101 protein-coding genes, 1 tRNA gene and 1 pseudogene (2 of these 103 cut by a window edge) are annotated in these 115,066 nt (G+C 60.3%); 39 read left to right on the top strand and 64 right to left on the bottom strand.

Translation table 11 applies throughout. From position 1 onward, the window contains the following. From fdhD to LOY36_RS01230, 3 genes are all read left to right on the top strand, one after another. Positions 1–772, top strand: partial view of a formate dehydrogenase accessory sulfurtransferase FdhD gene (fdhD, locus tag LOY36_RS01240; protein WP_258671982.1) — the 3' portion only. It extends 68 nt beyond the left edge of the window; the window shows 772 of its 840 coding nt (coding positions 69–840); its start codon lies beyond the left edge, outside the window; the stop codon is at positions 770–772. After that, positions 769–3,117 (top strand): FdhF/YdeP family oxidoreductase, encoded by a 2,349-nt coding sequence (locus LOY36_RS01235; RefSeq protein WP_258671980.1) that lies wholly within the window; start codon positions 769–771, stop codon positions 3,115–3,117. Before fdhD ends, LOY36_RS01235 begins: the two co-directional genes overlap by 4 nt. Positions 3,118–3,429: 312 nt before the next feature. Next, positions 3,430–3,921 carry a glycine zipper domain-containing protein gene (locus LOY36_RS01230; protein ID WP_019651495.1) on the top strand — a complete coding sequence of 164 codons (492 nt, stop codon included), beginning with the start codon at positions 3,430–3,432 and terminating at the stop codon, positions 3,919–3,921. A 67-nt stretch (positions 3,922–3,988) separates the two neighbouring features. Here LOY36_RS01230 and LOY36_RS01225 read toward each other — a convergent pair whose 3' ends face one another. The 4 genes from LOY36_RS01225 to LOY36_RS01210 form a co-directional block, all read right to left on the bottom strand. After that, the gene (locus LOY36_RS01225; protein WP_258671979.1) at positions 3,989–4,420 is read right to left on the bottom strand and encodes a thioesterase family protein; all 432 of its coding nucleotides are present in this window, start codon (positions 4,418–4,420) and stop codon (positions 3,989–3,991) included. A 78-nt stretch (positions 4,421–4,498) separates the two neighbouring features. Then, entirely contained in the window at positions 4,499–5,725 is a 1,227-nt protein-coding gene (locus tag LOY36_RS01220) for a 3-hydroxyacyl-CoA dehydrogenase (protein WP_258671978.1), read from the bottom strand. Between the two features lie 120 nt (positions 5,726–5,845). Continuing rightward, entirely contained in the window at positions 5,846–7,774 is a 1,929-nt protein-coding gene (locus LOY36_RS01215) for an ATP-dependent DNA helicase RecQ (protein WP_258671976.1), read from the bottom strand. A 420-nt stretch (positions 7,775–8,194) separates the two neighbouring features. Then, a complete protein-coding gene (locus tag LOY36_RS01210) occupies positions 8,195–8,698 on the bottom strand; it encodes a hypothetical protein (protein ID WP_019651500.1) in 504 nt (167 codons plus the stop codon). A gap of 305 nt (positions 8,699–9,003) precedes the next feature. Here LOY36_RS01210 and LOY36_RS01205 point away from each other — a divergent pair, with 305 nt between their 5' ends. The 5 genes and pseudogenes from LOY36_RS01205 (at position 9,004) to LOY36_RS01185 (ending at position 11,871) form a co-directional block, all read left to right on the top strand. Next, entirely contained in the window at positions 9,004–9,291 is a 288-nt protein-coding gene (locus LOY36_RS01205; protein WP_019651501.1) for a hypothetical protein, read from the top strand. Between the two features lie 96 nt (positions 9,292–9,387). Continuing rightward, a complete protein-coding gene (locus tag LOY36_RS01200) occupies positions 9,388–10,530 on the top strand; it encodes a hypothetical protein (RefSeq protein WP_019651502.1) in 1,143 nt (380 codons plus the stop codon). A 350-nt stretch (positions 10,531–10,880) separates the two neighbouring features. After that, on the top strand, positions 10,881–11,174 hold the full coding sequence (locus tag LOY36_RS01195) for a hypothetical protein (protein WP_019651503.1): 294 nt from the start codon (positions 10,881–10,883) through the stop codon (positions 11,172–11,174). A 120-nt stretch (positions 11,175–11,294) separates the two neighbouring features. Beyond that, positions 11,295–11,429, top strand: a pseudogene (locus LOY36_RS01190) (YhfG family protein); the annotation flags it as partial. A gap of 88 nt (positions 11,430–11,517) precedes the next feature. Further along, positions 11,518–11,871 (top strand): DUF1493 family protein, encoded by a 354-nt coding sequence (locus LOY36_RS01185; protein ID WP_019651504.1) that lies wholly within the window; start codon positions 11,518–11,520, stop codon positions 11,869–11,871. A 153-nt stretch (positions 11,872–12,024) separates the two neighbouring features. Here LOY36_RS01185 and LOY36_RS01180 read toward each other — a convergent pair whose 3' ends face one another. From LOY36_RS01180 to LOY36_RS01170, 3 genes are all read right to left on the bottom strand, one after another. Next, positions 12,025–13,566, bottom strand: coding sequence for a phosphoenolpyruvate carboxykinase (locus LOY36_RS01180; RefSeq protein ID WP_019581745.1), 1,542 nt, complete (start codon positions 13,564–13,566; stop codon positions 12,025–12,027). Positions 13,567–13,745: 179 nt separating this feature from the next. After that, positions 13,746–14,648, bottom strand: a complete 903-nt coding sequence (gene hslO / locus LOY36_RS01175; protein ID WP_019651505.1) for an Hsp33 family molecular chaperone HslO — start codon at positions 14,646–14,648, stop codon at positions 13,746–13,748. Between the two features lie 241 nt (positions 14,649–14,889). Next, entirely contained in the window at positions 14,890–15,297 is a 408-nt protein-coding gene (locus LOY36_RS01170) for an RNA-binding S4 domain-containing protein (RefSeq protein WP_018929316.1), read from the bottom strand. A gap of 231 nt (positions 15,298–15,528) precedes the next feature. Here LOY36_RS01170 and LOY36_RS01165 point away from each other — a divergent pair, with 231 nt between their 5' ends. Next, positions 15,529–15,990, top strand: a complete 462-nt coding sequence (locus tag LOY36_RS01165; protein ID WP_172901254.1) for an ATP-dependent zinc protease — start codon at positions 15,529–15,531, stop codon at positions 15,988–15,990. Continuing rightward, positions 15,987–16,892 carry a 30S ribosomal protein S6--L-glutamate ligase gene (rimK, locus tag LOY36_RS01160; protein ID WP_007903081.1) on the top strand — a complete coding sequence of 302 codons (906 nt, stop codon included), beginning with the start codon at positions 15,987–15,989 and terminating at the stop codon, positions 16,890–16,892. Before LOY36_RS01165 ends, rimK begins: the two co-directional genes overlap by 4 nt. 103 nt (positions 16,893–16,995) lie before the next feature. Here rimK and LOY36_RS01155 read toward each other — a convergent pair whose 3' ends face one another. Further along, a complete protein-coding gene (locus LOY36_RS01155) occupies positions 16,996–18,309 on the bottom strand; it encodes an ATP-binding protein (RefSeq protein ID WP_007939543.1) in 1,314 nt (437 codons plus the stop codon). 115 nt (positions 18,310–18,424) lie between these two features. After that, positions 18,425–19,165 carry a two-component system response regulator OmpR gene (ompR, locus tag LOY36_RS01150; RefSeq protein ID WP_007939544.1) on the bottom strand — a complete coding sequence of 247 codons (741 nt, stop codon included), beginning with the start codon at positions 19,163–19,165 and terminating at the stop codon, positions 18,425–18,427. Positions 19,166–19,526: 361 nt separating this feature from the next. Here ompR and LOY36_RS01145 point away from each other — a divergent pair, with 361 nt between their 5' ends. The 7 genes from LOY36_RS01145 (at position 19,527) to tauD (ending at position 28,087) form a co-directional block, all read left to right on the top strand. Continuing rightward, positions 19,527–21,851: a Tex family protein gene (locus LOY36_RS01145; protein WP_258671962.1), complete on the top strand. Its 2,325-nt coding sequence runs from the start codon at positions 19,527–19,529 to the stop codon at positions 21,849–21,851. Beyond that, positions 21,851–22,234, top strand: a complete 384-nt coding sequence (locus tag LOY36_RS01140; RefSeq protein ID WP_258671961.1) for a PaaI family thioesterase — start codon at positions 21,851–21,853, stop codon at positions 22,232–22,234. Before LOY36_RS01145 ends, LOY36_RS01140 begins: the two co-directional genes overlap by 1 nt. A gap of 327 nt (positions 22,235–22,561) precedes the next feature. Beyond that, a complete protein-coding gene (gene gshA, locus LOY36_RS01135; RefSeq protein WP_258671958.1) occupies positions 22,562–24,145 on the top strand; it encodes a glutamate--cysteine ligase in 1,584 nt (527 codons plus the stop codon). Positions 24,146–24,440: 295 nt separating this feature from the next. Next, positions 24,441–25,418: a taurine ABC transporter substrate-binding protein gene (gene tauA, locus LOY36_RS01130; RefSeq protein ID WP_258671957.1), complete on the top strand. Its 978-nt coding sequence runs from the start codon at positions 24,441–24,443 to the stop codon at positions 25,416–25,418. Positions 25,419–25,434: 16 nt separating this feature from the next. Beyond that, positions 25,435–26,229, top strand: coding sequence for a taurine ABC transporter ATP-binding subunit (gene tauB, locus LOY36_RS01125; protein ID WP_258671955.1), 795 nt, complete (start codon positions 25,435–25,437; stop codon positions 26,227–26,229). Beyond that, entirely contained in the window at positions 26,226–27,074 is an 849-nt protein-coding gene (tauC, locus tag LOY36_RS01120; RefSeq protein WP_258671954.1) for a taurine ABC transporter permease TauC, read from the top strand. The genes tauB and tauC overlap by 4 nt, the downstream gene beginning before the upstream one ends. Before the next feature lie 176 nt (positions 27,075–27,250). Then, positions 27,251–28,087 carry a taurine dioxygenase gene (gene tauD, locus LOY36_RS01115; protein ID WP_258671952.1) on the top strand — a complete coding sequence of 279 codons (837 nt, stop codon included), beginning with the start codon at positions 27,251–27,253 and terminating at the stop codon, positions 28,085–28,087. A 117-nt stretch (positions 28,088–28,204) separates the two neighbouring features. Here the strand turns inward: tauD and mgrA are convergent, their stop codons facing one another. After that, positions 28,205–29,242, bottom strand: coding sequence for an L-glyceraldehyde 3-phosphate reductase (mgrA, locus tag LOY36_RS01110; protein WP_258671949.1), 1,038 nt, complete (start codon positions 29,240–29,242; stop codon positions 28,205–28,207). A 180-nt stretch (positions 29,243–29,422) separates the two neighbouring features. Then, positions 29,423–30,313, bottom strand: coding sequence for a LysR family transcriptional regulator (locus LOY36_RS01105; RefSeq protein WP_258671947.1), 891 nt, complete (start codon positions 30,311–30,313; stop codon positions 29,423–29,425). A gap of 125 nt (positions 30,314–30,438) precedes the next feature. On the opposite strand from LOY36_RS01105, the gene LOY36_RS01100 reads away from it, so the two are divergent. Both LOY36_RS01100 and LOY36_RS01095 read left to right on the top strand, forming a co-directional pair. Continuing rightward, on the top strand, positions 30,439–31,179 hold the full coding sequence (locus tag LOY36_RS01100) for an SDR family oxidoreductase (RefSeq protein WP_258671945.1): 741 nt from the start codon (positions 30,439–30,441) through the stop codon (positions 31,177–31,179). 56 nt (positions 31,180–31,235) lie between these two features. Then, on the top strand, positions 31,236–31,496 hold the full coding sequence (locus LOY36_RS01095) for a hypothetical protein (protein WP_018929330.1): 261 nt from the start codon (positions 31,236–31,238) through the stop codon (positions 31,494–31,496). Between the two features lie 14 nt (positions 31,497–31,510). Here the strand turns inward: LOY36_RS01095 and betT are convergent, their stop codons facing one another. Together betT and epsC are read right to left on the bottom strand one after the other, a co-directional pair. Then, entirely contained in the window at positions 31,511–33,466 is a 1,956-nt protein-coding gene (gene betT / locus LOY36_RS01090) for a choline transporter BetT (protein ID WP_258674127.1), read from the bottom strand. A gap of 385 nt (positions 33,467–33,851) precedes the next feature. Then, entirely contained in the window at positions 33,852–34,778 is a 927-nt protein-coding gene (gene epsC / locus LOY36_RS01085; RefSeq protein WP_007939563.1) for a serine O-acetyltransferase EpsC, read from the bottom strand. A 190-nt stretch (positions 34,779–34,968) separates the two neighbouring features. Here epsC and LOY36_RS01080 point away from each other — a divergent pair, with 190 nt between their 5' ends. The 12 genes from LOY36_RS01080 (at position 34,969) to LOY36_RS01025 (ending at position 47,468) form a co-directional block, all read left to right on the top strand. Next, positions 34,969–35,961 carry a D-cysteine desulfhydrase gene (locus LOY36_RS01080; protein ID WP_258671943.1) on the top strand — a complete coding sequence of 331 codons (993 nt, stop codon included), beginning with the start codon at positions 34,969–34,971 and terminating at the stop codon, positions 35,959–35,961. 339 nt (positions 35,962–36,300) lie between these two features. Further along, positions 36,301–37,095, top strand: a complete 795-nt coding sequence (gene tcyJ / locus LOY36_RS01075; protein ID WP_019581730.1) for a cystine ABC transporter substrate-binding protein — start codon at positions 36,301–36,303, stop codon at positions 37,093–37,095. After that, positions 37,095–37,760 (top strand): cystine ABC transporter permease, encoded by a 666-nt coding sequence (gene tcyL / locus LOY36_RS01070; RefSeq protein ID WP_007939566.1) that lies wholly within the window; start codon positions 37,095–37,097, stop codon positions 37,758–37,760. The genes tcyJ and tcyL overlap by 1 nt, the downstream gene beginning before the upstream one ends. A 4-nt stretch (positions 37,761–37,764) precedes the next feature. Beyond that, the gene (gene tcyN / locus LOY36_RS01065; RefSeq protein WP_007939567.1) at positions 37,765–38,514 is read left to right on the top strand and encodes an L-cystine ABC transporter ATP-binding protein TcyN; all 750 of its coding nucleotides are present in this window, start codon (positions 37,765–37,767) and stop codon (positions 38,512–38,514) included. Between the two features lie 506 nt (positions 38,515–39,020). Beyond that, positions 39,021–39,785, top strand: a complete 765-nt coding sequence (locus LOY36_RS01060; protein WP_258671942.1) for a hypothetical protein — start codon at positions 39,021–39,023, stop codon at positions 39,783–39,785. 397 nt (positions 39,786–40,182) lie between these two features. Further along, complete coding sequence (locus tag LOY36_RS01055; protein ID WP_111453977.1) at positions 40,183–41,424, top strand: SfnB family sulfur acquisition oxidoreductase; 1,242 nt, start codon at positions 40,183–40,185, stop codon at positions 41,422–41,424. Positions 41,425–41,447: 23 nt separating this feature from the next. Further along, positions 41,448–42,665 (top strand): SfnB family sulfur acquisition oxidoreductase, encoded by a 1,218-nt coding sequence (locus LOY36_RS01050; protein WP_258671940.1) that lies wholly within the window; start codon positions 41,448–41,450, stop codon positions 42,663–42,665. Further along, positions 42,665–44,017, top strand: coding sequence for an LLM class flavin-dependent oxidoreductase (locus tag LOY36_RS01045; protein ID WP_258671938.1), 1,353 nt, complete (start codon positions 42,665–42,667; stop codon positions 44,015–44,017). Before LOY36_RS01050 ends, LOY36_RS01045 begins: the two co-directional genes overlap by 1 nt. Before the next feature lie 189 nt (positions 44,018–44,206). Next, positions 44,207–45,016 carry a MetQ/NlpA family ABC transporter substrate-binding protein gene (locus LOY36_RS01040; protein ID WP_258671936.1) on the top strand — a complete coding sequence of 270 codons (810 nt, stop codon included), beginning with the start codon at positions 44,207–44,209 and terminating at the stop codon, positions 45,014–45,016. A gap of 2 nt (positions 45,017–45,018) precedes the next feature. After that, on the top strand, positions 45,019–46,140 hold the full coding sequence (locus LOY36_RS01035; protein ID WP_258671934.1) for a methionine ABC transporter ATP-binding protein: 1,122 nt from the start codon (positions 45,019–45,021) through the stop codon (positions 46,138–46,140). Next, positions 46,130–46,774, top strand: coding sequence for a methionine ABC transporter permease (locus LOY36_RS01030; RefSeq protein WP_018929342.1), 645 nt, complete (start codon positions 46,130–46,132; stop codon positions 46,772–46,774). Before LOY36_RS01035 ends, LOY36_RS01030 begins: the two co-directional genes overlap by 11 nt. Before the next feature lie 64 nt (positions 46,775–46,838). Then, complete coding sequence (locus LOY36_RS01025; RefSeq protein WP_258671932.1) at positions 46,839–47,468, top strand: bifunctional 2-polyprenyl-6-hydroxyphenol methylase/3-demethylubiquinol 3-O-methyltransferase UbiG; 630 nt, start codon at positions 46,839–46,841, stop codon at positions 47,466–47,468. 106 nt (positions 47,469–47,574) lie between these two features. On the opposite strand, the gene LOY36_RS01020 is transcribed toward LOY36_RS01025, so the two are convergent. The 11 genes from LOY36_RS01020 to LOY36_RS00970 all read right to left on the bottom strand — a co-directional run bounded on the left by LOY36_RS01020 (position 47,575) and on the right by LOY36_RS00970 (position 60,828). Continuing rightward, the gene (locus LOY36_RS01020; protein ID WP_258671929.1) at positions 47,575–50,628 is read right to left on the bottom strand and encodes an efflux RND transporter permease subunit; all 3,054 of its coding nucleotides are present in this window, start codon (positions 50,626–50,628) and stop codon (positions 47,575–47,577) included. Next, complete coding sequence (locus LOY36_RS01015) at positions 50,625–51,692, bottom strand: efflux RND transporter periplasmic adaptor subunit (protein WP_019651526.1); 1,068 nt, start codon at positions 51,690–51,692, stop codon at positions 50,625–50,627. The genes LOY36_RS01020 and LOY36_RS01015 overlap by 4 nt, the downstream gene beginning before the upstream one ends. Then, the gene (locus LOY36_RS01010; protein ID WP_258671927.1) at positions 51,689–52,792 is read right to left on the bottom strand and encodes an efflux RND transporter periplasmic adaptor subunit; all 1,104 of its coding nucleotides are present in this window, start codon (positions 52,790–52,792) and stop codon (positions 51,689–51,691) included. The genes LOY36_RS01015 and LOY36_RS01010 overlap by 4 nt, the downstream gene beginning before the upstream one ends. A 437-nt stretch (positions 52,793–53,229) precedes the next feature. Continuing rightward, positions 53,230–54,111, bottom strand: coding sequence for a transporter substrate-binding domain-containing protein (locus LOY36_RS01005; protein WP_258671925.1), 882 nt, complete (start codon positions 54,109–54,111; stop codon positions 53,230–53,232). After that, positions 54,108–54,890 carry an amino acid ABC transporter ATP-binding protein gene (locus LOY36_RS01000; RefSeq protein WP_258671923.1) on the bottom strand — a complete coding sequence of 261 codons (783 nt, stop codon included), beginning with the start codon at positions 54,888–54,890 and terminating at the stop codon, positions 54,108–54,110. Before LOY36_RS01000 ends, LOY36_RS01005 begins: the two co-directional genes overlap by 4 nt. Beyond that, complete coding sequence (locus LOY36_RS00995) at positions 54,887–55,546, bottom strand: amino acid ABC transporter permease (RefSeq protein ID WP_018929350.1); 660 nt, start codon at positions 55,544–55,546, stop codon at positions 54,887–54,889. The genes LOY36_RS01000 and LOY36_RS00995 overlap by 4 nt, the downstream gene beginning before the upstream one ends. Then, a complete protein-coding gene (locus LOY36_RS00990) occupies positions 55,527–56,192 on the bottom strand; it encodes an amino acid ABC transporter permease (protein WP_018929351.1) in 666 nt (221 codons plus the stop codon). Before LOY36_RS00990 ends, LOY36_RS00995 begins: the two co-directional genes overlap by 20 nt. A gap of 562 nt (positions 56,193–56,754) precedes the next feature. Next, positions 56,755–57,537, bottom strand: a complete 783-nt coding sequence (locus tag LOY36_RS00985; RefSeq protein ID WP_007941045.1) for a MetQ/NlpA family ABC transporter substrate-binding protein — start codon at positions 57,535–57,537, stop codon at positions 56,755–56,757. A 262-nt stretch (positions 57,538–57,799) separates the two neighbouring features. After that, positions 57,800–58,732, bottom strand: a complete 933-nt coding sequence (locus LOY36_RS00980) for a sigma 54-interacting transcriptional regulator (RefSeq protein ID WP_258671921.1) — start codon at positions 58,730–58,732, stop codon at positions 57,800–57,802. A gap of 62 nt (positions 58,733–58,794) precedes the next feature. Then, on the bottom strand, positions 58,795–59,376 hold the full coding sequence (locus LOY36_RS00975; RefSeq protein ID WP_019651533.1) for an alpha/beta hydrolase: 582 nt from the start codon (positions 59,374–59,376) through the stop codon (positions 58,795–58,797). Positions 59,377–59,754: 378 nt separating this feature from the next. Beyond that, the gene (locus tag LOY36_RS00970) at positions 59,755–60,828 is read right to left on the bottom strand and encodes a fatty acid desaturase (RefSeq protein WP_258671919.1); all 1,074 of its coding nucleotides are present in this window, start codon (positions 60,826–60,828) and stop codon (positions 59,755–59,757) included. A gap of 100 nt (positions 60,829–60,928) precedes the next feature. Between LOY36_RS00970 and LOY36_RS00965 the strand changes: the two genes are divergently transcribed. Then, positions 60,929–61,933, top strand: coding sequence for an AraC family transcriptional regulator (locus LOY36_RS00965; RefSeq protein ID WP_019581709.1), 1,005 nt, complete (start codon positions 60,929–60,931; stop codon positions 61,931–61,933). 66 nt (positions 61,934–61,999) lie between these two features. Here the strand turns inward: LOY36_RS00965 and LOY36_RS00960 are convergent, their stop codons facing one another. From LOY36_RS00960 to LOY36_RS00950, 3 genes are all read right to left on the bottom strand, one after another. After that, the gene (locus LOY36_RS00960) at positions 62,000–62,365 is read right to left on the bottom strand and encodes a response regulator (protein WP_258671916.1); all 366 of its coding nucleotides are present in this window, start codon (positions 62,363–62,365) and stop codon (positions 62,000–62,002) included. Between the two features lie 175 nt (positions 62,366–62,540). After that, the gene (locus tag LOY36_RS00955; protein WP_258671915.1) at positions 62,541–62,888 is read right to left on the bottom strand and encodes a hypothetical protein; all 348 of its coding nucleotides are present in this window, start codon (positions 62,886–62,888) and stop codon (positions 62,541–62,543) included. Positions 62,889–62,959: 71 nt separating this feature from the next. Next, a complete protein-coding gene (locus LOY36_RS00950; protein ID WP_258671913.1) occupies positions 62,960–63,646 on the bottom strand; it encodes a Crp/Fnr family transcriptional regulator in 687 nt (228 codons plus the stop codon). Between the two features lie 84 nt (positions 63,647–63,730). Between LOY36_RS00950 and LOY36_RS00945 the strand changes: the two genes are divergently transcribed. Next, positions 63,731–64,249, top strand: coding sequence for a DUF962 domain-containing protein (locus LOY36_RS00945; RefSeq protein WP_258671911.1), 519 nt, complete (start codon positions 63,731–63,733; stop codon positions 64,247–64,249). A gap of 43 nt (positions 64,250–64,292) precedes the next feature. On the opposite strand, the gene LOY36_RS00940 is transcribed toward LOY36_RS00945, so the two are convergent. From LOY36_RS00940 to dibA, 9 genes are all read right to left on the bottom strand, one after another. After that, positions 64,293–66,503 carry a GMC family oxidoreductase gene (locus tag LOY36_RS00940; protein WP_258671909.1) on the bottom strand — a complete coding sequence of 737 codons (2,211 nt, stop codon included), beginning with the start codon at positions 66,501–66,503 and terminating at the stop codon, positions 64,293–64,295. Further along, entirely contained in the window at positions 66,500–67,012 is a 513-nt protein-coding gene (locus LOY36_RS00935; protein ID WP_019581704.1) for a hypothetical protein, read from the bottom strand. The genes LOY36_RS00940 and LOY36_RS00935 overlap by 4 nt, the downstream gene beginning before the upstream one ends. Further along, entirely contained in the window at positions 67,002–68,372 is a 1,371-nt protein-coding gene (locus tag LOY36_RS00930) for a cytochrome C (RefSeq protein WP_408981101.1), read from the bottom strand. Before LOY36_RS00930 ends, LOY36_RS00935 begins: the two co-directional genes overlap by 11 nt. A 269-nt stretch (positions 68,373–68,641) precedes the next feature. After that, the gene (locus LOY36_RS00925; RefSeq protein WP_007899637.1) at positions 68,642–69,631 is read right to left on the bottom strand and encodes a sulfate/molybdate ABC transporter ATP-binding protein; all 990 of its coding nucleotides are present in this window, start codon (positions 69,629–69,631) and stop codon (positions 68,642–68,644) included. 3 nt (positions 69,632–69,634) lie between these two features. Continuing rightward, on the bottom strand, positions 69,635–70,504 hold the full coding sequence (gene cysW, locus LOY36_RS00920) for a sulfate ABC transporter permease subunit CysW (protein WP_007941037.1): 870 nt from the start codon (positions 70,502–70,504) through the stop codon (positions 69,635–69,637). A gap of 13 nt (positions 70,505–70,517) precedes the next feature. Then, positions 70,518–71,336: a sulfate ABC transporter permease subunit CysT gene (gene cysT, locus LOY36_RS00915; protein WP_258671906.1), complete on the bottom strand. Its 819-nt coding sequence runs from the start codon at positions 71,334–71,336 to the stop codon at positions 70,518–70,520. 71 nt (positions 71,337–71,407) lie between these two features. Then, positions 71,408–72,421 carry a sulfate ABC transporter substrate-binding protein gene (locus tag LOY36_RS00910; RefSeq protein ID WP_258671903.1) on the bottom strand — a complete coding sequence of 338 codons (1,014 nt, stop codon included), beginning with the start codon at positions 72,419–72,421 and terminating at the stop codon, positions 71,408–71,410. Positions 72,422–72,491: 70 nt separating this feature from the next. Then, the gene (gene oscA, locus LOY36_RS00905) at positions 72,492–72,674 is read right to left on the bottom strand and encodes a sulfur starvation response protein OscA (protein ID WP_019651544.1); all 183 of its coding nucleotides are present in this window, start codon (positions 72,672–72,674) and stop codon (positions 72,492–72,494) included. 255 nt (positions 72,675–72,929) lie between these two features. Then, entirely contained in the window at positions 72,930–74,849 is a 1,920-nt protein-coding gene (gene dibA, locus LOY36_RS00900; protein WP_258671901.1) for a phosphodiesterase DibA, read from the bottom strand. Positions 74,850–74,997: 148 nt separating this feature from the next. Here dibA and desA point away from each other — a divergent pair, with 148 nt between their 5' ends. Then, positions 74,998–76,182 (top strand): delta-9 fatty acid desaturase DesA, encoded by a 1,185-nt coding sequence (gene desA / locus LOY36_RS00895; RefSeq protein WP_019651546.1) that lies wholly within the window; start codon positions 74,998–75,000, stop codon positions 76,180–76,182. Positions 76,183–76,432: 250 nt separating this feature from the next. Then, on the top strand, positions 76,433–77,422 hold the full coding sequence (locus LOY36_RS00890; RefSeq protein ID WP_019651547.1) for a sensor domain-containing diguanylate cyclase: 990 nt from the start codon (positions 76,433–76,435) through the stop codon (positions 77,420–77,422). 218 nt (positions 77,423–77,640) lie between these two features. On the opposite strand, the gene LOY36_RS00885 is transcribed toward LOY36_RS00890, so the two are convergent. The 3 genes from LOY36_RS00885 to gabD form a co-directional block, all read right to left on the bottom strand. Next, a complete protein-coding gene (locus LOY36_RS00885; RefSeq protein ID WP_019651548.1) occupies positions 77,641–78,855 on the bottom strand; it encodes a response regulator in 1,215 nt (404 codons plus the stop codon). Between the two features lie 136 nt (positions 78,856–78,991). Continuing rightward, a complete protein-coding gene (gene gabT, locus LOY36_RS00880; RefSeq protein WP_258671898.1) occupies positions 78,992–80,269 on the bottom strand; it encodes a 4-aminobutyrate--2-oxoglutarate transaminase in 1,278 nt (425 codons plus the stop codon). A gap of 175 nt (positions 80,270–80,444) precedes the next feature. Then, entirely contained in the window at positions 80,445–81,887 is a 1,443-nt protein-coding gene (gene gabD / locus LOY36_RS00875; RefSeq protein WP_019581696.1) for an NADP-dependent succinate-semialdehyde dehydrogenase, read from the bottom strand. 349 nt (positions 81,888–82,236) lie between these two features. Between gabD and LOY36_RS00870 the strand changes: the two genes are divergently transcribed. Beyond that, a tRNA-Arg gene (locus LOY36_RS00870) sits at positions 82,237–82,313 on the top strand. A gap of 73 nt (positions 82,314–82,386) precedes the next feature. Here the strand turns inward: LOY36_RS00870 and LOY36_RS00865 are convergent. The 7 genes from LOY36_RS00865 to LOY36_RS00835 form a co-directional block, all read right to left on the bottom strand. Continuing rightward, positions 82,387–82,695, bottom strand: coding sequence for a type II toxin-antitoxin system RelE/ParE family toxin (locus LOY36_RS00865; protein WP_258671897.1), 309 nt, complete (start codon positions 82,693–82,695; stop codon positions 82,387–82,389). Further along, positions 82,692–82,991 carry a type II toxin-antitoxin system prevent-host-death family antitoxin gene (locus LOY36_RS00860; protein WP_258671895.1) on the bottom strand — a complete coding sequence of 100 codons (300 nt, stop codon included), beginning with the start codon at positions 82,989–82,991 and terminating at the stop codon, positions 82,692–82,694. Before LOY36_RS00860 ends, LOY36_RS00865 begins: the two co-directional genes overlap by 4 nt. 116 nt (positions 82,992–83,107) lie before the next feature. Continuing rightward, complete coding sequence (locus LOY36_RS00855) at positions 83,108–83,377, bottom strand: hypothetical protein (RefSeq protein WP_258671894.1); 270 nt, start codon at positions 83,375–83,377, stop codon at positions 83,108–83,110. 20 nt (positions 83,378–83,397) lie between these two features. Continuing rightward, positions 83,398–84,018, bottom strand: a complete 621-nt coding sequence (locus tag LOY36_RS00850) for a hypothetical protein (RefSeq protein ID WP_258671893.1) — start codon at positions 84,016–84,018, stop codon at positions 83,398–83,400. Next, positions 84,015–84,596, bottom strand: coding sequence for an RNA polymerase sigma factor (locus LOY36_RS00845; RefSeq protein ID WP_019651554.1), 582 nt, complete (start codon positions 84,594–84,596; stop codon positions 84,015–84,017). Before LOY36_RS00845 ends, LOY36_RS00850 begins: the two co-directional genes overlap by 4 nt. 8 nt (positions 84,597–84,604) lie before the next feature. Next, a complete protein-coding gene (locus tag LOY36_RS00840; protein ID WP_019651555.1) occupies positions 84,605–86,338 on the bottom strand; it encodes a VWA domain-containing protein in 1,734 nt (577 codons plus the stop codon). 87 nt (positions 86,339–86,425) lie between these two features. Then, entirely contained in the window at positions 86,426–86,986 is a 561-nt protein-coding gene (locus LOY36_RS00835) for a YbhB/YbcL family Raf kinase inhibitor-like protein (RefSeq protein ID WP_258671889.1), read from the bottom strand. A gap of 140 nt (positions 86,987–87,126) precedes the next feature. On the opposite strand from LOY36_RS00835, the gene LOY36_RS00830 reads away from it, so the two are divergent. Continuing rightward, positions 87,127–88,656 carry an apoptosis inducing factor family protein gene (locus tag LOY36_RS00830; RefSeq protein ID WP_258671888.1) on the top strand — a complete coding sequence of 510 codons (1,530 nt, stop codon included), beginning with the start codon at positions 87,127–87,129 and terminating at the stop codon, positions 88,654–88,656. Positions 88,657–88,748: 92 nt separating this feature from the next. Here LOY36_RS00830 and pgaD read toward each other — a convergent pair whose 3' ends face one another. From pgaD to LOY36_RS00765, 13 genes are all read right to left on the bottom strand, one after another. Then, entirely contained in the window at positions 88,749–89,276 is a 528-nt protein-coding gene (gene pgaD / locus LOY36_RS00825; RefSeq protein ID WP_258671887.1) for a poly-beta-1,6-N-acetyl-D-glucosamine biosynthesis protein PgaD, read from the bottom strand. Next, complete coding sequence (gene pgaC / locus LOY36_RS00820; RefSeq protein WP_019651559.1) at positions 89,273–90,628, bottom strand: poly-beta-1,6-N-acetyl-D-glucosamine synthase; 1,356 nt, start codon at positions 90,626–90,628, stop codon at positions 89,273–89,275. The genes pgaD and pgaC overlap by 4 nt, the downstream gene beginning before the upstream one ends. A gap of 1 nt (position 90,629) precedes the next feature. Then, positions 90,630–92,627 (bottom strand): poly-beta-1,6-N-acetyl-D-glucosamine N-deacetylase PgaB, encoded by a 1,998-nt coding sequence (gene pgaB, locus LOY36_RS00815; protein WP_258671886.1) that lies wholly within the window; start codon positions 92,625–92,627, stop codon positions 90,630–90,632. Positions 92,628–92,639: 12 nt separating this feature from the next. Beyond that, the gene (gene pgaA / locus LOY36_RS00810) at positions 92,640–95,120 is read right to left on the bottom strand and encodes a poly-beta-1,6 N-acetyl-D-glucosamine export porin PgaA (protein ID WP_258671885.1); all 2,481 of its coding nucleotides are present in this window, start codon (positions 95,118–95,120) and stop codon (positions 92,640–92,642) included. Positions 95,121–95,486: 366 nt separating this feature from the next. Then, entirely contained in the window at positions 95,487–96,998 is a 1,512-nt protein-coding gene (locus LOY36_RS00805; protein ID WP_026331889.1) for a YdgA family protein, read from the bottom strand. Positions 96,999–97,233: 235 nt separating this feature from the next. Beyond that, the gene (locus LOY36_RS00800; RefSeq protein ID WP_019651562.1) at positions 97,234–97,869 is read right to left on the bottom strand and encodes a hypothetical protein; all 636 of its coding nucleotides are present in this window, start codon (positions 97,867–97,869) and stop codon (positions 97,234–97,236) included. A gap of 81 nt (positions 97,870–97,950) precedes the next feature. Beyond that, a complete protein-coding gene (locus LOY36_RS00795; RefSeq protein WP_258671883.1) occupies positions 97,951–99,399 on the bottom strand; it encodes an efflux transporter outer membrane subunit in 1,449 nt (482 codons plus the stop codon). Further along, positions 99,396–100,283 carry an HlyD family secretion protein gene (locus LOY36_RS00790; RefSeq protein ID WP_258671881.1) on the bottom strand — a complete coding sequence of 296 codons (888 nt, stop codon included), beginning with the start codon at positions 100,281–100,283 and terminating at the stop codon, positions 99,396–99,398. The genes LOY36_RS00795 and LOY36_RS00790 overlap by 4 nt, the downstream gene beginning before the upstream one ends. Continuing rightward, complete coding sequence (locus LOY36_RS00785; protein ID WP_018929385.1) at positions 100,280–100,489, bottom strand: DUF1656 domain-containing protein; 210 nt, start codon at positions 100,487–100,489, stop codon at positions 100,280–100,282. Before LOY36_RS00785 ends, LOY36_RS00790 begins: the two co-directional genes overlap by 4 nt. Beyond that, positions 100,486–102,558 (bottom strand): FUSC family protein, encoded by a 2,073-nt coding sequence (locus LOY36_RS00780; protein WP_258671879.1) that lies wholly within the window; start codon positions 102,556–102,558, stop codon positions 100,486–100,488. The genes LOY36_RS00785 and LOY36_RS00780 overlap by 4 nt, the downstream gene beginning before the upstream one ends. Beyond that, the gene (locus LOY36_RS00775; protein WP_258671877.1) at positions 102,555–102,980 is read right to left on the bottom strand and encodes a MarR family winged helix-turn-helix transcriptional regulator; all 426 of its coding nucleotides are present in this window, start codon (positions 102,978–102,980) and stop codon (positions 102,555–102,557) included. Before LOY36_RS00775 ends, LOY36_RS00780 begins: the two co-directional genes overlap by 4 nt. Before the next feature lie 215 nt (positions 102,981–103,195). Continuing rightward, positions 103,196–103,441, bottom strand: a complete 246-nt coding sequence (locus LOY36_RS00770) for a DUF2789 domain-containing protein (protein WP_007940999.1) — start codon at positions 103,439–103,441, stop codon at positions 103,196–103,198. 120 nt (positions 103,442–103,561) lie between these two features. Further along, the gene (locus LOY36_RS00765) at positions 103,562–104,029 is read right to left on the bottom strand and encodes an aminoacyl-tRNA deacylase (RefSeq protein ID WP_007940998.1); all 468 of its coding nucleotides are present in this window, start codon (positions 104,027–104,029) and stop codon (positions 103,562–103,564) included. A gap of 214 nt (positions 104,030–104,243) precedes the next feature. Here LOY36_RS00765 and LOY36_RS00760 point away from each other — a divergent pair, with 214 nt between their 5' ends. Beyond that, positions 104,244–104,777: an NfeD family protein gene (locus LOY36_RS00760; protein WP_019651567.1), complete on the top strand. Its 534-nt coding sequence runs from the start codon at positions 104,244–104,246 to the stop codon at positions 104,775–104,777. A 2-nt stretch (positions 104,778–104,779) separates the two neighbouring features. Beyond that, positions 104,780–105,538: a slipin family protein gene (locus LOY36_RS00755; RefSeq protein WP_019651568.1), complete on the top strand. Its 759-nt coding sequence runs from the start codon at positions 104,780–104,782 to the stop codon at positions 105,536–105,538. 112 nt (positions 105,539–105,650) lie between these two features. On the opposite strand, the gene LOY36_RS00750 is transcribed toward LOY36_RS00755, so the two are convergent. The 5 genes in view from LOY36_RS00750 to LOY36_RS00730 are tightly spaced (at most 41 nt apart) and all read right to left on the bottom strand, a layout consistent with a single transcriptional unit that may run on beyond the window. After that, positions 105,651–106,595 (bottom strand): sulfotransferase family protein, encoded by a 945-nt coding sequence (locus LOY36_RS00750; RefSeq protein ID WP_258671876.1) that lies wholly within the window; start codon positions 106,593–106,595, stop codon positions 105,651–105,653. Next, positions 106,583–107,368, bottom strand: coding sequence for an aspartyl/asparaginyl beta-hydroxylase domain-containing protein (locus LOY36_RS00745; RefSeq protein WP_258671875.1), 786 nt, complete (start codon positions 107,366–107,368; stop codon positions 106,583–106,585). Before LOY36_RS00745 ends, LOY36_RS00750 begins: the two co-directional genes overlap by 13 nt. After that, the gene (cysC, locus tag LOY36_RS00740; protein ID WP_018929393.1) at positions 107,365–107,970 is read right to left on the bottom strand and encodes an adenylyl-sulfate kinase; all 606 of its coding nucleotides are present in this window, start codon (positions 107,968–107,970) and stop codon (positions 107,365–107,367) included. Before cysC ends, LOY36_RS00745 begins: the two co-directional genes overlap by 4 nt. Continuing rightward, positions 107,954–109,468 (bottom strand): TolC family protein, encoded by a 1,515-nt coding sequence (locus LOY36_RS00735; RefSeq protein ID WP_258671873.1) that lies wholly within the window; start codon positions 109,466–109,468, stop codon positions 107,954–107,956. The genes cysC and LOY36_RS00735 overlap by 17 nt, the downstream gene beginning before the upstream one ends. A 41-nt stretch (positions 109,469–109,509) precedes the next feature. Beyond that, positions 109,510–115,066, bottom strand: partial view of an Ig-like domain-containing protein gene (locus LOY36_RS00730; RefSeq protein WP_258671871.1) — the 3' portion only. Its footprint extends 2,309 nt past the window's final position; only the last 5,557 of its 7,866 coding nucleotides appear in the window; its start codon lies off the right edge, out of view — the gene reads right to left on this strand; the stop codon is at positions 109,510–109,512.

The following is a 115,066-nucleotide window of genomic DNA, read 5'->3' as shown; positions in this document are numbered from 1 at the left end:
ATACAGTTACTGCAACCTCGAATACTCCGAATCATCCAGCACCGCGCTGGCTGAGGAAGTCGCGTTGGCGATCGCCTACAACGGCATCAGCCAGGCCGTCATGTTGGTGACGCCGACGGACCTTGAAGACTTCATCGTCGGCTTCAGCCTCGGCAGCGGCATCATCGAAGACGCTTCAGACATCTATGACCTGCAACTCAGCGGCTCGGGTTCGGCGCAATACGCGCAGGTGACCATCGCCAACCGCGCCTTCTGGAACCTCAAGCAGCAGCGCCGCCAACTGGCCGGCACCAGCGGTTGCGGGCTCTGTGGCGTTGAAGCGGTGGAGCAAGCGCTGCCCGACCTCAAGGTGCTGCCCGGCGCCCCGCTGCCCCCGGCCGAATGGCTGGACGGCCTGCGCCATCGCATCGGTGAATTCCAGCCTTTGGGCCAGCATTGCGGCGCGGTGCATGCGGCGGTGTTCATGAATGGTAAAGGCGAATTGCTGCTGGGCCGTGAAGACATCGGCCGGCACAACGCCCTCGACAAGCTGATCGGCGGGTTGATCCGCCAGAAAATCCCGACCACCGATGGTCTGGCGATTGTCACCAGCCGTTGCAGCCTCGAATTGATCCAGAAAGTTTTACGCGCCGGCATCCAGACCCTGGTCAGCCTGTCGTCGCCCACGGGACTGGCCGTGCAATGGGCCCGTCGACACAACCTCAATCTCATCCACCTGCCGCAAAAAAGTGCGCCGCGGGTCTACAGCCCCGCGACGGAGAATCAAGCGTGAGCCAACACCAACAAGCCGACCAGAAACCCGTTCCACGTTACAAGCCTTATAAAGGACCGGCCGGTGGCTGGGGCGCGCTGGCCAGCGTCGCCCGGGCCTGGTTGACCAGCGACAACGCGTTGAAAAATCTGCGCATGATGCTCAAGACCAACAAGAACGGCGGGTTCGACTGCCCCGGTTGCGCCTGGGGCGATTCTAAGGAAGCCGGCATGGTGGCGTTCTGCGAGAACGGCGCCAAAGCAGTGAACTGGGAAGCGACCAAACGGCGTGTCGATGGCGCATTTTTCGCCAAGCACAGCGTCAGCTCGTTGCTGGAGCAAAGTGATTATTGGCTCGAGTACCAGGGCCGTCTGACCGAGCCGCTGAGCTACGACGCCGAAACCGATCGTTACAAACCGATCAGCTGGGAAGCCGCCTTCGCCCTGATCGGCAAACACCTGCAAGGGCTGTCGAGTCCGAATCAGGCCGAGTTCTACACCTCGGGTCGTGCCAGCAACGAAGCGGCGTTCCTCTATCAATTGTTCGTGCGCGCCTATGGCACCAACAATTTCCCCGACTGCTCGAACATGTGCCACGAAGCCAGCGGTGTGGCATTGGCGCAAAGTGTCGGCGTTGGCAAAGGCACGGTGACCTTCGATGACTTCGAACACGCCGATGCGATTTTCGTCTGGGGCCAGAACCCTGGCACCAACCACCCGCGGATGCTCGAGCCACTGCGCGAAGCGGTGAAACGCGGTGCGCAGGTGGTGTGCATCAACCCGCTGAAAGAGCGCGGCCTGGAACGCTTCCAGCACCCGCAACACCCGATCGAAATGCTCACCAACGGCGACAAGCCGACCAACACTGCGTACTTCCGTCCGGCATTGGGCGGCGACATGGCGATCATGCGCGGCATGGCCAAGTTCCTGCTGCAATGGGAGCGCGATGCGCAGAAGGCGGGTGAGCCTGCGGTGTTCGACCACGACTTCCTCAATGAACACAGCGCCAACGTTCTGGAATACCTCGGCATCGTCGACGACACCCCGTGGGAGCAGATCGTCGAGCAATCCGGCCTGACCCTGGTGGAAGTCGAGCAAGCGGCGCGCATGTACGCCAAAGGCAAGAACGTGATCATGTGCTGGGCGATGGGCATCACCCAGCATCGCCATTCGGTGGCGACCATCCAGGAAATCGCCAACCTGATGCTGCTGCGCGGCAACATCGGCCGGCCGGGGGCCGGTCTGTGCCCGGTGCGCGGCCACAGTAACGTGCAGGGCGACCGGACGATGGGCATCAACGAGCGTCCGCCGGTGGCGTTCCTCGACTCCCTGGAGCGGCGCTTCCAGTTCAAGGTGCCGCGTGAAAACGGCCACAACGTGGTCGAGGCCATTCACGCCATGGCCGACGGCCGTTCGAAAGTCTTCATCGGCCTGGGCGGCAACTTCGCCCAAGCCACACCGGACAGCCCACGGACCTTCCAGGCCCTGAGTAACTGCGACTTGACCGTGCAGATCAGCACCAAGCTCAACCGCAGCCATTTGGTCCATGGTAAAGACGCGTTGATCCTGCCGTGCCTGGGCCGTACCGATATCGATATCCAGACCGAAGGCGCCCAAGCGGTGACCGTGGAAGACTCCTTCAGCATGGTCCACGCCTCCAACGGTCAGTTGCAGCCGTTGTCGAACCTGATGCGCTCGGAACCTGCAATCATCGCCGGTATCGCCGCCGCGACCCTGGGCAGCAAACCGGTGGACTGGAACTGGCTGGTGGCCGATTACAGCCGTATCCGCGACCTGATCGCCGACACCATCCCGGGCTTTCGGGACTTCAACGAGAAAGTCCAGAACCCCGGCGGTTTCTACCTGGGCAGCAGTGCTGGCGCACGTCGCTGGAATACCCCATCGGGTCGGGCCAATTTCCGCCCGAACATCCTGCCCAAAGACCTGGTGCACGAACGCACCCGCGCCACCGGCGTACTGCCGGACCTGATCATGCAGTCGATGCGCTCCCACGATCAGTACAACACCACCATTTATGGTCTTGATGATCGTTATCGCGGGGTGAAAGGTCAGCGGGATGTGTTGTTCGTCAATGAAGCCGACATCATTCGCCTGGGGTTCAAACCGGGGCAGAAAGCTGACATCGTTTCGATCTGGGATGATGGCCGTGAGCGGCGGGTCAAGGGTTTCACCCTGCTGGCATTTGATATTCCTGCCGGGCAAGCGGCTGCGTACTATCCGGAAGTGAACCCGCTGGTGCCGTTGGAAAGCACCGGGGATGGCAGCCATACGCCGACGTCGAAGTTTGTGGCGATCAGGCTGGAAGCGGCGAGTGAGACGGGGCTGATCATGGCTAAGTCAGCTTAACGCAAAATCAAAAGATCGCAGCCTTCGGCAGCTCCTACAGAGGAAACGCATATCCCGCGTAGGAGCTGCCGAAGGCTGCGATCTTTTAACAAAATCATTGACACAACAACTATCAAACGCCCACAAAAAAGGCCGCTTTTATATAAAAACGGCCTTTGATAAGTAGCTAAAGACCGGCGAAAAACACTTAAGTTCCGCCCAAAAAACAGCAACTTATAGAAATGTGCTCAAGTCGTGTTACTCGTCGGATTTCTATTGTCACAATCACGACGCAGCCTCAGGATCGCGCCGTCATCCCCTTGAGGTTCCTCTATGAAGTTCTCCTCGATTCTCTTGTTGTCCCTTGGCCTGGTCAGTGGCTTCGCGTCTGCTGGCGGCACCACCGAAGCAGGTGTGGGCGGCGCATTGGGCGGGGTTCTGGGCTCGGTCGTCGGCCAATCGCTAGGCGGCAGTACAGGTTCAACCATTGGCGCGGCCCTGGGCGGCGCGGGTGGTAGCGCAGTTGGCGCAGACAGACACAGCCGTGGCGAAGCCGCCATTGGTGGTGCGTTGGGCGCAGCTGGCGGTAACGTGGTCGGCCGCAGCATGGGCGGCACCACCGGTAGCCTGATCGGCTCCGCAGCAGGTGGCGGCCTCGGTGGCGCGCTGGGTAACCATATGGGCAACAATAGCTATGACGATGATCGTCGTTCCTCTCGTCGTGGTTATGACGATGATGATCGTCGCTACTACCGTGGTCACCCGGGTCGCGGCCATGCCTACGGGCATCGCAAGCATCACCATCGCTATCACGATGACGACTGAGGCTTGAATCGCCTCGTCGACCGGTAGATCCAAGAATCGCAGCCCTCGGGCTGCGATTTTTTTGCCCTCAGATCGCCAGTCGCTCCAATGCCCCACGCAATCCGGCAGGAATCGCCACCGGCTGGTTCGACAGCCGATCGACGAATACATGCACGAAGCGCCCTGCCGCGCAGACCTCATCTTCTCCAGCCTTGAACACCGCCAGCTCGTACTGCACCGAACTGTTGCCCAACTTGCCGACCCGCAGGCCAATCTCGATCCGATCCGGGAAAGCGATAGACGCAAAGTAATCACAGGCCGAACTCACCACAAAACCCACCACCTCACCGTCATGGATATCCAGACCGCCGACTTCGATCAGGTAGGTGTTCACCGCCGTGTCGAAAAAACTGTAGTAGGTGACGTTGTTGACGTGACCGTAGGTGTCATTGTCATGCCAGCGGGTGGTGATGGGCTGGAAATGGGGGTAGTCGGTGCGTTGGGGCATCGGGTTGGACATCAGCGTCGGTTCCTGGAGTTGGATGGCTAGTTTAAGGTGAAACCGCGTCGTACCCCTCGCGAGCAGGCGCCAAATAAATCACATGTCGGCAAACCCTCTGCCTTGCGCCGCCAACTCCCCAATCAACCGCGCCGGCGCCCAGTGATCGCCCTGTTTGGTCTCAAGCTGCAACAACCGCAGATGAATATCGTCCAGCCCTTGCTGATCCGCCCAGGCCATCGGCCCGCCCTTGTCCGCCGGGAAACCATAACCGTTGAGGTACACCAGATCGATGTCGTGCGCCGACGCCGCAATGCCTTCCTGAAGGATCTTCGCCCCTTCATTGACCAGTGCCAGCAAGCTGCGCTCAAGAATCTCCTCCGGCCCTATCTCACGCCGCTGAAACCCCAGCCCTTCGCTGACTTCCAGTACCAGCGCATCGACTTCCACATCGTGCTCAGCCTGACGACTGCCCGGTTCGTAATGGTAATACCCGTCACCACTCTTCTGGCCGAAACGCCCCAGCTCGCACAAGCGGTTGTCCACCTGAACCTCAGGCGCATCCTGGCCTTTGCCAGCCAATTCCCGCGCGCGCCATTCCAGGTCAATGCCGACCACGTCGTACATGCGGAACGGCCCCATGGCGAAACCAAAACCTTGCAGCGCCGCATCCACCTGATAAGGCAACGCGCCCTCCAGCAACATCTTGCGCGCTTCAAGCACGTACGGATGCAGCATGCGGTTACCGATGAAGCCGTGGCAGTTGCCCGAGACCACGCTGATCTTGCCCATGCGCCGGCCCAGCGTCAGGGCTGCATCAAGCACCGCCGGCGCGGTCTGGGCGCCGCGTACGATCTCCAGCAACTTCATGATGTGCGCCGGACTGAAGAAGTGCAGGCCCAGGACCTGCTGCGGGCGGCGAGTGGCAGCGGCGATGGCGTCGATATCCAGCGCCGAGGTATTACTGGCCAGAATCGCTTCAGGTTTGAGCAGGCCGTCGAGTTCGCGGAAGATTTTCTGCTTCAGCTCGAGGTTTTCGTAGACCGCTTCAATAACCAGATCAACATCGCGGATCGCTGCGTAATCGGCAGCCGCCGTTACCCGTGCAATGCGCGCATCCGCCTCGGTCTGATCGATCCGCCCCTGACGCACGTTGTGGGCGTAAGTGTCAGCCACACTGGTCAGCGCCTGCTCAAGCATCTGCGGATTGTTATCGACCCACTGCACCGGCACCCCGGCGTTGGCCAGGCACATGACGATGCCACGGCCCATGGTGCCCGCGCCAATCACGGCGGCGCGCTGAATATCGAACGATGTCTGGCTCATGGTTGTTCTCTTATTGGCGATCCAAAGACAGTCCTCACCATAGTCAGCCGATGCGTGTTTTTGAAGTTTATTCCTGTGATGGGCGACATTCAGCGGACGGATGCGTCCCGATCCCGCAGGTTAGAGGTTCGCCTCAGCCCACGTCCGGACCTCGGCATACGGATAATCTTCCAGCACCGCAAACCCAGGAATCGACCGTGCCTTGAGCTTGGTAAACAATGGAACGCTGATCCCGCACAAAAACCGCGTCACGCGCTCCGCCGATGGAGCACTTCCCGTGTGCTGTTGGTGCCTGTGGATAAAATCACCGCACAGCGCCTCGAAATTTTTATCCACAAGCGCCGGCAACTCCGGTGGTTCGGGTAACCGCGCTACGTGGCCGTGACACACCGAACAATGCCCGCATCGCCGTGGCGCGTTTTCGTCGCCGAAGTACTCGGCCAGGCGATATCCCAGGCAGTGGTCGGTGGCGAACAGATCCAGCATGGCGTGAATCCGCGAAATCTCGGTGCGTTCGTGCTGGGTGAAGTAGGTGTGCAATTCGGCGCTCAAGGCCTGGGAATCGAAGTCGGCTTGCAGCAGGCTATAGACCTCCGTCATCTGCTTGCTTTCAAGCTCCACCCAGCCCTTTTCCTGGAAGTAATCCAGCGCCTTGACCACTCGACTGCGCTCGGCGGAATGCTGCTGATACAGTGCGTCGAAATTCACCGTGGCCCAGGTCCGTGCGCGACTGGAAGTCTGGATGATCGCCGAGACGAAGTCCCTGCGCTCACCCTCGAAACGGGCCAGCAACGCTTCCGGCTCCTGCAAATACTTGAAGCGGTATTCAGCGTAATAGGCATAGCGCGGAGCGATCAGCCCACGCAACTCCAGCTGTACCAGCAAGGTCTTGAGCGGTAACTGACGAATGTTGCTCTGATCGGCCAAAGGCCCCAGCAGAAACTCCCACTGCCCCTCGGGCGCAGCGGCTTGCAACTCGTCGAGCACACAGCGAATGCCGTCCCGCTCCGGTGTGTCGCCGTAGACGAAATTCTCCAGCACGTTAAGGCTGTCGCGGTTGGCCAGCACCAGGCAATCGGACGGCTGCCCGTCACGCCCGGCACGGCCGATTTCCTGGCTGTAGTTTTCGATGGATTTGGGCAGGTCGAAATGCACCACGTTGCGGATATCGCTTTTGTCGATGCCCATGCCGAAGGCAATGGTGGCGACGATGCAATTGGACTGCCCGCCCATGAACCGGCGCTGAATCGCTTCCCGTTGCTCGTGGGGCAAACCGGCGTGATAGGCCTCGGCCTGTATGCCGTTGCGCCCCAGATGTTCGGCGATGTGCTCAGCTGTTTTCTGCAGAGTGACGTAGACAATGCTGGGCTGGCCGGGACGCTGGCTCATCCACTCGACCAGGCGGCGGCGCTTGTCCTGGCCACGCACCGGTTCCACCAACAGATTGAGGTTGGGCCGGTAGAAACCGGTGGTCACCACATCCTCAGGCGCAATGGCGAACCGGGCCTGCATGTCGGCGATCACCTTGGGCGTCGCGGTGGCCGTCAGCAGCAGCGCCTGAGGGATGTTGAACTGGCGTTGATAGTCCGGCAGCTTGAGGTAGTCGGGGCGGAAGTTGTGACCCCACTCGGAGATGCAGTGGGCCTCGTCCACCACCAACAGCGAGATCGGCACCTGCTGCAGAAAATGGCGGAAACGCTCGTTCTTCAGGCGCTCCACGGAAATCATCAGAATCTTCAATTCGCCGGACTTTGCCCGGGCCATCACATCGCTGGCGTCATCGCGACTCTGGGCCGAATCGATACTGCCCGCCGCAATGCCGTGGCGCTGCAAGAACGCCAACTGATCCTGCATCAACGCCAGCAGAGGCGAGACCACCAGCGTCAGGTGCGGCAGCAGGATGGCCGGTAACTGATAGCACAGGGATTTGCCCGAGCCGGTAGGGAAAATCGCGGCCGCCGAGCGCCCGGCCAGCACTGCGCTGACCGCCGCCTCCTGGCCGGGCCGAAACTGTGGATAACCGAAAACCTGTTCCAGGGTGTTGTGCATAAGCTGTCACTCCGTTGACCGCTGCGAAGCCCAAAGCCTAGCCGGCGAACGCAGCGAGTCGAGAAAAGGTCGGGGGCAAAAACGATACGGGATGATACAGCGTCAACCCATCGATTCCTTCGCCACAGATTGAAACAAACGAGGCACTTTGCCCCCTGACATCAGCCCCCTGTCAGCCGGTAAGGTTCGCCCCGAGAAAAACCATTATCCGCGAAGTTTTCATCAAGGCAGGACGCCTGCACGCGGATCCTCACAAAGGAACAATCATGTCTAACACTCTGCTTTTTCCAATCGCCCTTGTCTTTGCATCCCTGCTGCTGAGCGGATGCATGAAACTCCCTGACGACCCCCTCTACGCTGCGCCCACAACTCTGGACAGCGCCTCACAAACTTAGTCATCGATCGACTGACGTCGGGTGGCTATGGCACCAACACCGCCACCCGCAACTGCTCATCCAGCGCCTGCTCATGAAACACCCGGCTCTTGTTCGCCCACGCCGCATAAGCCGGGCTTATTTCGCCCGTAAACGCCGCCGCCAGCTGACGCAAATCGGCGACCCTGTGCACACGAGGACAGAAGAGTTGGTCCTCGCAGTTCTGACTGGCACTGCGATAGGTGATCAGCAACCGATCCCACAACCCGTCACGCACTTGCCTGATCGACTTGAGCTTCACAGCCCGCACGCCCAGTCGCTGTTTCAGCCCCTGCTCATCCAGCGCTTCGCTGGCCAGCAACGCCTTGCCCACCATCAACACCTCGGCGCGAGATGCGGTGTCGATGTCCGCTTGGGTGGCCAGCGCATCCGGCCAACCAGTTCGCTCCATGTTGGCGAGGACCAGTGAATGACCGACGTCAGCAGCACCCGCTATCCGACAAACACCGGCCCATAACAACAAAATCGAGGCCATACGCAGCCATTGCATACCTAATTCCCTTTAAGAGTCGACTCAGACGCTTCGAAACGTCCTACACATTCTGGCGCGCACCCTCCAGAGGCTGGATGCGTTAAGCCTGACAATCCCGTAGGAATATCGACCACCAAGGGAAAAGCTTAAAAAATAGTCGAGGGATGCGTAGGCAAAGGGCGATAACACCGGTAAACCCCCTACAAAACCTGTCCACTTGCACCACCTTGCGACGCTTCGCTGCGGCCATCTATAGTTTTCGACGCGGCTGAAAACACTGTGTCGGCCCGCCGGAGCGACTTCGTACAGGACACGCCTCAACCATGAACACGTTCAACCCGTTGACCAACCGCTATCGCCCACTCAAGACCAGCTACAGCGACACCCCGGTGTTGGTCATCGACACCGATGCCAGTCATGGCGACCTGCTCGATGCTGCCCAACAACGCCTGCGTGCGGCCAGCGATCTGCTCGAAACACTTTACTGTTTATGTTTCAAACAGGCAGACGTGAAAGACATCCCGCACATCGTCAATGCACTTTACTTATTGACGCAAGACGGCTGCGAATTACTAGAAGTTGCAAAACAACAACTAAAAAACCCATCATAAACTTTTAAAGCTACAAACCTAGAAACAACCAATCACTTTATTATTAAAACAATCAACACTAGCCTGCTTGCTCTTACACAAACCAAGGGCAACACCATGACAGTACTAACTATTTTCTTCTGCGGCACCGGTTCCACCAAATTCGACGACACCCATGAGAACTTCTGGGACGGTGAACTGGTCTCCACACTTTCCTCTAACCATACCGGCCGCGAGTTTGCCGAATGGATCGTGGTCGACGGCCCCGGCAGCGGTAACCTGCAAGCCGACGATCTGTTTACCAAGTCCGCGGACTATGGCCTCAGCGGTACGCTGTTCGGCAAAGGCTGGGAGCAAAATGTCCAGCACGCGATCAACATCATCAAAGGCCAGTGCGACTGGCAGCGCGAGCAACTGACCGAAGCGGAATACAACCGCCTCAAAGCTGCCGGCATTCCCATCGAAGATGTGAAAGTCGAAGGCTCGTGGTTCTGGCGTAAATACAACTACGGCGATCGCAGCGTGACGCAACAAAAGTTACAGGAGCAAATTATCAAGACCTTCCGCAAGGATGGTGTTATTCCAACCAAAGTAAACCTGGTGGGCTGGAGCCGTGGCGGCATTAGTTGCCACATGCTGGCCAACGCCATGTTCAAGGACAGCGAACTTAAAAACATCCCGGTTAATATCTTTGCGATTGATCCGGTGCCCGGCATTGGCAATTTCCAGGATGACAAAGTCAAACTTGGCGCCAACGTCAAAGAGTATGTAGGTTTCTTCGCCCGTGATGAACGCTCGAAAGGCTTCAGCTGCGTCATCCCGCAAACCGCCACCGGCACCCAAACCCACATCTACCCCATGGCCGGCCGCCACGCCACCATGGCCGGTAACGCCACCTCCGCCGGCGGCGTCCCCAGCGGTGCCAGCGACCTGAAAATCCTGGTCGAACCCGGCCGCATCGTCCGCCACCTCGCCGAAACCTGCCTCAAGCGTTGGGGCGTACAGCTGAACAAGCCGCTGAACCTGACCCAGGCCGACTTGGAGAACCTCAGCAACGCCATGGTCAGCGACGAAGCGAAGTACCGGCTGATGCACAACTACTCCTACACCTACTTCACCGAGCTGGACCAAGGCGAACGCTACGTTTCCCTGGGCAGCAAAGGGGTCAGCTTCTCCGCGGTGAAAGGCACGATCTACGCGCCGGCGACCGGGTTGAGCACCAGTCTGCTGGATGTTGCGGCGTATCGGTCTATTTGTTGAAAACGATGGCGGATCGGTAGGAACGGCCTATGAAATCTTCATACCGTTCCTACAAGAGAAGGCTCCTTGTCGGCTATCGCCATCCTGTAGCTCAAATCTATAGTCGTGACTGTCGCTGCCAAATCAGCGGCTCGGGCTTGGTCACCCGAATTAGATCTACGCACGCACCCGTTGTATGCTGCCGGCGCTTTTTTGTGTCAGTACAGTTTATGGCGGCTGTGTTTGGGACGTCTTCGGGCGTGCCGGGTAAGCGTGCGATCTCACCGGTTGACCAACCCGAATACAGTCCGCCTCCCATCGCTTGGTCACGATGGCAGCGGTTCTTTCTGATGCATTCGAGATTACACATTATGAATAATCCGTTCACACCTGATCGCTACCGCCCACTCCAATCCAACCTTACCGACACCCCACCCCTGATCATCGACACAGAGGCCAACCCGCAAGACATCCTCGAAGCCGCCCTCCAGCGCATCCGAGCCTCCAGCGACCTCCTCAAAACCTTGCACTGCATTTGCTTCAAACACGGCGACGTCGAAGACATCCCCCACATCACCCACGCGCTCTACTTGCTGACCCAGGACGGCTGCGACCTGCTGAAAGTCGCCCAGCAACGCATGATGGGCTGGAAAGCGCCGGCCTGACGCCGAGTGAAGATCGTTCCCACGCGCAGCAAAGGAATGCCTCTACGGACGCTCCGCGTTCGGCCCTTGGGACGCAGAGCGTCCCGGGCTGCATTCCCACGCGGAGCGCAGGAACGATCAAAAAAACTTGCGTACTACGAAAAAGTGCGCCGCTCAAACTACCTGGCTAGCCTGCGTCTGGCAGGATTCGACACATCACCGGCAGACCTCGACAAATCACTCCCTACACGAAAAGAAGTGCTGGCCAAGTACCGACAAGACAAACCGCTGCCATCTGCTTCCGCTCTTCCCCACGAACCCGACGCCCAATAAGATCCTCCTGAGCCCAACCGGACGCCCCACAATGAACCTCGCCCCCAACTTCCCCGACGATCACGCCATGCACCTGCTCATGCAGCTGCTGCACGAAGAACTCGGCCTACCCGAACGCAAAACCATCAGCCTCACCACCGCGATCAACTTTGACCTGGGCTGCGACGGCGCGGATGCGCGGCAGCTGATGGAAGCGCTGGAGGAACAGTTCGCCATCGACTTCATCGACTACGACGCGTATCGGTATTTTCAGCCCGAAGGCTTTGACCCGTTCCTCAAGCGCCGGGCCAAGGGTCGTGGCGACAAAATCCCGCTGACCATTGGCATGCTCTACAAAGCAATCAAGAAGCAACGCTGGAACACGCAGGAAGTGGAAGCTGTATAGCGGATCAGGACGATAGTAAGTGGCATTATTCTGGCTGTTTAGCGTGTTTACTGCGGGAGTATTGCCAGTTCCGCCTCAAGGGAGCTAAATCGCGCTCACAAAAAAGCCGCCCTCAAAGGGCGGCTTTCTCTTACCTCAAACCACTACCGATACTTACAACTTCGGCCCAGCAGCCTTGATCGCGTCGCTCACGTCGAACTTCTTGAAGTTCTCAACGAACAACCCAGCCAGCGCCTTAGCGGCTTCATCGTAAGCAGCCTTGTCAGCCCAGGTGTTACGTGGGTTCAACAGGCCAGTCTCAACGCCCGGTACAGCCAATGGCACGTCAAGGTTGATAGTGTCCAGGTGCTCAGTCTCGGCACCGATCAACGCGCCGCTCTGGATCGCTGCGATCACGCCGCGAGTGGTCGGGATGTTGAAGCGTTTGCCGACGCCGTAGCCGCCGCCGGTCCAGCCGGTGTTGACCAGGTAGACCTTGGAGCCGAAGCCGCGGATGCGCTTGATCAGCAGTTCTGCGTATTCGCCAGCCGGACGCGGGAAGAACGGTGCGCCGAAGCAGGTGGAGAAGGTCGACTTGATGCCGCTGCCGGAACCCATTTCGGTCGAGCCCACCAGTGCGGTGTAGCCGGACAGGAAGTGGTAGGCCGCTTGTTCTTCATTGAGGATCGACACTGGCGGCAGCACGCCGGTCAGGTCGCAGGTCAGGAAGATCACTGCGTTTGGCTCGCCGCCCAGGTTCTTCTCGGAACGCTTGGCTACGTGCTCCAGCGGGTAGGCGGCGCGGCTGTTCTGGGTCAGGCTGACATCGGTGTAGTCGGCGTGCTTGGCGTCGTCGATAACAACGTTTTCCAGGACTGCGCCGTGTTTGATGGCTTTCCAGATGACCGGCTCGTTCTTCTCGGACAGGTCGATGCACTTGGCATAGCAACCGCCTTCGATGTTGAACACCACGCCCTCGCCCCAGCCGTGTTCGTCGTCACCGATCAGGTAACGGCTTTCGTCGGCGGACAGGGTGGTTTTGCCGGTGCCGGACAGACCGAAGAACAGGGTCACGTCGCCCGCTTCGCCGATGTTGGCGGCGCAGTGCATTGGCAGCACGTCGGCGGCCGGCAGCAGGAAGTTCTGCACCGAGAACATGGCTTTCTTCATTTCACCGGCGTAGCGCATGCCGGCGAGCAGCACTTTTTTCTGCGCGAAGTTGATGATCACGCAACCGTCGGAGTTGGTGCCGTCACGCTCTGGCACGCACTCGAAGTTGGCGACGTTCAGAACTTGCCACTCTTCACGACCGGCCGGGTTGTACTGGGCCGGGTTGATGAACAGACAACGACCGAACAGGTTCTGCCAGGCAGTCTGGGTAGTCATTTTCACGGCCAGGTAGTGCTCTTCAGCCGAACCTACGTGTACGTGGGAAACGAAATGCTCTTGCGCGTTGTTGAACGCCTCGACGCGAGCCCACAGGGCATCGAACTTGTCGGCCGGGAACTTGCGGTTGATCGGGCCCCAGGCAATAGCGTCCTGGGTGGTCGGCTCTTCAACGATGAAACGATCGACTGGCGAACGGCCGGTACGGTGACCGGTGCGAACAACCAGCGCGCCGGTATCGGCAAGCTCGCCTTCACCGCGACTCAGGGCTTGTTTAACCAGATCATCAACACTCAGATCGGTGTACACGGCGTTATTGGCTTGCGTCATGAGGTTCCCCGTCGGCCAGTGGCCGAGTGCTCCAAACGTTTTGTAGTAGAAAGTCGTGCACTACTACCGCGAAAAAAGTGGGCCGGATTATGCCAGAAAAGCCCAAAAAGTGTAGGGCCCTCCCGTCAGAACGGCGTTATTCCGGCGTTAAGCAGTGAATTTACCTGCGCTGAAGCGTTTTAGTGACGGGTATCTGACGGCGTATCAACCCCTGCTCCGGCGAATAACTGAGTGATATCGGCCGCGTCGAACAGGTAGCGCTCGTTGCAAAACTGACAATCGACCTCGATGCTGCCGCCATGTTCGACAACCAGCTGCTGCGCATCTTCCAGACCCAGACTGACCAGCGCATTGCCCGAGCGTTCCCGGGAGCAACTGCAATGGAAGCGCAGTTTCTGCACATCGAACAAACGAACTTGTTCTTCGTGGTACAGGCGATGGAGCACGGTTTCGTTGTCCAGGCTCAGCAATTCGTCGGCGGTCAGGGTGCTGGCCAGGGCGGTGATGTGCTGCCAACTGGCGGCGCGATCTTCTTCATCTTTCAGACGGTCGGCAGGCAATTGCTGCAACAGCAGGCCACGGGCACGACGGCCGTCGGCGTACAGCTTGAAGCGGGTGCCAACCTGCTGCGACATGACGAAATAGTTGGTGAAGCAATCGGACAGGGTTTCACCGTCGAGATCGACAATGCCCTGATAACGCTGGCCTTGAGTCGGGTCGACAGTCAGCGCCAACACGCCATTGGGCATCAGGTCGGCGAGCGTCGCATCGGGCGCGATCTGCTCGGCGTGATAGCGGGCCAGGCCGCGAATTTCGCGCTCGCTGGAGCACTCGATCATCAGCATCGGCACCGGGCCTTCGGAACGGGCCTGAAGAATCAGCAAGCCATCGAACTTCAAGGTGCCTACCAGCAACGCTGCAGCCGCCATCAGCTCGCCCAGCAGTTGCGCGACCGGCTCCGGATAGGTGTGTTTGGCGAGGACTTCGGCATAGCTACGCTCCAATGCCACCAGTTCGCCGCGGGTGTCGCTGTCATCGAAGATGAAGCGTTGGGTGTAGTCGGTATCCGGTAGATCGGTCATAGGTCTGGGTATCTGAATTGGTGACAAAAAAGGTTACAAAAAATGAAACACGCCGTAGCAGCACTTTTGGGGGTGAGCTTAGCCATAGCGGCATTTTATGAACAATTCGGGGTTGTTCCAAGCAAGGTCAAACCTCGGTTTTCGACGAGCGGTGCTTTCACCTGCGAAATGCGCCGTTGGCGAATATCCCCCATATGGCTGCACAGGCAGGCGATTACAAGTCTGCGCCCGACGGCCGTCACTACTCGTCGTTGCTGCTGCCGCGAAACTTGAACAAATCCCGGCGCTGTTTCTTGCTCGGTTTGCCGTCGGTGCTCACGCCCAACGCCCCGGCCTTGCGCATGGCCGCCGCCGCTTCACGCTTGGCAATGCTGGCTTCGGTTTCGGCATACAGGGCCTGGGCTTCCGGCGCGCCACGACGCACGATCGACAACGCCTGGACCACCACCGTGCGCTCCTCGAAGCCGGTGCGAATCTGAAACTCGTCGCCGATCCTCGGCTCCTTGCCTGGCTTGCAGCGCTCACCCCGGCAATGCACCTTGCCGCTTTCAATCGCGGCCTTGGCCAAGGCACGTGTTTTATAAAAACGCGCAGCCCACAACCATTTATCGAGACGGACCTTGTCGTCCTCTTCGCTTTTTTGTGCCATTGGATGACCTCATTCTGAAATATCGATGAACTGTACTACCGTTTCTGTCGTGCCATGAATCACAACGCCGTGGATTAGAATGCAGGCATTCCCCCCTGTTTGAGGGATGAAAATCCGGGCCGTAGATATCTGTCGCCTTTTACCCATTATTCTGCGTGAATACCGCGAATTCGGCCGCACACGGCCTGAGCGGTTTTTACCGGTTGAGCACTTTTGAAGACATTTGACCATTTGACCGTTGTCGGTCTGCGCGAGTGGGTGGCGCTCCCGGATTTGGGAGTCGCGGGCCTTCGGGCAAAAATCGACACCGGCGCCAGTACCTCCAGCCTGCATGCCACCGACATCGAGCCGTTCGAGCGCGATGGCGAACAGTGGGTGCGTTTCACCGCGCACCTGGGCACGGTGGTGCAATTGCGTCACCGGCGCTGCGAAGCACCGCTGGTGACGATGAAAACCATTAAAAGCTCCAACGGCCACGCGCAGATGCGCTATGTGGTCAGTACCACCCTGGCCCTCGGTGATCGGGTCTGGCGGGTCGAGTTCACCCTCGCCTGCCGCAAGTCCATGCGTTATCGCCTGTTACTCGGTTCCAAAGCCCTGATCGACGGCCAGTTGGTGGTCAATCCGGGCATCAAATATGTACAAGACAAGCCGGTGTTCCCGGTATCTACCCTCTCCACAGGTGTTGCATGAAGATCGCTGTGCTGTCGCGGAACCCGCGTCTGTATTCCACCCGTCGTCTGGTCGAAGCCGGTATAGAGCGTGGCCATGAAATGGTGGTGATCGATACCCTGCGCGCCTACATGAACATTGCCAGCCACAAGCCGCAAATCCACTACCGTGGCAAACCGCTGGAGGGTTTCGATGCAGTGATCCCGCGGATCGGCGCATCGGTCACGTTTTATGGCTGCGCGGTGCTGCGCCAGTTCGAAATGATGGGGGTGTTTCCGCTCAACGAATCGGTGGCCATCGCCCGTTCCCGAGACAAACTGCGTTCCCTGCAATTGCTGTCGCGCCGAGGGATCGGTTTGCCGGTCACCGGTTTTGCGCACTCCCCGGATGACATTCCCGACTTGATCGAGATGGTCAACGGCGCGCCGCTGGTGATCAAGGTGCTGGAAGGCACCCAGGGCATCGGCGTGGTGCTGTGTGAAACGGCCACGGCGGCGGAGTCGGTGATCGAGGCCTTCATGGGCCTGAAACAGAACATCATGGTTCAGGAGTACATCAAGGAAGCTGGCGGCGCGGACATTCGCTGTTTCGTGGTCGGTGACAAGGTGATCGCGGCGATGAAGCGCCAGGCCAAGCCGGGGGAGTTTCGCTCCAACCTGCATCGCGGTGGCAGTGCGAGCCTGATCAAGATCACCCCGGAAGAACGCATGACCGCATTGCGTGCAGCGAAGGTCATGGGTTTGGCGGTGGCGGGTGTGGATATCCTGCGTTCCAATCATGGGCCGCTGGTGATGGAAGTGAACTCGTCGCCGGGACTGGAAGGGATTGAAACCACCACCGGGAAGAACGTGGCGGGGATCATCATTGAGCATCTGGAGAAGAATGGCGGGCCAAATATGACGCGGACCAAAGGTAAGGGTTGAGCCTGAAAAGATCGCAGCCTCGCTTCGCTCGACAGCTCCTACAGGAAGGTGCGATCCCCCGTAGGAGCTGTCGAGCGAAGCGAGGCTGCGATCTTTTCAGCCGCTAAACCGCATCCCGCGGCAACATCAACCCAAGCGGCAACCGCACCCGCGCTTCCAGCCCGCCACCGGAGCGGTTGCGCAGCTCGACATTGCCGCCATGCATCGAGGCGATCCGTTTCACGATCGCCAGCCCCAACCCCGTCCCCTTTCCGCCCCGGGCCCGATCGCCACGGGTGAACGGGTTGAAAATCGCTTCCAGCTCCGACGGATCAATCCCCGCACCACGGTCCATGACACTCAGCACCACATACGGCGCGCTGGTATCCCCGGACACATAAGCCGCCACTTCCACTCCACTGCCAGCGTGATGCAGCGCATTGCCGATCAGGTTGTTCAGCAGCCGCTTCATCGACACCCGACGCAACGGGAACGGCTGGATCGGTTCCAGGCGCAAGTGCACTTTTTCTTCGTTCTGGTTGTACGGTGCGGCGACTTCACGAACCAGATCGCTCAGGTCCACTTCTTCCACCAACTCGTCACGACCATCGCGAATGAAGGCCAGGAACTGGTCAAGAATCGCGTCCATGTCTTCGATGTCGCGGATCATGTCGTCCGTCAGGTCGCTGTGATCGCCCATCAGTTCCAGGGACAGCCGCAATCGGGTCAGCGGCGTGCGCAGGTCGTGGGACACCCCGGCCAGCATCAGTTCGCGCTCGCGCCCCGCCTGTTCGACGTCTTCGGCCATCTGATTGAAGGCGCGATAGACCTCGGTCATTTCACTTGGCGTGTCGCTGATCGGCAGACGTACGCTGCGGCCCTGACCGAGTTGCCGCGCGGCATAGACCAGACGTTTCAACGGTTGATTGAGCTGGCTGACGAAAATCCACGCCGAGGCGGTGGATAGCAGGCCGATGGCGAGGAACCAGCCGAGCACGTTCCAGATTTTCTGGCCGCGCAACGGATGCGGGTACAGCGGCACTTTCAGCCAGCCATCGCCCAGGCTGGGTGCCCGAACCCACAGCGCCGGTGGCGAGTGCATGCGTAATCGTACTTCGGTGTCGGCACCCAGTTCGGCCTGCATCTGTCGCTGGTAGATCTCGCTGTACGGCCAGTGCTGCTCGCCTTCCGGCACACCGGCGCCCACCACCCGGATCAGGGTCGCGGCATCGGCAATCTTCGCGCGGTTCTCTTCATCGGCGGCCCAATAGGCGCGCAGCGTCAGGGCGACGCCGTGGCTGTATTGGCGATCCACCAGCACGTCTTCGTTCATCAGCAGATAAACCAGGGTCAGCGCCTTGGAGAACAGGACGACGATCAGCACCAGCCACAGGGTGCGAGAGAAGAAGCTCTGGGGGAACCAAACAGGGGTTTTCATGGGTAACCGCTACACACTTGCAGGAGCGAGCGATGCTCGCATATTGCGGATCGCGAGTCTGCGGGAAAGGTCATCCGACCCGTTACCCGCAGGACCCGCTCCTACAAATCACCGATCACTTCGTGGCGGCGCCATCCGGAACGAACACGTAGCCCACGCCCCAGACGGTCTGGATGTAGCGCGGTTTGGACGGATCGGGCTCGATCATCCGGCGCAGACGGGAGATCTGCACGTCGATGGAACGCTCCAGGGCATCCCACTCGCGGCCACGGGCCAGGTTCATCAGCTTGTCGCGGGTCAGCGGTTGACGGGCGTTCATGACCAGGGCCTTGAGCACCGCGAACTCACCGGTGGTGAGCATGTGCACTTTATCGCCACGCTTGAGTTCGCGGGTGGCCAGGGACAGCTCGTAGTCACCGAAGGTCACGCTTTCGTCTTCGCTGCCCGGCGCACCCGGCACCGGTGCTGCCTGGCGCCGCAGCACCGCTTTGACCCGGGCCATCAGCTCGTCCGGGTTGAACGGCTTGGCCAGGTAATCGTCGGCGCCCAGTTCCAGGCCCTTGATACGGCTCAGCTCGTCGCCCTTGGCGGTGAGCATGATGATTGGAATCTGATTGTTCGCCGTGCGCAGGCGGCGGCAGGCGGTCAGGCCGTCTTCGCCGGGCAGCATCAAGTCGAGGACAACCAGGTTGAACACTTCACGCGCCAGCAGGCGGTCCATTTGTTCGGTGTTCGGGACGGCGCGGGCACGGTAGCCCTTGCTGACGAAAAAGCGTTCCAGCAGGCTGCTTAGCCCTGGATCGTCGTCAACGATAAGAATTTTTTCGCCTTCAGCAGTTTGTGCAGTGCTGCTCATTGGATGCTCCTTTGATCTCGGCGCGCATTATGGCGTAGCTGCCGTTATACGCACCGTGTGCATTGTTAGCAGATTTTTCCTTCACCGCCAGGAAACCAGTCTTTTCGCCTACAGCCTGCAATGCCCCCGAATGACAGAACGCTGGTTATAATGCGCGGCCTTTTGTGTCAGGCAACGTCTGATCGTTATTGCCGGTAACCGCTTTTTATTTTCATGGCGCTGGCAGTAATTGTTCGATTTCACGGGTCAACGGCAAGCCTGTTGATCCAGGTAGCGGCGCTCGCCAGGCCGCTCAACCAGACTCGCGAAGGCCCTATTTCCGCGCCTGCGAGCCTGCTTTCACAATTTGTCAGGTGGTTTTATGGACAGCATCAACAGCCGCATCGCCGAGGAACTCGGCGTCCGCCCACAACAGGTCGAAGCGGCCGTCGCGCTACTCGATGAAGGCTCCACGGTGCCCTTCATCGCCCGCTACCGGAAAGAAGTGACCGGCAGCCTCGATGACACGCAATTGCGTCATCTGGAAGAGCGTCTGCGCTACCTGCGAGAACTCGACGAACGGCGCATCAGCATCCTCGCCAGCATCGAGGAGCAAGGCAAGCTGACCCCTGCACTTGAGCGCGACATCAAGCTCGCCGACACCAAGACCCGCCTCGAAGACTTGTACCTGCCGTACAAGCAGAAGCGCCGCACCAAGGGCCAGATCGCCCTGGAAGCCGGCCTCGGCGAACTGGCCGACGGCCTGTTCAACGATCCAACCCTGAACCCGGAAACCGAAGCGGCGCGCTTCATCGACGCCGAAAAAGGCGTGGCCGATGCGAAGGCCGCCCTCGAAGGCGCCAAGTACATCCTCATGGAGCGCTTCGCCGAAGACGCCGGTCTGCTGGACAAGCTGCGCAATTACCTCAAGCAGGAAGCCACCCTCAGTGCCCGCGTGATCGCCGGCAAGGAAGAGGAAGGTGCCAAGTTCCGCGACTACTTCGAACACGACGAACCACTGAAAAGCATGCCGTCCCACCGCGCACTGGCGATTTTCCGTGGCCGCAACGAAGGCATTCTCAGCTCCGCGCTGAAAGTCGGTGACGAGCTGCCGGGCACCATGCACCCGTGCGAAGGCATGATCGGCCAGCAATTCGGCATCCAGAACCAGAACCGCGCCGCCGACAAATGGCTGGGCGAAGTGGTGCGCTGGACCTGGAAGGTCAAGCTCTACACCCACCTGGAAACCGACCTGCTGGGCGAGCTGCGCGACGGTGCGGAAACCGAAGCGATCAACGTGTTCGCCCACAACCTGCACGACCTGCTGCTGGCCGCGCCGGCCGGCCCGCGTGCCACCCTGGGCCTCGACCCGGGCCTGCGCACCGGCTGCAAGGTGGCCGTGGTCGACGCCACCGGCAAGCTGCTGGACCACGCCACGGTTTACCCGCACGTGCCGCACAACAAGTGGGACCAGACCCTCGCCGTGCTCGCTGCCCTGTGCGCCAAGCATTCGGTGGACCTGATCGCTATCGGCAACGGCACCGCCAGCCGCGAAACCGACAAACTGGCCGCTGAACTGATCAAAAAATACCCAGCCATGAAGATGACCAAAGTCATGGTCTCCGAGGCTGGTGCATCGGTTTACTCGGCCTCGGAACTGGCTTCCAAGGAATTCCCGGACCTGGACGTGTCGATCCGTGGCGCGGTGTCCATCGCTCGTCGCTTGCAAGACCCGCTGGCGGAGCTGGTGAAGATCGATCCGAAATCCATCGGCGTTGGCCAATACCAGCACGACGTGTCGCAGCTGAAACTGGCGCGCGGCCTGGACGCAGTGGTCGAAGACTGCGTGAACGCCGTGGGCGTGGACGTGAATACTGCATCCGTGGCGCTGCTGGCGCGCATCTCCGGCCTCAACGCGACCCTGGCGCAGAACATCGTTGCCCACCGCGACGAGCACGGTGCGTTCAAAACCCGTGCGGCATTGAAGAAAGTCGCCCGCCTGGGTGAAAAAACCTTCGAACAGGCCGCCGGCTTCCTGCGCGTAATGAATGGCGACAACCCGCTGGATTCGTCGGCGGTTCACCCGGAAGCCTATCCGCTGGTGCAGCGCATTGCCGCTGAAACCGATCGCGACATTCGCTCGCTGATCGGCGACGCCGCGTTCCTCAAGCGTCTGGATCCGAAGAAGTACACCGACGAAACGTTCGGCCTGCCGACGGTCACCGACATTCTGCAAGAGCTGGAAAAACCTGGCCGCGACCCGCGTCCCGAGTTCAAGACCGCCGAGTTCCAGGACGGCGTCGAAGACCTCAAGGACCTGCAACTGGGCATGATCCTCGAAGGCGTGGTCACCAACGTGACCAACTTCGGTGCCTTCGTCGACATCGGCGTGCATCAGGACGGTCTGGTGCACATTTCCGCGCTGTCGGAGAAGTTCATCAAGGATCCACGCGAAGCGGTGAAGGCCGGTGATGTGGTCAAGGTGAAGGTCATGGAAGTCGATATCCCGCGCAAACGCGTTGGCCTATCGATGCGCATGAGCGACACCCCGGGAGAGAAAATCGACGGTGCCCGTGGTGCACGTCCGGGGTCGGCTCCGCGCCAATCCCAGAACACCGCGCCGCGCAAGGAAACCCCGGTAGCGGCCCCGACCAACAACGCCATGGCGTCGCTTTTCGCCAACGCCAAGCAGTTGAAGAAACGCTGATGGAGATCCCGGCCGGCTTGACCGAAAGCGCGTTTTTCAAGCTGCTGGGGTGTCGCTTGCACAGCCTGGAAACCGGGGTGGCGCAAGTCGCCCTGGCGCTGGAGCCACAGTTGCGCAATCGCGGCGGCAAGCTGCACGGCGGGGCCTTGTTCAGTCTGGTGGACATTGCCATGGGGCTGGCCTGCTCCAGCACCCACGGCTTTGACCAGCAAAGCGCGACTATCGAGTGCAAGATCAACTACATCCGCGCAGTCGCCGACGGTGAAGTGATGTGCACGGCCAGGGTGATCCACCCGGGCCGCCGCACGCTTGTCGTCGAGGCCGATGTGATGCAAGGCGACAAACTGGTCGCAAAAGCACAAGGCACGTTCGCTGTCCTGTAGCCCCCAATCATCAATTTGAGTTAATTTCGGCGCTGTGACTACAGCGTCGGAGTTTCTCTGGGAGCGCCTGTGGCGAGGGGGCTTGCCCCCGTTTGAGTGCGTAGCACTCACAAGATCTTGAAACATCAGAGGTTTTGGGGCTGCTTCGCAGCCCAACGGGGGCAAGCCCCCTCGCCACGGGCCCGTTCCCAGCGGGGATTGCGGCGCTGGCTGATAGCAGGCCAGTGCGGCCCGAAAACCAGGCGAAAACGCCAGTTTCAACTTCACCCTTGTAGACCGTCTTGCCCACCCCCATATTGGGGCGACTGACGCGTGAAGGAATCCAACTTGAGCGAACTTCTCAACCGCCGCCTGGCTCTGCTCGGCGAGCGCGCTAACCTCTCTCTGCTCGAACAGTGCCTTCACGGCATCGAACGTGAATGCCTGCGCGTGACCGGCGAAGGTCGCCTGGCGCAAACACCGCACCCCGAAGCACTGGGTTCCGCGCTGACCAACGAACAAATCACCACCGACTATTCCGAGTCGCTGCTGGAGTTCATCACGCCAGCCCTGCCAGACCCGGCGCAGATGCTGGCGAGCCTGGACAGTATTCACCGTTTTGCCTACAGCAAGCTCGGCAACGAGTACCTGTGGAGTCCATCGATGCCGTGCCCGTTGCCGGCCGAGGAAGACATCCCGATCGCCTATTACGGCACCTCCAACATCGGTCAGCTCAAGTACGTCTATCGCAAGGGCCTGGCCCTGCGGTACGGCAAGACCATGCAGTGCATTGCCGGGATCCACTACAACTTTTCCCTGCCGGAAAAGCTCTGGCCGCTGCTCAAAGAGGCCGAAGGCTTTGACGGCACAGACCGCGACTTCCAATCGTCGGCCTACATTGCGCTGATTCGCAACTTCCGTCGCTACAGCTGGCTGCTGATGTACCTGTTCGGCGCATCCCCTGCGCTGGACGCCGGTTTCCTGCGCGGTCGCTCGCATCAGCTGGAACAACTGGATCCGGACACTTTGTACCTGCCGTACGCCACCAGCCTGCGCATGAGTGATCTGGGTTACCAGAGCAACGCCCAGGCCGGTCTGACGCCGTGCTACAACGACCTGACCAGCTACACCGACAGCCTGCGCAAAGCGGTGGCTACGCCGTATCCACCGTACGTCGAGGTGGGTACGCACAAGGACGGTGAGTGGGTTCAGCTCAACACCAACATCCTGCAGATCGAAAACGAGTACTACTCCAACATCCGTCCGAAGCGCGTGACCTACACCGGCGAACGGCCGATTCAGGCGCTGGTGGCCCGTGGCATCCAGTACGTCGAAGTGCGCTGCCTGGACATCAACCCGTTCCTGCCGATGGGCATTGACCTCACCGAGTCACGGTTCCTCGACGCTTTCCTGCTGTACTGCGCACTGAACGACAGCCCGCTGCTGACCAGTACCAGCTGCGGTAACGCAACGTCGAACTTCCTCAGCGTGGTCAAGGAAGGTCGCCGTCCGGGCCTGCAATTGCAACGCGACGGGCAAGCGGTGGACATGAAGGAATGGGCCGGCGAATTGCTGGAAAAGATTGCGCCACTGGCGGCGCTGCTGGATCAGAGCCATGGCGGCGATGCCCACAGCAAGGCGCTGGACGCCCAAATGGCCAAGGTCCAGGACTCGTCCCTGACGCCATCGGCCCAGGTGCTGGCGGCGATGGCCGAACACAAGGAAAGCTTCGCCCAGTTCTCCTTGCGCCAAAGCCAGGTGCATGCAGAGTTTTTCTGCAGCGAGCCGCTTTCAGGTGAAGAACAGGCCAGGTTTGAAGAGTTGGCGCGTTCGTCGTTGGCTCAACAGGCTGAGCTTGAACAGAACGAAGTCGGCGATTTCGATGTGTTTGTCGGGTCGTATCAGGCGAGCATTCTGGCGATCAGCAATTAGACGTAAACCTCTGTGGCGAGGGAGCTTGCTCCCGCTCGGCTGCGCAGCAGCCGTAAAATCTGCGACGGTGTTTAATCTGACACAACACCTTCGCTGTTTTTGGGAGTCCTTCGGCCTGGAGCGCCAGCCCGGTCCAGCGGGAGCAAGCTCCCTCGCCACAAGAGCAATACACGACTATTCTCCCTTAGAATTTTCCGCTCATAAGCTCATTCTAAAAAGTTATTTATTTTAAGTTTCTTATATCATTTAGTCTCCTTTCTCGCCGGCTTTCGGTCGTCTGAAAAGGAGCTTCCCGATGAAACTGACTTTCCCCCTTCGCCTCCTGGCGGCCGCGTCGTTGGCTGCGGCGAGTTTCCTGGCTCAGGCGGCAGATGTGACCGTCGCCTACCAGACCACCGTTGACCCGGCCAAAGTCGCCCAAGCCGACGGCGCCTACGAAAAAGCCACCAAAGCCGATATCAACTGGCGCAAATTCGATAGCGGTGCCGACATCATCGCCGCCATCGCTTCCGGCGATGTGCAGATCGGCTACCTCGGTTCCAGCCCCCTGACAGCGGCAATCACCCGCAAAGTCCCGGTGGAAACCTTCCTCATTGCCACCCAGATCGGCGCTGCCGAAGCATTGGTCGCGCGCGACGGTTCCGGGATCAAGACCCCGCAAGACCTGATCGGCAAGAAAGTCGCCGTACCGTTCGTCTCCACCGGCCACTACAGCCTGCTGGCCGCGCTGAAACACTGGAACATCGACCCGTCGAAAGTCACCGTGCTCAACCTCGCGCCGCCAGCCATCATCGCGGCATGGAAACGCGGTGACATCGACGCCACCTACGTGTGGGATCCGGCCCTCGGTGTGGCCAAGGAAAACGGTAAAGTGCTGATCACTTCCGGCGAGCTGGCCAAGTTCGGCGCGCCGACCTTCGATGCCTGGATCGTGCGCAAGGACTTCGCCGAGAAGCATCCGGAGATCGTCACCGCATTCGCCAAAGTGACCCTCGATGCCTACGCCGACTACCGCAAAGACCCGCAAGCCTGGCTGGCCAATCAAAGCAACGTCGACAAACTGGTGAAACTCTCCGGCGCCAAGGCCAGCGATATTCCGCTGCTGCTGCAAGGCAACGTGTATCCGCTGGCGGCTGATCAGGTGATCACCCTCGGTGCGCCGACCACCAAAGCCATTACCGACACTGCGGCGTTCCTCAAGGAGCAGGGCAAGGTCGAGGCCGTGCTGCCGGACTACGCGCCGTACGTCAGCGCCAAGTACATCACCAACTGATCGGGAGTTAACCGCGATGGCTTTGCTACAGCTGGAGCGCATCAGCGCACAGTACCCAGGCAGCACGGAACCTGTGCTGGCGGATATTTCCCTGAGCCTTGGGCCCCAGCAGTTGCTGGTCGCCCTCGGCCCTTCCGGCAGTGGCAAGACTTCGCTGTTGAACCTGATTGCCGGTTTCGTCGAGCCCAGCGCCGGGCGCATCACCCTTGACGGCGTGCCGGTCAAAGGCCCGAGCGCCGAGCGCGGCGTGGTGTTTCAGGACGACGCCCTGCTGCCTTGGCAGGACGTGCTGGCCAACGTCGGTTTCGGTCTGGAACTGGCCGGCATTCCCCGGGACAAACGTGAAATCCGCGCCCGGGAAATGCTCGCGCTGGTGGACCTTTCCGGCTTCGAAAACCGCCGCATCTGGCAACTCTCGGGCGGGCAGAAACAACGTGTCGGCCTGGCCCGCGCCCTCGCCGCCGACCCTCGGGTGTTGCTGATGGACGAACCCTTCGGCGCCCTGGATGCCTTCACCCGCGAACAGATGCAGGAGCTGCTGTTGCAAGTCTGGCAACGTACCGCCAAACCGGTGTTCCTGATTACCCACGATATTGAAGAAGCGGTGTTCCTCGCCACCGACCTGATTCTGCTGGCGCCGAATCCCGGGCAAATCGTCGAGCGTCTGAGCCTGGATTTCGGTCAGCGTTACGCCGCCGGCGAGTCGGCGCGCTCGATTAAATCCGACCCGCGCTTTATCGAAACCCGCGAACACGTGCTCGCCAAAGTGTTCTCCCAACGCAGTGCCGTCCAGCGGCAGGAGCGCGCATGAGCAGTTATGGAATTCCCGCCGCAACGGTGAAACCCGGTTCAAAGGTGAAGGGCTCGGCGGTGATTGCGCTGCGCCGCCGTATCAGCACGCGCTGGATCAGTGTGTTGACCCTGATCGCACTGTTGACGATCTGGTGGGCCGTCACCGCCACCGGATTGATCGAACCGCTGTTCCTGCCGCCCCCCTCCGCCGTGCTGCAAAAAGGCTGGTTGCTGGTGACCAGCGGCTACATGGATTCGACCTTGTGGCAGCACTTGGGCGCGAGCCTCAGCCGCATCGGTTTGGGCCTGGGCTTCGCGGTGCTGACCGCCGTGCCGGTCGGCATTGCCATCGGCCACAACCGAATTGCTCGCGGCATTCTCGATCCGCTGATCGAGTTTTACCGCCCGATTCCGCCCCTGGCCTATTTGCCGCTGATCGTGATCTGGTGCGGCATCGGTGAGCTGTCGAAAGTGTTGCTGATCTACCTGGCGATCTTCGCCCCGATAGCCATCGCCACCGCCACCGGCGTGCGCACCGTCGACCCGGCGAAATTGCGCGCTGCACAGTCGTTGGGTGCGACTCGGGCGCAGTTGATTCGCCATGTGATTCTGCCCAGTGCCTTGCCGGACATTTTGACCGGTGTGCGCATTGGCTTGGGTGTGGGTTGGTCGACACTGGTCGCCGCCGAGTTGATCGCCGCCACCAGCGGTTTGGGCTTCATGGTGCAGTCGGCCGCGCAGTTCCTGGTCACCGATGTGGTGGTGCTGGGGATTCTGGTGATCGCGCTGATCGCCTTCGCCATGGAAATGGGCCTGCGCGCCCTGCAGCGCAAACTGGTGCCGTGGCATGGCCAGGCTCACTGAATATTCAACCAGTGGGAGCCTGTGTGGCGAGGGGGCTTGCCCCCGTTTGAGTGCGTAGCACTCACAAGATCTTTGGTACATCAGAATTTTAAGGGCTGCTTCGCAACCCAACGGGGGCAAGCCCCCTCGCCACAGGTCGCTCCCACAGTCGGCGCCCTGGATTGAAGAGAACCGCCATGAGTAACTTGACCATCGTCCCCCTCAGCTGCGCCCTCGGCGCGCAAATCAGCGGCGTCGACATCAGCCAGCCGCTGAACGTGGAACAACGCGACGCCATCGAGCAGGCGCTGCTCAAGTATCAGGTGCTGTTCTTCCGTAACCAGCCGATCGAGCCACAGCAACAGGCGCGATTCGCCGCCTATTTCGGCGACCTGCATATTCATCCGATCTACCCGAACGTGCCGGAACAACCGGAAGTGCTGATCCTCGACACCGCCGTCACCGACGTGCGGGACAACGCGATCTGGCACACCGATGTGACGTTCCTGCCGACCCCGGCGATGGGCGCGGTGCTCAGCGCCAAGTTGCTGCCGGAGTTTGGCGGCGACACCCTGTGGGCCAGCGGCATTGCGGCGTATGAAGCGTTGTCCGCGCCGATGAAAACCTTGCTCGAAGGGCTGACCGCCACTCACGATTTCACCCGTTCGTTTCCACTGGAGCGCTATGGCAACACGCCGGAAGCCCTGGCCCAATGGGAAGAAGCCCGGCGCAAGAATCCACCGCTGTCACACCCGGTGATTCGCACGCACCCGGTGAGCGGGCGTCGTTCGTTATTCGTCAATGAAGGGTTCACGTCGAAGATCAACGAGTTGTCGGAAACCGAGAGCGAAGTAGTTCTGAAGTTCTTGTTCGCCCACACCACACGGCCGGACTTCACCATTCGCTGGCGCTGGCAGAAAGACGACATCGCGTTCTGGGACAACCGCGTGACCCAGCATTACGCGGTGGATGATTACCGCCCGGCACGGCGGGTGATGCAGCGGGCGACGGTGTTGGGGGATGTGCCGTTTTAAGATCAAAAGATCGCAGCCTTCGGCAGCTCCTACATTGACCGCGTTCGCCGCAAATATTGCGGTCAACCATCGATTCTGTAGGAGCTGCCGAAGGCTGCGATCTTTTGCTTTTTCAGGTTACTCAGCCATCGAAGGCTTCTCCCAAAGGTTGATCCCGCCCTCCTGGGCAAATCGATCAATCTCCGCCAGTTCTTCCACGCTAAAACTCAGGTTCTTCAACGCCCCGACGTTCTCGATGATCTGCTCCGGCCGGCTCGCGCCGATCAGCGCCGAGGTCACCCGTGGGTCGCGCAAGGTCCAGGCCAGCGCCAACTGCGCGAGGCTCTGACCGCGGCGTTTGGCGATTTCATTGAGCGCCCGCACTTGGGCGATGTTGGCTTCGGACAGGTGAGAGGACTGCAATGAATCACCGCCCGGGCGATTGACCCGCGCATCCTTCGGAATGCCATTGAGGTATTTGTCGGTCAACAGGCCCTGCGCCAACGGTGTGAAGGCGATCACGCCGGTACCGAGTTCGTCGGTGACATCCAGCAGGTCCTTTTCCACCCAGCGATTGAGCAGGTTGTAGGCCGGCTGGTGGATCAGCAGCGGGACTTTCCACTCCTTGAGCAACGTGGCCATTTCCCGGGTTTTCACCCCGGAGTAAGACGAGATGCCAATGTACAACGCCTTGCCCTGTTGCACGGCGGTGGCCAGTGCGCTGGCAGTTTCTTCCAGCGGGGTGTCCGGGTCAAAACGGTGGGAATAGAAGATGTCCACGTAATCGAGGCCCAGGCGTTGCAGGCTCTGGTCGAGGCTGGCCAGCACATATTTTCGCGACCCGCCGCCCTGGCCGTAAGGGCCGGGCCACATGTCCCAACCGGCCTTGCTGGAGATGATCAGCTCGTCGCGGTACTGCTTGAAGTCTTCACGCAGCAACCGGCCGAAGTTGATCTCGGCGCTGCCGTACGGCGGGCCATAGTTGTTGGCCAGGTCGAAGTGGTTGATGCCCAGATCGAACGCCGTGCGCAGCAACGAGCGCTGTATGTCGATCGGCGTGCTGTCGCCGAAGTTGTGCCACAGCCCCAGGGACAGTGCCGGCAGCACCAGCCCGCTGCGGCCCACGCGGCGGTATGGGATGGAGTCGTAGCGGTTTTCGGCAGCGGTGTAGGTCATCGAATCCTCTCTTGTGGGTCTTGAATGGGGTATCGACTGCTTTCCAAGCTGCCCAGCATACGCCCAGACAAACGCCAGGAAACCCCGGATTCGACTAATTGCTGAAACGTTTCATAGATTTTCGGTCTTGAGAGTGATCGTTCCCACGCAGGAGCGTGGGAACGATCGGTAGGCCGGCAGTTATTGAGCCCCTGCAAACACCTCCCCCAACCAATCCACAAACACCCGAACCCGTGGCGACATGTGTCGGTTATGCGGATACAACACCGAAACCGGCATCGATGGCGGCGGTGTGTCGGTGAGGATTTCCTGCACCAACCCTTGGCCAATCTGCGTTTCCATTCGGTAATGCGGGCACTGAATCAGCCCCAATCCGGCAATTGCCGAGGCCGCATAAATCTCCGCACCGAACACCGACAACGCTCCCTCGATGGCCACTTCTTTCAGCTCGCCATCCACCATGAACTCGAATGGAAACAGCTTGGCCGTGGTGCGCGAAACGTAGTTCACCGCGCGGTGGTTTTTCAGGTCTTCGAGGTTTTTCGGTTCGCCGTATTTACGCAGGTAAGCCGGGCTGGCGCAGGTGATCTGGCGCAGGTTGGCGACACGTTTACCGATTAGCGCCGAATCGCCCAAGGTGCCGGCGCGCAACACGCAATCAACGCCTTCGGCGATCAGGTCGACGAAGCGGTCGGCTTCGCTGATGGACAACTCGATGTCCGGGTAGCGCGCCATGAATTGCGGCAACGCCGGGATTACAAAATGCTTGGCCAACGTGCCATGCAGATCCACCCGTAATCGGCCTTTCGGCGCAACGCCGCGAAATGCCAGTTCGGCTTCTTCCAGTTCTGCCAACAACTGCACGCAACGCAAGTAGTACGCCTCGCCATCCAGCGTAGGACGGACCTTGCGCGTGCTGCGCTCCAGTAAACGGGTACCGAGCCAGGCTTCGAACTGATTCAGCGTATGGGTCAGGGTGGCACGCGGCAGGTTCAGGTCATCGGCCGCGAGCGTGAAGCTGCTGCGCTCGTAGATCCGCACGAAAACCTTCATCGCCTTGACTTGATCCATACGGCGCTCCTGACGATCGATTGTTGGCGATTATTGAACAGTAAAGGCAACTCTCGTGCATCTATCACCCTGAGTAAACATGTGAATCTGGCTCCACACCCCAGCCACTCCAAGGAATCAACGCCATGACTACTCAAACTTCGAAAGTTGCCATCGTGACCGGCGCCTCCCGCGGCATCGGTGCCGTGATCGCCCAGCAACTGGCCAGCCAGGGTTTCGCCGTCGCCATCAACTACGCTAACAGCGCCACCGTGGCGTCGGCACTGGTGGTAAAACTGCGTCAGGCCGGTCACCGGGCCATAGCGATCAAGGCTGATGTGGCCAACGCCGACGATGTACGCCGGCTATTCGACGAAGCCGAAACCCAACTGGGCAAGGTCGACGTGCTGGTCAATAACGCCGGCATCCTCAAAGTGCTGCCGCTGGCGCAACACAGCGACGAACTGTTCGACCAGAACTTCAACATCCACGCTCGCGGCACTTTCAACACTCTGCGTGAAGCGGCAACGCGCCTGAACAGTGGTGGCCGAATCATCAACTTCTCCAGCAGCACCGTCGGCATGAACCTGCCGGGCTATGCGGTGTACATCGCCAGCAAGGCGGCAGTGGAATCCCTGACCCAAGTGTTCGCCAAGGAAATGCGCGGTCGCAACATCACTGTCAACGCCGTGGCCCCGGGCCCGGTCGCCACCGACCTGTTCCTGCACGGCAAGAGCGAAGAACAGATCCAGACCTTCGCCAAGATGCCACCGCTGGAACGCCTGGCTCAGCCAGAAGACATCTCCCGCGTCGTGTCCTTCCTGGTCGGCCCGGATTCGGCCTGGGTCAACGGGCAAATCCTGCGCGTTAACGGCGGGTTGGTTTAACTATGCTCGATGTATTGGGCCGTAAGGCAGCACACATCTGAAGGACGGAACGCATCATGCACACCACGATCATCATCTTCTTCGGCCTGATCCTGCTGGCACTGATGCTGTTCATCGGCGAGAAAATCGGTTTCTCCCGTCAGACCCTGGCCTACAGCTTTGTCGTGCTGTGGCTGGCGTTGACCTTGATCAACGGCGCAGTCGGAATGGTCAACGCTGGCCAACCGTTGAGCGCGGAACTGGTGGTGGGCAGCGCGGTGTTCGGCGTACCGGTGGCGGCACTGGTGCTGTTCATGGTGTTGAGCAGCGAGACCTGAGCGCCACCGGTCGATCAACGCACCAGATGCAAGAACTGCATGTGCCGTTCGTACTGGTCAAGGATGTCGTTGATCACCTGATCCTCGGTGTAACCCACCAGATCGTAGTCCTGACTGCCCTCGCGCAAATGCACTTCGGCACGGTGGTAACGACGGTTGTTGAGTTGCTTGGAACCCATGCCGCCACGGGCGAAGGACGGGGTGAAGTAGCCACGCATTTGCACCTGATAGATGAACGGATGCAGTTCGCCGTGACCGATTTCCAGGCTAACGTTGTCGTTGGCCGGATCGGGCTGAGTGACCACATGCAATCCCTTCTCGACAAACACGGCGGTCACTTCCTCAATGGCCGGGCGCACCGTTGTATCAAGGAAGCGATAAACCTCATCCCGAGACGGGAAATGCACTGCCTGACTCAAGCGCTGACGCCAACCGCCGCGCCGTGATCCAGATGCCGGTGCGAGGGAATGCAATTGCGCGATCTGTTTCTGCGACTCCAGATAAAACGCCTTGTGCAGACCCCACATCATCAGCAGCAAAATCATCGAGAACGGTAACGACGTCAGCACCACCGCCGACTTCAATGCGTCGATGCTGCCGGAGAACAACAGCGCACTGGTCACCAGTGCCGTCATCGCGCCCCAGAACACTCGCAGCCATTTCGGCCCGTCCTCATCGGGATTGCCACCCTTGGCGGACAAGGTCGACAACACCACGGTGCCGGAGTCGGCGGAGGTGACGAAGAACACGAAGCTGATGAACACCGTGACCGCGATCACGGTTTTGCTCCACGGGTAGGTCTCCAGCAGCAGGTAAAGCGTCATCGACGGGTTGTCGATGGCCGACATGCCGAGCGCGCTCATGCCGTGGTTGAGCACCTGATCGATGGCGCTGTTGCCGAAGATCGACATCCACGCCAGGGTGAAACCGAGCGGGATCAACAGCACGCCGAAGACGAATTCGCGGATGGTCCGGCCACGGGAAATCCGCGCAATGAACAGGCCCACGAACGGCGACCATGCAATCCACCAGGCCCAGTAGAACACCGTCCAGCCGCCCAGCCAGTCGCTGGGTTTGTCATAGGCGTAGAGGTCGAAACTCTTCATCGGCAAGGCACCGAGGTAATCGCCGAGGTTCTGGATAAGGGTATTGAGCAAGTGCTGGGTGGGGCCGGCGAACAACACGAACAGCAGCAGCGCACAGGCCAGCAGCATGTTGATGTCGGACATCACCCGCACGCCTTTATCGACGCCAGACACCGCGACGATGATCGCCGCGCCCATCATCAGCGTGATCAGGCCGACCTGAATCCACTGGGTGTGGGCGATGCCGAACAGGTAATCCAGGCCGGAGTTGAGGTGCAATACGCCAAAGCCCATGTCGGCACCGAGGCCGAACACCGTGGCGATGATGCCGAAGCCGTCCACCGCGTAACCGATGGGCCCGTTGATGCGCTTGCCGATCAGCGGGTACAGCGCCGAACGCAGGGCCAGCGGCAGGTTATGTCGATAGGCGAAATAGGCCAGCGCCATGCCGACGAAGGCGAACACGCCCCAGCCGTGCAGGCCCCAGTGCAGAAACAGAATCTGCATCGCCTGACGCGCCGCCTCCGCCGTACCGGCCTCGCCTTGCGGTGGTTGCACCAAATGCGTAAGTGGTTCGGACACGCAAAAGAAAAACAGCGTGATGCTGATCCCGGCGGCGAACAGCATGCCGGCCCAGGACAAGTAACTGAATTCGGGCTCGTCGTGGTCGGCACCGAGCTTGATCTTGCCGTAGCCGGACAAGGCGGTGACCACCACGAAGACCAGATACAGCGTCATCGCGAGCATGTAGTACCAGCCGACCGTGTTGGCCGCCCAGTTTTGCGCTTGCAACAGCCAGGCACCGGCCTGTTCGGGGATCGCCATGACCACGACGGCGAACAACAAAATGAAGGTCGCCGCGAAATAAAACACCGGCGGATTCATGCGGACCTGGCCGCTTGCGGGGATGGACGATGCACTCACGAAAGGTGCACCTCGAGGGGGGAAAACGTGGCTGTAAAAATCGGACTCAGCAAAGGCAAGCCTCCTGTTGTGAGCGGGCGGCGAACCACCGGTTTAACTTGAATGAACGTTCAAGTTAAACATGAATAGGGTGCTAAGGACTAATCGCAGGGCTCGGCGGTAGCTCGTCTCACCCTGGCTGAAGGAAGGATTGTGGCGAGGGGGCTTGCCCCCGTTGGGCCGCGAAGCGGCCCCAAAAATCGCGACCGCCTCTATGTGGATTTAACTGGTTATCTATATTGCGGTTGCTGCGCAACCGAGCGGGAGCAAGCTCCCTCGCCACAAAAAGCGCAAAGTGTCACCTGGCTTACTTCTGCGTCCCGTCATCATGCTGCAGATTCGCCTGGGTCAGGTTGCACCCCGCTGGCACGCTGCGGGTCAGCCAGACGTTGCCACCAATCGTCGAGCCCTTGCCGATGGTGATCCGTCCCAGAATCGTCGCGCCGGCATAGATCACCACGTCGTCCTCGACGATCGGATGCCGCGGATGGCCCTTCTGCAACTGGCCGTCTTCGTCCGCCGGGAAGCGCTTGGCGCCCAACGTCACGGCCTGATAAATCCGCACCCGCTCACCAATGATCGCGGTTTCGCCGATCACCACACCCGTACCGTGGTCGATGAAGAAACTGCGACCGATCTGCGCGCCAGGATGGATGTCGATACCGGTGGCCGAGTGGGCGATTTCCGCGCTGATCCGCGCCAGCAACGGCAACCCGGCGCGGTACAAATGGTGGGCCAGGCGATGGTGAATCACCGCCAGGATTCCCGGGTAGCACAGCAACACTTCATCGACACTGCGAGCCGCCGGATCGCCGTGATAGGCCGCCAACACGTCGGTGTCCAACAGGCTGCGCAATTCCGGCAGAGCGAGGGCGAAGTCCTGAATGATCCGGATGGCCTTGGCTTCGACTTCAGAGTCGCCCCCGGCACTGTGACGAGCGACGTAGCGCAATTCGAGCCGCGCCTGAGCCAGCAATGCATTCAACGCCACGTCGAGTGTGTGGCCGACGTAGAAGTCCTCACTCTCCTCACGCAAATCCACCGGCCCCAGACGCATCGGAAACAACGCACCGCACAAGGCTTCGAGAATGTCCGCCATGGCCGCTCGGGACGGCAACTCGCGACCGCCCTGCTCGGTGCTGGCGCGGCCGTTTTGTGCGCGCCACTGGTCGCGCGCCGTACGCAGTTGGCTGACGATGGTCTGCAATTGCCAATGGCTGGAACGCTCGCTCACGGTAAAAACTCCTCACGGGCGGCCGGACTGTCTGGCCGCGCTGACGGCGATTACTTTACGGCAACGACTTGCAGCCGAATTAAGAACCAATAGTGCTGGGAACAATACTTTTGGCTATAAGCGATTGGCAGTTGCCCCGCTAAATACCCGTGCCTATAGTCCAGACATCTTTCTCCGCCAGTACGGACCCATGATCAAACAACAGCTTGCCCGTTTTAACCGCCTCGACCTGCTCGGTCACCCTACCCCGTTGGAAAAACTCGAACGCTTGTCGACCTGGCTGGGCCGCGATGTGTACGTCAAACGCGATGACCTGACGCCATTGGCACTGGGCGGCAACAAGCTGCGCAAACTCGAATACCTCGCCGCCGATGCCCTGGCCCAGGGCGCCGATACACTGATCACCGCTGGCGCGATCCAGTCCAACCACGTGCGCCAAACCGCCGCCATTGCGGCCAAGCTTGGCCTGGGCTGCGTGGCGCTGCTGGAGAACCCGCTCGGCACTGACGATAGCAACTACCTCGGCAATGGCAATCGGCTGTTGCTGGACCTGTTCGATGCCAAAGTCGAGTTGGTGGAAAACCTCGACAATGCTGACGAGCAATTGCAAGCGCTGGCCGCACGTCTGCGCAGCAACGGCAAGAAACCCTATCTGGTGCCGATTGGTGGCTCCAATGCGGTGGGCGCTTTGGGTTATGTCCGTGCAGGTCTGGAACTGGCCGAGCAGATCAAGGACACCGGGCTGCAATTCGCCGCCGTAGTCCTGGCTTCCGGCAGTGCCGGCACCCATAGCGGCCTGGCGCTGGCATTGAGCGAAGTACTGCCGGATTTGCCAGTGATCGGCGTGACCGTTTCCCGTAGCGATGAAGCTCAACGACCGAAAGTCCAGGGCCTCGCCGAACGCACTGCCGAGCTGTTGGGCGTGGACCTGCCGGCGAGTTTCAAAGTCGAACTGTGGGACGAATATTTCGGCCCGCGTTATGGCGAGCCGAATGCCGGGACGCTGGCGGCGGTGAAGCTGTTGGCGAGCCAGGAAGGGTTGTTGCTGGACCCGGTGTATACCGGCAAGGCCATGGCCGGTTTGCTCGACGGCATCGGGCGCCAGCGCTTCGATGACGGCCCGATCATCTTCCTGCACACCGGCGGGGCACCGGCGTTGTTTGCCTACAAAGATTTTCTGTAACCGATAGTCCTGTGGCGAGGGGGCTTGCCCCCGTTGGGTCGCGCAGCGGCCCCTTGTGTCCGGCAGTCATATCGAGTCAGCAGACATTACGACTGCTTCGCAGCCGAACGGGGGCAAGCCCCCTCGCCACAGGAATGCACCCCTCAAATATTCATTTAAAGAATAACAAACTTAATATTTATTATTTTCCAATCTAAAAATCCCATCATATAGTCGCGCCGCAGGCGAATTTGCAGCGAGACGCATAAGCTGCTTTAGGGCAGGATATCGCAGTCGTTCAAATCCCGAATTTGCCAACTTTCCTTAAGCGTCTTCCATAAGAAAACACAGGGGCTTGTCATGAATTTTTCCGCACTACGTAGAAATCTGCTGGTGGGCTCGTTGGGCCTGGCGCTGAGCGCCGGCCTGCTCGGGCAAGCGGTTGCCGGAGAGCAACTGCAAAAGATCAAGGACGCGGGCGTGATCAACGTCGGCCTGGAAGGCACTTATCCACCGTTCAGCTTCGTCGACGAGGCCGGCAAACTGAGCGGCTTCGAAGTCGAGTTCTCCGAAGCCTTGGCCAAAGAGCTGGGCGTGAAGGTCAAACTGCAGCCGACCAAATGGGAAGGCATCCTCGCGGCCCTGGAATCCAAGCGTCTGGACGCGGTGATCAACCAGGTGACCATCACCGAAGAGCGCAAGAAGAAGTACGACTTCTCCGAGCCGTACACCGTTTCCGGGATTCAGGCGCTGACCCTGACCAAAAACAAAGACACCATCAAGACCGCCGCCGATCTGGCCGGCAAGAAAGTCGGCGTAGGCCTGGGCACCAACTACGAGCAGTGGGTGAAAGAGAATGTGCCGAAGGCTGACGTCCGCACCTACGAAGATGACCCGAGCAAGTTCCAGGATCTGCGCGTCGGCCGCATCGACGCCATTCTGATCGACCGCCTGGCCGCGCTGGAATACGCCAGGAAGGCCAAGGACACTGCCGCCGCCGGCGAAGCGTTCTCCCGCCAAGAGGCCGGTATTGCCCTGCGCAAAGGCGAGCCTGAACTGCTGGCCGCGGTGAACAAAGCCATCGACAAGCTGCGTGCCGACGGTACGCTGAAAAAGCTTTCGGAAAAATACTTCAGCGCTGACGTCACTCAATAATGGGAGAAGCTTTCCAACTCGCGCTGGACTCCGCGCCCTTCCTGCTCAAGGGCGCGTATTACACGGTCATCCTGAGCCTGGGCGGAATGTTCTTCGGCCTGCTGATGGGCTTCGGCCTGGCGTTGATGCGCCTGTCGCGCTTCAAACTGGTGAGCTGGATTTCCCGCATCTACGTGTCGTTCTTTCGCGGCACGCCGTTGCTGGTGCAACTGTTCGTGATCTATTACGGCTTGCCGCAATTGGGCATCGAACTTGATCCGCTGCCGGCGGCCCTGATCGGTTTCTCGCTGAACATGGCGGCCTACGCCTGCGAAATCCTGCGTGCCGCGATCAGCTCCATCGAGCGCGGCCAATGGGAAGCTGCGGCCAGTATCGGCATGACCCGCGCGCAAACCCTGCGCCGGGCCATTCTGCCGCAAGCGATGCGCACGGCCCTGCCACCGTTGGGCAACAGCTTCATCTCGCTGGTCAAGGATACCGCGCTGGCGGCCACCATTCAGGTGCCGGAGCTGTTCCGCCAGGCACAGCTGATCACCGCCCGTACCTTCGAAATTTTCACCATGTATCTTGCCGCCGCGCTGATCTACTGGGTTCTGGCCACGGTGCTTTCGCACCTGCAGAACAAGTTGGAAGAGCGGGTCAATCGGCACGACCAGGAGTCCTGACCCAATGATTGTCGTGGAAAAACTGACAAAGCAGTTCAAGGGTCAGGTGGTGCTCAACGGCATCGATCTGCAGGTGAAGGAAGGCGAGGTAGTGGCAATCATCGGCCCCAGCGGCTCGGGCAAGACCACGTTCCTGCGTTGCCTGAATTTTCTGGAAGAACCCACCAGCGGCCGGATCAAGGTCGGCGACATCGAGATCGATGGCAGCCGCCCCCTGAACCAGCAGCAGAGCCTGGTACGGCGCCTGCGCCAGCACGTGGGTTTTGTGTTCCAGAATTTCAACCTGTTCCCCCATCGCACAGCCCTGGAAAACGTCATCGAAGGCCCGATCGTGGTGAAAAAAATTCCACGGGCCGACGCCGTTGCCCTGGGTAAAAAGCTGTTGGCCAAGGTCGGCCTGGCGGGCAAGGAAGACGCTTACCCGCGTCGCCTTTCCGGCGGTCAGCAACAGCGGGTGGCGATTGCCCGGGCGCTGGCGATGGAACCGGAAGTGATCCTGTTCGATGAGCCAACCTCGGCGCTGGACCCGGAACTGGTGGGCGAAGTGTTGGCGACCATCCGCGGCCTGGCCGAGGAGAAACGCACCATGGTGATCGTCACCCACGAAATGGGTTTTGCTCGGGACGTGGCCAACCGTGTGGTGTTTTTCGACAAGGGTGTGATCGTCGAACAGGGCGAAGCCAAGGCGCTGTTTGCCAACCCGAAAGAAGAACGGACGAAGCAGTTTCTCAGCAAATTCCTTAACAACGCTTAGTTCAATCCCCACTCAAAAACTGTCAACTTCCATGGACGGAAGTGGCACTTTCTCCGACTTATGAAATCCTGTCATCGCCATCAACGACTGCCTTGATTCACTCCGATCATAGATAACTTCCCACCCTCCCATGCGGTACATATATATGTCCTGCAATAGATTCACCTCGCTTAAAATCCATAAAAATCCTCGCCACCTACAGTCAATGGGTTGCTGCCTCCAAGGCATACACACCCCCAAATACCGGACTGAATTCGACAGGACAATGGGGTTTATTAACTACACCGTGTAGGAGATTTCTGAATAACCCAAGAACCAACCTTTAATCGACAAACACTATTGACACCTATTCGAACCCACTCTTATCTAGTCTCCAACAAGCGACTTTCATCAAACTCGATCACTCTTCAAATACACAAAAAGTGAATCGTTTTGTTGCCTGGTAATTCACGCCTTTCGATCTTTCAGAAACGGACTTCGCGGTAAGGCTTCAAGGAGAGAACCCCATGACAAGCACTTCGAACAAACCCGAACTTGCAGCCCCGACCCTGGCGCAAACTCACAAGGCCGGCATCAGCATCACCTCGGCCGCTCATCTTATGATCGACGTGCCGACTTATCCCGGCATGGACGAAGGCGACCTGATCGAGCTGTTCTGGAACAACTGCTACGTGGCCTCCAGCGTGTTGGGGACTGACCATGGCGGCAAAGCGGTGAGCCTGCGGGTGCCGGAAAGCTTCATTGCCAACGGTTCTGCTCGCGTCCATTACAAGGTCATGCAGATCGGGCAAGGGCCAGCGATATCACCGGCGGCGCACGTCCAGATCAAACTCGATTGCCCCGGCGGCCTGCCCTCGCCCCTTTGCGATGAGGAAAACCAGAGCCTGGCGCCGGTGTTCATCCCCGAGACCATTCGCCGTCAGGGGGTCAATCCGAACCAGGTCAAGCGCGGTGTGCCATTGACCATCGAACCGTATCTGAATATGGCCACCGACGACGAAATCACCCTGCGCTGGGGCGATGTGCGCATGGACCTGCCCAAACTCAAGGCCGACGATGTGGGTCAGCCGATTCACGTCTGGGTGCCACCGGCAATCATTCTCGAAGCCGGCGAAGACCTTCGACTGGAAGTGACTTACTGCATCCTCGACCGGGTGGGTAACAACTCGCGCTGGGCACCGGCCCGCACGCTGAAGATCGGCTGTGCCAATCCTTACCTGAAAGTGCCGCCCAAAGAAGTGCTCAAAGCTGCTGAATCCCGAAAGAAGTGAAAAAACTTGCTGTAATCACCGACCTCGTGGGGAGGGGCTTTTGTGGCGAGGGGGCTTGCCCCCGTTGGACTGCACAGCAGTCCCCGATTTTTTGAACGCCTGATGTTGTGTCAGGCAAACCACATGTGCTGGATTTACGACTGCTTCGCAGCCGAACGGGGGCAAGCCCCCTCGCCACAGGAGTTCAGATCAGACCTTCTATACATATTCCTAAAAGTTAGTTCATTAATTATTTATACGCGTTTAGGGTATATACACCGGACCACCGGACATTCGTGTTTTTCGTTCGCCGCAACACCTGCGGCGTTTTCATGAGATGTGAGGTAGGTATGGTCCGGAACACAATCACCCCAGTGCAAATCGCCAGGGCATTGCGTGCAGCCAAGGAGCGGCACTGATGTCCAGTCTGGCAGATGCAATCATCCAGAGTGATCTGGACATCGCCCCGTTGTTGTTGCCCGCGCAGGTCTTGCGCAACGACGCACAAGCCATCAAGGCTGCCCAAGAGCTGGCGCAAGTCGCCCGCCTGCACGCCGCCAAACGTGACCAGCAGCGCAAGTTGCCCTGGTCGGAAATCGAACAGTTCACCCGCAGCGGCCTGGGCAGCATTGCCATCCCGCGTGAGTACGGCGGCCCACAGGTTTCATTCGTCACCGTTGCCGAAGTCTTCGCGATCATTTCCGCAGCCGACCCGGCCTTGGGGCAGATCCCGCAGAACCAGTTCGGGATTCTCAACCTGATACTGGGCAGTGCCACCGAGTCGCAGAAAAAGCAGCTGTTCAAAAGCGTGCTCGAAGGCTGGCGGATCGGTAACGCAGGCCCTGAGCGCGGTACCAAAAATACCCTGGAGCTCAAGGCGCGAATCACCGCCGACGGCGATGGCTTCGTCATCAACGGGCAGAAGTTCTACTCCACCGGCGCATTGTTCGCCCATTGGGTGGCCGTCAAGGCGCTGAACGACGACGGCAAGCAAGTGCTGGCCTTCGTTCGGCGCGGCACGCCGGGCTTGCGCATCGTTGATGACTGGTCAGGTTTCGGCCAGCGCACCACCGCCAGCGGCACCATTTTGCTCAACAACGTGCGGGTCGACGCCGAGCTGGTGGTGGACAACTGGAGGATCAACGACAGCCCGAACACTCAGGGCGCCGTGTCGCAACTGATTCAAGCAGCCATCGACGCCGGCATCGCCCGGGGCGCAATCGATGACGCCATCGAATTCGTGAAAACCCGTGCCCGGCCCTGGATCGACGCCAAGGTCGAACGGGCCAGCGACGACCTCTACGTGATCGCCGATATCGGCAAGCTGAAAATCGAACTGCACGCCGCCGAAGCGCTGCTGCGCAAGGCCGGGCAAGTGCTCGATCAGGTCAACGCCGCGCCGCTCACCACCGAGTCCGCGGCCCGCGCCTCGATTGCCGTGGCCGAGGCCAAAGTGCTGACCACCGAGATCTCGCTGCTGGCCAGCGAAAAACTCTTCGAACTGGCCGGCAGCCGCGCCACCCTCGCCGAATTCAACCTCGACCGCCACTGGCGCAATGCCCGGGTGCACACGCTGCACGACCCGGTGCGCTGGAAGTATCACGCGGTTGGCGCTTATCACTTGAACGGCACGTTGCCGGCTCGCCACTCCTGGATTTAACGACCAGATCGCTGGAGAAACACATGTCTCTTTCTCGAAACGTCGCGGTCATTACCAGCGATGAGCAAGCCCTGATCGTCGCCGGTGACCTGGCCGACGACTTCAAACGCGACAGCGCCCTGCGCGACCGCGAACGTCGTTTGCCGCACCCGGAACTGGAAGTGTTTTCCCGTTCGGGCCTTTGGGGCATCAGCGTGCCAAAGGAATACGGCGGCGCCGGGGTTTCCAACGTCACCCTGGCCAAAGTGATCGCGTTGATCGCCCAGGCTGACGGCTCCCTGGGGCAGATCCCGCAGAACCATTTCTACGCCCTCGAAGTGCTCCGTGTGAACGGCAGCCATGGGCAGAAAAAGCGCCTGTACGCCGAAGTGCTGGCCGGCCAGCGTTTCGGCAATGCACTGGCGGAACTGGGCACCAAAACCGCCCATGACCGCGTCACCCGCCTGACCCGCGACGGTGACGGTGACGGTGACGGTGACGGTGACGGCTATCGCATCAACGGCCGCAAGTTCTACGCCACCGGCGCCATTTACGCCCAGCGCATCCCCACCTCAGTAGTGGATGAAAACGGCGTGCAGCAGCTGGCCTTCGTCCCGCACAACAGCAAAGGCCTGACGGTCATCGATGACTGGAGCGGCTTCGGCCAGCGCACCACCGGCAGCGGTTCGGTGGTGTTCGAGGATGTCTACGTTGCCGCCGAGGACGTGATTCCATTTCAAAGCGCGTTCGAACGCCCGACCACTGTCGGTCCATTGGCGCAGATTCTCCACGCCGCGATCGATACCGGCATTGCCCGCGCAGCCTACGAAGATGCATTGCATTTCGTGCGCACCAAAACCCGGCCGTGGATCGACGCCACGCATGAAACAGCCACCGAAGACCCGCTGACCATCAAGAGTTTCGGCCACTTGAGTATTCGTCTGCACGCCACCGAAGCCTTGCTGGAACGCTCCGGCGAATTCCTCGACCGAGCCCAGGCCGACACCAATGCCGAAACCGTTGCAGCTGCATCGATTGCGGTTGCCGAAGCCCGGGCCATCAGCACTGAGATCTCCCTCGCCGCCGGCAGCACGCTGTTCGAACTGGCTGGTAGCCAGGCGACCCTGATCGAACATGGCCTCGATCGCCACTGGCGCAACGCCCGGGTGCACACCCTGCACGACCCGGTGCGCTGGAAGTATCACGCGGTGGGCAATTACTACCTCAACGATGAAAACCCGCCGTTGCGGGGGACCATTTGATGAGCAAAAAGAAGATCCTGCTCAACGCGTTCAACATGAACTGCATCGGGCACATCAACCATGGTCTGTGGACCCATCCACGGGACACGTCCACCCAGTACAAGACGATCGAATACTGGACCGAACTGGCGCAACTGCTGGAGCGCGGACTGTTCGACGGTCTGTTCATCGCCGACATCGTCGGCGTGTACGACGTCTACCAGAACTCGGTCGACGTGCCGCTCAAAGAGTCGATCCAATTGCCGGTCAACGACCCGCTGCTACTGGTCTCGGCCATGGCCGCGGTCACCAGGAACCTCGGCTTCGGCCTGACCGCCAACCTGACCTACGAGCCGCCGTATCTGTTCGCCCGACGCCTGTCGACCCTCGATCATCTGAGTCGCGGCCGGGTCGGCTGGAACATCGTCACCGGCTATCTGGACAGCGCCGCCAAGGCCATGGGCCTCAGCGAGCAGGTGGAACACGACCGACGCTACGACCAGGCTGACGAATACCTGCAAGTGCTCTACAAACTCTGGGAAGGCAGCTGGGAAAACGGCGCGGTACTCAACGACCGCGAGCAACGGATCTACGCCCAGCCAGACAAAGTGCACAAGGTCGAGCACAAGGGCGAGTTCTATCAGGTCGAGGGATATCACCTCTGCGAGCCGTCGCCGCAACGCACGCCGGTGCTGTTCCAGGCCGGCAGCTCCGATCGCGGCCTGCTGTTCGCCGGTCGGCATGCCGAGTGTGTGTTCATCAGCGGCCAGAACAAACCGGCGACCCGGGTTCAAGTGGACAAGGTTCGCGCCAGCGCCGTCGAGGCCGGGCGCAAGCCTGAGGACATCAAGGTGTTCATGGGCTTGAACGTGATCGTCGGCGCCACCGAAGAACTGGCCTGGGCCAAGCATGCCGAGTACCTGAGCTACGCCAGCGCCGAGGCCGGCGTGGCGCACTTTTCGGCGTCCACCGGGATCGATTTTTCCGAGTACGAACTCGACGAACCGATCCAGTACGTGAAGAGCAACGCCATCCAGTCCGCCACCAGGAACCTGCAAAACAACGACTGGACCCGCCGCAAACTGCTGGAACAACACGCCCTCGGCGGCCGCTACATCACCGTGGTCGGCTCGCCTGAGCAAGTAGCGGATGAGCTGGAATCATGGATCGCCGAAACCGGCCTCGACGGCTTCAACCTGACAAGGATCGTCACCCCGGAAAGCTATGTGGATTTCATTGAGCTGGTGATTCCCGAGTTGCAACGCAGGGGCTCGTACAAGACCGCTTACGACGACGGCAGCCTGCGGGAAAAACTGTTCCAGCGTGACGCGCATTTGCCTGAGCAACACACGGGCTCCCATTACCGACACTAAAACCTGTGGCGAGGGAGCTTGTCGGAACGCCGCATCGCCCCGCTCGACTGCGCAGCAGTCGCAAAACCTGCTGGCGAGTTTCAACTGACTGAACTCATTGAATGGCTTTGGGGCCGCTTCGCAGCCCAGCGGGAGCAAGCTCCCTCGCCACAAAAGCATGCACATTAAACAATTGACTGGAAAATCATCATGACCAAAAAACTCTTATCCCACCCAGTCAAAGCACTGGCCCTGGCCCTCGGCCTCTTCAGCTCCGTCACCTTCGCCGCCGACGCGCCGCTGAAGGTCGGCACCACCGCCGCCTTCGCCATTCCGCTGGAAGCCGCCGTAGAGGAAGCCAGCAAACAAGGCCTGAAAGTCGAACTCGTGGAGTTCAGCGACTGGATCGCTCCCAACGTCAGCCTCGCCTCGGGCGACATCGACGTGAACTACTTCCAGCACATCCCGTTCCTGGAAAACGCCAAGGCCGCGGCCGGTTTTGACCTGGTGCCGTTCGCCCCGGGCATCATCAACAACGTCGGTCTCTACTCGAAGAAATACAAAAGCTTCGCCGAGTTGCCCGAAGGCGCCAGCGTGGCCATCGCCAATGACCCGATCAACAGCGGTCGCGGCCTGCAACTGCTGGCCAAGGCCGGCCTGATCACCCTCAAACCGGGCGTCGGCTACAAGGCCACCGAAGAAGACATCATCGCCAACCCGAAGAAAATCAAAATCCTTCAGGTCGAAGCCGTGCAACTGGTACGCGCCTATGACGACGCCGATCTGGTCCAGGGTTACCCGGCCTACATTCGCCTGTCAAAAACCTTCGATGCCAGCTCCGCGCTGCTGTTCGATGGTCTCGATCACAAGGAATACGTGATCCAGTTCGTGATCCAGCCGAAAAGTAAAACCGACCCGCGCCTGATCAAATTCGTCGACATCTATCAGCACTCGCCAGCGGTTCGCGCAGCGCTGGATAAGACCCATGGCAAGCTCTATCAAGCAGGCTGGGAAAGCTGAGCATGACGGCCGCCATCCAACGGCGACTGGAGACTCCAGAGCCACACAGTGCTGAACGCACCGAGCTGCACCCCGAGCTGAACCGCGCCCACGTGCGCTTCATCGGCCTGGGCAAAACCTACAACGGCCAGCAAGGTCCGGTGGCGGCCCTGCACGGTATCGACCTGGCAATCCAGCGCGGTGAAGTGTTCGGCATCATCGGGCGCAGCGGTGCCGGCAAGTCGTCTCTGATCCGTACCATCAACCGCCTCGAACAACCGAGCAGCGGGCGAGTACTGATCGATCAGGTGGACATCGGTGAGTTCGATGAAGACCGCCTGGTGGCGCTGCGCCGACGGATCGGGATGATCTTCCAGCACTTCAATTTGATGTCGGCCAAGACGGTTTGGCAGAACGTCGAGTTGCCGCTGAAAGTCGCCGGTGTGCCCAAGGAAAAACGCGAGCAGAAGGTCCGTGAATTGCTCGAACTGGTCGGCCTGCAAGGAAAGCACAAGGCTTATCCGGCGCAGCTTTCCGGCGGCCAGAAACAACGTGTCGGCATCGCCCGTGCGTTGGTGCATGACCCGGAGATTCTGCTGTGCGACGAGGCCACTTCGGCCCTCGATCCGGAGACCACCCAATCGATCCTCGGCCTGTTGCGCGAGATTAATCAGCGCCTGGGCCTGACCATCGTGCTGATCACCCACGAGATGGCGGTGATCCGCGATATCTGCGATCGGGTCGTGGTGTTGGAGCACGGGCGAATCGTCGAACAAGGGCCGGTCTGGGAAGTATTCGGCAACCCGCAACATGAGGTCAGCAAGACCTTGCTCGCGCCGCTGCAACACGGTCTGCCGGAAGAACTGCAAAGCCGCTTGCGGGCACAGCCGCAGTCTTCGGACGCCGCCGTGGTCCTGCGCTTGCAATTCACCGGCAATACCCGCGACGAGCCAGACCTGGCGGCGCTTTTCAGCGCCCTCGGTGGCCGCGTGCGTTTGCTGCAAGGGGGCGTGGAACGGATTCAGGGCCATGCGCTGGGGCAATTGCTGCTGGCGGTGACCGGTTCGTCCCTCGGCGCCGAGGAATTGCGTCAGCGCGCCAGTCATTGGGCGCAACAGGTGGAGGTGCTGGGTTATGTGGTTTGATCGATTGCTGCAAGGTTTCATCGATACCTTCCTGATGGTCGGCGTGTCGTCACTGATCGCGCTGTTGGTGGGCATTCCGCTGGCGGTGATCCTGGTCACCAGCACCAAGGGCGGGATCTACGAAGCACCGGCGCTGAACCGCGCACTGGGCGCGTTCGTGAACCTGTTCCGCTCGATTCCGTTTCTGATTTTGATGGTGGCGCTGATACCGTTTACCCGGTTGATCGTCGGCACCACCTATGGCGTTTGGGCGGCGGTGGTGCCGCTGACCATCGCCGCCACGCCGTTCTTCGCGCGCATCGCCGAAGTCAGCCTGCGGGAAGTCGACCACGGGTTGATCGAAGCGGCACAGGCCATGGGCTGCCGGCGCTGGCATATCGTCTGGCATGTGTTGCTGCCCGAGGCGCTACCGGGGATTGTCGGCGGCTTCACCATTACGCTGGTGACCATGATCAACTCGTCGGCCATGGCCGGGGCGATTGGCGCTGGTGGGTTGGGCGACATTGCTTATCGATATGGGTATCAGCGCTTTGACAGCCAGATCATGTTGACGGTGATTGTGTTGCTGGTGGTGTTGGTGGCGGTGATTCAGTTGGGTGGGGATCGGTTGGCGCGGGGGTTGAACAAGCGCTGAATCAAGATCAAAAGTGCGAAAGCGCTTATAGTCAGTGCTTCTTTCTTTTTCTGTGCAGCCGACCATGAAACAGACTCCCGCCGACCTGGAGCAGATCACCTCTACCACCCTGGGCCATTACAACGCGGTGGCCGAAGACTTCCGTGAAGGCACTCGCGATCACGATGTCAGCCAGAACATCGATGCTCTGCTACGGCATATCCAGAGTAACGCGCCATTCAGCATTCTCGACTTTGGCTGCGGCCCTGGCCGCGACCTGAAAACGTTCACCCGCCTGGGCCACATTGCCATCGGGCTCGACGGTTCGGAAAAGCTTGCGCAGATGGCCCGGGACGACAGCGGGTGTGAGGTCTGGCAGCAGGACTTTCTGAAACTCGATCTGCCGGCCGAGCGGTTTGACGGGATTTTTGCCAACGCGGTGCTGTTTCATGTGCCGAGCCAGGAATTGCCGCGGGTGTTGAAGCAGTTGCGCGAGGCGTTGAAACCGGGCGGTGTGTTGTTCAGTTCCAATCCGCGTGGCGAGAATCAGGAAGGCTGGAACGGACCGCGTTATGGGGCGTATTACGATCTTCAGGTGTGGCGCGAAATGCTGACCGAAGCGGGGTTTGTGGAGCTGGAGCATTACTACCGGCCGGCGGGGCTGCCGCGGGAGCAACAGCCTTGGTTGGCGAGTGTTTGGCGTCGAATCGATTAGGGCGACGATCAAAAGATCGCAGGCTTCGCCAGCTCCTACAGGGTTTGGCGTTAACCCGGAATGATCCATGTAGGAGCTGCCGCAGGCTGCGATCTTTGCTTTTGAATCAGCTAGCGTGTTTCTTTGGCTCGCGAACCTTGTACCAAGCCACATACAGCGCCGGCAAAAACAGCAGCGTCAGCAACGTCGCGATGATGATCCCGCCAATCATCGCGTAGGCCATCGGCCCCCAGAACACTTCGCGGGCAATCGGGATCATCCCCATGCTCGCCGCCGCTGCCGTCAACAAAATCGGCCGACGCCGATGTTCCGTGGCCTGCACCACCGCGTCCCACGGCGTATAACCGCTCTTCTCGAAAGAATCGATTTGGGTCACCAGAATCACCGAGTTGCGGATGATGATGCCGATCAGCGCCAGAATCCCGAGGATCGCCACGAAGCCCATGGGCGTGCCGGTCGGAATCAGCGCCAGCACCACGCCGATCAAGCCGAGCGGCGCGACGCTGGCCACCAGGAACAGCTTCTGCACGCTGTGCAACTGGATCATCAGGAAGGTCGCCATCAAAAACAGCATCAACGGCACGACCTTGGCAATCGGCCCCTGAGCCTTGCCGCTTTCCTCCACCGTACCGCCAGTGGCAACTTTGTAGCCCACCGGCAAACCGGCGGCGAATTTGTCGATCTCCGGTTGCAGCTGTTGCACCAGGTCGGTCGGCTGAATTTCGTCGCGCACCGCAGCCTTGATGGTGATGGTCGGTTTGCGGTCACGACGCCATACCAGCGGTTGCTCCAGTTCGTAGCGCACCGTGGCGAACGCCAGCAGCGGTATCGAAGTGCCGCCGGGGGTGACGATCTGCAAGTTCTGCAAGGTTTCCGGGCTGCCGCGCTCGGCATCTTCAGCGCGGCCGACCACGTCGATCAGGTAGATGTCGTCATCGACCTGCGTCACCGGCGAGCCGACGACGATGCTGTTCATCAGGTTCGCCACGTCTTCCGACGACAGCCCCAGTTGCCGCGCCTTGTCTTGCGCGATGTCGATGCGCAGGACTTTGCCCGGCTCGTTCCAGTCGTAAATGATCTCGCCGATGTGCGGGTTTTTATCCAGTTCGGTGGCCAGGGCGATCGCGTGTTTGCGCACTTGATCGATGTCTTTACCGCTGACCCGATATTGAATCGGACGCCCCACCGGCGGGCCCATTTCCAGCGCCTGGACGTAACTGCCGATGCCGACGAACTCTTCACGCAAGCGCTTTTGCAAACGAGCTGTCAGCGCCGTGCGTGACTCCAGGCCTTTGCTGACGATCACCAGTTGCGCGTAGTACGGGTTCTGCAATTGCTGGTCGAGGGGTAGGTAGAAACGGATCGCGCCCTCGCCGATGTAGGTGCTCCAGCGCACGATGTCCGGGTCGCCCTTGAGCGTTGCTTCGAGCTTGTCCACGGCTTTGCGGGTTTCGGCGATCGAGGCGTTTTGCGGCAGGTTCAGGTCGACGAGGATTTCCGGACGGTCCGAGGACGGGAAGAACTGGTTCTGCACGAACTGCATGGAAAACACCGAGAGCACGAACAGCGCCACGGTGATGCCGATGGCCCACCAGCGATTGCGCATGGCCCAGAGCAGGCCGCCATTGAATGCCCGACCGATGCGTCCTGGCTCTGCGTCATGCGGTTTCACATTGCTGCTCAGAATATGCACACCGAGTACCGGGGCGAACAGCACGGCGACGATCCATGACACCAACATGGCCACCGCGATCACCGCGAACAGCGTGAAGGTGTACTCACCGGCGGAGCTCGCGTTCAAGCCGATCGGCACGAAGCCGGCGACGGTGACCAGCGTGCCGGTGAGCATCGGAAACGCAGTCGAGGTGTAGGCGAAGGTCGCTGCTTGCTCTTTGGTTTCACCCATTTCCAGGCGCGTGACCATCATCTCCACCGTGATCATCGCGTCGTCCACCAGCAGGCCGAGGGCGATGATCAGCGCTCCGAGGGAAATCCGCTGCATGGTGATGCCACTGTATTCCATGAAGAGGAAGACCATCGCCAGCACCAACGGAATCGAACACGCCACCACCAGCCCGGCGCGCACCCCAAGGCTGACGAAGCTGACGATCAGCACGATCACCACGGCCTCGAACAACGCACTGGTGAAACCGCCGACAGCTTCTTCCACCACTTCGGCCTGATCGGAAACGTTGTGCACGCCAACGCCCACCGGCAGGTCGGCCGTCAGCTCGTTCATGCGCAGATGCAGCGCCTTGCCAAATGCCTGGATGTTGCCGCCCTTCTTCATGGCGATTGCCAGGCCGATGGCCGGCTGGCCGTTGAAACGAAACTCCGGGGTGGCAGGATCGACATAGCCACGGCTGATGTCGGCGATGTCGGCCAGGCGGTAGAAGCGGTCGTTGAGCTTCAGGTTGACGTTGGCCAGGTCTTTCTCAGAGGCAAACTGCCCCGAGGTCCGCACCGAAATCCGCTCAGGGCCGGCCTCGATCACTCCCGCCGGGGTCACGGCATTCTGTGATTGCAGGCTCTGCACCACCTGGCGCTGATCGATGCCGAGGGCGGCGAGTTTGCGGGTGGAGAAGTTCAGGTACAGCACTTCATCCTGCTCGCCGATCATTTCGACCTTGCCCAACCCTGGCACTTCACGAATTTCGGCACGCACCTGTTCCACGTAATCGCGTAGCTGGCGCATCGACAGGCCGTCAGAGGTAAAGGCATACACCGAACCGAACACGTCGCCGAACTCATCGTTGAAGCCCGGCCCTTGCAGGCCTTGCGGGAAGTCGCCGCGGATGTCGTTGATCTTCTTGCGCACCTGGTACCAGATTTGCGGAATGTCCTTGGCGCTGGTGGTGTCGAGCAGGTTAACGAAGACCGTCGATTCGCCGGGACGGGTGTAGCTTTTCACGTAATCGAGCGAGTCGAGTTCTTCGAGTTTTTTCTCGATCCGGTCAGTGACCTGCTTGAGGGTTTCTTCCTGGGTCGCACCGGGCCAACGGGTCTGGATCACCATGGTTTTGATGGTGAACGACGGGTCTTCTTCGCGCCCCAGGTTCAGGTACGAGAACACGCCCATCAGCAGCGCGACGAACATCAAATACCAGACAAACGACTGATGCTTGAGGGCCCACTCGGATAAGTTGAAACTCCCATTCATTGCGGGCTGCCCTCGTCGATTTTCACTTTCTGCCCCGGTTTGAGGCTGTTCACACCGGCACTGACCACCCGCTCGCCAGAGTTCACGCCGTTGGCCAGGACCACCGTGGCATCGGTCCGGCTGATCACGCTGACGTCCCGTGGCGCAACGGTTAGCGTCTGCGGGTCGATGACCCAGATCCGCGTTTTCCCATCGACCTCTTGCAGCGCACTCACCGGCAGTTCGAGGCGAGGCTTGATTGCGGAGCTGAGGGTCACGCTGATCGCCGTGCCGAGGTGAAAACCCGGCGGCGTATCGGTCAGGCTCAGGCGGGCGCGACGGGTACGGGTCGCACTTTGGGCCTGGGGTTCGATTTCACGCACGATGGCGGTGCTGGTGATGCTCGGGTCCAGCTGTGAGGCGACCTGGAACACCACGTCGGCCGGCAAATCATCGACCAGGGTGTCGGGCAAGTCGATCACCGCTTCCTTGATGTCCGGCTGCGCCAGGGTCACCACTTGCTGGCCGGCGGTCACCACTTGCCCGGCTTCGGCGCTCCACGCGGTGACAATGGCTTTGTGATCGGTGCGCAGTTCAACGTAGTTGAGTTGGTCCTGCGCCTGATTGACCGCGGCCCTGGCTTGATCGAGGGACGCCTGGGTGGTTTTCAGATCGGTCTGGGCGATGTCCAGTTGCGCCTGCGCGCCAACCCCGCGATTGAACAACTCCTGCTGACGCCGAGCGTTGGCCTGGGCGTTGATAAGCTGCGCCTGGACACGCGCCAGATCCCCTTGAGCCGAGCGCAACTGGTTCTGCTGATCGGTGGGGTCAAGGGTGGCGAGCAAGGCGCCCTTCTGTACTTCGGCGCCGACATCGACGTTACGGCTGGCGATACGCCCCGGCACACGGAACCCGACGTTGCTTTCGTAACGAGCCTGAATGCTGCCGGCGAACCGGCCGAGGTTCTCTTGATTGAGCGCTTTCACCTCTATGGACAGCACCGGCCGTACCGGTTCTGGCGGAGCTTCTTCCTTGGAACAGGCGCCCAGCAGCACAGCGGCGGACAACAGCAACAGGCGTTTCATGGTTGGGCTCCTGTCGCTGGGGTCTCGTAGGTATTTTCGACGACCTCCACCCGCACGCCCGGGTGCAGTAACTGACCACCCGCGGTGACGACTTTTTCGCCACCGGTGAGGCCAGCGCTAACAATGACTTTGCCGGTCAGGTAACGGCCGACGGTGACCGTGTGCAACTGCGCCTTGCCCTCGGCGTCCACCAGCCACACGGCCGGGTCGCTGAGATTTTTGGTCAGGGCCGCCCAAGGCAGTTCCACCGCGGTTTTGCCCACAGGCTTGGCGGTGGCGCTCACCACCGAGCCGAGCTGCATGCCTTCAGGGAGACTGTCGAGGCTGACTTTGACTTGCACCGTGCCGGTCTGCGCAGACACCGCGGGCGTGACCTCCCGAACGGTGCCCGTGGTCTTGATCTTCGGATTGTCGAGCAGGCTGACCACAATTGATCTGTCCGATGGCGGCTCGGCCAGCAGCGATTCGTAAACGTTGAACACCGCGTCACGCTCGCCATCCCGGGCCAGGCTGAAAATCGGCACCGTGGCTTGTACCACCTGGCCGACTTCGGCCTGGCGCGCGGTAATCACGCCCGGCGCGTCGGCAATCAACGCGGTGTAGCTCAGTTGATCGCGGGCGTTGGCCAATTGCGCTTGAGCGGCGCTCAGAGCGCTCTGGCTGCTGCGCAAGGCCGCTTGGGCGGAGTCGTATTCGCTCTGGCTGGTGTAGCCCTTGGGCAGAAGTTTTTGCTGGCGAACGAAGGCTGCCGCTGTCTGTTTGACCCGCGCCTGTTCGGCAACCACCTGGGCCTGGGCCGAATCGACATTGGTTTGCAGGTCTTTGGGGTCAAGCCTGGCCAGTACTTGTTTGGCTGAAACCCGGTTCCCGACGTCGACCATGCGCTGGATGATCTTGCCACCCACGCGGAACGACAACTCGGTCTGGACACGCGCCTGGACGTCGCCGGTGAGAGTCACCGCGGCGGCGTAATCGGTTGGCTTGACCTCTTGCACGAAAACTCGCGGACGGTCCTTCTCGACGGGCTTTTTATCGCCACAGGCGGTCAGCAAGGCAAAGATGCTCAGGCCAACCATTAATTTCAATCCGGGACCCGCCATGCAGACTCCTTTGCGTTGTACGTACGTGCCAGTGACGATACGACTGTGAGCTTAGAACAGGGTTCCACCTTCGCCCACGCCGATAATCAAAGACCGCGATCTTTTGACTTTAGCGATCGTGATATCGCCGGAAGATCAAAAGATCGCAGCCTTCGGCAGCGCCTACAACGTTAATTCATCAACGCGGTGATCCTGATGCCGATTTGGTGGTCGGGCAGCGGATGCTGGATGAGCCGGCGTGGTATTGGCCTGACTGAGACACAGTGACCGTTCCCACACCTGTGGCGAGGGAGCTTGCTCCCGCTGGGGCGCGCAGCGGCCCTAAACCTGAGCATGCGGTTTGTCTGAGGTAACGCATTGATAGGTTTTGCGGCTGCTGCGCAACCGAACGGGAGCAAGCTCCCTCGCCACAGGTGGAAACGTTTATCTGAAGCAAATCACCCCTGCCACTTCCCACCCTCGACGATCACGCTCTCAGGCCTGGTGTCATCGCTCAATTCTTTACGCACATACTGGTCGTACAGCTTGAGCAAAAACTTTTCCTCACCCAGCTTCGCCAACTCGGCATTCACCCAGTCACGCAGTTCGATGTTGCCCTTCTTCACCGCCGGGGCGATCGGCGCTTCGGCGCCCAACTTCTGTTCCAGCACGCGATAACCCGGGTTCTGCTTGGCCCAGCTGAACAGCACCAGATTGTCCTGCGCATAAGCGTCGCCGCGACCATTGGCCAGGGCTTGCAGGGACTCGGAGTTTTTCTCAAACTTCAGCAGTTTCCAGTCCGGGTGATTTTTGGTCAGCCAGACATCGGCTGTGGTGCCCGTGGTCACGATAGTCGTGCGGGTCGCCAGGTCATCCAGATTTTTCACCGAACTGGCCTGCGGCACCAGCGCCTGCACCGCCACCTTGAGGTTCGGGTTGGTGAAGTCCACCGCTTCCTTGCGCTCCGGGGTGACGGTCATGTTGGCCAGGATCAGATCGACCTTGTCGCTTTGCAGAAACGGAATCCGGCTCGCCGGCTCCACCGCCACGAACTCGACTTTGTTTTCATCGCCCAACAGATCCTTGGCGAATTGGCGGCCAATGTCGGTATCGAACCCCACGTAGCGTCCGGCTTCATCGACAAAACCGAACGGCGGTTTGTCGGTGAACACGCCGACAATCAGCTTGTCCCGGGCTTTGATCTTTTCCAGGTATCCGGCCGGTGCGCTGCTGACGCTGGCGACTTTCGGCTTGGCCGGTTCTTCGGTTTTGTTGCAACCGGCCAACAGCGCCAGGCCGAACAGCGGGAGTAGCAGCAGAGAAGACTTGGCAGTTTTCATGGCAGTTCCAATTCCTTTATTTGAGTCGTTTTGGGTAGTGCGGCGACGAAGGAGAACTTCTCCAGGAACTGCTGCGCTCGTGCGGTTTGCGGGTTCGTAAAGAAAATCTCGGGGGGTTGTTGCTCAAGGATGCGCCCGGCGTCCATGAACACGATGCGGTCGGCCACGGCGCGGGCGAAGGCCATTTCGTGGGTGACAATCAGCAGGGTCATGCCCTCGCGGGCCAGCCCCTGAATCACTTCGAGTACCTCCTTGACCATCTCCGGGTCGAGGGCGGCAGTAACTTCGTCAAAGAGCATGACCTGGGGATTCATGCACAGCGAACGGACGATGGCGATGCGTTGCTGCTGACCGCCGGAGAGCTGACGCGGAAACGCGTCGCGCTTGTCCAACAGGCCTACGCGCTCCAGCAAGGCTTCGGCCTGGGCACGGGCTTCGCGGCGGTCGCGCTTCTGCACTTTCACCGGGCCAAGCAGCACGTTATCGAGCACGCTCATGTGCGGGAACAGGTGATAACTCTGGAATACCATGCCGATCTGCTGACGCACTTCGCGCCAGTCGGTGCCCTTGTCCAGCAACTCACGCCCGGCAAAACTCAAGCTGCCGCTGTGAGCGACTTCCAGGCCGTTGAGGCAGCGCAGCAAGGTGCTTTTGCCACAGCCGCTGGGGCCGAGGATGACGATCACTTCGCCCGGTTTCACCTTCAGGTCGATGCCGTTGAGCACCTGCTGCTCGCCGAAAAACTTGTTGAAACCCTTGAACTCGATCAATGCGCTCATGCTTGCGTCCAGCGCCGCTCCAGCACGCGGGAGGCGGCTGACAGCGGGTAGCAGATGAAAAAGAAAAACAGAAACAGCGCGCCGTAGATCAGTACCGATTCGTAGGTGCGCTCGATGATCTGCTGGCCGACCTTGATCACGTCCACCACGCCGATCAGCACCGCCAGGGAGCTGGTCTTGATGATCCGCGTGTAGACGTTGATGGTCGGCGGCGTCATGCGTTTCAGCGCCTGGGGCAGCAGCACGTAGCCGTAGAGTTGCGGGCCGTTCAAGCCAATCGACAATCCCGCTTCTCGCTGGCCGCGCGGTAACGAATGCAAGGCGCCGCGCACCACTTCCCCGACTTCGCTGGCGCCCCACAGCGACAGCACCAGCACCGCGCACCAGAAGCTCGGAATGCTCAGGCCGAAAAAAATCGGCAGGCCGAAGAACAGCAAATACAACCAGACCAGCACCGGGATCGCCCGGAACAATTCCAGATAAACCCGCAGCATTGCGTTGAGCCATGTCGAATTCAGCGTGCGCAACACGCCGTAGAGCACCCCGCCGACGGTGCTGAAGGCGATGCTCAGGAAAGAAATCGACAAGGTTTGTGCAGCGCCCTTGCCCAATTGCGGCAACGACACCATGAGCAACTCAAGACCCGAACTGGCCATGCTGGAGCCTCCTTTCCAGACGGCTGAGCAGCAGCGACAACGGCAAAAACAACAGCACGCAGATCAACGTCAGCACGGCGAGCATTTCGTAGGTTTTGTAATAGAGCGCGATGTAGCTCTTGGTGGTGTAGAGAATCTCCGGCACCGCCACCGCCGAGACCACGGTGGTTTCCTTGAGCAGGAATATGAAATTGGCGAATAGCGACGGCAGGCTGAGAATGCCGGCCTGCGGCAAGATCACGTAGCGCAGCAATTGCCCGTGGGACAAGCCAATTGAACGACCGGACTCAAGTTGCGCCTGGGGCACGGCATCCACGCCGGCACGCAGGACTTCGGTGAGGTAGGCTCCACCGAGAAAGGTCATGGTGATGATCGCTGCGGCGAAGCCCGAGACTTTGATGCCCAGGGCCGGCAACGCGAAGTAGACGAAGAACAACTGGATCAGCAATGGCGTGTTGCGCGCCAGCTCCACATACAGCCCGACCAGGCGCTGCAGGTAAGGCGTGCGAAACACCAGAATCGTCGCGTTGACCAGCGCCACCAGCAATGAAGTGCCGATGGCGATGAAGCCGACCTGCAGCGTCACGCCAACGGCTTTGAGAAACGCCGGCAGGGTGCTGAGGATAAATGCGTAATCGAAGGTCATTGAACATCCTGTACGCCGCTCGGTAAGCGACGATGGCGCAGTCCATGGGCAGTGGATAACCACCCGGCAAGCACCGACTTTAAAGGTATAAAAAGAGGAATTTAAATACCGTTAAAGCATATTGATATCACGCAAAAAACTATTCTGCGGATTTGCGACGGCAGCGGGAGACGGCTATTTTCCTTTGCGCTGTAGGAAGGATCTTTTTTTCAAAATACCCCTCCAAGGACGTACAGCTTTTGGTCAGACTCCCCCGGCCGAACCATCACAAGGAAGAGAACATGGCTAACGTAAACGTGCCACAGCGGCTGGATCCGCAGGACATCGTGAAATTGCTGGTGGCGTTGCGCAAGGCGTTGAAGGCGCGGGTGGCCTGAAATCTTAAAGCAAAAGATCGCAGCCTCGTTTCACTCGACAGCTCCTACAGGGGATACGCATTTCAATGCAGGAGCTGTCGAGTGAAACGAGGCTGCGATCTTTTGATCTTGGCGCAATAAAAAACGCCGACGCTGTAGTAGCCGTCGGCGTTTGAAACCTTGAAGGGGTTCGAGACTGCAGTGAATCAGAACGCCGGCAGTACGGCGCCGCTGTATTTCTTGTCGATGAACGCCTTCACTTCCGGGCTGGTCAGGGCCTTGGCCAGTTTCTGGATGGCAACGCTGTCCTTGTTGTCCGGACGTGCCACCAGGAAGTTCACGTAAGGTGAATCGGCACCTTCGATCACCAGCGCGTCTTTAGCCGGGTTCAGGCCGGCGTCCAGCGCGTAGTTGGTGTTGATCATGTCCAGGTCGACCTGGTCCAGAACACGCGGCAGCATGGCCGATTCCAGTTCCTTGAACTTGAAATTGTGCGGGTTCTTGGCGATGTCTTTCGGGGTGGCCAAAGCGTTTTTCGGGTCTTTCAACTCGATCAGGCCAGCCTTCTGCAGCAGGATCAGGGCACGGCCGCTGTTGCTGCCTTCGTTCGGGATGGCGATGGTTGCGCCGTCCTTCAGCTCAGCCAGGGTTTTGACTTTCTTCGAGTAGCCGCCGAACGGTTCGACGTGCACACCGATCACAGTCACCAGGTTCGTGCCTTTGCCTTCGTTGAAGCTTTTCAGGTACGGCAGGGTCTGGAAGTAGTTGGCGTCCAGACGCTTCTGGTCGACCTGCACGTTCGGCTGAACGTAGTCGGTGAAGACTTTGATCTCCAGGTCCACGCCTTCTTTGGCGAGGGTTGGCTTGATCAGTTCAAGAATCTCGGCATGTGGAATCGGCGTCGCCGCAACCACCAGTTTCTCGCCAGCCTGGGCCAGGCCCGCGGTCAGGGCAGCCGCCAATGCGGTGAACAACAGAACCTTTTTCATGCAGTGTCCTTATCGAAAATCACGGTCGTCATCGACGACGGCTAAATGTTTAGGTGCCAGTGAAGTGCTATCGCTGGCGTGACGCGGACAATACCGGGATTTTTTATTCCCGAACAATATCTTTTATTCACTTTCATATTCCATTTTGTTCATACAGGTGCCGCACCCGATGTAGGAGCTGCCGAAGGCTGCGATCTTTTGATTTTGGCGATTTCAAAGCCACCGAAGATCAAGATCAAAAGATCGCAGGCTGCGCCGGCTCCTACGAAAGCCCAGTGTCTTTAAGCAGTTGTTTCAAGGCCGCTTTCTCGGTAGCGGAGCCGCTGCCGAGGATTTTTTTCAGTTGCTGCTCGATCTGTAGCAACGATGCAGACGCCTCGGGCAGATTCAAATGCTCCGGCAAAATCTCGTCGCCGGTACTCACCAGCAGCGCAAAGTGAATGACGTTCTCCAGCTCTCGGGTGTTGCCCGGCCAACTGTGTTGCTCCAGCAGATGCTGCGCGGCTTCGCTGATCAGTGGCACCGGCAGGTCGAGGCGTTGGCTGTAGATGCCGAGGAAGTATTCGGCCAGCGACAAAATATCGCCCACCCGCTCACGCAAGGCCGGCAGTTCGAGCTGGCCTTCGCTGAGGTAGTGATAAAGCCGCTCATGGAATTTTCCGGCAGCCACCGCTTGCGCCAGATCGATGCTGGTGGCCGCCACCAAACGCACGTCCACCGGGCTCGGGTGGTGCGCCCCGACGCGGGTAACTTCGTGGTTTTCCAGGGCTGCGAGCAACTTGATCTGGATCGGCAGCGGCAGGTCGCCGATCTCGTCCAGGTACAAGGTGCCGCCGTTGGCCGAGCCGAACCAGCCGGCACGACTGCTGGCCGAACCGCTGTAACTGCCGGCGGCATAGCCGAACAGTTCAGCGTCGGCGTAAGTCGGGCTGATCGCGCCGCAATTGACTGAGACGAACAACCCGCCACGATCACTGGCGCGATGGATGTGCCGCGCCAGCAGTTCTTTACCGCTGCCGGTTTCACCGCGAATCAACACCGAGATCGAACGTGGCGCCAGTTGTTCCAGCTCGTGGCGCAATTGCCGGGAACGCGGATCGACAAACACCAGCGCCTTGGCGCGGATGCTCAGCGGGCTTTTCTCCGCATCGGGAAAGGTCAGCAATGGCTGACCGAAAGTTTCATGCAAACTCATGGCAGACTCCCGCCCAAAACCGCCGGGAGACGGGGGCGATTTTTAAAGAAAAAGAATGAGGTTCAAGCGCGGCGCAGGGCGTGCTGTTCCATGCGGTTTTGCAGCCGATAGAGGTACGCAAAACCCTGCTCCCAGCGCCGGTGACCGGACTTCACGTTGATGTGCCCGGCCCCCGATAAAATCCCCGCCTCGGCGCCCCACTGACGCGCCAGTTCAAGCGCACGTGGCGCGCTCACGGCGGCGTCGTTGTCAGAGCTGACGACCTGGCTCGGGAACGGCAATAAATGGGTCGGGATCGGCGCGAAGTTGCGCAGGGCCGGTGCACAGGCCGGGCGTTCGACATCCGCCGGCGCAACCAGCAAGGCGCCGCGCACTTGACGTAAAAATTGCACCGGAGCGGTGGCCGCCCAATGGGCGACGGTGATGCAACCCAGGCTATGGGCGATCAGGATCACCGGCGTGCTGTCGGCGGCAATCGCCTCGGCCAACGCCGCGACCCAGTCTTCGCGACGAGGCGTCAGCCAATCAGCCTGCTCCACCCGCGCGCTGTTCGGCAGACTGTTCTGCCAATGGGTTTGCCAATGATCTTCTGGCGATCCTTGCCAGCCCGGCACAATCAGGTAGCGAATTGATTCGTTGCGCATGGGGGAGCTCTCCTGCTGCGTGTCTGTTCCTGATCGAGTATAGGGAGGAGAGTTATATTCGTTAAGGAATAAGAAGCTATTTATTAAGACCAATATCGAATATGCGTTTGCCCGAAATAAAAAAGGGGCCGCACCCTGCCAAGGAGACGGCCCCGGAAACTCAAAATCTGTTTGCGCTGATCAACAATCCTGAAGCCGATGATTGGCGAAATCGGTTATCCAATAAAGGAATATTTAATTACTTTATTAGGCCTAAATAGCATATACAAATCATCTTCGACAATCGTCGACCCCTCGCTGCTTGCGTCACAACGTAGCGTCCCTTTGGGTCAAATTGATGACGAGCGTTTTTCGCCTTTGAGTTTCCGGGTGCCTTGCTCAAACCTGGGCGGCATGCACCTGACGGGGTTCTGTGGTCGCCTTGTGCGCAAATCGGTTCGCCCGTGCAAACGTCCCGAAATCATTGAACCGAACCCCCATTTCGCGCATTACCTCATGCGCCACCGGAACGGTCATCTGGCGGATGTAAAACGGTTCCTTCACCACAAAATGATGGATCCCGTGGCTGCTGCCAAAGTTGAAGCAGAACGCCTGCAACGGCCACAGCCACCAAGCGTTCAAGACCTGAGTCTGCTCAATCACATTCCCCGGCTCGACGTCACCGTAGTAGTGCATGTTCGAGCTGACAAAGTGCAGGCAGAACGTGCGCAACACGTTCGGACCGATGATCACCACGACAGCGATGTCGATCACTTGCATCACCGCCAATGTCGTCGCCGACCATTCGATGGGCACAGCCAACAGATGCGCGATGCCGTTGACGGCGTGAAAACCGAGGAACACATACCACGCCCCCCAATGCATCAGCGCCAGCGGTGCGTAAACTTTCAGGGAGCGCTTGAGGATGCTGAACTTGTGCGCCCAGGTCTTGGCCCGCAGCATGCGGATAAACGCCGACATCACGTTGTCGCCAACCATCAACAGCCGCGCAAAACCCCAGCGCTCACCGTTGGTGATCGCCCGCTCTTCCATATCGGCTTCGGTGCCGGACACCTTGTGGTGGTTGAGGTGCAAATGGCGGCGAATCCACGGGTTGATGGTGCTCGGCCGCGCCAGCCATACCAGGCCCATCATCAGGTTATGCGGCACCCGCTGTTTGCGAAAATACATGCTGTGAATCAGGTCATGCTCAAGTTCATGGGTCAACGAAGCGAAAAACGCGTTGAGCAACAGGCATGCCCACCAGGCCATGTATCCGTTGATATAGAGCACTGCCGAACCGATCATCCCGGCCAGGGCGAAGGCCAGGATGCCCGCACCCAAGGCGTCCTGATGGTTGAGAATCGGGTAGCGCCGACGCAACTCGACGCCCTTGGCCAATACCACCTGGCGAATATGCGCTGATCGTTGTGCTGCATTCAGTCGCTGGGGACTTGCAGAAGTACCGTCCATGCTTCCATCCTCTGGTTATTGATGTTCGCATCCTGCCCTGTGATGCTTCACACAGCGGTAGCCGTGAACGCCAACCTGTTGACCGGACGCGCCAATCGACATGACTGAACCGACCTCCCTCGCCAGCTGGACCCGCGCCCTGCGCAAGCAGCTCGATGCGCTGGGCCTCGACAGCACCGCCCTGTGCCGACAGGCGGGGCTCGATCCGCAGTTGATGGACGACCCGAACGCCCGTTACCCGTTGTCCGGCACCACGCGCCTGTGGGAAATCGCGGTGCAGGTCAGTGGCGACCCGGCGATTGGCTTGCGGGTGTCGCGGTTTGTCAGCCCGACCACGTTTCATGCGCTCGGGTATGCGTTGGTGGCCAGCGGCAGCCTGCGGGAAGTGTTCGAGCGCATCGTGCGTTATCACCAGGTGGTCAGCGATGCGCTGGACCTGGAACTGACCCGCGCCGAGGATCGTTATCGCTTCCGCCTGAAAATCCCCCAGGGCAACCCCGCGCCAGCCTTCGAAGCCATTGACGCCTTCGCGGCGATTTACGTGCGCACCTGCCGAAACCGGCTGGGCCGTGACTACGCGCCGCTGGCGGTTTATCTGCGCCGTCCGGAACCTGCCGACCCGCATCAATGGCACAAAGTGTTCCGTTCGCCGGTGTATTTCGCCGCCGAGGAAGACCGACTGGAATTCGCCCTGGTGGATTTCGACAGCCACCTGGACGACGCCAACCCGGAACTGGCCGAACACAACGAAACCGTGCTCAAACGCACCCTGGCGCAACTCAAGCCCCTGACCTGGGAGCGCAAGGTTCGCGACGCCATCGAAGAGCAACTACCCGAAGGCGAACCGTCGGCCGATCGCATCGCCGAGGCACTGCACTTGAGCTTGCGCAGCCTGCAACGGCACCTGGCGGACGAAGGTTGTCGGTTCGATACGCTGCTCAACGAAAGTCGGGAAAACCTGGCGCTGCTGCACCTGCGCGACCCGCAATGCTCGTTGAGCGAGGTCAGTTACCTATTGGGATTCGCCGACACCAGCAGCTTCAGCCGCGCGTTCAAGCGCTGGACCGGAATGACGCCGGGGCAGTTTCGGGATGGGTTGCGGTAATAGATTCGCAAGTTGCGTTGAGATTTCCGGCCAGCGATAGCAATTTTTCAAACACCACTGAAACCGCTACCGCCGCCGATCTCGCCGCAACAGCTTGCGCACCCGCTTCACCAGCTCGCTGACGGTAAACGGCTTGAGCAGGTAATCATCCTCATGCAGCTCCAACCCGCGCAGCCGGTCCTCGATGCCGTCCGTGGTGGTGAGCAACAGCACCGGCGTATCGCCGAGCTTGCGGATCTGCTGCAGCAACTGCCAGCCGTTGAGCCCCGGCAGCATCACGTCGAGGATGATCAATTCATATTCGCCAGATTCGATAAAGCGTCGGCCGTCCATGCCATTGAGCGCTACATCCACCGCATAACTCGCTTCGCTCAGGCCTTTGGCCAGGAGGCTGGCGGTCTCGGGCTCATCTTCCACTAACAGCACACGCATGGCACACCTCGATTATTCAGCCTTACAGGCTAAGCCCCTTCGAGTGAGTTGCCCATGACAAACTTATTTTTCCGGCTGAGGGGTTCTGTCGAGTGTGGTTCTATTGAAGGAGGTAAAAGCCGCGCCCATTCATTTTCGACAGGTCACGGCTTGATGGGACGAGTTAACAAGGGACTTACTGACCGTCGCTTACCTTGAAATCAAAAATATCCGTAAATGGCGATCTTTCTCGGCCCATCGTTTGAAATGCAACGGCTGAGTAATTGCCTATCTCAAGAGCAACGTCGTTGGACCATTTACCATCAACTCCGGCATCCACCGACGTGAGTTCGGTACCATCAATGGGGACCTTAACGACTACTACCTGCCATCCCGGAAGAGCGGTTCCGGAGAATTTTACCGGGTTTCTGACATTATCATTTTTTGTCGGAGTATCAACGACAGGTGGAGCAATGTTTTTGTTGGTCGGAAGCTCAGTGCGATCTACACCACCAGCTGCTTTGCCTTGGTTAATATTGCTCATAGTGCCCATCTCCTTTGGTTGTCGTCTTCGACAATCTTCTTTTTATACCTCTGACCTCCAGCTATCTACTGTCATATCTGATAGGTAGCCCGTAGCTTCTCCAAATCCAAAATCTCAATCTCACCATAACTCAGACCGAGAATCCCCTGCCCCTGCAAGTCCTTGAGGATCTGGTTGGTGGTCTGGCGCGACAACGACAGCATCGACGCCAGTTGCTCCTGCGGCAGTTGCAGAACGCGGCGCGGCAGGTCGATTTCACCATAGCCCTCGGCGATCATCAGCAAGCGATGGGCCAGGCGTGCTGGGGCCGGCATCAGGCTCAGCTGTTCGAGGTTGATAAAGGTCAGGCGCAGTTTGTGGCTCATCAACAACGCCAGTTGTCGCCAGTACACCGGGTGTTCATCTAGTAATGCCAGCAGCGCCGTTTGCGGGATGTGCAACAGAATGCACTGGCCCACGGCGTAGGCATCATGGGTTCGCGGCTGACCATCGAACAGGCAGATTTCGCCGAACCAGTGCGGCGGTTCCACCAGACTCAGCAGCGCCTCCTTGCCCTGCTCGCTCACCGCGCCAATGCGCACCGAACCTTCAAGCACCGCATACAACCCGCACGGGGGATCACCGCGTTTGAACAGCAGTTGCCCCGGCAATAGGCGCCGAACCCGGGCGATTGTCAGCAGACTATCCTGTAAGGAAACAGGTAAATGACTGAACCATTGCCCCGTATCCAGGCGCGAACGCCAAACCTGCATGTCCATGAAAACTCCTGGAGATTGTCGCCTGGCTGACAGAGCGAGAGATGAACCCGGGGCATCATCAATCACCCTACAGGAGGAATAACAATGAAAAGCCTCGTTGACCATCTCAGTCAATACGCCGCTTACCACCGTGATCCGCGCAATATCGCCAGCCACTTCGTGGGCATCCCCCTGATCGTCGTGGCGGTCGCGGTGTTGCTGTCGCGTCCGCAATGGGCCGGGGGCTGGCTGTCACCGGCAGTGCTGGTGTCACTGGTGTCGGCGTGGTTTTACCTGCGCCTGGAACTGCGGCTGGGAGTGCTGATGACGGTATTGCTGGGCCTGTCGGTCTGGCTGGGGCATGTGCTTGCGCAGCAAAGCACATTTGCCTGGCTTGGCGCCGGCATCGGGATGTTTGTGGTGGGCTGGGCGATTCAGTTTGTCGGTCATCATTACGAGGGGCGCAAACCGGCGTTTGTCGATGATGTGACGGGGTTGATTGTCGGGCCGTTGTTTGTAGTGGTGGAAGCAGGCTTCCTGCTGGGGCTTCGGGGTGAGCTGAAACGGGCCATCGAAGAACGCGCCGGGCCAGTGGCCTTGCGCAATCAACGCTCCGCCGCCTGAGAAAAAGAGCGGTAACGGATTGATGCCGTTACCGCTCCAGGTTTCACAGCGTGCCGAACTCGACCCGAACCGTCAGTGCACCGAGGTTGTCCTTCAAACCCGCACCGTAGAGGCCTAGCAGGTCATCATTGATACACAACTGCAGCTCGCCTTGCTGGCCGGCCGGAATCTGCGCCAGATCACCGATCAGGAAGGGAATGCCAAAGTCACCAACACGGCCGATCAAAGCACCTTCGGCGGCCCCCATCAGCGTATAGCCGAACTTGGCGATGTAGTCTGGATTGCCCTTTCCATCCACCCAGCCACCCGCCGGACTGGCGCACCATAAGCCAAGGACACAACGAGCCAGACGCGGCACCAGACCGTTGATCTGTACACCGGTGCCCTGCCAGGGCAGATTGGCCAGAACCTCCACCGTCGCAGCCTTCAGGTCGTTGGCCAGCGTATCCCCGGCCTGGAACGACAACGCGGCAATCGTCAGGCTCGGGTTCGAAGTGCCGGTGCTGGGGAAGACACCATCGCCCACCAGGAACAGGTTCTTGTGGTCCCAACTGCGCTGGTATTTGTCGACGACCGATTTGGTTGGATCATCGCCCATGCGATAGGTCCCCATCAGGTGCCCGGCGCCCTGGAAACTGTAAGGCTCATTGTCGTAGGTGAACGTCCCGGGCGTGAGAGGTGTCGTCAGCTCCACCGCGCCGAGCAGTTCGGTGATGATGTGAGTCGCCAACTTCTTCGCCTGCTTGAAGCCCTCCTTGGTGTATTTGGACAGGTCATAGTGAATTTCCGGCCGGGGAATGCCGAGCCGGTCCTTGTACTCGGTCGACGGCACGATGTAACACGTGGGGTGATCGGGATCGTCCTCGACCTGCTCCACCAGAAACGCGATCCGGAACTGACGGATGAACAAGTCGTTGAGCTTTTGAACCAACGCTGTCCCATAGAGCACTTGCTGTGGTTTCAAGGCCGGCGGTAGCGGGTTGGTTTGACTGTGATTCGCCCCGTCGATGAAGTCAGCCACGGTGGTGTAAGGATCGGTGGCCGGCCAGTTCCAGCCCTCGTTACCGATTTCGATGCGCCACGCCGCTCGAGATTTGCGAAAGTCACCGTCACGCAAACTCTCGATGCCCGCCGTGGACAGAGGACCCCGGTACGGAAAAACCGCCTTGCCTTCAGGCATCAGCCCCCATGCCAGGTAGATCGGGTGATCGGCCAGGCTGCGTCCCACCTGCCCACTGCTGTTGGCCACACCTTTGGGCCAGGCCGGACTCGTGGAATTCAGTAATAGCTTGGGTGTCTCGATGGCATGGGCGGCGATCACATAACGCTGCCCGATAGCGACGCCGGTTCCAGTGACCGGGCCGTCGCCAAGCTGATACTGAATGAATTCGATGCCGTTGATATTGCTGTCCGCCCCGACAGTCACTTTGCTGGCCACGGTTCGGTACAACACCTTGACCTTGCCGGTGGCCAGGGCTTTGTTCATTGTCACTGTCGCATCGTACTTGGCCTGGATCGGGCAGATCGGTGTGCAGTTGGTGTTGCCGGCACACACCCGGCGCCCCGCGTAAGGTTGGGAATTACGTCCGGCGGGCGTCGGGCTGACCACCAGCGGCAAGCCGTCAAACGTCTGCCCCGTCACGGCCGTGACAAAACTGCCATCGACCAGCGACAACGGAATGCTATGCATCGGGAATGAATAACCTTCGGGAAAGGTCATGCCCAGATAGGCCTGGTCGGCGACATTGGCCGCCACGCCGATTTCCGCCTCGGCCCGGCAGTAGGCACTTTGCAGATCGTCGTAGCCGATAGGCCAGTCCACCCCGACGCCGTATTTTGATTTCAGGCGAAAATCGTTCGGCACCATGCGCAGACATGTCCCGACCCAATGCCAGGTGGTGCCGCCGCCGACCCGTTCATAGGTGCTGGTGAAGGGCATCGGGCCTTTCTGTACCAGATAGCTGATCGCCGGCTTGTCCCAGCCCAGGATCAAATCGGCGATGGTCGCACGCGGGGCGTTCTCGTCGGCCGGATCACGGGGCGTGTCCAGGCTCGTCACCGGTGGGTAAGGGGCTTCGGGGGTTTTCAGCGTGGCCGTATAGAAACGCTCCAGGTATTGAGCACGGTTGGCCGGGATTTCCGGGCCTGATTCGAGCACCAGCACATCCACCCCGGCCATGCCCAGTTGATAAGCGATGATGCTGCCGGCCAGCCCCGCGCCAACGATCACTACGTCCGCTTGTTCGGTACTCATGACAAGGCTCCTTGCTGTCCGCTGGCGGGTACTCCGGTGTAATCCTCAAGGCTCGGCGGCGTGGTGTTCCAATAGCCGAAAAACATCTCGCTGTAGCCCATGGGATGGGCCTGGGCAATTTTCCAGGCCCAGCTGTTGATGTAGGCCTGATCGGACACCACCATCGAGTCGGTCGATTTGTAGCTCCCGGTGGCATAGGGCTGATACCAGACACCCAACAACCACAGCTTCATGATCGAACGCGCTGCTCGGGCGGTTTGCGTGGTCGCCGGTTGCGCCCCATCCATCAGTACCGCCTGGGCGATCCGGTCCGGAGGCTCAAGGTCCGCCGCCATCGTGGCGTACTGAGTCAGCAAGGCGTTGAGCACATCAGGGGTGATGCGCGGCGTGATGAACTCGAGAAAGATCGGCGGCAAGCCCACCTGGTCGATGGCCGGCGCCAGTCGATCAGCGGGAATGCCGGTGAGGGCCGATGAAAGGCCAATGAAGTTTTGCAGATCACTGCTCATGGCTGACTCCTTGTCCACCCGTGGACTGTGCGCGTTCAAGCAGGTAGGTGAAATCCGCGAAGCTGGTGCGCGGGGATTCGGTGACATGGGTGGCCGCATTACCGTGGCACGCCATGCAACTGGAAGACGCCTGGGGTACGGTGCCCTGGATATAGGTTTCCAGCGTGGCGTTGGCCAGGAACAAGGGCGCGGGACTGCCCAGTGGGTTGGTCGCCGATATCTGGCAATTGGGCTGTGGAGGGGCAGACGGCCACTGGGTGCTGATCAATTGATAGTTCGCCCAGACACTCTGCGGATTGACCGTTCGCAGCAGGGCCTGGTACGTGGTGTTCAGGTTTTTGGTGGCGTCGGTCAGCGGCGCGTCACGCTCGATCTGCGAGGGCGTCGCCTTGACTGCCGGGTTCCACGGCCGTGGCGGAGGCTGGTTGACGTCGCTCTTGCTGTTGACGTTGTAGAACAGGTACGGGCCCACCCGCTGCTCAGGAGGCGTGGATTTCTCCGGTACGTTTTTCACATGTTCAAAGGTTGACCAGACCCACTGCGCCGCATTGGCGGTCTTATGAACGATGTGCAACCCCACCAGCCCGACCGGCTCGGACACACACGACTCCTCGACAATCGGCCCATGACTTGGGTCGTTGTTGCCCGGCGTATAGACCAGCGCATCGACGGTGTGGAAATCCTGCCTGCGGTCATTGGGGCCCAGCACTTTCCACGACGCCTTCACCATCACCGCACCGACCTGCTTCGTCTCAGCCGAGCCACAGCTGAAAGCCACGGCGTTGCTCGGGCTCGCGGCGAAAAACTTCTGCTGGCCTTCGATGCTGTACAGCCCGTTGTTGACGATCCCGTCGAACATCGATTGGTTGACCACGATTTCGTTGCGCGTATAGACGCCGTTCTGATCCACCAGCGGGCCACTCTCGAAAGGCTGGATAAACTCATCCAGCACATCGGGCACCTTGCCCATCTGTTGTAACAAGCGGCCAGGCTTGAGTGACTTGCACACTTCGGGGAGGGTTGCCGGGGCATCCCAGGGCAGCGGTGTCTGTCCCTTGGCCCGGAAGATCTGGTAGCTCTCTTTCCAGCTTTCCCACACCGTGGCCCCATCCTGCTTACCGATGGGGGTGCCGGTATTTGGATCGCCATTGTCCAGCGCCGGCCAGCTCAGAGCGATGAAGGTCTGCCACGACAAGTCATCGAAATCGGCCTGCAGGCTGGGCAGAGAAACCGGTTGGGTAACCGTGACATCAAAGGGTATCTGTGGCGACAGCGAGGGGGCGGCGCTGGCGGACGAGCCCAGCAAAACGCTCAACAAGGCACAGCCAAACGGGCCATGCCGACTGACTTCCATTCTCATGTTTTATCTCCTTGGCATCAGGGCGCCAGGAGATAACACCGGTCCGTCATGGACTCTCACTGCCTCCTGGCAAGTCAGAGTCTAGGTAGGGTTTTAGGCAAAGAAGTCACGGGGGTAGAACCGATCGAAGCAAGGTCGGTTGGTGTTATTACAGATTGGGCGGGATGTTCTTGGGGACGCCATCGCGAGCAAGGACTTTGGGTTGGCCACAAATGTGTGTTCAACCCAAATCCACTGTAGGAGCTGGCGCAGCCTGCGATCTTTTGATCTTAAATGTTGGCGACTTTCTGCCAGACCTTGGGTTTGAAGAACAGCGTCTCACCCTTCGCCAATCCAACCAGGCTGTCGTGATCCTTCACCACTTCCGCTTCAATCAACTCGCTCTGGCCTTCGACCTTCAGCGTCACCCGCGTGGTGGCGCCCAGCGGGCGAATATCCCGCACTTCAGCGGCGTGATGGTCTTCCAGTTCATGCCGCGACAGCGACACTTCGTGTGGACGGAACAGTACGTGCCGGTCTTCGCCCAAATGGAGACGGTTCGAATCGCCGAGGAAGTGATAGACGAAATCGCTGGCCGGATTTTCGTAGACGTCGCCCGGTGAACCGATCTGCTCGATCACCCCCTTGTTCATCACCACGATCCGGTCGGCAACTTCCATCGCCTCTTCCTGGTCGTGGGTCACGAATACCGAAGTCAGGTTGATGTCTTCGTGCAGCCGCGCGAGCCAGCGACGCAGTTCTTTACGGACCTTGGCATCGAGTGCACCAAAAGGCTCGTCGAGCAGCAGCACTTTCGGCTCCACCGCCAAGGCGCGGGCCAACGCGATGCGCTGACGCTGGCCGCCGGAGAGTTGTTCCGGGTAGCGATCGGCCAACCAGTCCAGTTGCACCATGTTCAGCAGTTCGTGGACTTTCACCGCGATCTGGCTTTCGTTCGGGCGCTGGTTTTTCGGCTTCATGCGCAGGCCGAACGCAACGTTGTCGAACACCGTCATGTGGCGGAACAGGGCGTAGTGCTGGAACACGAAACCGACGTTGCGATCACGCACGTCGTGGCCGGAAACGTCTTCGCCGTGGAACACGATGTTGCCCTGATCCGGGGTTTCCAGGCCGGCGATGATCCTCAGCAGCGTGGTTTTACCGCAACCCGAGGGACCGAGCAGCGCCACCAGCTCGCCGCTTTGAATGTCTAGGCTGATGTTGTCCAGCGCCTTGAACGCGTGGAAGTTCTTGCTGACGTTACGCACTTCGATCGACATGACTTATTCCTCCGCGGCGCTGGCGCGCAGGCGGTTAATACGGTTTTCGCTCCACTGCTTGAGCAGCAGGATGAAGAGCGCCAGGATCAGCAACAGGCTCGCCACGGCGAACGCGGCCACGTGGTTGTATTCGTTGTAGAGGATCTCGACGTGCAGCGGCAAGGTGTTGGTCACCCCGCGAATGTGCCCGGAAACCACCGACACCGCACCGAACTCACCCATCGCCCGCGCCGTGCAGAGCACCACGCCGTAGATCAGGCCCCATTTGATATTGGGCACAGTGACGTGCCAGAACATCTGCCAGCCATTGGCGCCGAGCAGGCGCGCGGCCTCTTCTTCCTGGGTGCCTTGTTCCTGCATCAGCGGGATCAGCTCACGGGCCACGAACGGCACGGTGACGAAAATCGTCGCCAGCACAATGCCCGGCAAGGCGAAGACGATCTGGATGTCGTGATCCTGCAACCACGGGCCGAACAAGCCTTGGGCGCCGAACATCAACACGTAGACCAGACCTGCGATCACCGGCGACACCGAGAACGGCAAGTCGATCAGGGTCACCAGCATGCTCTTGCCGCGGAACGAGTATTTGCTCACGCACCATGCGGCGCTGACACCGAACACCAGGTTCAGCGGCACCGAAATCAGCACTGCAATCACCGTGAGTTTCAGGGCCGACAACGCGTCCGGTTCAAAGATCGCGGTGAAGAACGCCCCCAGGCCCAGCTTCAGGCCTTGGGACACCACGATGAACAGCGGCAACAACAGAAACAGCGCAAAAATCAGCCAGCCGAGGCCGATGAGGATTCGCCGCGAAGCGGCACTGCCACGGCGGGCGGCGTTCGAGGAGGCCGCTGCAATAGACGATTGGGACATTTTTCGCGCCTCCTTATGGGGTTTCGATGCGCCGCTGCAACAAGTTGATCAGCAGCAACAGGACAAAGGAAACCACCAGCATCAGTACACCAATGGAGGTGGCGCCGGTGTAATCGTACTGGTCGAGTTTGACCATGATCAGCAGCGGCAGGATCTCGGTTTTCATCGGCATGTTGCCGGCGATGAAAATCACCGAACCGTACTCGCCGACCCCGCGGGCAAAGGCCAAGGCGAAACCGGTCAGCCAGGCTGGGAGCAGCGCCGGCACCAGAATATGGCGGAAAACCTGCAACGGTTTTGCCCCCAGGCACGCCGCCGCCTCTTCCACTTCACGGGGGATATCGGCCAGTACAGGCTGTACCGTACGTACTACGAATGGAAGTGTTACAAAAGTCAGCGCCAGGGTGATGCCGAGGGGGGTATACGCGATCTTGAAACCCAGGTCCGCCGCGAACTGACCCACCAGGCCGGTGGGGGTGTACAGCGCGGTCAACGCGATACCGGCCACGGCAGTGGGCAATGCGAAGGGCAGATCGATCATCGCATCGATGACTTTGCGCCCCGGGAAGGTGTAGCGCACCAGCACCCAGGCCAGCAGCGTGCCGATCACGCCGTTGATGATCGCGGCGTACAACGCGGTGCCGAAGCTCAGCTTCAACGCGGCCAGCACCCGAGGTGCCGAGATGATTGCCCAGAACTGGTCCCAGGTCAGTTGAGCGGCATGCACGAACATCGCCGCCAGTGGAATGAGCACAATCAGGCTGAGGTACACCAAGGTGTAGCCCAGCGTCAGCCCGAAGCCGGGTATGACGGGGGAGATACGACGCGACATAAAAGTCCTTGGTTGAGAACGCGCTAAGCCCCGACGATGAAATCGGGGCCCGTTGGCTGATCTATTTCAGGTTACTGCGCCTGGTAGATCTGGTCGAACACGCCACCGTCATTGAAGAATTTCGGTTGCGCGGTTTTCCAGCCGCCGAAGTCCTTGTCGATGGAAACCAGCTCCAGGGTCGGGAACTGCTTGGCGTACTTGGCAGCTACGTCCTTGTCACGTGGACGATAGAAGTTTTTCGCCGCGATTTCCTGGCCGGCCGGGCTGTACAGGTGCTTGAGGTACGCTTCGGCGATCTCGGTGTTGCCCTTTTTCTCGGCGTTCTTGTCGACCACAGCCACCGGTGGTTCGGCAAGGATCGACAGCGAAGGCACAACGATGTCGAACTTGTCGGAGCCGCCGTCTTCTTTCAAGGCCAGGAAGGCTTCGTTTTCCCAGGCCAGCAACACGTCGCCCTGACCGTTGTTGACGAAAGTGATGGTCGAACCGCGAGCGCCGGTATCCAGCACAGGCACGTGTTTGAACAGGGTCTGCACATACTCTTTGGCCTTGGCTTCGTTACCGCCATTGGCTTTCAGGCCATAGGCCCAGGCCGCGAGGAAGTTCCAGCGTGCACCGCCGGAGGTTTTCGGGTTCGGGGTGATGACTTCCACGCCGTTTTTGGTCAGGTCGCCCCAGTCCTTGATGCCTTTCGGGTTGCCCTTGCGCACCAGGAACACGATGGTCGAGGTGTAAGGCGTGCTCGCTTGCGGCAGACGCTTCTGCCAGTCAGCCGGCAGGCTCTTGCCGAGCTTGGCGATTTCGTCGATGTCACCGGCCAGGGCCAGGGTCACCACGTCGGCCCGCAGACCGTCGATCACCGCCCGGCCCTGCTTGCCTGAGCCACCGTGGGACTGCTGGATCTTCACGTTGTCGCCAGCGTGGTCTTTCTTCCAGAAGTTGATGAACTCGGCGTTGTAGTCCTGATACAGCTCGCGTGTCGGGTCGTACGACACGTTGAGCAATTCGTAATCCTTGGCAACCGCGGAACCAGCAAAAAGGGCACTGGCCAGGGCGGCCAAAGCAAAATGGCGAATCGACGACATGGTGAAAGCTCCTGGAATTCTTGGTGTGGTGGCTTTTTCTTATGGTCTGGAACGGGTTGCCTGCGATCTTTTAGCTCGGTTTATTAGCCGGATGCTGCAAACGGAATTTCTCTTTGCGTTCGATCTGTACCACCTGGGCGTTGTGCACGGTGATTTCCACCGCGCCAAAGCGCAGATCGCGCAAGGCGCTCTGGATTTCACGCAAAATAGTGGCTTCGTCCTGCCCGTCAACACTGCGTAGGGATGCGCTCATGGTGCTGCTCCTTTAATGAGATATGCCTGGCAGTGGCGGGCACTGCGTACGGCGTGAGAGCAATAGTAGATAGGCGCAGATATTCTTAAAAATACTATTTAAGAATGTTTATATAACCTTAAGGCATTATCTGACGGAGCAAGGGGTTGCTGAGTGTTAGTGACTTTAAGATCAAAGGATCGCAGCCTTCGGCAGCTCCTACGGGTGTACGTCGATCCCCTGTAGGAGCTGCCGAAGGCTGCGATCTTTGCGCTTTCAGGAAATTACTGGCGCCTTGGCCCAATCCAATGAAACCGCCGACATTGGCCGCCCAAACCAGTACCCCTGCCCCAGATCGCAATCGTGCCCGAGCAGGAAAGCCGCCTGCTCGACTTGCTCGATCCCCTCGGCATGCACCTGCATTCCCATGCTTTGCGCCAGCGCAATGATCACCCGAGCGATTGCCGCGTCATCCTCATCACCCGGCAAGCCTGCGACGAACCCCTGATCGATCTTGAGTTTTTGCACCGGTAAACGCTTGAGTCGCAGCAACGACGAATACCCCGTGCCGAAGTCATCGATGGCCAGCCGCACGCCTAACTCACGCAAGCGATGCATCTGCTCCAGCGCCACTTCCGGATCCTCCATCACCGCGCTTTCGGTGACTTCCAGCTCCAGATACACCGGATCCAGTCCGGTTTCGTGCAGCACCTGAGCCACCTGCTGATACAGCTCGCGGCGGGCGAACAGGCGCGAAGAAACGTTCACCGCGACAAACGACAACTCCACGCCCGCCGCTTGCCACTGACACATCTGCCGACAGGCCTGGCGCATGACCCAGGCATCGATCTCGGCAATCAACCCGGTGCGCTCGGCAATGGGGATGAATTCAGCCGGTGACACCAACCCGCGTTGCGGATGCTCCCAGCGCACCAGTGCCTCGACGCCAATCAGGCGACTGCTTTTGAGGTCATGCACGGGCTGGTAGTAAACCCGCAACTCTTGCTGCTCCAGCGCTCGGCGCAATTCGAATGCAATCTCGACGCGTTGCTGGGCATGCGCAGTCAGCTCTTCGGTGTAGAGGGCATAGCTGTCGCGACCGGCGCTCTTGGCCTTGAACAATGCCGAGTCGGCATTGCGCAACAGTTGCTCGGCGCTCAAGGCATCGCTGGGGAACAGGCTGATGCCGACACTGGCGTTGATGAACAACGAATGCCCGTCGATCTGAAACGGCTCCTTGAGGCCATCGATGACCCGCTGAGCCAGTGCCGCGGCGTGCCCCGGTTGCGGGCAATTTTCAGCCAATAGGGCAAATTCGTCGCCACTGAGCCGCGCCAGGGTGATGCCCGGGCCGAACAAGGTGTTCAGACGCTCAGCTACGCCCTTGAGCAATTGATCACCGACACTGTGACCGAGGCTGTCGTTGATCAATTTGAAGTGATCCAGGTCGATCATCAGCAACGCACAACCGCGCTTATGTGCCTGCGCCGAGGCCACTGCCTGCCCGGCACGGTCGGTAAACAGCAGGCGATTGGGCAGATCGGTCAGCGGGTCGTGGTGGGCCAGGTGCGTCAGTTCATGCTCGGAGTTCTTGATCGCGCTGATGTCGGAAAACACCGCAACGTACTGGCTGAGCCGCCCCTGATCGTCATGAACCAGGCGGATCGTCTGCCATTGCGGGTAAATCTCACCGCTTTTGCGACGGTTCCAGATTTCCCCGCTCCACTCGCCGAGGCTGTCGAGTGTCGCGAACATCGCCTGGTAGAAACCCGGCGGGTGATGGCCCGACTTGAACATGCTCGGTCGCTGACCCAGCACTTCCTCACACTGGTAGCCGGTGATTTCCATGAACGCCCGGTTAACATGGACGATCAGCCCTTTGCTATTGGTGACCAGTACCCCTTCGCGGGTGCAATCGAACACCGCAGCCGCCTGTCGCAAACGCTCCCGGTCGGCATTACGTTCCCGCAATTTGGCGCCGACGCCCAGGCAGCGAAACAAACGTGCGCGCGCGATGAAAATCAGCCCGGCACTGAAGGCCACCCAGGCATAACCGTTGATCAGTTGCCAGCGCAGCAGGTCGGTGGAGTTATCGAAGAAACTGTTCAATAAATAGCCACTAAACTGCAGCCAGACTACAGAAAGCACCAGATAGAGCAGCGCTGCACGCAAGGCATCGCGATATGTGGCTGACATTCGAGCGTCCATGTCCCTACAAAACAGGGTGGAATTATAGATTAAAGAAACATCCGGCCACTCTTATCTGAAAGGGCGACTGGTTTTATCTGTGGGCTAAGTGATAATGCGACGGCTGTCTTTTTCTTTATCGAGGGTCCTATAGGCTATGTGGTACGAAGGTTTTCTTGGCTTATCGCCCTGGTCACTGGTGGCAGTCACCCTGCTGATGACCCACGTCACGATCGTCGGAGTCACGGTCTATCTGCATCGCTATTCAGCCCATCGCTCGCTTGAGCTCAATGCCGGCCTGAAACATTTCTTCCGCTTCTGGCTGTGGTTGACCACGGCGCAGAACACCCGCGAGTGGACCGCTATCCACCGCAAGCATCACGCCAAATGCGAAACCGTCGATGACCCGCACAGCCCGGTCATCAAGGGCTTGTCCACCGTTCTGCGCAAAGGCGCCGAGCTGTACCGCGCCGAAGCGGAAAACCCCGAGACCCTGCGCATCTACGGCAAGAACTGCCCCGAAGACTGGATCGAGCGCAACCTCTACAGCCGCTTCCCGCTGCTAGGCGTGGCGATCATGGGCGTCATCGACCTGCTGCTGTTCGGCACCATCGGCATCACCATCTGGGCCATCCAGATGATGTGGATCCCGGTCTGGGCTGCCGGCGTGGTCAATGGCCTGGGCCATGCCATCGGCTACCGCAACTTCGAATGCCGTGATGCGGCGACCAATCTGGTGCCCTGGGGCATCCTGATCGGCGGCGAAGAACTGCATAACAACCATCACACCTACCCTAACTCGGCCAAACTGTCGGTGAAGAAGTGGGAATTCGACCTCGGCTGGGCCTGGATCCAGGTCTTCAGCTTCCTGCGCCTGGCCAAGGTCCAGCGGGTTGCGCCGATCGCCCACCGTGTCGAAGGCAAAGGCAACCTGGACATGGACACCGCCATGGCGATCCTCAACAACCGCTTCCAGATCATGGCCCAGTACCGCAAGCTGGTGATCGCGCCGCTGGTCAAGCAAGAGCTGGAAAAGGTCGATCACTCGGTCCGTCACCAGTTCCACCGGGCCAAACGCCTGCTCTCGCGGGAAACCAGCCTGCTGGACGACAAGCACCACATGCGCATCCAGACCATGCTCGAGCACAGCCAGGCGCTGAAGGTAATTTACGAGAAACGCCTGGCCCTGCAGCAGATCTGGGTCAAGACCAGCTCAAATGGTCACGACATGCTGGCCGCCATCAAGGATTGGGTACACGAGGCCGAAGCCAGCGGGATTCAATCCCTGCGCGACTTCGCCGACCAACTGAAAACCTACTCCCTGCGCCCCGCTACTGCCTGACCCCTGAATCAGGGGCGCACCTGTGGCGAGGGAGCTTGCTCCCGCTCGGCTGCGCAGCAGCCGCAATACCTGACGACGCGTTTTAACTGAAAAAACGCGTCGCCAATACCGCCCGGCGGGAGCAAGCTCCCTCGCCACGAAAGGCGGGAACTTCGCCCCAAATCTCCTATCTCAAAGACACTTCGCCACCCCGGCGGGCTTTGTGTTGGCCGCTGTCGAAATAGCGGCACGCCCTTTGAGACTTGTGCCGATGGTCAATAAAAACCTACAAGACACATCCCTTCCACAGTGGCCCGAGGCCGCGCAAACGTTGATGGCGCTGATGCATGCGCAGGGCGAAGTGGCGCGCCTGAGCGAACGCGAACAGCTGTTCAGCTCGCTGCTGGTCAGCGTCAACGCCGTGCTTTGGGCATTCAACTGGGAAACCCGTCAGGTGCTCTACGTCAGCCCGGCCTATGACCGAATCTTCGGCCGCCCCGCCGGCCTGTTGCTGTCCGACTACAACCACTGGCGCGACAGCGTTTATCCCGACGATCTGGACTACGCCGAGCGCAGCCTGGCGCAAGTGCTGGTCAACGGCGCCGTTGAAGACCGCGAGTACCGCATCATCGCCGCCGACGGCCAAGTGCGCTGGCTCAGCGACAAGTGCTTCATCAACCGCCAGGCCGAACCGGGCCAGCCAGTGATCATCGTCGGCATTGCCGAAGACATCACCGAAAAGAAGCAGATGGAAACCGAGCTCCACCGCCTGGCCACCACCGACGTACTGACCCAAAGCAGCAACCGCCGACACTTCTTCGAATGTGCCAATCACGAATTCGAGCAGGCACGCCAGCAAGGCAAGCCGCTGGCCTTCCTGCTGCTGGACATCGATGACTTTAAAGTGATCAACGACACCTACGGCCATCCGGAAGGCGACAAAGTGCTGCAACGCATCGCTGAGAGCGGTCGCGCGGCCCTGCGGCGTGGTGATCTGTTCGGGCGGATCGGCGGTGAGGAATTCGCCGCGGTGTTCCCCGGATGTGCACCAGACATGGCCATGCAAGTGGCCGAGCGCCTGCAACGGGAGATTCAACGGTTGAGTTTCAGCCATGACGACCAGACGTTCGGCATCACCGTCAGCCAGGGCCTGACCAGCCTCACGCCCGAGGATGAAAACCTCGACAGCCTGTTCGCCCGCGCCGATGCGGCGATGTACCAGGCCAAGCGCCAGGGCAAGAACCGGATAATCTCCAGCTGAGAACTGTCTGGCGCTGATGCCACCTGTGGCGAGGGGGCTTGTCGGATCGCCGCACCGCCCCGTTCGGTTGCGCAGCAGCCGTGAAACCAGAGAGCGCGGTATTCCTGACAGAGCGAGGTTGCAGAATTCAGGACTGCTTCGCAGCCCAACGGGGCGGTGCGGCGATCCGACAAGCCCCCTCGCCACAGAGCCTCGCTCCTACAAGATTGGCGTCTGGCTTATTTTTTGCGCAAACGCATCAGCTCCGGCAATCCGATCTTGAGCAACCGCGCCGTGCGGCTCTTGGACAACGCCTCGATCCCCTCATGCTCGGTCAGGCGCGCCAGTTGCGCGGCCATGTTCATCACCAGCGCTTCGCGGGAGTAAACCCCGCCACCGAGCTGATAAACCGCCGCAATCAGCTCTCGCAGCTCCAGCGGCAGCCGCCAGCGGGTGCGCAGCGCCGAACCGTAGGCCGCGCCGAATTCGGCCAGGGCATCGCCGACTTCCTCCCATTCATCCAGCTCACCACCGGCCTGCTTCCATTCCTGCAAACAGCGCAGCAACGCCAGGTCGCCGAGGCGATGCAGCATGCCCGCGCAATAACAGCGCTCCTGATCCAGATCCAGCAAGCGCGCCAGCGTTCGCGCGTATTCAGCGGTGTGCAGGGACAATTCCCAATAGCGCTCGGCATAGTCCGCCAGTTGCGGATCACTGAGCCGGGCACTGCGTTTGAGGGCAAGGCCCAGAATCAGGTTCATGCTTTGCCCGGTCCCCAAGCGATGCAACGCCTGGGACAGGGTTTGCACGGCGGCGCCATGATGCTGGGCCGCGCTGTTGGCGGCGGCGATCAGCACGGCGGTGACTTGCGGATCCGTGCGGATCTCGTCTTCAAGCCGCACCAGATCGAGGCCATCGGGATTGAGGCTACGTTTGATCGCCACCTGCACATCGGTCATCAGCGGCGCACCGTCCGCCAGTTCACGCCGTCGTTCCAGATACACCGACAAAGTCATGCCCGGCGCCAATGACGGCACCTCGCAAGACACCTCTTCACCGGCGTTCAACAGCAAATCCTGCAGACGCTGGGTCAGGTTTTCCATGTCCAGGGGTTTGGTCAGGTACGCCGTGGGCGCCAGAGGCAAGGCTTCACGCACGCTGGCGCTGTCGTTGCGGCTGCTCATCAGAATGAACGGCAACGGTGGATTACGTTTGCGCTGACGAACGCTGCGCAACACATTCAGGCCATCGACGCCGGGCAACTCCCAGTCGACGATCACCAGGTCATAAGGATTTTCCGCCAACAGCTGCAGGGTTTCCTGGCCATCGGCACACAGGTCCAGCTGCGCGTCGCAGCGCACATTCAACAACACTTGCTTGAGCAGGTCACGGGACCAAGGGTCCGCCTCGGCAATCAGCACTCGCGGTACAGCGGGTAACACCACAGCAGTCATCTGCACACTCCAACGGCAATGCTTGCACCTTAGTCAATGCTGGCCATTCGATACAGCCCAATTGCCCCTGATGTGTTTCAAGGGGCATAAAAAAACCCGCCGAAGCGGGTTTTTTGTCGATCAGTTCACAAACGGATCAGAGCTCGGCGAAGCACTCTTCGATGATCGCCAGGCCTTTGTCCAGTTGCTCGTCCGACGCGGTCAGCGGTACCAGCACGCGCAGAACGTTGCCGTAGGTGCCGCACGACAGCAGAATCAGACCCTTGTCGCGAGCCTTGGCCACAACGGCTGCTACAGCAGTCGGATTCGGCTTGTGGCTGTCGCCGTTTTCGAACAGCTCGACGGCGATCATTGCGCCCAAGGCGCGGACTTCGCCGATCACCGGGTACTTGGCCTGGATAGCTTTCAGGCCAGTCACCAGACGCTCGCCAACCGCTTTGCAACGGTCCAGCAGGTGCTCTTCTTCAAACACTTCCATTACGGCCAGGGCCGCGGCGCAAGCGATCGGGCTACCGGCGTAAGTGCCGCCCAGGCCGCCCGGAGCGATGGCGTCCATGTATTCAGCCTTGCCGCACACACCGGCCAGCGGGAAGCCGCCAGCGATGGATTTGGCGAAGGTGGTCAGGTCGGCGGCAACGCCCATCTGTTCCATGGCGAAGAAAGTGCCGGTACGGCCAGCGCCGGTCTGCACTTCGTCGGCGATCAACAGAATGCCGTGCTGGTCGCACAGGGCGCGCAGACGCTTCATGAACTCTTTAGGCGCGACGTAGAAACCGCCTTCGCCCTGCACCGGCTCGATGATGATGGCAGCGATGTCACGCGGCTCGGCGTCGTTCTTGAAGATGCGTTCGATGCTGGCGATCGAATCGTCGATGCTCACACCGTGCAGCTCGTTCGGGTACAGCGCGCGGAAGATGCCGCCTGGCATCAGACCCATGCCGGCCGAGTAAGGCACGACTTTACCGGTCAGGCCCAGGGTCATCATGGTGCGACCGTGGTAAGCGCCGGTGAACGCGATCACGCCGGCACGGCCAGTGGCGGCGCGGGCGATCTTGATGGAGTTTTCCACGGCTTCGGAGCCGGTGGTCACCAGCAGGGTTTTCTTGGCGAAATCACCCGGCACCTTGGCGTTGATTTTTTCGCACACTTCCACGTACGGCTCGTAGGCCAGAACCTGGAAGCAGGTGTGGGTCAGCTTGTTCAGTTGCTCGGTAACGGCGGCGATGATTTTCGGGTGCACGTGACCGGTGTTCAGCACGGCGATACCGCCGGCGAAGTCGATGAACTCACGACCTTCAACGTCGGTCACGGTGGCGTTCTTCGCGGAATCGGCGAAGATCGGGTGAATCTGGCCAACACCACGCGGTACAGCAGCGGTGCGGCGGGCCATCAAATCAGCGTTAGTCTTGCTCATACATTCCTCATTCGCCGCTCATCGGTCGGCGTGGTTCAAGGATTAAGCGGCGGGGAAGCAACTACGGCAGCATGCGATGATCGACTGCCACAGCGTTCCCGGCCACAGAGAAAATTCCGTTTGAAGCGCGCAAAGGGACAGCGCTCTCGTGCCCTTTGCGCTTGAAGCAATGGACTCAGATACCCAGGCAGAGGTATTTGATTTCCAGGTAATCTTCGATGCCGTACTTGGAGCCTTCACGGCCCAGGCCCGACGCCTTGATGCCGCCGAACGGCGCGACTTCGTTGGAGATCAACCCGGTGTTGACGCCGACCATGCCGTATTCCAGGGCTTCAGCCACACGGAACACACGGCCCAGGTCACGCGCATAGAAGTACGAGGCCAGGCCGAACTCGGTGTCGTTGGACATCGCGATCACGTCGGCTTCGTCTTTGAAGCGGAACAGTGGCGCCAATGGACCGAAGGTTTCTTCCTTGGCCACGGCAGCGTTGTTCGGCACGTTGGTCAGAATGGTCGGCTCGAAGAAGTTGCCTTGCATGCTCTTGCCGCCCGCCAGCACGGTAGCGCCTTTGCCGACGGCGTCAGCAATGTGCTCTTGAACCTTGGCCACGGCTTTCTCGTCGATCAGCGGGCCAGTGGTGGTGCCGTCTTCCAGACCGTTGCCGATCTTGAGTTTGGCCACGGCCACTTTCAGCTTCTCGGCGAACGCGTCGTACACCGAATCCTGAATGTACAGACGGTTGGCGCAGACGCAGGTCTGGCCGTTGTTGCGGTACTTGGAAATGATCGCGCCTTCGACGGCCTTATCCAGGTCCGCGTCGTCGAACACGATGAACGGCGCGTTGCCGCCCAGTTCCAGCGAGACTTTCTTGATGTCCTTGGCGCACTCGGTCATCAGCTGACGACCGATTTCGGTCGAGCCGGTGAACGACAGTTTGCGCACGATCGGGTTGCCGGTCAGCTCGCTGCCAATGTCGCCAGCGCTGCCGGTCACCACACTGAACACGCCGTTCGGAATACCGGCACGCTGAGCCAGTTCAGCCAGGGCGAAAGCAGAAAACGGAGTTTGCGAAGCAGGCTTGAGCACCATGGTGCAACCGGCGGCCAGGGCCGGGCCGGCTTTACGGGTGATCATCGCGGCCGGGAAGTTCCACGGAGTAATCGCAGCGGTCACGCCGATCGGCTGCTTGATCACGATCAGGCGCTTGTCTGGCTGGTGACCCGGAATCACGTCACCGTAGACGCGCTTGGCCTCTTCAGCGAACCACTCGATAAAGGAAGCGGCGTAAACGATTTCGCCCTTAGCTTCGGCCAATGGCTTGCCTTGTTCCAGGGTCATCAGACGAGCCAGGTCGTCCTGGTTCTCGATGATCAGCTCGAACCAGCGACGCAGCTTGTTCGCGCGCTCCTTGGCGGTCAGTGCACGCCAGGCCGGCAGCGCTTTATCAGCGGCTTCGATTGCACGGCGGGTTTCGGCAGCGCCCATTTTCGGCACAGTGCCCAGAATTTCGCCCGTTGCCGGGTTGTTGACCTTGATCGTCTGACCGTTGTCCGCATCGACCCAAGCTCCATCGATAAAGGCTTGCTGGCGGAACAACTGGGTGTCTTTAAGCTGCATGTCGGCTTTCCTTAACAGCACCGCGGCCAGCGCGGAGCGAATTATGATTGTAGAAAGGCGCCTTATAGGCTGCCGTCAGGGAAATCATTCACCGGGCTGAAGCACATAAATAGCGCACTGATCGAACTCGTGCGGTTCAGCACCCAGACAAGAGCGTTTGAAATCTCAAACGAATCCTAGGATCAAAGGGGGTAAAGGACAATAGGCTGTTCGAAAAAAAGAACGAAAACGCCGCATTTGCCTATTTTTTCTGATCAACGTAGCAAACGCAGGTTACGCTTTGGAAAAACGCAGGCGATTCAGCGGCATGGACGCCCGCAGCGCATATGAGTATCATGGCGCCCGCATTGCACCAGTAGCTCAGCTGGATAGAGTACTGCCCTCCGAAGGCAGGGGTCGTGGGTTCGAATCCCGCCTGGTGCACCATATGTAGAAACGAGAAAGCCTCAGATCTTAGGGTCTGGGGCTTTTTTGTGGGCCAGCACTTTTAGTATTCGGGTCAGTGATCAGTGCTGGCTGATTCAAACAAGCGCCCAATGTCTCTAGCGGCATGCAGGACACGCTCAATCTGAACATCGCCCTCGAAAAGACTATAAAAGATCAAATATCGGCCGTGGGAAATCATTCGCAGCCCTCTGGCACAGTCATCTCGGGAAATACCTTGATTAGGCTGATCCAGCAGCCGAGCACAACACACTCGTAACTCACCAACAAAAGTCCGAGCTCGACCCGGGTTGTCACGGGCAATGTAGCGGGCGATTTGCTGCAGATCCTCTCGTGCCAGTGCGGAGAAAAGCAGTTGTCTCATGGGCGCTTCTGCTCTGCTTCGACCTCATCAATGAGCGCATCAAGCTCGGCAAAAACTGTATCGGCAGCAATGGCCGGACGTGGGTCATTGCGGCTGGTCGCAATAGCTACACGTATTTCTGCGGCTCGTAATCTATCCAGCAGTTGCTGATAAGCGGCGTGCGGCAAAAGGTAGGCAGCAGGACGATTGTGGTTGAGAACGGCAACTGGCTCTGAGCCTGCTTGCTCAATCACGGTACTCGGGCTGCGTTTCAGTTCGGTAATACTGACCGACCGACTCGCGAGTAATTGCTCCATGACGGCTCCAAAGGTACAAAAAATAGTACCTTATAGTGCTCGATTAGCTGAGTAACGGTCAACGTGCAACTGACCGGGGCCATCTGCCCCACAAAAAAACCGCCGAAGCGGTTTTTTCATTCTGTCGTCCAGTCAAACTCGTCGTATTCATCATCGTCTTCTTCGTCCTCGATCAACTCATCATCAAGAACGTCTTCCTCAAGACCCTCTTCTGCCTGCTTCGCCAGAAGAAACTCCTTACGACTCTCAGTCACCGCTCGCCGCAGTTCCTCACCCTTTACCGGGCAGTTGAGCATTTGGGCGATGCGGTCGATTTTTTGGGCCACGGCATCCTCCAACGCATCGGCTATAGGCTGATAGTGCGCGCTTTCGGGTGTTGTTGCCAAATTGTCGACCGCTGTTCAGCTCATTTTTTCTGCATTTCCTTGAGTTTGGCCGCCAGGTTTTCCTTGGGAAAGCGCTTGTGTAATGTCGTCATCAGCGCTTCGGCGGCTTGGGTCTGACCGGCGTCTTGCAGGCGCATCACTTCACGTAATTGATCATCCAGTGACTTGGCCGGCGCGGCGGCGCGTTTGCTGAGTTTGGCTTCGTCGGCCATTTCGCTGTTGATCGACTCTCGTTGCATCGGTGCAGAAAACTCCGCCATTGGCGCAGCCGGTGCGGGAGCGGACATGGCGCCGGTCGGTTCATCCAGGGAGCGGGCAGCGGCTTCCGGTTTAGCAGCCGGGGCGGAGGCTTTGGGCGCAGGCGCGAAGTCGTAATTCGGCAATTGCTCGGGCGTGCGTTGCACCAATGCCAGCATCAGCGCGACGCCGACCAGGCTTGCGAATGCGACTTGCCAACGGGGTTGTTGGCAGGCACGGAGCCAGCGTTGCCACAGGTTTGGCTTCGGCTTGGGGGCTTCGCGGTGGGCGGTGGCGAGGATGAAGGCGTCGAGATGCGCCGGTGGTTCGCCGCTGCTGTGATCGCGAAAATGCTTGAGCATTTCATCGTCGGGCGATGACGGTGTTTGTTTGGCGTCAGTCATGTCAGTACCTCCTCGGCCAGCAGCCGACGCAGTTTTTGCTGGGCGTAGCGCAAGCGGCTTTTCACGGTTTCCAGCGGTGTTTCGGTGAGGGTAGCGATCTGTGGCAGGTCGAGGTCGCCGTGGGCGCGCAGCAGGAACACTTCGCGCTGGTCGGCGGGCAGGGTTTGCAGGGCGGCTTCGAGGCGTTGACCGTCGCGGCTCAGGCTCAGCAGTTGTTCAGGGTCGGCTGAGTCGTCGATCAGGGCGTGGGCCTGTTCGTCGTAGCTGTCGTGCAAGGGGTTGTGAATGCCATGTTTGCGCCAGTGATCGATCAGTCGGTTGCGGGCAATCTGGTAGAGCCAGGTACGAAAGTTCGCCCGGCCTTGTGGCTGACTGGTGCTGCGGATCAGGCTCAGCCAGGTTTCCTGGTACACCTCTTCAGCCAGTTCGGGTTTGCCGCTGAGGCCGAGGAGGAATCGATACAGGCCCTGGCGGTGGCGGGCGTACAAAACTTCGAACGCAGCCCCGTCGCCCGAGCGATAACGCGCCAGCAGCGATTCGTCGCTGCTGGCGGTTGAGCTGATTGCTGGATCGGACATGTCAGCTTTCACTCTATCCGGTTGTCGTTGGGCGGTTGATTCGAGGCGGTGGAGGCCCGCAGGCTCTGCGCCAATTCCACCAATTGCACGAACTCACCGCGCAGGCCAAACGGGTCATCACCCCGTGCGCCACGGGCCAGGGCTTCGGTGTCTTTCAGGCTGAAATTACCGGTGTAACGCCCATCCTTGAGCTGCTGGGAAAACGCGGCGACGGCGGCGGCAAAGCGTAGGTCATCGCTGGCGGCCGAGAGTTTGCCGGCCTCCCCCTTCACTATTGGCCGCTCGATCAAGCGACTGTTCCCACCTTCCGGCAACTGATAACGCACCCGCAGCATCGCCAATTCTCCGGTTTTTGCGGAAACTTCTGCCCCGGAATTGCCGTAGCGCAACGGTTCCAGCCAGCCCTTCTCGCCCTTGGGCACAATTTCGTACAGCGCCGTCACCGTATGCCCTGCGCCGATTTCTCCGGCGTCGACTTTGTCATTGCTGAAATCCTCACGCTTCAAGGCGCGATTCTCATAACCCAATAGCCGATATTCGCTGACCTGAGCAGGGTTGAACTCCACCTGCAGCTTCACGTTTTTCGCCACAACTGCGAGGGTCGAGCCAAGTTGATCCACCAGCACTTTGCGCGCTTCGCGCAGGTTGTCGATGTAGGCGTAGTTACCGTCGCCGGCGTCGGCCAGTTGTTCCATCAGGTGTTCATTGTAGTTATCCACACCAAAACCCAGGGTGGTCAGGGACACGCCGGTCTTGCGTTTATCCACAGCCATTTGCTTGAGGCTGTCAAAGTCGCTGATGCCGACGTTGAAGTCACCGTCGGTGGCCAGCAGGATGCGGTTGATGCCTTTGGGGATAAACGCCTGTTGCGCCATTTGATAAGCCAGTTCGATACCCGACGCACCGGCGGTCGAGCCGCCCGCCGTCAATTGATCGATGGCGGTACGAATTTTCGCTTTTTCCCGTCCGGAAGTCGGCTCCAGCACCACGCGGGATTCTCCGGCGTACACCACCAGCGAAACCCGGTCCTGCTCGCGCAGTTGATCGACCAGCAATTTCAGGGTGCTTTTAACCAGGGGCAAGCCTTCGCGACGGTCCATGGAGCCGGACACGTCCACCAGAAACACCAGGTTCGCCGGGGCCAGTTCCGCCACCGCGCGATCAGACGCCTTGATGCCGATGCGCAGCAGTCGGGTATGCGGGTTCCAGGGCGACGGCGCCAGCTCGGTGGTCACGCCGAATGGCGAGCCGTCGGTGGGCAAGGCGTAATCGTAGGGGAAGTAATTGACCATCTCTTCCAGCCGCACCGCCCCTTCCGGAGGCAAACGCCCCTGATTGAGCAAGCGCCGGACATTGGCGTACGCGCCGGTATCGACGTCGGCGCTGAAAGTCGAGACCGGCGCTTCGGCTACGCTGTGAATCGGGTTATCGGCCAGCGCCTGATATTGCTCGCGCTGCTCATCCCGATAGCCCTGTGGATAAGTTTCACCGGCTGGCACTGGCGCGAAAGCGACCAACGGGCCAGGTCGTGCGCTGCGCTTGGCCATCGCGGTGTCTGCCATGACCGCCTCGCGCACCAATGCTTCAGTTTTCGGCGCATTTTGAGCCGGGGGCGCAACCGCTGCCGGGTTGCCCGTCTCAGAGGCTGGTGTGGATGAACCGCCGCAACCGGCAACGGCCAGCAGTAACCCGGCGGCGAAACCCTGGGCGGCCGGGCGGAGGACATGCAGAGGAAGTGACATGGGGGCTGACCTCAGGAGGAAATTGACTCATTCATCCTCTGAGACGGACAGCCCGCCGGGTTCGGGTTAAGCCGACGTAAAAAATCTTCAGCGGTGATAACGCCGCACCACGCTGCTGTTTTTCAACACATGGCCTTTGATCTGCTCCAGCAGCTGCGCGCGGGTCAGGCCGGCGGGCAAGGCTTCTGGCGCCAAGTCCAGGGCGTAGATCTGGATGACGTAGTGATGGATGCTGTCACCAATGGGCGGGCACGGGCCAACATAGTTAGTGGTGCCTTTGATGTTGGTGCCACCCACACCTTCAAGGGTAGCTTTGGCGCCGACGCCGGCCGGGATCTGCCGCGTCGTGGCCTTGATGCCGTAACGAATCCAGTGATCGACGCCCAGGCCTTTCTGGCCGTCCGGGTCGTGCATGACGATGGCATAGCTGAGGGTGCCTGGGGGGCCGGCGTTCCAGCTCAGGGCCGGAGACTGATTCTTGCCGCCGCAACCGCTGGCATCGCTGGCTTCCGCCGACGTGAACAGCCGATTGTCCGAAACACCGGGGATGCTGAGGGTGAAACGCTCCTGGGCCTGCGCCGGCAACTGCACGCAAAGGGCGACTGCAACGGCCGCCAGCCAAGGGTTCAAAGAGGTCAATCGGGTCATACCGGAGCACCTTGTGCGGGGTGGGGCCGTCGTCGGCACGCAAACTATAGCCGGACCGTTCGTGCGGTGGCAGTGGGAATTGGCTGAACCTGGGAATAAGCGCCAAACTCCTAAGTGAAACACCTGCCCGGAGATCGATCATGGCACTGCACCGCGTCGCCCGTTTCGCCGATGTGCCCCTCGACCGTGGCCTTGAGGTCCGGATCGACAAGATGAAAATCGTCTTGCTGCGGGTCGGCGATCAATTGCGCGCCTATCAGGGCAGATGCCCCCACGCCGGGGCTCCCTTGGCCAAAGGTGCGCTGTGTGAGGGCCGACTGATCTGCCCGTGGCACAAGGCGGCTTACCGGCTCGAAGACGGCGCGTTGTGCGAGCCGCCGTCCCTGGACAGTCTGCGACGCTATCCGCTGGAGTTGCGCGACGATGAGGTCTGGGTCGACGACCAGCCGATGCCCAGCCCCAGCACCCCGCCAGCGGACGATAAGCGGACCTTTGCGATCATCGGCGCCGGTGCAGCGGGGACGGCCTGCGCGGCGGCGCTGCGGGAGAAAGGTTTCGGTGGTCGGGTGTTGCTGATTGACCGTGAGCCCGAAGCCGGATACGACCGTACGGCATTGAGCAAATTCGTGATTGCCGGGGAAATGCCACCGGACGAAGTTCCGCCGCTGCGCGATGAGGACTTTTATCGTGAACAGCGCATTGAACGGATAAACAGCGATGTGATGGGCCTGGATGCACCGAACCGGACCCTGCGCCTGGCCGATGGCCAATCGTTGAGCTATGACGCCGCGGTGATTGCCACCGGTGGCATACCAAAATCCCTGTCGCTGCCAGGCGCCGATCTGCCGCAGGTGTTCGTGTTGCGCTCGAAGGCGCAGGCGCAGCAGATTCTGACCACCGCAAAACCGGGTCAAAGGGCAGTGATTGTCGGCGGCAGCTTCATTGGTCTGGAATCCGCTTCATCCCTGCGTCAGTACGGCCTGGATGTTACCGTCCTGACCCGCCATGCCATCCCTTTCGAGGCGCAATTCGGCGAGGCCGTCGGCAAAGCGATTCGTGCCCTGCACGAGGCCAACGGTGTGGTGTTTCATACCGATGGCGAAGCGGCGAAGATCGAAGGCACAGGCAAAGTCGAAGCGGTGCTGCTGGACAACGGCCAGCGCTTGCCGGCGGATCTGGTGCTGGTCGGCATTGGCGTCACCCCGGCGACCACCCCGTTTACCGATCTGCCGAAGGAAAAAGATCAGTCATTGAAGGTCGACGGCGGCATGCGCGTGACCGACGGGCTCTGGGCCGTCGGCGATATCGCGACCTTCCCGCTCAATGGCCAGCCCCAACGGATCGAACACTGGCGCCTGGCCCAGCAACAGGCGCGGATTGCAGCGGCGAATATGCTCGGCGGTGACGAACGCTACCTCGACGTGCCGTATTTCTGGACCTGGCACTTCGGCAAAAACTACGACTACCTCGGACACGCCGAGGCCTGGGACGAGGTTGAATTCAAAGGCGACCCAGAGCATCCACCGTTTATTGGCCTGTTCGCCAAAAACGGCGTGGTAGCGGCGGCCGTTGCCTGCGATCAGGAACGGGCCATGGCGATGCTCGCCGAACGGATGAAACAACCGCTGTCGATGGACGAGGCGTGGCGCCTGGTTCGGGATTTTGCCTGACGCATCTCTCAGCGCTGCGCATCCACCGTAGGAGCAGCCTTCGGCAGCTCCTACAAAGAGCGGGCCATGCGATGCTCGCCGAACTGTCAGGCTCAGATGTGGTTCATCGGCTCGCGGTTGTCATCATCTTCGGCCGGCAGGCGGATCACCAGCGGATGCTCCAATGGCGCCAAAGGCGGCGGCAGTTGGGACGGGGCGACCGGGGTGAAGTGCGTAACGACGTGACTGACATCGCCTTCCTGATCGTTATGAATGGTCATCGAGCCCGGTGCGCGCAGTTTCGCCAGCCGGTCGCCGGTCAGCTTGAAGCTTTTGCTCAGCCCCTGATCGTCCACCACCGGTGCCGGCAAACGGCGCTGGGCGAAGCTCTTGCTTTTGCGCTGTTGATAACGCGCCCAGCCAATCAGGATCACCGCGTTGAACAGCGCCACCCACAGGTAAATCTGCAACGTGCCGAGGGCGTCGAAAAGCGATGCATCGATGTGCGTGCCGTTATGGGGATCGATCAGCGGCCACAATCCCTGCGCCAGTAAATACAGCAGCCCGATCCAGGCCAGCACGGTGAAGAAAACGTCGATCACGACCAGAAAGGGCCGCTGCCGGGTTCTGATGATTTTCATTTGATGACCTCCTCTTCATCATCATCCAGCGGCTTGATGCCCCGGTCTGGACTGACCCAGCGCGCGCGCTTCTGATGTTGGCCGAACAGCACTTTGGGAAAACTGACCAAGGTGGTGAGCAGGCTGATGAACCAGAACACCAACGGATACCAGACCACCCAGAACATGGTCCTGCCGAGCCCTTTTTCGTAACGGCGATCGATCACGATGCTGACCGCGAATTGCACCAGGCAAACCACCGCCAATAGCAGCCCGGTAAAGGCCGGTGGCATCAGGTGATGGACGGCAATGGCTGGCGGCATTTCGACGAAGTTGCCGATAGCCCAGAAGATCACCGACAACAGGAAGGTGAAGGCCCAACCGGTGGACAGGCAGTATTCGAACAGCAGCGGCCAGAGGTAACGATGGCGGTATTGCCAGATGCCCCGGATGTTCTTGAACAACACCTCGGCGCCGCCCTGGGCCCAGCGCAAGCGCTGTTTCCACAGGCCGCCGAGGGTTTCCGGCATGAGGATCCAGCACAACGCACGGGGCTCGTAGAAAATGCTCCAGTGATCCAGTTGCAGCTTCCAACTGATGTCGATGTCTTCGGTGATCATGTCCGGGCTCCAGTAACCGACCCGGTTCAGGGCCGTACGACGGAAGGCGACGATCACCCCGGAGACGGTAAAGATCCGCCCGAACACCCGCTGGGTACGCTTGATCAGGCCTATGATCGAGGAGAACTCGCCGACCTGTACCCGGCCGATCAGGGTCGAACGGGTGCGGATTCGCGGGTTGCCGGTCACGGCGCCCAGTCGCGCGTTGTCGAGCATCGGCGCCACCAGATAGGCCGCGGTGTTCGGCGCCAGCAGCGCGTCACCGTCGATGCACACCAGGTACTCGCTGCGCGCCGCGATGGCGCCCATGCGCAGGGCCACGGCCTTGCCCTGGTTCTCCGCCAGGTGCAGCACCCGCAAACGCGGATCCTGCGCCGCCAGTGCGTCGAGCACCGCGGCGGTGTTGTCCTTGGAGCCGTCGTTGATCGCGATCACTTCGATGTTCGGGTAATGCTGGGCCAGCGCCGCGTGGATGGTATCGGCGGCGTTGTCGCCTTCGTTGTAGCAAGGGATCAGGATCGAGATCAGCGGTTCGCCGGCCAATGGTGGCGGCAAGGTGTCGTCCTGCCACGGCCAGTGCCGCTCCCAGTGCAACCAGAAATACAGGCCGCCGGCGATCCACAGCCCCGACATGAACAGTGGGTAGAAGAACACGAAGTCCATCAGGAATTGCCCGGTGACCAGAAAGATCAGCCCGAGGGGAACCCCCAGGACGATCGCCAGAACCAATAGGGCCAGAAGTCTGTCCAGCATGTTATGGATTCCACTTGTTGGAGAGCGCCGGCCGCACGGCTTTCAGGTCCGGCTGGTTCTCGAGGAAGTTGTCTGGGTAGTAGCCGAAACTGGTGGCGCCCTGACGCTTGAGGCGGCCCATCCAGTCGGCCAGCTGCCCGCCGTCGATGTCGGCGTGTTTATTTTTCGTCCAGTCGCGGGCCTGCAATTCGAACACCGTGCGGTCGAGGGCGCCGGGGCGCGATTTGACCGTCGCCACCAGTGCTTCAAGCCAGGGGCCGGATTGCTGATGGCTCTGTTTTTCCATCAGTGGCATGGCCATCGGTGCCGTCCAGTTGTAGGCGCCCAGGAAGTCGTCGAGATTCTGCGCGAACCAGGCTTCGCTCTCGGGGTTGAGCATCGGCTCGGCGAAAATATTGCGCGCCGTTTTCACTTGCGGGCCGCGAATGGCGCGAACCTTGGCGGTCAGCTCATGGGTGAAATCGATCAGGTAGCGGCTCTTGAAACGCGTCCAGCGTTGCAGGGTGGCCGGATCCTCGCGCAGGGCGGCAATCGAACCGGGCAGACCGTTGGCGGCATAGATTTTCAGGGCTTCGGGGCCGGCGTCTTCGAAGTCCGACAGCACCGCGTCATCGTGATAGAGGATGCCGTCGACCGAGGTCAGGCGTGCCATGTCTTCGTAGATTTCACCAATGACGCGCCGCACGTTCGGATCGAACGGTGACAAGCGCTTGTACTGGTCCGGATCGATCGACGTAGTGCCGGTTTTCGGGTCCCAGCGAGTGACTCGCGGCAGCTTCGAATCCAGGGCAAAACTCAGCACCGGCATCCACGCGAAAACTTTGACGTGAGCCCGGGTGCGCAGCTGCCAGGCCACACGGTCAAAGATATCGGCACGCATCGGCAGGTGGCGGTTGGGGAAGTACAGCGAATGCACCAGGCCATCGCCCGCGGGGTCGGCGAAGGCTTGCAGGAACACCGTGTTGGCGCCCATGTCGGCCATGCGCTGGATCAGCTTGCCGAGGTTGATTTCCTGTTGGGCCGGGTCCGGGTCGTAGACGTTGTCCAGGTCCACATGCACCACGCGCATCGGCGATTCGGCCTGCACCGCGACGACGCTGTTGGCGAAGTGTTCGCCATCCGGGTCCGAGGCCACCAGAAAGCGCGGGCTGCTCATCAGGTTGTCGAGGGCATCGAGGCCGTCGTCCAGGGTCAGGGCCATCTGATAACCCTGGTCGTTGATCACTTGCAGCGAGGTGCCATCCGCCACGCCGTACGGCCAGACCCAGACTCGCGGTTTGTAGCCAGTGACCTTGCGGATCTTCTCCGAGATGGCCGCTACGTCGGCGCGCATCCGGGCCTGGAATTGGGCTTCGGTTTCATAGCGACCGGTGGCGGCGTCATAGCGCCGGGTCGCGGCTGCCGGTTGCAGGTTGCCTTGCGGGTTGGCCAACACGCCTTTGTGGCTGGCGTCGGTGTGGGCGGCGATTTCCACCAGGCCGGACCGGGAAATCTCGCGGATCTGCTCCCAGGTCAGGAAATCCGAACGCTTGCGCGGTGTGCCGGCGAAGTCGACTGGCTGGTTCGGCGGCGTGTCGATCCACACCCCGACCGGCGCCAGCAAGGCGTGCCAGTTATAGGCACGCAGCACCGGCAACACGCGGGTGTAGAAGCTCGAATAACCGTCGTCGAAACTCAGCAGGATCGCCCGTGGCGGCAATTCAGGGCCGCCATTGCGAGCGGCGATGATCTGGTCAACGGTGACCGGTTGGTAGTTGTTCTCCCGCAACCATGCCAGTTGCTCGATCAGGCGCTCGGTGCGCACGGCCACCACCGCCTGATCGGGGTCGCGGTCTTCGACATCGTGGTACGCGATCCCCAATACATGGTTTTTCGGCCACGGCTTTTCATTGGCCGACACCGGGCGTTCGGACGGCGGTGCGAAGGCTGGGGCTTGCTGGGCACAGGCGCTGATCAACAGCACTCCCAGCAGGAGGATGAAACGCGAAATAAAAGGCATCTTCAAACTCTTCTAGAAGCGGTAAGTAAGGTCGACGAGCAGGCGCAGATCGGTTTCCCGGTCACCGTCAAATGGCCGGTTGATCACGCTCAGCAGGCCGCCCACCTCGAACACGTCGTTCCAGCTGTAGCGCTGGCCGTAACCCAGCAGGGCGATACCGCCGGTGCCGTGATCGCGCTGGCTGTAGGTGCCCGCACCGGCCTGGAACTGCTGGCTCCAGGAGGTTTCGTAGCGGTGGTAGAGCACGTGATTGACGTTCACCGTCGGCAGCACGCTGAAGTCGGCTTTGGGGTTGAAGTACGGCACGTCGTCGGACTTGGAGTTATGGCTGCTGCCGACTTCCAGACCGAGGTCGACTTGCAACCCCGGCGCACGGTAAAGGCCCTCGCGACCGGTGAGCACGGCTTCGACACGGTTGTTGCCGTCGCTGAAGTGCGAGGGGCTGACCGCCAGTCTCCACTCACGGCTTTCATTGGCGCGCCAGCGGATAAAACCGCTGCCGCCGTTGGCCGTGATGTCGCTGTTCAATGCTCGCAACGGCGTTTGTGCCGACAGGTATTCGAGGCTGCCGCCGTACTGCCAGTGATCGTCGATGTCTCGGGCAATCGCCAGGCGCGCGCCCTGTTTATCGCCAAAGCCGTAGGAATGGTTGGAGACTTCCGCTTCCAGGGACATGTCGCGGGTCCGACGTTCGAGCCCGACGCGCTGGAAGCGATGGTGGCCGGTGCCTTCCTGGAAATCGCCGGTGGCGTAGCCGGCACCGGCGAACAGGCGCCAGTCTTCATCGATGGGCGGGCTGTACAGCGTGGTTTCGATGCCGAAATCGCGGCTGCCGTTGACCGCCCCGACATCGCCGTTGCCGCCGCCATAACTCTTGCCGCCGTAGGCCTGCACTCGCAGCTCGGCCATGTCATGGACCGCACGCTGACGCTGCAAACGCTGCACCTGACGGTTGTCCGGAAAACGTGCGACCACATCGTCGGTCAGCGCATCCATCTGCCGCCATTCCTGCAGATCCATGGCAGTGTGGCCCTGAGCGACTTCCAGCCCGATATCCCGCGGGGCCATGCTCTCGGTTTCCTTGAGCTGATTCTCGGCGCGTCGTGGCCAGTCCCGGGCCAGGTACAGATCGGCCTGGGCCAGGCGCAGGCCGATGTTGCCCGGCGCCTGATCCACCAACGTCTGTAAACGCTGCTCGCCCGACGGCAGATCGGCGCCGTAGGTGCCGGCCTGGGCGGCGAGTTGCTGCGCGTCCATCCATTCATCGTTGGGGTTGCCCACCGGCAAGCCCTTGAGCTCGATTCGCGGTTTCTGGGTCTTGGCCACGTCTTCGGCGACCTTGCGCGCGTCATCGGCCTTGTCGCTTTCGAGCAGGGCGTAATAGAGCGCGGTGCTGTCTTCCAGGCGGTCGCCGACATCGGCATCCGGCGCTACCAGCACCTGGCGATACAAATCGGTGGCGATTTCCGGCTGACGCTGATCCAGATAGGACGACGCCACCCAACGCAGGGCATAGGTCGGAATCTTCACGCCTTCGGCGAGCAGCTTCTGGTATTCGGTGATCACATCAGCGGTGCGCGCTCGGGCCTTGAGGGCGCCCATGCGGTCGATTCGCCAGCGGATGACGTCATCGTGGGCCGCAGGGTCCGGCGCCCAGGTCGCCAGTAACTGGTCATAATCGGCCAGGGCCCGATCGGCGATCACATAACGTTCTTTTTCGCTGCGGGTGGCGAGTTCGGCCAGGCGCACGCGTTCGGCGGCCAGGTCACCTTCGAGACGGCGTTGCGTGACCGGATCAATCAACCCCGGCCGCTGACGCGCCAGGCGCAAGGCCGGCTCCGGCAAACGAGCGCGTTGCAGGGCAATCACGTATTCCCGAGCGACTTCGGGTTTGCTGCCGGCGCGGGTGAAGGCCTGGTCGTATTCAAACAACGCATCGTAAGTGGCACCGGCGCGAGTCAAGGCGTAGGCCAAAGCCAGACGGCGGCCAGGATCATCCGGTTTCGCCGCCACCAGCGCCCTGGCGCGGGCAACCGCCTCGTCAGGTTTACCGGCGTCGGCCTGGGTCATCGCCAGGCCCAGCTGCAGGTCGGTATTTTGCGGTTCAAGGGCCAGGGCCTTGTTGTACACCTGGGTCGCCGAGTCCCAACGCTTGAGGTTGCGATAGGCCCGCGCGGTGGCAGTCAGGGCCTGGACCGGCAACGCCCGATCACGTCCCTGGGTTTCATAGACCTGTACCACTTCGGCATCCAGACCGGCCCAACTGGCGATCTGCAAGTGATCGCTGATCTGGCCAGTGGAGGCCTGGCTTACCGGCACCTGGCGCAACACCGTCAGCGCAGGCGTGTAGTTGCCGGCCCGCGCATCGCGAACCATTTGATCGTAAGGGGTATCGGCGAGCGCCAGCACCGGCCACAACAATTGGCCGCACAGCGCAACGCGAAACAAGGGGCGCAGCCCACGGTGAATAAAGGGACCAGCAATACGCGGCATTCGTCAGCATCCTTACATGGCCAGCCGGGTCGCAATGCCCCTTGCCCACTTGTGACGGAAAGCCGGATCGAAAGACCCGGCCAAGCTTTATCGAAACAGTCTTGCATGCAAGCGTAGTCAATAATTCAAGACACAATATTTCTTCAGATTCGTGAGAGTGCGAAACCTGTAGCGAGGGGGCTTGTCGGAACGCCGCACCGCACCGTTTCAATGCGTAGCACTCACAAAATCTTTGGTGCATCAGAGTTTTTGGGGCTGCTTCGCGGCCCAACGGGGGCAAGCCCCCTCGCCACAGGAACCCCAGACAGCAAAACGCCCGGCGTCTGCGTGTTGCAGAGGCCGGGCGTTGCGCTGAAGCCTGCGGTTTTACTGGATGGTGACGTCGCCAGTGCCGCCGAGCTTACTCATCACAAAACCGACAAACTCTTCGAGGGTCATTTTCTGGCCGTTGAAGTCCACCTGATTGTTGGCGTAATGCAACTTGGTGACGACGTTATTACCGTCCAGTTTTGCCAGTTGCGTACCGACCGCCATGCTGCTGAACATGTCGGCGGTTGCGCTCGCCTGATCGGCGATGAGTTTGGCATCGGTCTGGCCGTCGATTTGCGACTGCACGGTGAGCAAATCAATGAGCATTGGCTTGGACACCAGTACGTTGAGTTCCAGCAACGCGATCAACTGCTTGACCAATTGGTCCGGCGGCAGGTCCATGGATTGCGGTTTGGTCAGGTCCAGCACCAGGTTGGCGCGGCTTTCGCCGTTGCTAGTGTTGAACGACAGGTTTTCCAGGGCCACCTGGGGACCTGCGGCCAGCAGTTTCTCCAGACCGGTCTTGACCTGTGCCTCTTCGGCCGGGGTCAGGTTCAGCTGCGGCGCCGGCAGACCGGCGGCAGTGGCTTCGGCGGCGGCCCGCTCGTACGGTTGCAGTTTGGTCTGGTAGATCTGCATCAGCGACATCGTCGACGGGATGTCGAGGTTTTTCAGGCTCATGGCCATCTGCGCAGAGCCGATAACCTTGCCGTTCAAGGACACTTCACCGACCTTGTAATCGGCACGCCCCGAAGCGTTGGTGCCTGATTCCCCGGTCTGATTCTTCATTTCAAAGTTCTTGAAACCGAGTACCGATTGCTTGGGGCCAAAGGTGGTTTTGCTGTTTGTCAGCTCGAGGGTGTTGTCACCGACGTAATAGCCGTAGGTGCTTTTGTTCAGATTACTGGCCAGGGTCAAGCCGTTGAGCTCGACCTGCACCGGGGTCTGGTCTTCAGCCACAGTGGTCAGCTTCAGGCTGTCCATGTACCCGTCGGCCTTGACCTTTTGCGCCTGGGCGCTGGCGGCCACGTCGAGTTTCAACCCGGAGAACGTCAGGTTGGACTTGTCGTCCAGTGCAGCTTCCAGCGGCAGGAATTCGAGCGAGCCCTTGGTGGAGTTGTCGTAGCCGATGTTGACCACACCCTTGACCGGGGATTTGTCCTTGGCAGCGGCGAACCACTTTTCGGTCAGCGGGGTTTTTTCCAGTTCGTAGTGACTGGTGGCCAGGACTGGCAACCACTTGAACGATACCAGGCGCGAGAACGGCAGCGGGCCGTGTTCGATGCGGTCGACGAACAGCATCTCCATCGGCGCTTCACCAAACATCTCGCCCTCGCCCTTGAGGCGGTAGTGCGCGGTGCTGCTGAACACATGACGCTCCAGCGACACCAGCTCCAGCGACGCCGTGCCGTTGGAGCCTGCCAGCGCGGCTTGCAGTTCTTTGTTGGCGTCGGCGATCGAGCTGTTCAGCACCCCATCGAGTTTGCTGCCGGTGTACCAGGCGCCGCCCGCGCTGATTGCACCAATGGCCACGACAATTCCTAGAAGCACGCCTGCTGATTTATTCATGAAGTACCCGATCAATGTCCATTGTTGAAAGTCTGGTCGTCTTCCCTGAACCCATAACGGGTCGCGGTCACGACTGCGCTGAAAGTGGCGAGGAGATTAGCATTTGCGCCGCAGGGCGGCCCAATGATTAAAGGTGAAAGAGTGTCCATGGGCTGCGGCTGCCTGTGGACAACTGGCAGGGGAGAGTTTCGGCGATCGTTCAATCGCCTTCGCGAGCAGCCCTGCCAATACAACCTTACGAATACTGAACCTCGATCTCATCAAGCTGATGATCAAAACTTTTTAGCCGCGCGGTCCACGTATACACCAGCACTTCAAAATCCCGATTGATCACCGCCCCGCCAGTCACCTCCGCGCGTGGGTCACAGAAATCCAGTTGATAACGTTCGCGGGCCATGGCGTTGGCGACATCGGAGAGTTCTCGGGCATTGTTGAGCCAGTGCCAGCCCTCGTCGGCCACTTGCTTGTCCAGCGCCTGGCATTGCTTCTTCAAGGTTTCGAGGCTTTTTTCCAGTGGCGTGCCGGTAAGTTCGCCCATGACTTCCTGAAACGTGCGCCCCGGTTGCCAGTAACTGCCCCAGAAATATCGGTCGAACACCGTTTCTACCCGACGCAACGCCACCTTGGTGTCCCAGATCAGTACCAGGGTTTTGCCTTGTTCGAGTTGTCGTTTCTTGATGCGCTGGTTCTGGAGGGAAGCCCAGGCGACCACCACGATGGCCATCACGGCGATCAGTGCCGCCGCGCTGTCGAGGAAGATCAGCGCCTTGTCGATCTGGTGGGCCAGCATGACGCCATAGAAATAGGTGGCCGACAGCAAAACCAATGCCGCAATGGCGCACCAGAAGCCGGGAGCGTAAGGGTTTTTCATTATTAGATCCCCATGACCAACGCAAGCCTTGATCGACGGGTTCGCCGCGCGACCCCATCAAATCAAAGCATAGCAACGGCCTCAGGGTTTGCCGGGTTGTGAGCCTTGCGTTCGTCCGCTTTCCCAGCCGCCGCCCAAGGCGAGGAACAAATCGATTTGGCTCATGGCGACCTGGGTGTTGGCCGAGGCCAGTTGCGCCCGTGCATCGGTGTAGGTGCGGGTGGCTTGCAAGTCCGCCAGGAACGACGCGCGACCGGCCTGGAAGAAGCGGTGGGTCTGGTCTGCCGCCAATTGCGCCGACTGTTCGGCGTCCGCCAACGCATCGCGACGCTGAAGTTGCGCGGAATATTGCGCCAGGCCGGTCTGAGTCTCGCGGATGGCGTTGAGCACCACGCCATCGAAATGCGCCAGCGCGCCTTGGGTTGCGAACTCGGCCTCACGGATGCGCGCGCGGGAGCCGTTGGACGGTACGGTCCAGGTCAGCAACGGACCAAACCCCCAGCGATTGGTCGACGGTTTGCCGAGGTTTTCCAGAATCCCGACCGTACCAACGGTCGCACCGATGCTGATGTCCGGGTACAACTCACCGGTGGCAATGCCGATGCCGGCGGTTGCCGCCGCCAACTTGCGCTCGGCCTGGCGCACGTCTGGCCGGCGTTTGAGCAGCGCGGCGCCGTCACCCACCGGCAATAATTGGGTAACTTTCGGCAGCTCGGCGCAGTCGCTGGTGCCCGCCGGCAGTTGCTCGACCGGTTTGGCCAGCAGCATCGACAAGCGGAACAACCCGGCCTGACGTGCGGCTTCATAACGCGGCAATTCGGCGCGCAAGGATTTGAATTGGGTTTGCGAACGGGTGACCTGGGTTTCATCGCCGCGCCCGGCATCGCGCAAGCGCTGAGTCAGGGTGGTGCTCTGGGCTTGCAGGTCGAGGGAATGCTGCGCGATCTCCCGCTCTTCGTTGGCCGCACAAACCTGGGTGTAAGCCCGCACCACATCGGCCACCAGGGTGATGCGCGCGGTGTCCGCTGCCGCCTGAGTCGCATCGGCATTGGCCTTGGCCGCTTCGATGCCGCGCTGCAAGGTGCCGAACAAGTCGAACTGATACGAGGTCGTGATGCCGATATCGCCGACGTTGGCCACGGGCACTTTTTCCGGTATCAAGAACGCTTCGCCGGACTCCTGCAAACGCTGGGCGCCGACCTTCACACCGCCGCTCCAACCGCCCGCCGCCTGCGCTTCGTCGACCTGAGCGCGAGCCCGCGAAAGATTCGCCGCCGCCACCCGCAAATCGGTGTTGGAGGCCATGGCCTGCTGCACCAATTGGTCCAGACGCGGATCCTGATACAACTGCCACCAATCGGCGGGCACCGGTGCCGAAACGACATGCTTGCCGTTCACCGCCAGATCGCCCTGAAAGTCTTCACGGTGCACGGCGGCCTCGTCCGGCAAGTGATAATCCGGCCCCACCACCTGACAGGCCGACAGCAACAAGCCCAATCCGGCAACCGCCAAACCCGAGGCCCTGCTCATTTCGCCGGCCCCCCGGTTTGATCGTCGATGATCGACACGGTGGCCGTACGCCCGGCAATCATGCGGAAATCTTCCGGCACCTCATCGAAAGCGATTCGCACCGGAATCCGCTGGGCCAGCCGCACCCAACTGAACGCCGGGTTGACGTTGGGCAACAGGTTGCTGCCGCTGCTGCGGTCACGGTCTTCGATGCCGGCGACGATGCTTTCGACATGCCCGCGCAGGCGCGCACGGTCGCCGATCACCCGAATGTCGACGCTCTGGCCGACATGAATGCCGTCCAGTTTGGTTTCTTCGAAATAGCCGTCGATGTGGAAGGAATTACTGTCGACCACCGACAACACCGGGCGCCCGGCGCTGACGAATTCCTGGGAGCGTGGCGCCCGGTCGTTGACGTAGCCATCCACCGGGCTGCGGATCACCGAGCGGTCGAGGTTGAGCTGGGCGCTGTCCACCGTCACTTGCGCCTCCATCAACGCCACTTCGGCGCGCGCCACCCGGGACTGGCTTTCTTCCAGTTGCTCGGCCGGGACCAGATTGCCCAAGCCACGGTTACGCTTGGCCTCGCGCTGGGCCTGGGCCAGGGTTTCCTGACGGTCGGCGACGGTCGCTTTGGCTTGGCGCAAGGCCAGCTTGAAGCGGTCCTGATCGATGCTGAACAGCACCTGGCCGCGTTTCACCCACTGGTTGTCGCGCACCTCCACTTGCTGGATCAGCCCCGATACATCCGGGGCAATCTGCACGATGTCGGCACGGATGTGCCCGTCCCGGGTCCAGGGCGCGAACATGTAATACATGACCATGCGCCAGACCACGACAATCGCGAAGGTCACGATCAACAACGTCAGGACCACACGGCCGAGGGTCAATAAAGGTTTTTTCATGTCATCAGGTATCGACTGAGTGAGTCCACGGCGCCGAGCAGCACAGCGTAGAGAGCCACGTTGAACAATGCCCGGTGCCAGACCAGACGGTAAAAGTGCAGGCGCGTCAGCACCCCGTGCACCAACAGGAACAACACATAGGTAATGCCCATCAGCACCAGCAGCGTGGGCAGGAACACCCCGCTGATATCCAGATCACCGATCATAAAGGCGCTCCATCGATGCCATGGGGAAGCGGTTCTTCGAGTTCGCCCGTGCCGACAAACTCGACGCCCGGTAACAGCGCCAGACGCAGGCCGCTCAAGGCGTGCAGCAAATGCAGACGGGTTTCGTCATCACCTTGGCCGCCGAGGGCGCGGCGGGTGCGATCGAGGGTCATCAGCAACGGACTCGGTGCCGGCAGGCGTTCGCCAGCCTTGAGGCAGGCCTTGAAGTACTCGCCGACTTCAGCCACCACCTGGCGCAGCAGCGCTTGCGGCGCACCGGGCACTCGCGGCGAATAGGCGAGCAGGTCCAGCAGATTCAGGGCCACGCGCACTTCGCGCAGGGCGATGCCAGTGTCCTGGCCGGTCATGGCCAGTCGCGGCAAATGCTGCATCAGGCGATCGAGCATCTGCACGCCCATGTGCCGGTGTTCGGCCAGCGTGGCCGGCTCGGTCAGGCCGACGATGTCGCGCCAGCTGAAACGGGTCAGGCGCTTGGCCGCCAGTTCCGCACCGAATGGCCGGGCTATCAGGGTCCAGATGAACGCGAACAGTAACCCCATGGGCCCGGCCAGGTTGGAGTTGGTGAAACTGAGAAAATCCGCGTCGTAGGCGCCCTGAATGCTGATGAAGGACGAGGTGTTGACGATGGTCAGCAACATCCCCAGATAAAAACGCGGCTGCACTGTCAGGGTGCCGACGCAAACGAACGGTATGGCGAACGCCAGCACCAGCATCGGGAAGTCATGCAGGTTCGGCAGGATCAGAAACAGATAAAGGCCGGCGAACAGCACCGACATCGCGGTCCAGAAAAAGAACCGGTAGATCTGCGGCGCCGGGTCGTCCATCGACGCAAAGAAACTGCACGCCACCGCCGCCAGAATCACCGCGCTGCCGCCGTCGGTCCAGCCGAGCAGAATCCACAACACCGAGGCGACGATGATCGCGGTGACCGTAGAAGCCGCCGAATAGAGCATCAAGCCACGGTCGAGGAACGGTGACAGCCGACCCAGGCGCCAGTGCCGATACACCGCGCGCCAACTGTCCTGGCTCTCGCACTGAATGGCGTATTGCAGGCTGCGACAGTCTTGCCACAGGTCGATCCACTCGCCGAGGCGATACAGGGCGTTGGAGAACAACAACTGCTTGCGATCGTCCAGCGCCTCGGCACTCGGTTGCAGCGCTTCGAGCAGGTTTTTCAGGGCCTGCCAGCGGCCGAGGTCAGCGTCTTTGTGATCGAGCCATTCAGTGGTCGCGGTCAGCAGTGGCGCGAACTTATCCACAAGCTCCGGCGTGCGCCGCTCGAGGGCATAAAGCGCATCGTCGAGGGCGTCGATCACCGGCAACAGATGAATCATCCGACCGCGCAATTCCTTGGTGTTGCGCACCGTTTGCGCCCGCGCGCCCTCGTGCGGCAGCTGACCGATCATCAATTCCAGGCTGTTGAAGTTCGCCACCATCGATGAACGCAAGGCGCTGACTTCCTCCGGCTGCACATTGCGGCTAAGGAAACGCAGGCTGTAGGTTGAAGCATCGGCAAACCATTTGTTCACCGAGTCGTTGAACACCGGCGCCAGCCGCCGTGGCCAGAACATGGCGCCGACGACCGCCGCGCAGGCGATGCCGAGAAAGATCTCTTCGGTCCGCGCCTCGGCCACGTCCCACACCGCCAAAGGGTTAGCCACCACCGGCAAGGCGATCAGCGGCAAGGTGTAACCGGCGAGCATCAAGGCGTAGTTGTTGGCGGTGCGCAGGTGCAAGGACAGGAACAGCAAAATCCCGGTCCACAGCGCGATGACCACCACCAGCACATAAGGGCTCTGAACGAACATCGGCACAAAAAACACCGCCGCCGCCGCACCGAGCAAGGTACCCGCCGCGCGATACAACGCCTTGGAGCTGGTAGGGCCGAGGAACGGGCTGGAAACGATGTACACCGTGGCCATCGCCCAATACGGACGAGGCATTTGCATGAGCATGGCGATGTACAGCGCGATCATCGAGGCCGCGAACGTACGCACACCGTAGAACCAGTCCCGCGCCGGGGGCACGCCGGTGAAAAATCCGTTCAAGGCTGGGCCACCGAATGATTGGCCGCTTCGAAGGCTTTGAGTACCCGTAGCGCCGCTTCCAGATCACTCTGGTCGATGCCTTCGAGCACCTCCTGGCGCAAACGCACCAACTCAGCTTCAACCGCCTGCACCAACTCGCGACCGGTCGCGGTCAGGCTCAGGCATTTGGCGCGCCGGTCATGAGCGTCTTCGGTACGGCAGACGTAACCGGCATGACACAGCTGATCCAGCAACCGCACCAGCGACGGACTCTCCATCCCGGCCGCCTGCGCGACCGTCACCTGCCGCACACCCTCGCCCAAACGCCCGATCATCAATAGCGGGGCGGCGCAGGCTTCGGAGATCCCATAGTTGACCAGCGTGGTCTGGCAGATCTTCCGCCAATGCCTGGCGGCCACCACCATGGAGCTGCTGATGTTCATCTGGAGAGCGGCGAGGTTCTTTGGCACGAGGGAATGCACACACTGTTAGTTTGCTAACTATCAATATGGCATTCGAGGGGAAAGTTGGTCAAGTTTTGAAACAAATTGGCGAGCAACGGCCAGACGCGGAAAAAGCTAACAAACTCAGTTTCTGCCCAGTTTTTTTTACCACTCACCAGTTTTTTTTACATTTCGCCATTTTTCTCCAGATTTTTTTACACCCCCCGCCCCTTCCTCAGCATTACGTCCAGCTGATCCACCACCTCCGCCCAATCCGCGTCATCCAGAATTTCCTCACGCAGCAACTCTGCCTGGCTCTCGCTCCAGAAGAACGCGTCCGCCAGGTGCAGTTCGGGTTTTAGCGGTGAATGGGTGGCGATGAATTTATCGATGCTCTCGGCGTCGTCAGGCAGGCCGAGTTGTTTGAACAGGGCCGGGAGGCTGTGGGTGGGGGATTCCATGTCGGGCTCCTTCGTGATGGCTGAATGAGGGTGACCGCGACGCGGCCATTCGCGGGCACGCCCGCTCCCACAGGTTTTTTGCAATTCCTGTGGAGGTGGGCTTGCCCGCGATGACGGCGGTTACGCCGACAGACTCAACTCGCAGACCTCGGCATGCGGCACCATTTTCAGATATTCCGGTACGCTCATGTGTACCAGGTTGTTGTGGTTGCCGGCTTCGAGGTAGATGTCTTTCTGCCGGGTCAGCATCGGGTCAATGACCATGTCCATTCCATAGGATTCGCCCAATGCAGGCACGGCGCCACGTTCGCAATCGTCGAACAGGTGCGGCAGGTTGCTTTCCCGGGTGACTTGCCATTCGCTGCTGCCACGGACTTTGCTCAGGTCCAGGTGACGGCTGGCGGGCAGTACGGCCATCAAGTAATGCCCGTGGCGATCGTCGAGGATCACCGATTTGGCCACCCGTTCGGCAGGAATGCCTGCAAGCCGCGCCGTTTCAAGGCTGCTGGCCGAGTGCGGATGGGAAACGATGTCATATTCGCAGTGCGCCTTGTCCAGGCTGGTCTGCACGGTTTTTGCCATACGCATGATGCACCTCGGTGTCCGCAACAACGAATGGCGGACGATGGTTAGAATTTTTTCTCTCCATTAAAAGTCTAGGCCCGCTGGTGGGATCCGGCGGGAAATCCGCCCGTCGGAGGCGGTCAACAACTGGTCAAAATTCATACAGCCACAGGCTCAACTAGACTTGTACACAGAGCCACGAACGGCTCGCGGACGGATGACTCTCCCGGAGGGTCAAGTGAACATTCGTTGCTGTGTAGTTGCGCTGCTGCTGGCCCTGAGCGGACCGGTTTTCGCAGCGGACACCGTTGTAGTGCTGGTTCCCGATCCCATCGGGATCTGGCTGATCACCTTTGGCATCGCGTTTATGATCGCCGAGGCGGCATTGCCCAATTTCGGCGTGGTCGGTTTTGGCGGCATTGTGATGTTCGTGATCGGCGCACTGATTCTGACCGATGCCGAAGTGCCTGTTCCCTTGATCATCGTCCTGGGGCTGATCAGCGCACTGCTGCTGATTTTCCTGCTGATTCGCGCCTTGAAAACCCGACCGCGCCGCAACTTCAGCGGCGACGCCGAATTACTGGGCAGCGTGACGCCGATAACGTCGTTGCAGGCTGGCAATGCTTATGTCGGCTGGGTGCACCTGCAAGGCGAACAATGGCAAGTCATGAGTGCCACACCGCTGAAACCGGGACAACAGGTCCGGGTGGTGGCACGCAAGGGTCTACTGCTGCAAGTGGCCGCGACTGACGCGGCACCGGGTGGAGAATAGTCATGGGTCTGCAATTGGGTTTTGCCGCGCTGCTGTTATTGCTGATTGCACTGGCGGGGTCGACTTTCCGCATTCTGCGCGAATATGAACGCGGCGTGGTGTTCCAGCTCGGACGCTTCTGGCAGGTCAAGGGCCCGGGTCTGATCCTGCTGATTCCGGCGGTTCAACAAATGGTCCGTGTCGACCTGCGGACCGTGGTGCTCGACATACCGCCACAAGACGTGATCACCCGCGACAACGTCTCGGTCAAGGTCAATGCAGTGCTGTATTTCCGCGTGCTCGACCCGCAACGGGCGATCATTCAGGTCGAGGACTTTCTCATGGCCACCAGCCAACTGGCCCAGACCACGTTGCGGGCGGTGCTCGGTAAACATGAACTCGATGAATTGCTGGCCGAACGGGAACGGCTGAACGTCGACATCCAGCAAGTGCTCGATGCCCAGACCGACGCCTGGGGCATCAAGGTGGCCACTGTCGAGATCAAGCACGTGGACCTCAACGAATCGATGATCCGCGCCATCGCCAAACAGGCCGAAGCCGAACGGGAACGCCGGGCCAAGGTGATCCATGCCGAAGGCGAATTGCAGGCCTCGGAAAAACTCATGCAGGCTGCCGAAATGCTCGGGCGTCAGCCGGGGGCCATGCAGTTGCGCTACATGCAGACGCTGAGTTCGATTGCCGGTGACAAGAGTTCGACCATCGTCTTCCCGCTGCCGATCGAATTGCTCAAGGGGATGGCGGATTTGTCGTCAAAATCCTGATACACCGATAACCTGTGGCGAGGGAGCTTGCTCCCGCTGGGTCGCGAAGCGGCCCCAACATCTGCGACTTCTACGCAGCCGAGCGGGAGCAAGCTCCCTCGCCACAAAAAGATTATATTTCGCGCAATTGTTCCAACGCCTCATACGGTTCCCGCGCCCAGTGTTCCACCCGTTCACGAAGCAACGCCGAGGCTTCGCGACGCTTGTCATCGCCGTCGCCGACAAACACCTGCGACGGCTGCTTGGCATGTTGCCCCACTGCCGCAAACACCTGCCGGCGCTGCTCGATGTCCAACGCAAAGAACGCCGCCAACCGCCCCGCCATCGCCTGCGGCAGTTCGCTGTAATTCACCGCCCAGCCGCCAAATACCTGGCATTGCGCCAACCCCAACGCCAGCAACCGCCCCAACCGCCGAGCGATGTAATCCTCACGGCCGCTGAATGGAAATTCGTCATCCAGCACACTGGTACCGATCATCCCCGGCACCATGTGCACGCCCGGACGACGCAGATGCGAGACAGCAATTTCCAGCGGATCGCGATAAAGAAACAGCCACGGTGTTTCAGGGAAGCACTCGCGCAGTAACGGCAGTTCACCGATGTTCCAGGCGTCGAGTTTGATCACCAACCGTTGCTCCACGCCACGTCGACATTGCCCGTAGGCCGACAGTAACCCTTTGATCGCCGCACGGCGCTCGACGGCAGGCAAATCGCTGCGTAGCAACGCGTCCAGTGGCGGGGGTTCGCTGATGACAATGTGGTTGTCGAGTTGCGCCAGCATCTGACTGACCAGGGTCGAGCCACAGCGGGAGGCGTGAAAAATAAAGGCGCTCGGCGTCAGGCCGGGACTGCAAGCCCGCCAGTCCGCGAGGGTCGACAATGCCGTTTTTCGGCGAAATGCCTGATTGAACGGCAACCGCAGCGCATCCTCCACGGCGTCACGAAAAAACGGCTGATGCAGCCGCGTGTCACCGAACCAGCACCAATCGACTTGCCATTGCCCAGCCTCTTGCCACACGCGAATTGGCAACCAGCCTTCGAGGTTCAGGCGCTCCATTGTTCAGTCCACTGGCGGCGACCATCGCGCATCGCCGCACGCAATTCTTCGCGGGTGAACACAAGACCATGCTCGGCAGCCAGCACCAGAGTGCGGGCGACAAAGGCTTCGTTGTCCCGCAATCCCTGCAAGGTCTTGCACAGCTGCGGATCGCTGGCCAGCAGTGCGTTGAATTGCTCTAAAGCTTGATGACCGACCAGCGGCGACGGCGTGGTTGCCACCCCATCGATAATCGCCTGCTCCAGCCAGGCACCGGGCCGGCAATCGAGCACCAGATGAATTCGTGTCTGGGTATCGCGATTGTCCACGCGATGAGGTCGCGCCAGGTCGAGGTACCAGCACTCGCCGGCGGCCATCGGCATGCGCTGGCCGTCCAGCATGAAGTCCACTTGAGGGGGGCTGAGCAGCGGGATGTGCAGACGCAAGTCCGCATCCGGCTCGCCCAGGTCATAGTCACGATGCTCATGGATACGCCCGCCCGGGCCAAGTCGCAACAGGCGCGCGCAGACGATCTGCAGCGGCAGATCCCGCAGCCCTTGCTGCCATCGACCATCCTGTCGCCAGGGTTCGCGCAATCGAGGTTCACCGCTTCCGGGTGCCAGCTCGGTCAAGGCATCGGCCGCAGAAATCAGCGCCACGCCGCTCCAGTCGCCGGTGTAGTAAGCGCTGTTGAAGTGACCGTGCCAGTTGTCCTCACCGATCGCCGCCAGCGCCTGCAACAGCAACGGCAAATCCACCGTCACCGGCAATCGGGAGAATGCCGGCCGGCTCATCGTTTCGGCAGCACCGCGCATTCGCCGAGCCAAGTCAGCAAACGGTCAAGACAGGCCTCGACCGATTGCGCGCCCGTATCGAGCACCAGCGACGCACACGGCGGTGGCTCGTAAGGCGCGGAGACACCAGTGAACCCCGCCAACTCACCCCGTCGAGCCCGGGCGTAGTGACCTTTGGGATCACGCTGTTCACACACCGTCAAAGAGGCGCTGCACCAGACTTCGCGGTAATCCTCGCCCAGCCGTCGGGCAAACAGTTCGCGCAACTCCACCAAGGGCGCGATCATCGCGAGGATGACAATCTGCCCATTCTCGACCAACAGCGCCGCCACTTCGCTGGCGCGGCGGATGTTTTCCAGGCGATCACTGTCGGTGAACCCCAGATCGCGATTGAGCCCGACCCGCAGTCCATCGCCATCGAGCACCACACTCTGCACGCCATGTTCGAACAGCTCGGCGTGCAGTGCCTGGGCCAATGTCGACTTGCCCGCGGCCGGTAAACCGGTCAGCAGAATCGCCGTGCCGCGATGGCCGTTGCGGGCCTCCCGTTGGGCGCGGCTGATGCTCGCCGTCGGCGCCAGCAGGTTAGCGGACCGGGGCATGGGCCACCGGTACCGTGATATCGCCCGCCGCCCATGCCGCTTCGCGATTGGCCAGTGCGGTGGCGATGGACTGGACTTCGGTAGATTGCACCTCGTCCGGCAGCGGATCGAGACCGGCGCTGGCGAAAATTTGCCCGTAAGCGTTGCGCAGGTCAGCGTAGGACAGGTCGCGACGCAGATCGGCCTGCAACGTGTTCAGCTCGCCCTGGATCAGATCCAGTTCACCCAGCCCGGCCGCCTGATAGCGGTTGCGCAGCTGGCCGATGATTTGCCCGTCGATGTTCGACAACTGCTGATTGGTCTGGAACTGCCGCAGTGCTTCGCGGTAGTTGGCGTTGGCCACGTAGAGCTGGGCCAACACTGCGATGGACATCGCCTGACGGCGTGCCGTGGCGACTTCTTCGCCGGCCTTGGCGACGTCGATCGCGGCGGGTGCGGAAATCACATTGAACAGGTTCCAGGTGACTTTCACCCCGTAATCCGCCCAGCTCTGTTCCACCAAAAACGAGTTGCTGTCGTAATGCCCGCCAGCGGAGAACTCCAGCCCTGGTAACAGGCGCAGCATGGCTTTGCGGGTTTCGGCCGCGCTGATGCGGGTCTGGTAATCCTGCTCGCGCAACTCCGGCCGACTGGTCAGGGCTTCCTGCTCCAGGCTGGCGAGGTCGACCTTGAGCTCCGGAATGACGTAATCGTCCTGGGTCGCCAGCGTCAGCTCGGTATTCAGTGGCAGGTTGATCAGGGTTGCCAACTCGGTTTTTGCCAGCGACAGCGCGCGGCGTTGCTCTTCCAGTTGCCGGGTGGCTTCGATCAGCGAGCGCTGATAAGCCAACGACTGGATCGGATCGCCGATACGCTGTTGGCTCATGCTCTGGCTATTCTCACGGGCGGTATCGACCCGGGCCATCAGGCTGTCGATTTGCTTGAGCAAACGCTCGGCGGCCACGGCTCGCCAATAGGCCGAGCGCACGTCCTGGACAATGGTGTTGATCACCTTGCGCCGACGTTCCTGCACGATCAGCCGCTGATCACCCTGCTGCTTGGCGCTGATGTAGCTGACGCCGAAGTCGAGCACGTTCCAGACCATGGTCAGGTCCGCCACGTCACGGTCGCGGTCTTGGGAGGTCGACGGTTCCAGAGACTGGGTGCCGGTGCGCACGCTCTGGCTGCTGGAGGCGTTGACGTTGTTGCGCCCCACGTAACCGGCATCCAGCGCCATGCGCGGCAGCATGTCGAAACTGGCGAGGTCGAGTTGGCGCTTGGCCAGGGCTTCTTCCATGATCTTCAGCCGGCCTTCGAGGTTGTATTTCACCGCTCGGGCCATGGCCTGGTGCAGGGTCAGCGGGCCGCTGAGGGGCTCCTGCCCCTTGTACATGTTTTGCAGATCGCTTTTGGCGCGCTGTTGGCTGACGCTGCGTTCGATCGGTTGACTGGTGACTGCACATCCGCTGATCGCCAGCGCCAGCAGGCTGGCGCCGAACAATTTATGACTTCTTTTCATCCTTGTATTGCCCCCAGTGCCGTACTGCTTTAATGGTTTTTTCAGGCCTGCATTTCACTGATACCGACCTGTTGCAAAGCCGCGGCCAGGCTGTCGACCTGCCGTTGCTCGGTGTCTTTGAGCTGTTGTAATTGCTGGCCAAGAGTCGGTGCGCCAAACACGCCGCGCAGCCCTTGGGAAGCATCCCCCGCTCTGATTGACTGATTACCAAAGGTATTCAGCGAATCCCCCTCGCTACTGGTGGCCTGATTGAACAGGCTCGACAGCGTGCTGCTGCCGAAGACCCCGCCATCGCCCCCGCCAAAGCCGAGGAAGCCGTGGCCTGAGCCATCGCCACCGTTGTCGCTGCTGGTGAATACCTGGGCAATAAAACTCGGCGTCAGCGCCCCGTGGTTTATGAAAATGTCGCCCAGAGGCCGAATGCCATTGCCCATCACCCGTTGTTCAAACAACGGGGCAAAGGTCAGTGGCGAGCCGAGATCGCCAGTGGGCGGGGTGAAGATGATCGGTTGCAATGGCACGTTCGGTGGATCGGCCACGACCACCGGTGTCAACACCAAGGGCGGGGGCGTCGGTACGGTGTTGATCGTGTAGTTATTGGATACCGCGACGCTGGCGCCCAGGTTGCCTGCCAGGTCCGTCACATTGCTGGTGTCCAGCGCAATGAAGTTACTCGGGTCGGTAATGTTCGCGGCGGGCGTGAAGGTGCCGGTCCAGGTCTTGCCGCCGTCGCTGCTGGCCAGATTGGTCAGTTCACCGTTGGTCACGCTCAAGTCCGACAAATCGAAGTTGCTGACCGCTTCGCTGAACGTGAAGGTCACCAGCGTCGTCTGACCAATCCCCAGCACCGGGTTGGCAACCACGATGCTGACGGTCGGGCGGGTCGCATCCAGCGCATAGTTGTTGGAGATGGCGATGCTGGCGCCGGCATTGCCCGCGGCGTCGAGCACATTGCCGGTGTCGAGCAGGATCAGGTTGGTCGCATCATTGATGCTTGCGGTCGGTGTGAGTGTGGCGGTCCAGGTCACTCCGCCGTCGCTGCTGGCCAGGTTGGACAACACGCCATTGGCCACGCTGAGGTCGGACAGGTCGAAACCGGACACCGCTTCGCTGAAGGTAAAGGTCACCGTGGTGGTCTCGCCGATCCCCAGTTTATTGTCCGCGACCACAATGGTCGCGGTCGGGCGCACGGTGTCGATGGCGTAGTTGTTGGAATCGGTCACGCCGACACCGCTGTTGCCCGACCCGTTGGTCACTCCGCTGTTGTCCAGACTGATCAGGTTAGTGGTGTCCGTCACACTGGCCGCAGGCGTAAAGGTCGCGGTCCAGGTCACACCGCCATCGCTGGACGAAACATTGCTGAGGGTGCCGTTGGCAACCGTCAGGTCAGCGTTGGTGAAACCGCTCACCGCTTCGCTGAAGGTAATGGTCACCAGCGATGTTTCACCGGCCTTGAGGGCACTGTCGGCAACTACGATGGTGGCGGTCGGCACCTGGGTTTCCACCACATAGTTGGCCGAGTTGGTGGTGCCCGCTCCGGTGTTGCCGGCCAGGTCCGAGACGCCGCTGTTGTTCAGGGTAATGATGTTGCTGGCGTCGGTAACCCCGGCAGTCGGGGTGAAGGTCGCGGTCCAGGTGATGCCGCCGTCGCTGCTGCTCACCGCACTCAAGGTACCGTTGGCGACGCTCAAGTCACTGTTGTCGAAACCCGTCACCGCTTCGCTGAAGGTGATGGTCACCAGGGCGGTTTCCCCCGGTTTCAGGGTCGAATCACTTAACACGATGGTGGCCGTCGGACGCTGGCTGTCGATGGCGTAGTTGTTGGAGTCGGTAGTGCCGCTGCCGGTATTGCCAGCCACATCGGCCACCCCGGTGTTGTCCAGGGTGATCACGTTGGTCGTATCGGTGATGCTCGCCGCCGGCGTCAGGGTGGCGGTCCAGGTGATGTTATCGCTGGTGCTCAGACTGCTCAGGGTACCGTTGCTCACCGTCAGGTCGGCGATGCTGAAGCCGGTCACCGCCTCGGAGAAGGTGATCGTCACCACTGATGTCTGACCCACCGCCAGCGCCGAGTCCGCGACCACGATGGTGGCCGTCGGGCGCACGGTATCAATGGCGTAGTTGTTGGAGTCGGTGGTGCCGCTGCCGGCGTTGCCCGAGGCGTTTTGCACACCGCTGTTATCCAGGGTGATGACGTTGCTGGTGTCGGTGATGGCGCTGGTCGGGGTGAAGGTCGCGATCCAGGTGATACCGCCGTCGCTGCTGCTCACCGCAGTGAGCGTACCGTTGGCAATCGTCAGGTCGGCGTTGGTAAAACCGCTCACCGCTTCGCTGAAGGTGATCGTCACCAGCGACGTTTCACCGATTTTCAACGCATTGTCGGCCACCACGATGGTCGCCGTCGGCAGCACCGTATCGATGGTGTAGTTACCGGAGTTGGTGGTGCCGCTGCCGGTGTTGCCCGCCAGATCGCTGACCCCGGTGTTGTTCAGGGTGATGACGTTGCTCGAGTCATTCACGCCGACGGTCGGGGTGAAGGTCGCGGTCCAGGTGATACCGCCGTCGCTGCTGCTCACCGCCGTGAGCGTACCGTTGGCGATGCTCAGGTCCGCGTTGGTGAAGCCGCTGACCGCTTCGCTGAAGGTAATGGTCACCAGCGAGGTTTCGCCGGCAGTCAGCGTCGTATCGGCCAGCACAATCGTGGCGGTCGGACGAACAGTGTCGATGGCGTAGTTGTTGGAATCGGTGGTGCCGCTGCCAGCATTGCCCGCCAGGTCACTGATCCCGGTGTTGTCCAGGGTGATCAGGTTAGTGGTGTCGTTGATGCTCGCCGAAGGCGTGAAGGTTGCCGTCCAGGTGATGCCGCCGTCGCTGCTGCTCACCGCAGTGAGCGTACCGTTGGCGATGGTCAGGTCGGCGTTGGTGAAACCGCTCACCGCTTCGCTGAAGGTGATGGTCACCAGCGAGGTTTCGCCGATTCTCAACGCCGAGTCCGCGACCACGATGGTGGCCGTCGGGCGCACGGTGTCGATGGCATAGTTGTTGGAATCGGTGGTGCCAGTGCCCACGTTACCGCTGGCGACAGCCTGCACGCCGGTGTTGTCCAGGGTGATCAGGTTGGTCGTGTCGGTGATGCTGGCGGTCGGGGTGAAGGTCGCCGTCCAGGTAATGCCGCCGTCGCTGCTGCTCACCGCCGTGAGCGTACCGTTGGCGATGGTCAGATCAGCGTTGGTGAAACCGCTCACCGCTTCGCTGAAGGTGATCGTCACCAGTGAGGTTTCACCGATTTTCAGCGCATTGTCGGCCACCACGATGGTCGCCGTCGGCAGCACCGTATCGATGGTGTAGTTACCGGAGTTGGTGGTGCCGCTGCCGGTGTTGCCCGCCAGATCGCTGACCCCGGTATTGTTCAGGGTGATGACGTTGCTTGAATCATTCACGCCGACGGTCGGGGTGAAGGTCGCGGTCCAGGTGATACCGCCGTCGCTGCTGCTCACCGCCGTGAGCGTACCGTTGGCGATGCTCAGGTCCGCGTTGGTGAAGCCGCTGACCGCTTCGCTAAAGGTAATGGTCACCAGCGAGGTTTCGCCGGCAGTCAGCGTCGTATCGGCCAGCACAATCGTGGCGGTCGGGCGTACCGTGTCGATGGCGTAGTTATTGGAATCGGTGGTGCCGCTGCCGGCGTTGCCCGCCAAATCGCTGATCCCGGTGTTGTCCAGGGTGATCAGGTTGGTGGTGTCGTTGATGCTGGCGCTCGGGGTGAAGGTCGCGGTCCAGGTGATGCCGCCGTCGCTGCTGCTCACCGCGCTCAACGTGCCGTTGGCGATGGTCAGGTCAGCGTTGGTGAAACCGCTCACCGCTTCGCTGAAGGTGATGGTCACCAGCGAGGTTTCGCCGATTTTCAGTGCCGAGTCCGCGACCACGATGGTAGCCGTCGGGCGCACGGTGTCGATGGCGTAGTTGTTGGAGTCGGTCGTGCCAGTGCCCACGTTACCGCTGGCGGCCGCCTGCACGCCGGTGTTGTCCAGGGTGATCAGGTTGGTCGCGTCGGTGATGCTGGCAGTCGGGGTGAACGTCGCCGTCCAGGTGATGCCGCCGTCGCTGCTGCTCACCGCCGTGAGCGTACCGTTGGCGATCGTCAGGTCGGCGTTGGTAAAACCGGTTACGGCCTGATCGAAGGTGATGGTCACCAGTGAGGTTTCGCCGATTTTCAGTGCGTTGTCGGCTACTACGATCGTCGCGGTCGGCGGGGCGGTGTCGATCACGTAGTTGTTCGAGTTGGTGGTGCCGCTGCCGGTGTTGCCCGCCAGATCACTGACCCCGGTGTTGTTCAGGGTGATCAGGTTGGTGGTGTCGTTGATGCCCGCCGAAGGCGTGAAGGTCGCCGTCCAGGTGATGCCGCCGTCGCTGCTGCTCACCGCCGTGAGCGTACCGTTGGCGATGGTCAGGTCGGCGTTGGTGAAACCGCTCACCGCTTCGCTGAACGTAATGGTCACCAGCGAGGTTTCGCCTGCGGTCAGGGTTGTATCGGCCAGCACAATCGTGGCGGTCGGGCGCACGGTGTCGATGGCGTAGTTATTCGAATCGGTGGTGCCGCTGCCGGCATTGCCCGCCAGGTCGCTGATCCCGGTGTTGTCCAGGGTGATCAGGTTGGTGGTGTCGTTGATGCTCGCCGAAGGCGTGAAGGTTGCGGTCCAGGTGATGCCGCCGTCGCTGCTGCTCACCGCAGTGAGCGTACCGTTGGCAATGGTCAGGTCCGCATTGGTGAAACCGCTCACCGCTTCGCTGAACGTAATGGTCACCAGCGAGGTTTCGCCGATTTTCAGTGCCGTGTCCGCGACCACGATAGTGGCCGTCGGGCGCACGGTGTCGATCGCATAGTTGTTGGAATCGGTGGTGCCGCTGCCGGCATTGCCGACAGCATCGATGACCCCGGTGTTGTCCAGGGTGATCAGGTTGGTCGTGTCGCTGATGCTGGCGGTCGGGGTGAAGGTCGCCGTCCAGGTGATGCCGCCGTCACTGCTGCTCACCGCAGTAAGTGTGCCGTTGGCGATGGTCAGGTCGGCATTGGTGAACCCGGTTACCGCTTCGCTGAAGGTGATCGTCACCAGTGAGGTTTCGCCGATTTTCAGCGCATTGTCCGCCACCACGATGGTCGCGGTCGGGCGGAGCGTATCAATGGCATAGTTGTTCGAATCGGTGGTGCCGCTCCCGGTGTTGCCCGCCAGATCGCTGACCCCGGTGTTGTTCAGGGTGATCAGGTTGGTGGTGTCATTGACGCTGGCCGAAGGCGTGAAGGTCGCGGTCCAGGTGATGCCGCCATCGCTGCTGCTCACCGCCGTAAGCGTACCGTTGACAATCGTCAGGTCCGCGTTGGTGAAACCGCTGACTGCCTCACTGAACGTTATGGTCACTAGCGAGGTTTCACCAATGCTCAGGCTGGTATCGGCCACCACCAGGGTCGCGGTCGGGCGCACGGTATCGATGGCGTAGTTGTTCGAATCGGTGGTACCGCTCCCGGCATTGCCCGCCAGGTCGCTGACTCCGGTGTTGTCCAGAGTGATCAGGTTGGTCGTATCGGTGATGCTGGCGGTTGGG

Origin of the sequence: Pseudomonas sp. B21-019, from assembly GCF_024749225.1 — a bacterium.
GTDB lineage: Bacteria > Pseudomonadota > Gammaproteobacteria > Pseudomonadales > Pseudomonadaceae > Aquipseudomonas.
Note: the sequence above shows the minus strand (reverse complement) of the source record. Positions and strands in the feature narration are given on the sequence as shown.

What these genes read in the sequence shown, in the direction of transcription:
- LOY36_RS01230 (WP_019651495.1), top strand. Translation starts at nt 3,430, where the DNA reads ATGAAGTTCTCCTCGATTCTCTTGTTGTCCCTTGGCCTGGTCAGTGGC.
- LOY36_RS01225 (WP_258671979.1), bottom strand. Translation starts at nt 4,420, where the DNA reads ATGTCCAACCCGATGCCCCAACGCACCGACTACCCCCATTTCCAGCCC.
- LOY36_RS01220 (WP_258671978.1), bottom strand. Translation starts at nt 5,725, where the DNA reads ATGAGCCAGACATCGTTCGATATTCAGCGCGCCGCCGTGATTGGCGCG.
- LOY36_RS01215 (WP_258671976.1), bottom strand. Translation starts at nt 7,774, where the DNA reads ATGCACAACACCCTGGAACAGGTTTTCGGTTATCCACAGTTTCGGCCC.
- LOY36_RS01210 (WP_019651500.1), bottom strand. Translation starts at nt 8,698, where the DNA reads ATGCAATGGCTGCGTATGGCCTCGATTTTGTTGTTATGGGCCGGTGTT.
- LOY36_RS01205 (WP_019651501.1), top strand. Translation starts at nt 9,004, where the DNA reads ATGAACACGTTCAACCCGTTGACCAACCGCTATCGCCCACTCAAGACC.
- LOY36_RS01200 (WP_019651502.1), top strand. Translation starts at nt 9,388, where the DNA reads ATGACAGTACTAACTATTTTCTTCTGCGGCACCGGTTCCACCAAATTC.
- LOY36_RS01195 (WP_019651503.1), top strand. Translation starts at nt 10,881, where the DNA reads ATGAATAATCCGTTCACACCTGATCGCTACCGCCCACTCCAATCCAAC.
- LOY36_RS01185 (WP_019651504.1), top strand. Translation starts at nt 11,518, where the DNA reads ATGAACCTCGCCCCCAACTTCCCCGACGATCACGCCATGCACCTGCTC.
- LOY36_RS01180 (WP_019581745.1), bottom strand. Translation starts at nt 13,566, where the DNA reads ATGACGCAAGCCAATAACGCCGTGTACACCGATCTGAGTGTTGATGAT.
- hslO (WP_019651505.1), bottom strand. Translation starts at nt 14,648, where the DNA reads ATGACCGATCTACCGGATACCGACTACACCCAACGCTTCATCTTCGAT.
- LOY36_RS01170 (WP_018929316.1), bottom strand. Translation starts at nt 15,297, where the DNA reads ATGGCACAAAAAAGCGAAGAGGACGACAAGGTCCGTCTCGATAAATGG.
- rimK (WP_007903081.1), top strand. Translation starts at nt 15,987, where the DNA reads ATGAAGATCGCTGTGCTGTCGCGGAACCCGCGTCTGTATTCCACCCGT.
- LOY36_RS01155 (WP_007939543.1), bottom strand. Translation starts at nt 18,309, where the DNA reads ATGAAAACCCCTGTTTGGTTCCCCCAGAGCTTCTTCTCTCGCACCCTG.
- ompR (WP_007939544.1), bottom strand. Translation starts at nt 19,165, where the DNA reads ATGAGCAGCACTGCACAAACTGCTGAAGGCGAAAAAATTCTTATCGTT.
- LOY36_RS01145 (WP_258671962.1), top strand. Translation starts at nt 19,527, where the DNA reads ATGGACAGCATCAACAGCCGCATCGCCGAGGAACTCGGCGTCCGCCCA.
- LOY36_RS01140 (WP_258671961.1), top strand. Translation starts at nt 21,851, where the DNA reads ATGGAGATCCCGGCCGGCTTGACCGAAAGCGCGTTTTTCAAGCTGCTG.
- tauA (WP_258671957.1), top strand. Translation starts at nt 24,441, where the DNA reads ATGAAACTGACTTTCCCCCTTCGCCTCCTGGCGGCCGCGTCGTTGGCT.
- tauB (WP_258671955.1), top strand. Translation starts at nt 25,435, where the DNA reads ATGGCTTTGCTACAGCTGGAGCGCATCAGCGCACAGTACCCAGGCAGC.
- tauC (WP_258671954.1), top strand. Translation starts at nt 26,226, where the DNA reads ATGAGCAGTTATGGAATTCCCGCCGCAACGGTGAAACCCGGTTCAAAG.
- tauD (WP_258671952.1), top strand. Translation starts at nt 27,251, where the DNA reads ATGAGTAACTTGACCATCGTCCCCCTCAGCTGCGCCCTCGGCGCGCAA.
- mgrA (WP_258671949.1), bottom strand. Translation starts at nt 29,242, where the DNA reads ATGACCTACACCGCTGCCGAAAACCGCTACGACTCCATCCCATACCGC.
- LOY36_RS01105 (WP_258671947.1), bottom strand. Translation starts at nt 30,313, where the DNA reads ATGGATCAAGTCAAGGCGATGAAGGTTTTCGTGCGGATCTACGAGCGC.
- LOY36_RS01100 (WP_258671945.1), top strand. Translation starts at nt 30,439, where the DNA reads ATGACTACTCAAACTTCGAAAGTTGCCATCGTGACCGGCGCCTCCCGC.
- LOY36_RS01095 (WP_018929330.1), top strand. Translation starts at nt 31,236, where the DNA reads ATGCACACCACGATCATCATCTTCTTCGGCCTGATCCTGCTGGCACTG.
- betT (WP_258674127.1), bottom strand. Translation starts at nt 33,466, where the DNA reads ATGAATCCGCCGGTGTTTTATTTCGCGGCGACCTTCATTTTGTTGTTC.
- LOY36_RS01080 (WP_258671943.1), top strand. Translation starts at nt 34,969, where the DNA reads ATGATCAAACAACAGCTTGCCCGTTTTAACCGCCTCGACCTGCTCGGT.
- tcyJ (WP_019581730.1), top strand. Translation starts at nt 36,301, where the DNA reads ATGAATTTTTCCGCACTACGTAGAAATCTGCTGGTGGGCTCGTTGGGC.
- tcyL (WP_007939566.1), top strand. Translation starts at nt 37,095, where the DNA reads ATGGGAGAAGCTTTCCAACTCGCGCTGGACTCCGCGCCCTTCCTGCTC.
- tcyN (WP_007939567.1), top strand. Translation starts at nt 37,765, where the DNA reads ATGATTGTCGTGGAAAAACTGACAAAGCAGTTCAAGGGTCAGGTGGTG.
- LOY36_RS01060 (WP_258671942.1), top strand. Translation starts at nt 39,021, where the DNA reads ATGACAAGCACTTCGAACAAACCCGAACTTGCAGCCCCGACCCTGGCG.
- LOY36_RS01055 (WP_111453977.1), top strand. Translation starts at nt 40,183, where the DNA reads ATGTCCAGTCTGGCAGATGCAATCATCCAGAGTGATCTGGACATCGCC.
- LOY36_RS01050 (WP_258671940.1), top strand. Translation starts at nt 41,448, where the DNA reads ATGTCTCTTTCTCGAAACGTCGCGGTCATTACCAGCGATGAGCAAGCC.
- LOY36_RS01045 (WP_258671938.1), top strand. Translation starts at nt 42,665, where the DNA reads ATGAGCAAAAAGAAGATCCTGCTCAACGCGTTCAACATGAACTGCATC.
- LOY36_RS01040 (WP_258671936.1), top strand. Translation starts at nt 44,207, where the DNA reads ATGACCAAAAAACTCTTATCCCACCCAGTCAAAGCACTGGCCCTGGCC.
- LOY36_RS01035 (WP_258671934.1), top strand. Translation starts at nt 45,019, where the DNA reads ATGACGGCCGCCATCCAACGGCGACTGGAGACTCCAGAGCCACACAGT.
- LOY36_RS01030 (WP_018929342.1), top strand. Translation starts at nt 46,130, where the DNA reads ATGTGGTTTGATCGATTGCTGCAAGGTTTCATCGATACCTTCCTGATG.
- LOY36_RS01025 (WP_258671932.1), top strand. Translation starts at nt 46,839, where the DNA reads ATGAAACAGACTCCCGCCGACCTGGAGCAGATCACCTCTACCACCCTG.
- LOY36_RS01020 (WP_258671929.1), bottom strand. Translation starts at nt 50,628, where the DNA reads ATGAATGGGAGTTTCAACTTATCCGAGTGGGCCCTCAAGCATCAGTCG.
- LOY36_RS01015 (WP_019651526.1), bottom strand. Translation starts at nt 51,692, where the DNA reads ATGAAACGCCTGTTGCTGTTGTCCGCCGCTGTGCTGCTGGGCGCCTGT.
- LOY36_RS01010 (WP_258671927.1), bottom strand. Translation starts at nt 52,792, where the DNA reads ATGGCGGGTCCCGGATTGAAATTAATGGTTGGCCTGAGCATCTTTGCC.
- LOY36_RS01005 (WP_258671925.1), bottom strand. Translation starts at nt 54,111, where the DNA reads ATGAAAACTGCCAAGTCTTCTCTGCTGCTACTCCCGCTGTTCGGCCTG.
- LOY36_RS01000 (WP_258671923.1), bottom strand. Translation starts at nt 54,890, where the DNA reads ATGAGCGCATTGATCGAGTTCAAGGGTTTCAACAAGTTTTTCGGCGAG.
- LOY36_RS00995 (WP_018929350.1), bottom strand. Translation starts at nt 55,546, where the DNA reads ATGGCCAGTTCGGGTCTTGAGTTGCTCATGGTGTCGTTGCCGCAATTG.
- LOY36_RS00990 (WP_018929351.1), bottom strand. Translation starts at nt 56,192, where the DNA reads ATGACCTTCGATTACGCATTTATCCTCAGCACCCTGCCGGCGTTTCTC.
- LOY36_RS00985 (WP_007941045.1), bottom strand. Translation starts at nt 57,537, where the DNA reads ATGAAAAAGGTTCTGTTGTTCACCGCATTGGCGGCTGCCCTGACCGCG.
- LOY36_RS00980 (WP_258671921.1), bottom strand. Translation starts at nt 58,732, where the DNA reads ATGAGTTTGCATGAAACTTTCGGTCAGCCATTGCTGACCTTTCCCGAT.
- LOY36_RS00975 (WP_019651533.1), bottom strand. Translation starts at nt 59,376, where the DNA reads ATGCGCAACGAATCAATTCGCTACCTGATTGTGCCGGGCTGGCAAGGA.
- LOY36_RS00970 (WP_258671919.1), bottom strand. Translation starts at nt 60,828, where the DNA reads ATGGACGGTACTTCTGCAAGTCCCCAGCGACTGAATGCAGCACAACGA.
- LOY36_RS00965 (WP_019581709.1), top strand. Translation starts at nt 60,929, where the DNA reads ATGACTGAACCGACCTCCCTCGCCAGCTGGACCCGCGCCCTGCGCAAG.
- LOY36_RS00960 (WP_258671916.1), bottom strand. Translation starts at nt 62,365, where the DNA reads ATGCGTGTGCTGTTAGTGGAAGATGAGCCCGAGACCGCCAGCCTCCTG.
- LOY36_RS00955 (WP_258671915.1), bottom strand. Translation starts at nt 62,888, where the DNA reads ATGAGCAATATTAACCAAGGCAAAGCAGCTGGTGGTGTAGATCGCACT.
- LOY36_RS00950 (WP_258671913.1), bottom strand. Translation starts at nt 63,646, where the DNA reads ATGGACATGCAGGTTTGGCGTTCGCGCCTGGATACGGGGCAATGGTTC.
- LOY36_RS00945 (WP_258671911.1), top strand. Translation starts at nt 63,731, where the DNA reads ATGAAAAGCCTCGTTGACCATCTCAGTCAATACGCCGCTTACCACCGT.
- LOY36_RS00940 (WP_258671909.1), bottom strand. Translation starts at nt 66,503, where the DNA reads ATGAGTACCGAACAAGCGGACGTAGTGATCGTTGGCGCGGGGCTGGCC.
- LOY36_RS00935 (WP_019581704.1), bottom strand. Translation starts at nt 67,012, where the DNA reads ATGAGCAGTGATCTGCAAAACTTCATTGGCCTTTCATCGGCCCTCACC.
- LOY36_RS00930 (WP_408981101.1), bottom strand. Translation starts at nt 68,372, where the DNA reads ATGAGAATGGAAGTCAGTCGGCATGGCCCGTTTGGCTGTGCCTTGTTG.
- LOY36_RS00925 (WP_007899637.1), bottom strand. Translation starts at nt 69,631, where the DNA reads ATGTCGATCGAAGTGCGTAACGTCAGCAAGAACTTCCACGCGTTCAAG.
- cysW (WP_007941037.1), bottom strand. Translation starts at nt 70,504, where the DNA reads ATGTCCCAATCGTCTATTGCAGCGGCCTCCTCGAACGCCGCCCGCCGT.
- cysT (WP_258671906.1), bottom strand. Translation starts at nt 71,336, where the DNA reads ATGTCGCGTCGTATCTCCCCCGTCATACCCGGCTTCGGGCTGACGCTG.
- LOY36_RS00910 (WP_258671903.1), bottom strand. Translation starts at nt 72,421, where the DNA reads ATGTCGTCGATTCGCCATTTTGCTTTGGCCGCCCTGGCCAGTGCCCTT.
- oscA (WP_019651544.1), bottom strand. Translation starts at nt 72,674, where the DNA reads ATGAGCGCATCCCTACGCAGTGTTGACGGGCAGGACGAAGCCACTATT.
- dibA (WP_258671901.1), bottom strand. Translation starts at nt 74,849, where the DNA reads ATGTCAGCCACATATCGCGATGCCTTGCGTGCAGCGCTGCTCTATCTG.
- desA (WP_019651546.1), top strand. Translation starts at nt 74,998, where the DNA reads ATGTGGTACGAAGGTTTTCTTGGCTTATCGCCCTGGTCACTGGTGGCA.
- LOY36_RS00890 (WP_019651547.1), top strand. Translation starts at nt 76,433, where the DNA reads ATGGTCAATAAAAACCTACAAGACACATCCCTTCCACAGTGGCCCGAG.
- LOY36_RS00885 (WP_019651548.1), bottom strand. Translation starts at nt 78,855, where the DNA reads ATGACTGCTGTGGTGTTACCCGCTGTACCGCGAGTGCTGATTGCCGAG.
- gabT (WP_258671898.1), bottom strand. Translation starts at nt 80,269, where the DNA reads ATGAGCAAGACTAACGCTGATTTGATGGCCCGCCGCACCGCTGCTGTA.
- gabD (WP_019581696.1), bottom strand. Translation starts at nt 81,887, where the DNA reads ATGCAGCTTAAAGACACCCAGTTGTTCCGCCAGCAAGCCTTTATCGAT.
- LOY36_RS00865 (WP_258671897.1), bottom strand. Translation starts at nt 82,695, where the DNA reads ATGAGACAACTGCTTTTCTCCGCACTGGCACGAGAGGATCTGCAGCAA.
- LOY36_RS00860 (WP_258671895.1), bottom strand. Translation starts at nt 82,991, where the DNA reads ATGGAGCAATTACTCGCGAGTCGGTCGGTCAGTATTACCGAACTGAAA.
- LOY36_RS00850 (WP_258671893.1), bottom strand. Translation starts at nt 84,018, where the DNA reads ATGACTGACGCCAAACAAACACCGTCATCGCCCGACGATGAAATGCTC.
- LOY36_RS00845 (WP_019651554.1), bottom strand. Translation starts at nt 84,596, where the DNA reads ATGTCCGATCCAGCAATCAGCTCAACCGCCAGCAGCGACGAATCGCTG.
- LOY36_RS00840 (WP_019651555.1), bottom strand. Translation starts at nt 86,338, where the DNA reads ATGTCACTTCCTCTGCATGTCCTCCGCCCGGCCGCCCAGGGTTTCGCC.
- LOY36_RS00835 (WP_258671889.1), bottom strand. Translation starts at nt 86,986, where the DNA reads ATGACCCGATTGACCTCTTTGAACCCTTGGCTGGCGGCCGTTGCAGTC.
- LOY36_RS00830 (WP_258671888.1), top strand. Translation starts at nt 87,127, where the DNA reads ATGGCACTGCACCGCGTCGCCCGTTTCGCCGATGTGCCCCTCGACCGT.
- pgaD (WP_258671887.1), bottom strand. Translation starts at nt 89,276, where the DNA reads ATGAAAATCATCAGAACCCGGCAGCGGCCCTTTCTGGTCGTGATCGAC.
- pgaC (WP_019651559.1), bottom strand. Translation starts at nt 90,628, where the DNA reads ATGCTGGACAGACTTCTGGCCCTATTGGTTCTGGCGATCGTCCTGGGG.
- pgaB (WP_258671886.1), bottom strand. Translation starts at nt 92,627, where the DNA reads ATGCCTTTTATTTCGCGTTTCATCCTCCTGCTGGGAGTGCTGTTGATC.
- pgaA (WP_258671885.1), bottom strand. Translation starts at nt 95,120, where the DNA reads ATGCCGCGTATTGCTGGTCCCTTTATTCACCGTGGGCTGCGCCCCTTG.
- LOY36_RS00805 (WP_026331889.1), bottom strand. Translation starts at nt 96,998, where the DNA reads ATGAATAAATCAGCAGGCGTGCTTCTAGGAATTGTCGTGGCCATTGGT.
- LOY36_RS00800 (WP_019651562.1), bottom strand. Translation starts at nt 97,869, where the DNA reads ATGAAAAACCCTTACGCTCCCGGCTTCTGGTGCGCCATTGCGGCATTG.
- LOY36_RS00795 (WP_258671883.1), bottom strand. Translation starts at nt 99,399, where the DNA reads ATGAGCAGGGCCTCGGGTTTGGCGGTTGCCGGATTGGGCTTGTTGCTG.
- LOY36_RS00790 (WP_258671881.1), bottom strand. Translation starts at nt 100,283, where the DNA reads ATGAAAAAACCTTTATTGACCCTCGGCCGTGTGGTCCTGACGTTGTTG.
- LOY36_RS00785 (WP_018929385.1), bottom strand. Translation starts at nt 100,489, where the DNA reads ATGATCGGTGATCTGGATATCAGCGGGGTGTTCCTGCCCACGCTGCTG.
- LOY36_RS00775 (WP_258671877.1), bottom strand. Translation starts at nt 102,980, where the DNA reads ATGAACATCAGCAGCTCCATGGTGGTGGCCGCCAGGCATTGGCGGAAG.
- LOY36_RS00770 (WP_007940999.1), bottom strand. Translation starts at nt 103,441, where the DNA reads ATGGAATCCCCCACCCACAGCCTCCCGGCCCTGTTCAAACAACTCGGC.
- LOY36_RS00765 (WP_007940998.1), bottom strand. Translation starts at nt 104,029, where the DNA reads ATGCGTATGGCAAAAACCGTGCAGACCAGCCTGGACAAGGCGCACTGC.
- LOY36_RS00755 (WP_019651568.1), top strand. Translation starts at nt 104,780, where the DNA reads ATGGGTCTGCAATTGGGTTTTGCCGCGCTGCTGTTATTGCTGATTGCA.
- LOY36_RS00750 (WP_258671876.1), bottom strand. Translation starts at nt 106,595, where the DNA reads ATGGAGCGCCTGAACCTCGAAGGCTGGTTGCCAATTCGCGTGTGGCAA.
- LOY36_RS00745 (WP_258671875.1), bottom strand. Translation starts at nt 107,368, where the DNA reads ATGAGCCGGCCGGCATTCTCCCGATTGCCGGTGACGGTGGATTTGCCG.
- cysC (WP_018929393.1), bottom strand. Translation starts at nt 107,970, where the DNA reads ATGCCCCGGTCCGCTAACCTGCTGGCGCCGACGGCGAGCATCAGCCGC.
- LOY36_RS00735 (WP_258671873.1), bottom strand. Translation starts at nt 109,468, where the DNA reads ATGAAAAGAAGTCATAAATTGTTCGGCGCCAGCCTGCTGGCGCTGGCG.